A 111,920-nucleotide genomic window follows, 5' to 3' on the forward strand; every position below is an offset into this window, starting at 1 on the left:
TGGCCGATACCGCCTATGACAGCGACGCCCTGCGCGCCACAATCGCGGCAAGGAACGCGCAGGCGGTCATCCCGTCCAATCCATCCCGCGCCAGGAAGCATAGCCTCGACAGGCACCTCTACGCTCAGCGCCACCTGATCGAATGCTGCTTCTCCAAGCTCAAGCAGTTCAGGCGTGTCGCGACCCGCTTCGAGAAGACCGCGCGAAACTACCTCGCCATCGTCACAATCGCTGCCATCGTCCTGTGGATCAGGTAACTGTCCACACCACCTAGAGCCGGCCCCCATCAGATTGAACCCAACTGACAGGCAAATCCGCCATTAACGATTTGATAGAGAACGTTTTAATGTTCGGCGAGCGATGCAAGCGGAACGGAACGTGCTCTTGGCCTTCCTGTCCTCTAAAGCGCCGGGCCTGAAGCGCCCTTGATTCCGCGCAAGGTTTCACGTGCACCTTGTGTTAAGATTTATGTTCATTGCGTGGAGGACTAGCCATGACCGACGCTTCCACTTTCTCGACCGCGTTTCAGGACAGCATGCGCTCCTTCCAGGAGCAGTGGGGCAAGTTCCAGCCGGGGAATGCCGCTCCTGTCGCATGGCCGCTGGCCGCCATGCAGGCCTTCTGGTTCGAGACGCCGCTGGCCGTTTCCACCCATTTGCAGAAGTTCACCGCCGGCCAGATCCAGGCCCAGGTCAATCTGCTGGCGGACCTGTCCCGCGAGGACGGCCCGACCAACCTGCTGGCCAAGGAAGCCGCCTTCCTTCAGCAGTCGGCCATGGCCTGGAACACGGAATGGCTGGAGATCGCCAGCCTGATCCAGACCAAGATCCTGTCCGCCGCGCAGAAGCCGGCCGACGCACCGGAAAACTATCCCTTCTCCCGCGCGGCCTGAGCGCGGGACATCATCGAAGGTTTCGGCAGCGGGCGCACGCCTGCGGCCGCGCGGCTTACTGGCTAAGGGCCGGGAGCCGATCCGGAGCCGGATGCGTTGCGGTGACACTCGCCCTGTGCGGTCCCGCCGTAAGTCCGCCTCGCGCGACAACACGATGACCTTCCCGGCTTCCGGCGGCGCGGCGCGCGGCGCGGAAGATCGCCGGTGCGTACCCGCGCTCAGCGCAGCCGGCGGGCGAAGGCGAGGCCGAACAGATCGAGCGCCAGGGCCAGGACGATGGCCAGGGCTCCCAGCCCGAACAAGGCCGGATAGCCGCCGATGCCGTGCGCGTACAGCGCCGAGGTGAGATAGCCGCCGCCGGCGGTGGAGAGCGCCAGGGCCGCGGTGCAGGCGGTCCAGGCCTGCGCCTGCCGGCGCGGATCGCCCGGCAGGACGTCGCGCAGGCGCCCCAGCACCAGTGGCACGATGCCCGGCACGAAGGCGCCGATGACCGCTGCCGCAACGAAGGTGACCCAGAGCGGCACGGGCGCCACCAGCAGCAGCGCGGCCACGGTCTGGATGATGAAGGAGAGAGGCAAGGCGAGGTTGAAGCCGATCTTGTCGGCGATGCGCCCGCACACCAGGGGGCCGGCCAGCGCGCCGAGGCCGAACACCACCCAGCAGGCCGCTCCCGCATCGAGCCCGAAGCCGCGGCCGCGTGCCACCATGTCCACCAGGAACAGCATGGGCGGCACGAGGCCGAGCCCGTTCAGGCCGTAACAGGTGACGGCGATCCACAGACGCGGGTTGCGGCCGGGATGGGCGCCCTCCGGCGCGGCGACCTTGGAGCGGCGCACCTGCGGCCAGCCGTTCCAGGCCACGACGACCGCCACCGTAGCGATGAGCCCGAGGCCGATCCAGGTCTGCGTCAGCCCGAGGCGCATCAGCAGCGGCACCAGCGTGCCCGAGGCGGCGATGCCGAGCCCGACGCCGCCGAACACGACGCCCCCCATGGCGCCCTGCCGGTGGATCGGCACCTGGGCCAGCACCGCCGGGGGCGCCAGCACGGTCAGCATGCCGCCGGCGATCCCCGCCGCCGTGCGCCACACCGCGAACCAGGCGAAGGCGCCGGGCCGGGCGCAGGCGAACAGGCTGAGCGCGGCCACCACCATGCACAGCCGCAGCACCCAGGGCAGCGGAACACGCGCGGCGACGCGCCCGGCCACCAGCGCGCCGGCCAGATAGCCGGCCAGGTTCGCAGCGCCCAGATAGGCCGCCGCGCCCGGCGCGAACCACTGCTCGGAGATCAGCGCCGGGATCAGCGGCGTATAGCCGAAGCGGGCGACGCCGATGCCGACGAAGGTGGCGCAGAAGCCGGCGAGCGTCACCCGCAGCATGGAGGGCCCGGCAGGCGCATGAGGAACGGGATCGGCTTCGGCGCGCGTCATGGGGGGCTTTCAGGCGGAGGCGTCGGGGGCGGTCCGGTCACACCGGGCGGAAACGGCAGGCGGAGCCGAGATCAGGACGGGGCGGCCAGCGGATCCCAGGCCGCCATGGCAGCCTCGCAGATGGCCAGCAGATCCTCCTTCGCCATGCCGTCGCGGGCCTGGAGCGAAAGGCCGTGCAGCACGGTGCCGTAGAAGGCGGCTATGGCGTCCGGGTCGGCATCGCGCGAGACGTCTCCCTCCGCCATGCCCTGCCGGACGCGCGCGGCGATGGCCGCCCGCACGCGGGCGCGGCGCTCGGCCAGCGCCTGGCGTACCGGCGCGCTCTCCGGTGTGCCCACCAAGGCCGCCAGCACCACCAGGCAGCCGGGCGGCTTGCCGGGCTCCACATAGACGGCGGCATTGTCCCGCAGCATGGCGGCGACGGCGGCCCGCGCCGTCGGCTCCCGCGCCAGGGCCCGGCCGGTCGCACCGCTCTCCTCGCGCCCGTAGAGCTCGACCGCCTCGCGGAACAGCGCTTCCTTGCAGCCGAAGGCGCCGTAGAGGCTGGGCCGCTCGATGCCCATGGCGGCGGTGAGGTCGCCCACGGAAGCGCCCTCGTAGCCCTGCGCCCAGAACACCTCCATGGCGCGGCGCAGAGCCACGTCGCGGTCGAAGGCGCGGGGGCGTCCCCGCTCGGGCTGGGTCTTTTTCATACCGATCGTTAAATAAATCCCTTGACGGCGGAACGCAAGCCGAAGGAGAAACATACCGATTGGTACATAAAGGAGCGCACGCATGACCACGGCGAATGGACTTGAGGGCAAGGTGGCGCTGGTGACGGGAGCAAGCCGGGGCATCGGCGCGGCCATCGCCCGCCGGCTCGCCCGCGACGGCGCGGACGTGGCGATCACCTACGGGACGGCGGCCGAGGCTGCGGCAGCCGTGGTCCGCGACATCGAGGCCCTCGGCCGCCGCGCTCTCGCCCTCAAGGCGGACAGCGCCGATCCCCGGGCGCTGACTGAGGCAGTGGACGCGGCCGCCACCCGGCTCGGCCGGCTCGATATCCTGGTGAACAATGCCGGCATCTTCCCCACCGGGCCGTTCGAGGCGGTGAGCCTTGCGGACATTGACCTCGCGCTGGCGCTACACGCCCGCGCAGCCTTCGTGGGCGCGCAGGCGGCGGCGCGCCATTTCAAGGACGGCGGACGGATCATCTCCATCGGCAGCCAGCTGGCCGAGCGCGTGCCGGGGCCGGGCGTCACGCTCTACGCCATGAGCAAGGCGGCGCTGCTGGGCTTCACCCGCGGGCTGGCGCGTGACCTCGGGCCGCGCGGCATCACCGTCAACCTCGTGCAGCCGGGCTCCACCGACACCGACATGAACCCCGCCGACAGCGCCCGCTCGGACGGCCAGCGGGCGCGCAGCGCGCTGGGACGCTATTCGACACCGGAGGAGGTGGCGGGCGCGGTGGCCTATTTCGCCTCGCCCGACGCGGCCAACATCACCGGCACGCGGCTGCTGGTGGATGGCGGCGCTTCCGCCTGACCCGTGAGGCCTGCGCCGGACGGTGAGATCCCTCCCCCGGCCGGCTAGGCCGGGCCTCCCCCGCCGGGCGGCGGAGGATCTCCGCGAGGGTCGGCGGTGGCGCGCGGCGGCCCCGCCTCCTCTTCACCGTTGTCCACCACCACGCGGTTTCGCCCCTGGTCCTTGGCGCGATAGAGGGCGTGATCGGCGGCCGCCACGAGATCCTTCACATGAAGATTGCCGCTGGCGTGCATCGCCGCCACGCCAATGCTGACGGTCACACCGAGGCCTACGAGGCCGGCCTCCTGTCCATCCGCGATGGACGCGCGGATGCGCTCGGCGATCTGTTGCGCACCGCCGACGTCGGTGTCGGGCAGGATAGCGGCGAACTCCTCGCCTCCGAAGCGCGCCGCGATGTCGTTCGGCCGCTGCAGGCATGCATCGATGGTGCGGGCGATGGCCTTGAGCACCTCATCGCCCCGGGCATGCCCGTAGCGGTCGTTGAAATTCTTGAATTGGTCGGCATCGATGAACAGCAGTGCCAGCGATGCGCCCGTGCGCCCGCCCCTCTGCCACTCGAGGCTGATGATCTCGTCGAACCGGCGCCGGTTGGCGATGCCGGTCAGGCCATCGGTGATCGAGAGGAAGGCCAGATCGGCCTCCACCTGCGCCCGCCGGACGATTTCACGATAAAGCGCGATGGAGATGCCCACGATCATCGCGCATAGAACCAGCGTCAGACCGCCGATGGAGAACGCCCGCAGCCGCCAGTCGGCCAGGGCTTCATGGACCGACAAGCCGATGGCGACGATCAGCGGAAACCCGAGGACGTGCTCGTAAGTAAAATAGCGCTCCACGCCATCTATCCGCCCGATGCCGATGGCGGAGCGCGCCTTGCCCTCCACGAATGTCCTGTAGCTCTCGCTGCCGGACAGATCGAACCCCAGATCATTGCCTCCTTCCAGCGGCGGATCCCTGACCAGGACGAGCCCGTCGTCGCGCATCAGGACCAAGGTGTCCTGCGGATTTGTATCCAGATCCGCGAACAGCGCCCGGATATAGGACAGGCTCACGGCGGTCATCAGGACGCCGGCGAAGCGGCCCTGGTCGTCCTCGACCCGCAGCGACAGCGCGATACTGGGGTCCCCATCCCTGAGCCGGCTGCGAAAGGGCCGGCTGAAATAGAGCCCTTCGTGGCGTCCGTCCTTGTGGACCTGGAAATAGTCCCTGTCCGCGAAATTCGCGGTCCGCGGCGTCGGCCCGGCGGAATCGGCGGCAATGTTTCCATCGACATCCAGGATCAGCATCGATCCGGGGTAATGGGCCAATTCAACCGCACGGCTCAGAAAGCGGTAATGCGCCGCCCGCTCCTGCGAAACACCTGGCTCCTTCAGGTCTTCCGCGACATCCTGAAGCAGGATGCTATGGATCTCGAAGTATCTCTGCACATCCCGCGAGATGGTGACGCGCAGATTGTCGCCGGTGCGCTCGGTACCTCGCCATCCGTCATCTCTCGCCTTCCAAAGGCTCACCGCCGTCAAGCCGATAAAGATCAATGGGATGACGATGGCGGCAACGATGATCAGGCGCGCGGACCGGGGGGCCGAAACCGTCATCGGCTGGAGGTCCCCATGGCGGGTCGTCATGCCCGGCACGTCCATGGCATGCCCCTCTCGACGATGCGTCATGCGGGACATCCCCTGTTCCGAGCGACGGCCGCCCCGACATCCACCAATATATCGCAGTATAAGATCGAGATATATTATTCATACTTCGATGCGACCTGCAAAAGTCACGGGCTCGACCACGACACCATCGGATGACAAGGGAACCGGGACCCGCGCGCGTCCGGGGCGTGGAAGCCCCCATCGATCAGCCTTCGCTCCACATCCAGAGCTTGTCCGTGGCCTGACGGCTGGGGATTGGACACAAGGCGCTCCGGGCGGCGCCGGAGGGTTGCCCGCCGGCCGGGGGCAGGTGCCGAGCGTGTCGGTTCGGCAGGCGGGGAGCGCCGTGGTGCGGACGACGGGACTCGAACCCGTACTCTCAGAGAGAGGCAGATTTTCGTACCACTTCGACTTTCGCCGCCGCCGAAGCGTTCGTGGTCTGGACTGTCCCTTCGCCCTAGCCGCCGGCCTTAGGCGCCGCCCGTCCAGTCTCTACACCTTCCTCCAAGGAGGCTTGGCTCGGGATTGGCCTGGAGCAAGCTCGTTAGCGTTCCCCGACTTTGAGCGGTTCTACTCCACGGATTTCCCCGTGGGCACTCCAAAAAAGTCTGCTGCGTCTACCGATTTCGCCACGTCCGCACGCCGCGGCACCATAAGGGGGTTCGGGCGGCAAGGAAACGGCCGCCCAACCTCCTAGAGCACGTTCCCTTCAAATGGCATCGCCATCTGAAGGGTAAAACGTTCTCTATCAAAGTGTCAGACGGTGGAAAGATCACCGCGCCGCCGGACGATCAGGCGACGTGCAACTGCTTTTCGCGGCGGACCTGCGCCGCGGCGCGCGCCGGCTCCTCGCGGTAGCACAGGATCGCCGCCATCATCAGCGCACCGATGACGGTGATGTGCTCGGCGAAGAAATGGAAGTGATAGGTCGCCTCCGGCTCCGGCAGCTTCCAGAAGGGATGGGCGATCGGGATGGTCAGCACCACGAACGTCGCCAGCATGCCGCAGCCGAGCCAGGCGTAGCGGTTGACGATGATGAGGCCCGCGCCGACCAGCAGGGTGGCAATCACCAGCGGCGCCCACACGCCGGGCGGGTTGAGCCCGAAATGCGCCAGTTCGGCCAGCGTGCCGGAATAGTCCACGATCTTGCCCAGGCCCGCGCCCCAGAAGACGAAGGTGAACACCACGCGGGCAAACACGAAGAAGGCGCGCGACCCGAGGATCGCGCCGAAAAAGGACGGTGTCGTCATGAGCCAGCTCCCCACCAAGCGGAGCGGTCATTTGGCGACAAAAACGCCGGTTGTCATCCTCCATCTGGAGGACAAAATCCCATTGCCAGCCGGAGCGAACCGCCGCCCGGATCAGCCGGCCAGCGCGTCTTCCGCGGCGGGGGTGATGGCCACCGATTCGCCGCAGCCGCAGGACGAGGTCTGGTTGGGATTGTTGAAGACGAACTGGGCCGAGAGCTTGTCGGTCGTGAAGTCCATCTCGGTACCGAGCAGGAACAGCACCGCCTTGGGATCGACGATCACCTTCACGCCCTTGTCCTCCACCACCTCGTCGGTGGGGGCGATCTCGGTGGCGTAGTCCATGGTGTAGGACATGCCGGCGCAGCCGCCGTTCTTCACCCCCACCCGCACCGCCACCGGCGGCGGACTGGTGCGCGACATGATCTGGCGAACGCGCTCTGCGGCAGCATCCGTGATGCGCATGACCTGGGGACGGGGACGTACAGCCATTTGAATTCTCTCCGAACCGCGCCGGTTCAAGGCCGGCGGATGCGATGTTTCTAAGATGGGCGTCCGGCGTGGCGAGAGCAAGGTCAAAGCCTTGCATCGCCGACATTGCCGTGGCCCACCGCGTCATGGCCGCTGGCGAACGGCCCGATCACGCCTCACGCTATCACCCGCCACTTTCGCCGGGCTGGCATCAGTAGTTCGCCCAGAGACCGGGGCTGACCAGTTCCAGCAGGTGCCCGTCGGGATCACGCAGATAGAGGCTGACCGCGCCTTTCGGCCAGCGTGTCTCGCCCTCCACGGCAATGCCGTGCGCCGCCAGATGCGCGCGCCAGGGTTCGATATCCTCGGCCGACACCGCGAGTGCGAAATGCAGCGGCCCCGCCCCGTCATGCGGCGGGATGGTGCCGCCCGGCAGGTGGATCGTCTCCAGCGCCGTTCCGCGCTTGAACAGCAGCAGCACCGTGCCGCCCAGGGGATAGGCACGGAAGCGGGCGTCGGACAGCATGGGCTTGAGCCCGATCACCCCTTCATAGAAGGCGGCGGCGCGCTCCAGGTCGTCCACATAGAGGCCGGTCTCCACCACTTGGCCCACCGGGGGCGGCGCGGCGTCCCGGCTCATGCCTCACCACAGGTTGAGGGTGGCGCGCGCCTCTTCGGACATGCGGCCCTGGTCCCACGGCGGATCGAAGGTGATCTCCACCGTCACGCCGGAAATGCCTGGGACGGTCGCCACCGCATTCTCCACCATGCCCGGCAGCTCGGCCGCCGAGGGGCAGTTCGGGGTGGTGAGCGTCATCTCGACGGCAACCGAGCGGTCGTCGGCGATGTCCACCTTGTAGATGAGGCCGAGCTCGTAGATGTCGACCGGGATCTCCGGATCATAGACGGTCTTCATCGCCTCGACGATGCTGTCCGTCAGAGCGAGCAGTTCCGCCTCGGGGATCGCCGACTTGATCTCCGGCGTGTTCGGCGTGTCGTTGGCCACGGTATCGGTCATGAGAACAAGTCCTGCGCCTTGAGGAGGGCCGCCGCAAGGCGGTCCACATCGCTGCGCGTATTATAGAGCGCGAAAGACGCGCGGCAGGTCGCTGTGGTGCCATATCGGGCCAAAAGCGGCTGAGCGCAATGGGTCCCCGCCCGGACCGCTACGCCATATCGATCGATCACGGTCGCCACGTCATGGGGATGGGCGCCCTTCATCTCGAACGAGAGGATCGCCCCCTTGTCCGCCGCCGTGCCGATGATGCGGATGCTGTTCATGGCGCCCAGCTGCGCGTGGGCATAAGCGGACAGGTCATGCTCATGGGCGGCGATGGCCTCGCGGCCGATGAGATCCATATAGTCCAGCGCCGCCCCGAGGCCCACCGCCTGGACGATGGGCGGGGTGCCGGCCTCGAAGCGGTGGGGCGGGGCGGCGTAGGTCACGCGCTCCTCCTCCACCTCGCGGATCATCTCGCCGCCGCCCTCATAGGGCGGCATCTCGGCCAGCAGGTCGCGCTTGCCGTAGAGCAGGCCGATGCCGGTGGGGCCGTAGAGCTTGTGGCCGGTGACGGCGTAGAAATCCACGTCCAGGTCGCGCACGTCCACCGGCAGGTGGACGCTGGCCTGGCAGCCGTCCACCACCACTTTCGCCCCCACATGGTGGGCGGCGCGGGCGATGGCCTTGATCGGCGTCACCGTGCCGAGCACGTTGGACATGTGGGTGATGGCGACGATCTTGGTGCGCGGCGTCAGCAGTTGCTCAAACGCCTCGAAGTCGAACGAGCCGTCCTCGCGCACCGGCGCCCACTTGATGACCGCGCCCTTGCGCTCGCGCAGGAAGTGCCAGGGCACGATGTTGGAATGGTGCTCCATAATGGAGAGCACGATCTCGTCGCCCGGCTGGATCGACTGGCCCAGGGAAGAAGCCACCAGATTGATCGAGCCGGTGCCGGAGCGGGTGAAGATGATCTCGTCCAGCGAGGCGGCGTTGAGGAAGCGCCGCGCGCTCTCGCGCCCGCCCTCATAGGCCTCGGTCATGGCATTGGCGAGATAATGCAGGCCCCGGTGGACGTTGGAATATTCGCTCTCATAGGCCTGGCGCATGCGCTCCAGCACCTGCACCGGCTTCTGGGCGGAGGCCGCATTGTCCAGATAGGTCAGCGGGTGGCCGTGGACGGTCATGGCCAGCGCCGGGAAGTCCGCGCGCACCTGTTCCACGTCATAGGCGCCGTCCAACACGGCGGGATGCCCCTTGGTCATCGGCAATGTCCCTTTCGGATCCGGGGCCGCGGGCATGAAGACGCCGCTCGCGGCACGCCGGCTCGCGCTGAATGATAGAGGACGCATGTCCTGCGCCGCGTGCGAAACCGCGCCGCACCTCGGTGAAGGACACCGCCCCGACCCGACGGCCGGGGCGCAGGTCGGTTCAGGCCCGCCTGGCGAGCCAGGCTTCCGCCCGCGCGATCAGCAGTTCGCGCAGCGCGTCATGCTCGACGAACTCGATCGCCTCGCCGACGAAGGCCTGCACCAGCAGGGCCTCGGCTTCCTTCTGCGGGATACCGCGGGCCTTCAGATAGAACAGCAGGTCCTCGTCCAGCTCGCCCGCCGTGGCACCGTGGCCGCACTGCACGTCGTCGGCGAAGATCTCAAGCTCCGGCTTGTTGTCCATCTCGGCCGTCTCGCCGAGCAGGAGCGCGCGGCTCATCATGCGCCCGTCGGTCTTCTGCGCGTCGGGGCGCACCACGATCTTGCCCTGGAACACGCCGTGGCTCTCGTCCGCGAGCACGGTCTTGAACAGTTCCCGGCTCTCGCAATGGCCCACCGCATGGTCGAGCAGCAGCGTGGTGTCCGCATGCTGCCGGCCCTTCAGCAGCGTGGCGCCGCGCAGGCCCGCATGGGAGTGCGTGCCGGAGAAGCGGCCGTAGACGCTGACCCGCGACGCCCTGGCGCCGCTGGTCTGGGTGAAAGAATGGAACTGGGCGTTGCGGCCGATCTCCAGCATCACCGTGCCGAGATGCAGGGCCGCGTCGCCCTCTTCCTGCACGCGCACGTAATCCACGTGGGCGCCGTCGGCGACGGACAGCTCAAGGGCGGAATTGGTCTGGTAGGCGACCCCGTCCCGGCCCTGGAAGCTCTCCACCAGCGTCACCTGGGCGCCTTCCTCCACCAGGACCACGACGCGGCCATAGGTGGTGGCGGGATCATCCTTGGTGAAGACGTTGGCGATGTGCAGCGGCGCCGCGATCTTCGCATGGGCGGCGACGCGCACCACCAGCCCCTCGCCGAGAAAGGCGGTGTTGAGCGCCAGCGGCCCGTCGTAGCGCTGCGGCGCCAGGGCGCCGACGCGGTCCGCCATCGGCTCGCCGGCGGCCAGCGCGCTGTCCAGCGGCAAAGCGGCAATGCCGCCCTCCAGCGCCAGCAGGTCGGACGCCGGGCGCGCGAGGGCGCCGTTGACGAACAGGATGCGCTTCGCGCCGGGCACGGACAGCGCCTTGAACGTAGCTTCCGCCTCGGAAGCCGCGTCGAGCGGGCCGGCCAGCGGCGGAGCCTCGCGCAGGATGGCGCGCAGATCGGTGTACTTCCACTCCTCCACCCGGCGATGGGGCAGGCCGTGGGTCGCGAAGGCCGCCGCGGCGGCGCGACGCAATTCGCCCACCCGGCCCGCGATGGGGACGGCGGCGAGGTGCTGGTCCACGGCGTCGACGAGCGCCTGCTCGGCCGCCGTGCGGATCTGGGGGGTCACGACGTTCATGCCATCCCCCTCACGCCGCGTCCTGGCCGTAGGCTGCATAGCCCGAGGCTTCCAGCTCCAGCGCCAGTTCCTTGCCGCCGGACCGCACGATCCGGCCCTTGTGCATCACATGCACCACGTCCGGCACGATATGGTCGAGCAGGCGCTGGTAATGGGTGATGACCACCATGGCGCGATCCTTGGAACGCAGGGCGTTGACGCCTTCCGAGACGATCTTGAGCGCGTCGATGTCGAGGCCGGAATCGGTCTCGTCGAGGATCGCCACCTTCGGCTGCAACAGCGCCATCTGGAGGATCTCGTTGCGCTTCTTCTCGCCGCCGGAGAAGCCGACGTTCACGCCCCGGCGCAGCATCTCCTGGGAGATGCCGAGATGGCCGGCCTTCTCCTTGACCAGGCGCAGGAAGTCCGGCGTGGACAGCTCGTCCTCACCGCGCGCCTTGCGCTGGGAGTTCAGCGCCGTGCGCAGGAAGGTCATGGTGGCGACGCCGGGGATCTCGATGGGGTACTGGAAGGCGAGGAACAGGCCGGCGGCGGCGCGCGCATCGGCCTCCAGCTCCAGCAGGTCCTGGCCGTCCAGGGTGGCGGAGCCCTCCGTCACCTCATAGTCCGGCTTGCCCGCCAGCACGTAGGACAGCGTGGACTTGCCGGAGCCGTTCGGCCCCATGATGGCGTGCACTTCGCCCGCATTCACCTTCAGGCTGAGACCCTTGAGGATCTCCTTGTCGTCGATGGAGGCGTGCAGATTGTTGATTTCGAGCAAGGCCATGGGCGTATTCCATTTCTAATGTGCGACGGTGGGATGGTGCGCCGCTCCCGATGGCGCGCACCCGCATCCCCCGCCCGTTGACGTTCCGCCCCGCGCGCGGCGGGGCTTTCAGGCGATCCGCCGGCCGAGCCTCAGCCGACCGAACCTTCCAGGCTCACCGAGATCAGCTTCTGGGCTTCCACGGCGAACTCCATGGGAAGCTGCTGCAGCACATCCTTGACGAAGCCGTTGACGATCAGCGCCACCGCTTCCTCCGACGAGAGACCCCGCTGGAGGCAGTAGAACATCTGGTCCTCAGAGATCTTCGAGGTGGTGGCCTCGTGCTCGAACACCGCCGAGGCCGTCTTGGCCTCGATATAAGGCACGGTGTGCGCGCCGCACTTGTCGCCGATCAGCAGGCTGTCGCAATTGGTGAAGTTGCGGGCGTTGCTGGCCTTGCGATGGGCCGTCACCTGGCCGCGGTAGGTGTTCTCCGAGCGGCCGGCGGCGATGCCCTTGGAGATGATCCGGCTCGACGTGTTCTTGCCGAGATGGATCATCTTGGTGCCCGAATCCACCTGCTGGTAGCCGTTGGAAATGGCGATGGAATAGAACTCGCCCTGGCTGCCGTCGCCGCGCAGGATGCAGCTCGGGTACTTCCAGGTGATGGCCGAGCCGGTCTCCACCTGGGTCCAGGAGATCTTGGAATTGTCGCCCCGGCAGTCGCCGCGCTTGGTGACGAAATTGTAGATGCCGCCCTTGCCGTCCTTGTCGCCGGGATACCAGTTCTGGACGGTGGAATACTTGATCTCGGCATCCTTCAGCGCCACCAGCTCGACGACGGCGGCATGGAGCTGGTTCTCGTCGCGCTGCGGCGCGGTGCAGCCTTCCAGATAGCTCACATAGGCGCCTTCGTCGGCGATGATGAGGGTGCGCTCGAACTGCCCGGTATTCCGCTCGTTGATGCGGAAATAGGTCGACAGCTCCATGGGGCAGCGCACCCCCTTGGGGATGTAGACGAACGAGCCGTCAGAGAAGACCGCGGTGTTGAGCGTGGCGTAGAAATTGTCCGACACCGGCACCACGGAGCCGAGATACTGCTTCACCAGATCGGGATGCTCGCGGATGGCTTCCGAGATGGAGCAGAAGATCACACCCGCCTTGGCCAGCTCCGCCTTGAAGGTGGTGGCCACCGACACGCTGTCGAACACCGCGTCCACCGCGATGCGCGGCGCGGTGCTCTCGATGCCGAGCAGTGCCTCGCGCTCGCGCAGCGGAATGCCCAGCTTGTCGTAGGTGGCGAGGATTTCCGGGTCGATCTCGTCCAGCGACTTCGGCTTCGCCTTGGGCTGGGAGTAGTAATAATAGTCCTGGAAATCGATCTTGGGATAGCTGACCCGCGCCCAGGTGGGCTCCTGCATGGTCAGCCAGCGGCGATAGGCATCGAGCCGCCACTCCAGCATCCACTCCGGCTCGTTCTTCTTAGCCGAGATGTAGCGCACCGTATCTTCCGACAGGCCCTTGGGGGCCTTCTCGCTCTCGATATCGGTGACGAAACCGTACTTGTACTGATCGACGTCGAGGGATCGAACCCGTTCGACCGTCTCCTGGACTGCAGCCATCTTCCCGTCTCCTCTCCCGCGCGGGGTCAAAGCCCGCGGGTCAAGTCCTCACGCCGCCCGTAGCGAGCGGCTTCTCACCTGCGGGACCACGCGGCGCAAGGCCGCGATCGCCCGGTCCACATCCTGTTCGCTGCTCGACCAGCCCAGCGACAGGCGGATCGCCCCGCCGGCCTGGGCGCTGTCGAGGCCCATGGCCGACAGCACGTGCGAGGGGCCCACCTTCCCCGAGGAACAGGCCGAGCCGGCACTGACCGCAATGTGGGAAAGGTCGAGCGCAATGACCAGGGTCTCGGCCTTCAACCCGCCGAAGGCGATGCACGAGGTGTTGGGCACGCGCGCCGCGCCGGCCCCCATCACCTCCGCCTCCGGAAGGGCGGCGACAATCTCCTGTTCCAGCCTGTCGCGCAAGTGCGCGAGGCGCAGGGCTTCCTCCGGCTGGGCGCGCAGCCCCTCGGCCGCCGCCGCGCCGAAGCCGGCGATGCCCGGCACGTTCTCCGTCCCGCCGCGCCGGCCGCGCTCCTGCCCGCCGCCGCGCAGCAGCGGCTCCAGCGGCCGGCTGTCGGCGCTCAACGCCACCAGGGCACCGGCCCCCTGCGGGCCACCCAGCTTGTGGGCGGACAGGGAGACGAGGTCGACGCCGAGCGCCGCCATGTCGAGGACGACGCGGCCCGCTCCCTGCACGGCGTCGCAATGCACCACGGCGCCATGGTCTTGGGCGAGACGGGCGGCGTCCGCGACCGGCTGGACGACCCCGGTCTCGTTATTGGCGAGCATCAGGCTCAGCATGGCCCGCCGCCCGGCGGCGGCATGCGCCGCAAGGCGGGCGGCCAGCGCGCCGAGATCGAGCCGGCCGAGGGCATCGACGGGCAGGATCTCCACCCGGTCGTCGGGAAAGCGATGGCCGCGCAGCACGGCGGGATGCTCCACCGCGCTCGCCAGCAGCACGTCGCAAGTCACTGGACGCCCGGCGATCTCCCACGCGGGATGCAGAGCGAGGGCATTGGCCTCGGTGGCGCCGGAGGTGAACATGACGCCCCGCGCCGGCGCGCCGCAGAGCGCAGCCACCTGCCCGCGCGCCGTCTCCAGGCGCCCGCGCGCGGCCCGCCCGTCCGCGTGCACGGAGGATGCATTGCCCCCCGCCTCCAGCGCGGCGATCAACGCCGCCCGGGCTTCCGGGCGCAGAGGAGAGGTGGCATTATGGTCGAGATGGACGCGCGCCCCCGTCATCGCCGGCTCTCCATGGCCGGAGCGATGCGAGGCTTGCAATTGCGCCTATTCTCGTTCATATGATCGGCTTCACCCGTCTCAGCCGTGCAGCGCGCCGTCCGTCGCGCAGCAGGACGAGATACATTAGAATTATTCTAAATTAGGGCGACGTCCGAGCCAAGTCAAGACATCCTCAGCCAAGGCCTGTCTCCTGAACAGGTTTGCGCCGTGAAGATGTGCTCAGAAGGGCGTCAGCTTTCGGGCCACCGGCCTTGAGAGTCGCTCCCTTGACTTTACGGCCGCGCCCCAGAGGTCGCGCACGTCCCATGCCCGAAGTCATCTTCACTGGCGAAAAAGGGCGGCTCGAGGGTCGCTACCAGCCCGCCAAGACCCGCAATTCTCCCATCGCCATCATTCTTCATCCGCACCCGCAGTTCGGCGGCACGATGAACAATCCGGTGGTGTACAATCTCTATTATCAGTTCGTGAACCGGGGCTTCTCGGTACTGCGGTTCAACTTCCGCGGCGTCGGGCGCAGCCAGGGCTCGTTCGATCATGGCACGGGTGAGCTGGCGGATGCCGCCGCCGCGCTCGACTGGGCGCAGTCGGTCAATCCGGACGCGCGCGCCTGCTGGATCGCCGGTGTCTCCTTCGGCGCCTGGATCGGCATGCAGTTGCTGATGCGCCGCCCGGAGGTGGAGGGCTTCATCTCCATCGCCGCCCCGGCCAGCCTCTACGACTTCTCCTTCCTCGCGCCCTGCCCCTCCTCCGGCCTGTTTGTCCATGGCGACAAGGACGCGGTGGTGCCGACCTCGGCGGTGGCGACCCTGGTGGAGAAGCTGAAGACGCAGAAGGGCATCGTGATCGAGCAGCAGATCATCCCCGGCGCCAACCACTTCTTCGACGGCAAGACCGAGGAACTGATGGGCATCGTCGGCGGCTATCTCGACAAGCGCCTGCCCGGCACCCGCAAGGACAGCGCGGCCTGAGCCTCGGCCCCGCCGACGTCTGAATTGGCCCCCCTCTGAATTGAAAACGCCGCGCGAGACCCTCGCGCGGCGTTTTCCGTTTCAGGGTCTCCCGCAGCGGGAAACGGCGCCGCTCAGGGTCGCAGCGCCTCGGCTTCCGGCGGCAGCGTGTCGAGGATCTTGCCGCCCTCCTCCAGTTCCAACCGCTCCTCGCCCACCAGCCGCGTCTCGAACTTGGCCGGCGTGAGCCGCGAGGCCACCGCCCACACGAACACGGCGAGGGCGAAGCCGCCCACGATGAGCAGGTCCCAGCCGAACGGCATCAGGCCTGTGCCGCCGAACGTGCCGAGGTAGGACAGGAGCGCGATGCCGAGCAGGTACGGCACCAGCCAGGCCGCCTCGCGCGTATCCGCAGGCTCGGTCATGCGCGGCCGGGCATAGGCGAAGAACAGCGCCAGCCCCACCAGCATGCAGACGCCGAGGCGCCAGACGGTGGGCCAGCCGCTCCAATAGACCACCAGCGTCGCCACCACGAAGGAGGCGGCGGCAATCAGGTGGACCGCCGGCAGCCTGAGCGGCCGCCGCGCGCCGGGCAAGAGCGCGCGCAGCGCCACCACGGCGATGGGTCCGACGATGAACGACAGCACGATGGCCGAGGAGTTCAGCTGCACCAGTTCGCCGAACGGCAGCATCACGAACGACAGCGAGGACAGGGCGAAGTTGAACAGCAGGGCCGCCAGCGGCACGCCGAGGCTGGACAGGCGGGCGATGAGGCGCGGGAACAGCCCGTTCTCCGACAGCGCATAGGCAAGGCGCGCGTTGGAGCCCACCGCCACCAGCGCCCCGCCGAACGGCCCCACCACGGCGCCCACGTTCAGCAGGCTCACCAGCCAGACGAGGCCGAGGGCGGCGGCGATGGCGCCCAGCGGGCCGAGTTCGCCCGGCAGCGTCAGCGCCGCCCAGCCACGGGCGATGTCCTGCGGCTCCAGCGCCCCGATGAAGGCGAACTGCAAGCCGCCATAGATGACGAAGCAGATGACCACGGACAGCAGCAGCGCCACCGGCACCGTGAAGCCGGGGTTCTTCGCCTCGCCCGCCATGTCCACCGCGTGGCGGAAGCCGATGTAGGAGAAGATGATGCCACCCGAGGACACGGCACCGAGGATGCCCGACCAGCCGAGCGGCGCGAAGCCGCCACCGGCGGTGAAATTGGCGGTGGAGAAGCGCGAGATGAGCAGCATCGCCGTGACCAGCAGCGGAATGGCGATCTTGGCCCAGGTGATGGCCGAGTTCACATAAGCGAAGAACTTCACGCCGAACGCATTGATCAGCGTGAACACCGCCATCAGCGCGATGGCCACGCCCATGCCCGCCAGCGAGAGCGTGCCGCCGCCGGGCGTGGTGTGCAGCCAGGGCAGATGCGGGGCGAGGTAGCGCAGCATCGCCTCCACCTCGATGGGCGCGGTGGTGTTGTAGCCCACCCAGGCGCTCCAACCCATGGCCATGGCCACGAGGTTGCCGTGGCTGAACAAAGGCACCCTTGCGATGCCGCCGGGCACCGGCAGCATGGCGGAGATTTCCGAGAAGGTCAGCGCCAGGAGGAACATGGCGAAGCCGCCGATGACCCAGGCGACCATCGCGGCCGGGCCCGCATGCTTGGCGGCCAGGAGCGGCGCGAACAGCCAGCCCGAGCCGATGATGCCGCTCACGGCGACGAAGGTGAGCCCGACGACGCCGATATCCCGTTGTAACTTATTGGACATACGCCCTGCCCCGCCCGGTGGATCGCCCGCGCGTACCTTACCTGGGTGGTGAAAAGACGCATCACCTTTTGCGCGCCTTCAGGCCGAAAACAGGACGCCCCCGGTGAGCGGAGCGGCGACGCCGGTCGTGGTCGGAAAGGTCAAAGGCAGGCCGCGCAAGGCCCGCACCGCGAGGAAGCCGAAGGCATGCGCCTCCAGCGCATCGGCGGACCAGCCCACATTCTCGGCGAGACGGACCGGACGGCCGAGGCGGGCCTCCAGCATGGCCCGCAGCGTAGGGTTGCGGGCCCCGCCCCCGGCGATGATCCACGCCTCCGGCGGGCGCGGCAGCAGCGGCACGATGGCGGCGACGCTGGCGGCGGTGAGCGCGGTCAGGGTGGCCGCCCCGTCCGCCGTCGATACCCCGCCAAGACCGAGGCGCTGCGCGACGAACGCCCTGAAATCGTTCCGGTCCAGCGACTTCGGCGGCGGCACCGCGAAGAAGGGATGCGCCAGCACGGCCGCCACGGCTTCCTCGTCCACCACACCGGAGGCCGCCGCCTGCCCGCTCTCGTCGAACGGCCGGCCGGTGCGCTCGGCCATGAAGTCGTCGAGCAGCGCATTGCCCGGCCCGGTGTCGCAGGCGACGGGGTCGGCCTCCCGGTCCAGAACGGTCACGTTGGCGACGCCGCCCACGTTGAGCACCGCCACCGGGCCCGACAGATCGAGCGCGCGTACCAGCGCCTGGTGGAACACCGGCACCAGCGGCGCGCCCTGCCCGCCCGACGCCACGTCGGCGGCGCGGAAATCCGCCACCACCGGAATGCCCAGCTCCCGCGCCAGCACCCCGCCGAGGCCGATCTGCACGGTCAGGCGCGCGTCGGGGCGGTGAATCACCGTCTGGCCGTGGAAGCCCACCACGTCGATGTCGCCGGGGGCGAGGCGCAGCGTGTCGATCAGCGCCCGAACGGCCTCGGCATGCAGCGTGGTGATGCGGCGCTCCGCCTCGGCGAGGCGGCCGGGGCGGTCGTCGCGGGCATTCACGCCGCGGGCGTCCGCCATGGCGCCCTCCAGCAGCGCGCGGGTGGCGGCGTCATAGGGCACGGTGAGCGCGGAGCCGAGCCAGGACACGGCCTCGCCGTCGGTCTCGATGAGGGCCGCGTCGATGCCGTCCATGGAGGTTCCGCTCATCAGCCCGATCGCGCGCATCGCCGTCCGCATGGCACCCTTCCCGCTCCCGCCGGTGCATTCCCGGCCAAGACCTGTTACATCACCGCACCTTTCCGTCATCCGAACAGATCGACATGACCACCTTTCGCTCCGATTTCCTGCGCGTGCTCAACGAGCGCGGCTACATCCACCAGTGCTCGGATCTCGAGCGCCTCGACGCCAAGGCGAGCGAAGGGCCGATCACCGCCTATATCGGCTTCGACGCCACGGCGTCCTCGCTGCACGCGGGCCATCTGCTCTCCATCATGATGCTGCGCACGCTCCAGCGCACCGGCCACCGGCCGATCGCGCTGATGGGCGGCGGCACCACCAAGATCGGCGACCCGTCCGGCAAGGACGAGGCGCGCAAGATGCTCACCGACGCGCAGATCAACGAGAACATCGCCTCGATCCGCAAGGTGTTCGCGCAGTTCCTCGATTTTGGCGCCGGCGCCATCATGGAGAACAATGCCAACTGGCTCGACGAGCTGAAATATATTCCCCTGCTGCGCGAGGTGGGGCCGCACTTCACCATCAACCGCATGCTGACGTTCGATTCGGTGAAGCTGCGGCTGGAGCGCGAGCAGCCCCTTACCTTCCTCGAATTCAACTACATGATCCTGCAGGCCTACGACTTCGTGGAGCTGAACAAGCGCCATGGCTGCGTGCTGCAGATGGGCGGCTCCGACCAGTGGGGCAACATCGTCAACGGCATGGAACTCGGCCGCCGCATGCACGGCGCCGATCTGTTCGCGCTGACGACGCCGCTGCTGACCACCTCCTCCGGCGCCAAGATGGGCAAGACGGCGGGCGGCGCGGTGTGGCTCGATGCGGCGCTGCTGTCGCCTTACGAATACTGGCAGTACTGGCGCAACACGGGTGACGCCGACGTGGAGCGCTTCCTCAAGCTCTTCACCGAGCTGCCGCTGGATGAGATCGCTCGCCTCGCGGCGCTCGCGGGCCAGGAGATCAACCTCGCCAAGGAAGTGCTGGCGACAGAGGCCACCGCTTTGCTGCATGGCCGTGCCGCCGCCGAGGAAGCGAAGGCCACCGCGCGCACCACCTTCGAGGACGGCGCGCTGTCCACCAACCTGCCGACCATCGAGGTGCCGGCCTCAGAACTGAAGGCGGGCCTTGCCGCCAATGCGGCCTTCGTGACGGCGGGCCTCGTGCCCTCCACCAGCGAGGCGCGCCGCCAGATCAAGAGCGGCGGGCTCAAGGTGAACGACGCAACCATCACCGACGAGAAGCTGGTGCTCACCGAGGGCGACCTGACCACCGAGGGCGTGATCAAGCTCTCCATGGGCAAGAAGAAGCACGTCCTCCTGCGCCCGGCGTGAGCGAGGGGCCGGCGGAACGCAAAACGGCGGGCCAGTGGCCCGCCGTCCAGGGACGCAACGTCTGAAGCGATGGCCGCTCAGTTTTTCGGCACCAGCACCTCGGTGCTGATCTTGCTGTCGCCCTTGAAGGCCCAGATGCCCTTGTAGCTGCCGTCATCCTGGCCGACGTAGAGCGCTACGCCCGTCGAGCCGTTGCCGGAGAAGGTCACGGCGATGATATCCTCGTCGCCGATGCCGTAGCCGTCGAACTTGTCGCCGTCGATCACCGAGAGCACCCGCCAGGAATCCTTGCCGGTCTTGGTGATGGTGGCCGTGCCCGAATAACTCGACTTGTCTTCCGAATTCGTGCCCTTGACCTCGTACTTGCCCGGCCCCTTGGCCAGGGCCGGCGACACTGCGCCGACGAGAGCGAGGGCGAACCCCGCGATGAGATAAGACCGCACCTGCTTCCCCTTTGCCCGCCTGAATGACCACGGTCTAGCAGAGGCACCCCGCAACCGTCCATCGTCACCTTGCACGGCCGGGCTCACCCCGGGCTGGCGCCGCAGTGCGTCACGGCGCCGGAGGGTTCTCCGCCGCGCCGCGGAACTCGAACATCTTGCGCAGAAAGCCCGGCGCCACGGCGGAAAGCGGGTTGATGCGCAGCGTCGGGCCGCTCATGGGGCCGGTGACCTCGAAGGTCACGCCCAGCAGGCCCTCGTTGGGGCCGCCGCCCAGCAGCGTGCCGAAGATGGGCAGCTTGCTGAACATGTTGTTGAGCCCGTAGGCCGGCACATAGGTGCCACGCATGGCGATGCGCTCGGCGGCGAAATCGATGGTGCCCTCAATGGTGGCACCCGCCACCGGCCCCCAGATGGCGGCGTCGCGGATGGCGATCTTGCCGGTGGTGCGGGTGAATTGCGCCTGCGCTTTCTCGAACACCGCCGTGCCCTGCTCCACCCGGCCGGAACTGTCGCGCGCCGCCTGGCTCAGGCTGTCGAGGCCCGGCTCGCCGCGGATGACGAAGTCACGCAGGTTCAAGACGCCGTTCTGCGGGGCATTGTCGCCGCGCGGCGGGTCGACGATCACCCACATGGTGCCGCCCTGGATCTTGCCGTAGACGTCCAGGAAGCGCAGCAGCGCCCCCGCATCCGACGTGCTGATGTAGAGCGCGCGGCGCGGGGTGTCGCCCCAGTTACGGATCTCGCCGGCCACCGTGCCTTCCCGGCCCGCCTTGGCGGTGAGCGCGAAGGTGCGCAGTTCCACGCCCCGGCGGCCGAGCGACAGGTCGAGCTGGCGCAGCACCTCGCCATTGTTGCCCGTCACCGCGCCGATCTTGGCGTCCACGTCCACGTCTTGCGTCTTCTGATCCTTCCGTGAGCCGGATGACGGCGTGCCCACGAGGCTCTTCATGATGCCGCGCGCGTCCATCACCTCGCCGGTGATGCGGATCTTGAGCACATCCCCGGCCCGGTCCGCCTTCAGGCTCGCCTTGTCGCCGTCGCTGAGCTGGAAGGTCGGGAAGTTGGCGGCGACGATCTCGTTGCTGTCGGAGAGTTCCAGCGAGCCACGGATATTGGTGCCGGACCCGTCCAGCGTCAGGTCGTCGATCTTCAGGCTCTTGCCGGCGTCGTTGGAATTGAACTTCGCCTTCAGCGGCTTGCCGGCCGGCTTGCTGAGACCCGGCACGAGGTCGAGGATGCGGGCGGCGGTCAGGTCCAGCTCGATCGCCGCCTTGGTCTGCTTGTTGTTGGTGGTGCCCACCAGCTTCACGGCGATGGGGCCGGATACCGCCGGCAGCTCCACCCCGAGCTTCTGCCGCGAGGCATCATCCAGGGTGGCATTGACCTTGACGTCCGCCTCGGCCCGATCCTTGCGCTTGTCATAGTCGAACGTCACCGGCGCGCCGGCGATCTTGCCGTCGCCGCGCAGCTGGACGCCGGCGGGCGAGGCGAAGACGTCCACGCTCGCCCCTTCCAGGCGCTGGCCCTGGAAGATCTTGTCCACGCCGAAATCGGTGACCTTGGCCTCCAGCGAATAGTCCACGTCGCCGGGCTGCGGCACCTTGCGGAACAGGATCTTCACCTGGAGCAGCGCGGACAGCTTGCCGCGCGTGGTGGAGGGATCGAACGCCTGCCCCTCGCTGCCCTTCAGCGCGTCCATGCCCAGCACTTCGATGCCTGCGTCCGCCGGGCCGTCGAACTTCACCTTCACGAGGCCGTTCGGCTCACGCGGGAAATAGTCCGGGATGTAGAACACGCCGTCGGAGACCGCGAGCCGGCGGTTCTGCGGCGTCACCACCGTGGCCTCGGGAATGTTCACCCGCACCGTGCGCCCGGTGACGATGACGCCCAGCTTGGTGTTGGTGAGCGGCGGCAGGCCCTTCACGGCACGGAAGGTGATGCCGGAGGCGGTCATGTCCATGTGCACCGCATCGTCCGGCAGCGGCACGGACTTCTGGCCGATCAGGTCCAGCGCCATGTTGACGGTGAAGGTGGTGCTTTCCACCGTGCCGCCGCTGATGTTCTCCAGCACATAGGTACGCGCCGGAGGGGCGAGCGTGACCGGCCAGAAGCGCTTGACGGTCGCGGACGGCATGCGCGAGCCCACCGCCTTGAGCTGCACATAGGGCACCGCCACGCCGAAATCGAACAGGCCGGTGAAGGTGAGGCTGCCCACGGCGCTGCCGAGGTCGCCCTGCTCGATCAGCAGCTTCTTGTCCGGCGGCGTGAAGCGGCCGGCGATGTTGAGGCTGGTGACCACCAGCGGCGGTTCGGGCATCTCCGGGCCGGCGAGGACCACATCCACCGGCGAGATCACATAGGGCCAGGGCTGGCCGGAGAGGTCCGGCACCGTGATCTGCGCCTTGAGCGATACCTTGTTCTGGTTCTTCACCGCGAGCAGCGGCTCGACCATGATGGTCCGCCTGGCGGGATCGAGCACGAGGCGCGCCTGCGCGTAATCGATGTCGAAGCGCTCCTCCACCTCCTCGCCATTGCCGATCTGGCCGGCGCCGAGCGACAGGCCGCCCTCCGCCGCCAGCACCCGGCCGTCATTGGCGAGGCGCGCGCGCAGCGTCGCACCGAGCGGGGTGTCCATGTAGAAGCGCTTGAGATCCTGGCTGAAGGCCTGCACCAGGTCGCGGGTGGAGACGTCCTTCAGCACGAAGTCGATGAGCCGCTCGCCGTCGCGCGCCGGGCCGATGGTGGCGACCAGCGTGGCGAGGCCGTGCGGCTGCTGCGAGGTGAAGGTGAACACGGCCCCGCCCTCCGGCGTGCGGCCGAGGCGGATGGAGATGTCGTCGAAGGTGATGTGCCGGCCGGTGGCCACGTTCTGCACCACCAGGCTGCCGTTCTTGAGGCCGATGTCGGACAGCGCCCCGCCGTCGAAGCCGGAGCGCTCCAGCGCGTTCAGCCATTCCGCGAGCGCCTTCAGCACCAGAGGATCGCCGCCGAAGTCGGCCGGCGTCCCCGCCACGGGGGCAGGGATGCCCTGCGGAGCGGGCGCCGCCGGGACGGCGGCCGGTGTGGCGGCGGGAGACGGCGCGGTCCTGCCCGGCGGCGAGGCGCCGGCGGGCTCCGGCGGCGCGGCACCCGTGGACAACGGACGCGAGCCGCGGCCGGTGGCCACTTCGAGTTCGCCCGCGGCACCGATGCGCAGGGTCATCTCGGCACCGATGAGATCGAAGCGCCGGGCCTTGAGCGACAGTGTGAGCAGGCTGCCGTCCAGCTCCACCTCGGCGCTGGGTGCGCTCGCCACCACCGTGCCGTCGGGCTCGGCCACCGAGATGTCGCGGGCGATCACGACCGTGGCGCCGCCATGCATGGTCTCCACCGCGGTGGAGCCGATTCGCACCTTGTACTTGCCCTCCAGCCGGTCCTCAATGGCCCGCTCGATATAGGGCGTGGCGAGGTTGGCGGTGATGACGCCGCCGGCGATGAGCAGATAGACCGCGAGCGCCGCCGCGCCGCCGAGCCCCATGAGCACCAGCAACGTTCCGACCAGCGCCCGCGCCACCCGCGAGCGGGGAATAAGGGCGCCTGCGAGGCCGTGCAGGTGTGACCGACGCGGTGCACGCACCGCCGGCTTGAACTGCGCCCGGTCTTCGCTCATGCCTTCAGAACCCTCCGGCCCCGCCACTGCGCGCCCCCGCGCCAGGTGCCCGTTCTGAGGCAGAATGGACATTCCGTTCTTCGAGGCAAGGCCATGGGCCCTGCGCTATGACGTCGTGACGTCGAAAGGAAGGCAGATGGCACAAATTCCCCAGCCCGGTACGCCAGCTCCCGCGTTCAAGCTGAAGCGCGACGGCGGTTCCGAGGTATCCCTCAAGGACTATGCCGGCCGCAAGCTGGTGATCTATTTCTATCCCAAGGCCGACACCCCCGGCTGCACCAAGGAAGCCATCGCCTTCAACGGCCTGCGCGCCCAGTTCGCCGCCGCCGACACGGCGATCCTCGGCGTCTCGGCCGACGCGGTGGCCGCCCAGGACAAGTTCAAGGCGAAGTACGAGCTCGATTTTCCGCTCGGCTCGGACGAGACCCACGCCATGCTGGACGCCTATGGCGTGTGGGGCGAAAAGAGCATGTACGGCAAGACCTACATGGGCGTCGCCCGCGCCACCCTGCTGGTCGGCCGCGACGGCAAGATCGCGCAGGTGTGGCCCAAGGTGAAGGTGGACGGCCATGCCGAAGAGGTGCTGAAGGCAGCGCAGGCGCTGGCTTAACAGTTGAAACGAGCGTGTCGCCGCATTTATCCTAACCACAGGTATGGGGGATGCGGCGATGCAGCTATGGAGATACGTTATCACGACAGATGAGGGAAAGGCTCCGAACTACGATCCGCCTTCCGTCACTTTGGCCATTTGCAAGTCCGGCATTCGCAAGGGCGCGGATGTTGGCGACTTGGTTCTTGCCTTCGCCGGTGCTCGGTTGCGCCGCCCACCACACTCCGTGGTGTGGGCAGGTCGTGTGGCCCAAAAACTACTGTTCTCCAGCTATTGGAACGCGCCAGATTTTCAGTCGAAAAAGCCCCGATTCAGCGACCGGCCCGATAACATCTACGAACCCGTTTCGCCCGGCAGATACCGTCGGGTGGAGAACACCAGCCATGGTCCGGAGTGCGAGGCGGGAGACCTGAAGGGCGAATATGTTCTCGTCTTTGATCAGTTCTGGAGGATTGAGACTAACGACGAGCTTCCAGACGAATGGGGGCTTCAAATGAGCATTGGCTCCAGGCGCGGCCACCGCCGAGGCGATTTGACGGACGAGCGCCATAGGGCACTCATTCGGTGGCTTACAGAGCGTGCCAGTTCGACGAGTGCGCAGCCCCCCAAGCCGCCGCATGACAATGGGGGCTGCACGCCGCCCAAAGCCAAGCCTCGTCCGCCCGCCCCTTGCTAAAGACGAAGCTGTGTTCCTCGGACTTCCGCTCTACTCCACGTCCTCCACCTGGCCCGGCCCGCCGCCATAGGCGCGCTGGGCGAGGGCCGCTTCCATGAAGGGATCGAGGTCGCCGTCCAGCACGTCCTGCGGCGTGCCGGAGGTGACCCCGGTGCGTAGGTCCTTCACCAGCTGATAGGGCTGGAGCACATAGGAACGGATCTGATGGCCCCAGCCGATGTCGGTGCGCGCCGCCTGCTCGGCGGCGGCTTCCGCCTCGCGCTTCTTGAGCTCCATCTCATAGAGCTTGGCGCGCAGCATGTTCCAGGCGGTGGCCTTGTTCTTGTGCTGGGAGCGGTCACCCTGGGACACCACGGCGATGCCGGTGGGGATATGGGTGAGGCGCACCGCCGATTCGGTCTTGTTCACGTGCTGGCCGCCGGCACCGCCGGAGCGCATGGTGTCGATCCGCACTTCGCTCTCGTTGATCTCGATGACGATGCGGTCATCGATCACCGGATAGACGTCCACCGAGGCGAAGGAGGTCTGGCGGCGGGCGTTGGAATCGAACGGCGAAATGCGCACCAGTCGATGCACGCCGCTCTCGGTCTTCAGCCAGCCATAGGCATTGTGGCCCTTCACCAGCAGCGTCGCAGACTTCAGGCCGGCCTGCTCGCCGGGCGATTCGTCCACCAATTCCACCTTGAAGCCGTGCCGCTCGCTCCAGCGCGTGTACATGCGCATCAGCATGAGCGCCCAGTCCTGGCTGTCGGTGCCGCCGGCGCCCGCATGGACTTCCAGATAGCTGTCGTTGGCATCCGCCTCACCGGAGAGCAGGGCATCAAGCTCGCGCCGCGCCAGCTCGGCCTTCAGGCCATCGAGGGCCGTGGCGGCCTCGGTGATGACGCCCTCGTCGCCCTCGGCCTCGCCGAGCTCGATGAGCTCGATATTGTCGGCAAGATCGCGGTTGATGCGGTCGATGGCGCCGAGGGCGTCTTCGAGGCCGGTGCGCTCCTGCATGATCTTCTGCGCCCGGTCCGGCTCGTCCCAGAGCTTGGGGTCCTCGGCGATGGCGTTGAGTTCGGCGAGGCGCCGGCGCGAGCGGTCCACGTTGAGATGCTGGCGCAGCAGATCAACGGAAGCATTGATCTCGTCGACTTTCGCGGCGAGTTCCGCACGCATGGCAAACGTTACTCCGAATTGGGCGGCGGAACGTAGCGGCGCGCGGCGGGCCTGTAAACGCCCGGCGCACGCGCCAACGCTCCGTCATGGCAAAGGCCCGCGCCGGAACGCGGGCCCCGCTCAGATGGGAACGAGGATCGATCGGCTCAGTAAAGCCCGCCGGTGCCCGAGCGCACCGCGCGGTCGGCCTCCGGCGTCACGCCGACGGAAGCGTCGGAACCGATGACCGAATAGCTGTCGGGCGGCGCCGTTCCGGGCTTGAAGCCTTCCAGGATGGAATTCTCCCCCGGTCCGGCGCGCAGGCCGGTCTTGGGATTGATGCGCACCAGCTTGATGCCCGGCGGCACGCGGAAGGGAATGGCCGGCTTGTCGGCCAGCGCGGTCTTCATGAAGTCACGCACGATGGGCGCGGTCAGCACGCCGCCGGTCGAGCCCTTGCCCATGGGCTTGGGCCGGTCGTAGCCGAGATACATGCCCACCACCACGTCCGGGGTGAAGGCGATGAACCAGGCGTCCTTCTCCTCGTTGGTGGTGCCGGACTTGCCGGCCACCGGGCGGCCGAGGTCCTTCAGCGCCGTGCCGGTGCCGCGCTGGATCACGCCCTCCATCATGGCGGTGATCTGGTAGGAGGTCATGGGGTCCAGCACCACCGGGCGCCGGTCGATCAGCGTCGGCTCGGGCTGGTTCTTCCAGCTGTCGGCGTCGCAGCCGCGGCATTCGCGCTCGTCGTGACGGAAGATGGTGTGGCCGTAGCGGTCCTGCACACGGTCGATGAGCGAAGGCGTCACCTTGCGCCCGCCGTTGGCGATCATGGAATAAGCGCCGACCATGCGCATCAGCGTGGTCTCGCCCGCGCCGAGCGACATGGAGAGCACCGGCAGCATGTCGTCATAGACGCCGAACTTCTTGGCGTAATCGGCGATCAGCGGCATGCCCACATCCTGGGCGAGGCGCACGGTCATCACGTTGCGCGACTGCTCCAGGCCGAAGCGCAGGGTCTGCGGGCCGTAGAACTTCTTGGCGTAGTTCTCCGGCGCCCACACTGGCATGCCGGGGCCCTGGTCGATCTCGATCGGCGCGTCCAGCACCACGGTGGAGGGCGTGTAACCGTTGTCCAGCGCGGCGGAATAGACGATCGGCTTGAACGAGGAGCCGGGCTGGCGCAGGGCCTGGGTGGCGCGGTTGAACTGGCTCTCGTCATAGGAGAAGCCGCCGGACAGCGCGAGCACGCGGCCGGTGCGCGGCTCCATCACCACCATGGCGCCCTCGATGTCGGGGATCTGGTGCAGCCGGTACTGGCCGTCCTTGCCGGCGATGGACTCCACATAGATGACGTCGCCGGGCTTCAGCACCTGCGACACCGAACTCACCGCGCGGCCGGCGTCCGGGCCCTTGGTCCAGCGGGCCCATTTCACGCCGTCGAGGGTGATGAGGCCAAGGTCGCGGGCGGAGGAGAAGCCGCCGGAACGGTCACGCTGCGGCTGCAGGCCGATGCGCGCGGTGTCCTTGCCGGAATCCAGCACCACCGCCAGCTTCCAGGGGATGTCGCCGAACGCCTTGACCTCGGCCAGCTTGACGCCCCAGTCCCCGGTCAGCTCGATGCGGTTGACCGGGCCGCGCCAGCCGCGCTGCTCGTCGAAGCGCACGAGGCCTTCGGTGAGGCTCTTCTTGGCGATGGACTGCAGGCGGGGATCGAGCGCCGTGCGCACCGAGAGGCCGCCCTCATAGAGCTTGGTCTCGCCATAGCGCTCGTAGATCTGCCGCCGCACTTCCTCGGCGTAATATTCCGCCGCGAAGATGTGCGCGCCGGTGGGGCGCGGGGTGACGTCGAGGCCGCTCTTCTTGGCCGTCTCCGCCTGGGCGGCGGTGATGAAGCCATTCTCCGCCATGCGGTCGATGACCCAATTGCGCCGCTCGATGGCCCGGTCGGTGTTGCGATAGGGATTGTAGGACGACGGCGCCTTGGGCAGAGCAGCGAGATAGGCCGCCTGCTGGATGTTCAGATCCTCGACCGACTTGTCGAAATAGGTCAGCGCGGCGGCGGCGATGCCGTAGGAGCCCGAGCCGAGGTAGATCTCGTTCAGATAGAGCTCAAGGATGCGGTCCTTGGTGTAGGCGCGCTCGATGCGCAGCGCCAGCAGGGCCTCCTTGATCTTGCGGTCGATCGACACCTCGTTGGTCAGCAGGAAGTTCTTCGCCACCTGCTGGGTGATCGTCGAGGCGCCCTGCGGCCGGCGGCTGGAACCCAGGTTCTGCATATAGAACATGCCGGCACGGAAGATGCCGGAGGGGTCGATGCCCCCATGCTCGTAGAAATTCTTGTCCTCGGCCGAGAGGAAGGCTTCCAGCACCATCTTGGGGACGGACTGGATCGGCATGTAGAGGCGGCGCTGGCGCGCGTACTCCGCCACCAGCGAGCCGTCGCCCGCATGGACGCGGGTCATCACCGGCGGCTCGTAATTCTGCAGCTGGGTGTAGTCCGGCAGGTCCTGGGAATATTTCCACACGAAATAGGTCGCGCCCGCGGCACCGACGAGGAGCACGACGGTGCCCAGCGCGAACAGGAAGCCGAAGAACCTCAACAGCAGCCGCATGTCGCCGGCTCCCTCCCCCCGACAGCCAACTCCCGACACCGGGACCGGCCCACTCCGATTGACACAAGGCGAGCCGAATGGCCCGCGCCCATGCCTTATGGCACGCGCCACCCTTAACGCGAATGCGTATCCCAAGGCTATGTTGGCGAACTGTGGCTGCTTCACGACCAAGAGCGGACATGCCGCTCACTTCCCCGCTGGGAAGCGGATGGGACAGCGGAAGGCCGACAGGCTCAGGCCGGGCTCACTTGCTCCCGCCGCCGGGGACGGCCCCCGGAACACCGCCGGCCACGCGGGTGGCGAAAAAGTCGTTGATGGCGGTCTGCATGGCGTCGGCGATCTTCTCGCGCCAGGCGTCGGAGGTCATCTGCTTGAGGTCCTGCGGGCTGGACATGTAGCCCAGCTCCACCAGGACGGAGGGCACGTCGTGCGCCTTCAGCACCCGGAAGCCCGCCGACTTGATCGGCGATTTGTGCATCCGCGCCGCGCTCTTCATGCTGCCCACCAGGGTGCGGGCGAACAGCGCCGAGAAGCTCTTGGTCTCGCGCTGGGCAAGATCATAGAGGATGTCGGCCACCTGGCTGTTCTCGTCGGCGAGATCGACGCCGGCGATGGCGTCCGACTTGTTCTCCTTCTCCGCCAGATGCGCCGCATCCGCGTCGCTCGCGGTGTCGGAGAGGGTATAGACGCTGGCCCCGCGTGCCTGCCCGTCGTTGGAGGCGAGGGCATCGGCGTGGATCGAGACGAACAGAGCCGCGCGATGGGTGCGCGCCATGCGCACCCGCTCGCCCAGCGCCACGAAGACGTCGCTGGATCGAGTCATGACCACCCGGAAGCGGCCGCCCTTCTCAAGCTTGTCCTTCAGGGCCAGCGCCACCTCGAGCACGATGTTCTTCTCGGCGAAGGCGCTCTGCCCCGTCGTGCCCGAATCGACACCGCCGTGGCCGGGATCCAGCACCACCACGGGCCGCTTGTCGTCGGGGCTCGCCGCCGGGGCGGGCGGCTCCGCCGGAGGCGGGGCGGCTTCCGCCACGCTCGCCTGGGTCCGGCTGAACGTGGCGGCGTCGGTCTTCACCAGGTCGACCACGAGCCGGGCCGGCTGGTCGTCCTGCGCCTCGATGAGGAACGCCTTGTCGATCAGCACCGGGTCGGAAGCGTCCAGCACCATGCGCGCCTTGCCGGGCGCGAACACGCCGAAGCGATAGGCGGAGATCAGGCCGCGGCGCATCTCGGTGCCGTCCGACTTCAGGGCGAAGCTAACGTCCGTGAGGTCGATGATCACGCGTGTGGGGTTGGCCAGGGTGAAGGCACGGAACTCGACCGCGCGGCTCAGGTCGATGATGAGGCGCGTGCGCTGGCCGTCTCCGGCGATGCGGGCATCCATCGCCGCGGCGGGCCCGCTGGCCAAGGCGGGAGGCGCCGCCACACGGGCCGCGACCTTCGCCGGCTCGGCCTTCGCGGCTTCGGTCTTCGCGGCCTCGATCTTGGCGCTGTCGATCCTGATCGGCTCGACCTTGGCCGGCTCGGGCTTGGCGGCAGGCTCCGCCGCCATGGCCACGCCACCCAGCGGCAGCATGAGCGCCAGCATGGCGGCGACCCGGCAGGCACGCCGGACCGGCGCAGGCACGGCGAGGGCGAACGGTACGGTGTTGCGGGACACAGCGTCCACCTCTCCCGCGCGGCGCCCGGCACCGCCGGAAATCACGGGGGAGAGAAAACGCATGTGCGTCGGCACTTCGACCTTCCAAGGTCCGCTGAAACAGTCTTACTCGATACCGGGGCGGGCGTTAACCAGTGGTTGATGCCCTGGCCCCGGTCGCGCGTGGGTGTGGTGCGGCCGCCACACACCCACCCTGCCCCGGCAAGCCGTCGCGAGGCTGTCCCCGGGGCCGGTTTCGGCCGTCGGCGGCGGGGCTGCCTAACAAGCTTGCTGCCTACGCCGCGTGCATCATCCTTGCCAAGACACGAGACGGGCGAGTAAGAAGGTGACGCACGGCTTGCGCTCCGGAATTCGCCTCTGGCCTTTCGGCAGCCGCAACCGCCCACGGTGCGGCCTTTCCCTCTGGAGCGGCAGTGCCTCAACCGTCGTGATCTTCCTGGTTCTCAGGGCTGGATCTTGCGACGAGCGCGCGGGAGCGCGCTTCGAGGTCCGTCAGGAGCGCGCTCCCGCGCTTTCCGGCGAACGGCCTCGGGGTCCGGGCGGTTCGGTTGCACGGGTGCCGAGGAATCCCCCGCCAAAAAGGGGATCAAGCAGCTGTGCGCCCAGGGTCGGACACGGGTCCGGTCCAATGTTTCGCTGAGGGACGAGTAGCCGAGGGCATGGACGTTCAATCGCACGACCGGCACGCAGAGCGTGCTCCCGTGTGGCCCGATGCCGAAGGTGTCGTGAAGACGCCTGCGCGCTGCCGATCCTCTGTCTTCTTTCGCCATCATGTCCGGTGTCTGAACGGTTCGCGGGCCTTGCCCCGACGCCCGTGGAGGAGCTTGCGCTCCGACGCCGCGAAGAGAGATTTCCATGGCCAACAAGATGCTTATCGATGCCACCCACCCGGAGGAGACCCGGGTGGTGGTCGTGCGCGGCAACCGGGTCGAAGAGTTCGACTATGAGTCCGCATCCCGCAAGCAGCTGCGGGGCAACATCTATCTCGCCAAGGTCACCCGCGTCGAACCCTCCCTGCAGGCGGCCTTCATCGAATATGGCGGCAACCGCCACGGCTTCCTCGCCTTCAGCGAGATCCATCCCGATTATTACCAGATCCCCGTCGCCGACCGTCAGGCCCTGATCGAGGAAGAAGAGCGCGCCGCCCGCGCCGCCGAGGACGAGGAGGAGCGCCGCGAGCGCCGCCGCGAGCGCTCGCGCTCCAAGCGCACGGTCGCCGACGACACCGTCTCCGAGGCGGTGGACGAGGATGCCGACGACAGCGACGTCGAGGAGGTCGAGGACGACGAGGTCATCGATACCATCGAGGACGGCGCCATCATCAGCTCCGGCGATGAGGACGACGACGAGGACGAGGATACCGACGAGGACGACGAGGACAGCGCCGGGCCGGAGCCGCTCGATCCCGAGACCCTGCCGCCGCAGACCGACGTCGCCCATATCGCCGCCGCCGAAGACCATGTGACCCTGCCCGCCCCGACTGCGGATGAGGCGGGCGCTGACGCGGCCTCCCCGGTCGCCGCCGAGGCGCAGCCCGCCCCGGCCGAGCAGCCCCAGGACGATGCCACCGTCGAGGCCGCCCAGGCCGCCGTTGCGGAAACCGACGACGCGCCGGTCCTCGCCGGCACCGAAGCCGCGGCGGACGCCGCCGAGGGCGAAACCGCCCAGATCGAAGGCGAAGCCACCGAAGGTGAGGCCGCCGAAGGTGAGCCGGTCCGCGCCCGCGAGGGCCGCGAGGATCGCCGGCGCTCGCGCCGCTCCCGCCATCGCGGCCGCAAGCCGGCCGACGACGAGGCCGAGCACGACGATGCGGACGAAGAGGACGAAGGCGTCGAGCAGATGGGCTCGGACGACGCCCTGGAGGAGGTGCCCGAGCGCTCGCACCAGCGCCGCGCCCGCACCTACAAGATCCAGGAAGTCATCCGCCGCCGCCAGGTGATGCTGGTGCAGGTGGTCAAGGAGGAGCGCGGCAACAAGGGCGCAGCCCTCACCACCTACCTCTCGCTCGCCGGCCGCTATTCGGTGCTGATGCCCAACACCGCGCGCGGCGGCGGCATCTCCCGCAAGATCACCAATGCCGTGGACCGCAAGCGCCTGAAGGACGTGGTGCAGGACCTGGAGGTGCCGGAAGGGATGGGCATCATCCTGCGCACCGCCGGCGCCAACCGCACCAAGGTCGAAATCAAGCGCGACTTCGAATATCTCCTGCGCCTGTGGGAGACGGTCCGCGAGCTGACCCTCACCTCCAGCGCCCCGAGCCTCGTCTATGAGGAAGGCTCGCTGATCAAGCGCGCCATCCGCGACCTCTACAGCAAGGAAATCGACGAGATCCACGTGGCCGGCGAGGACGGCTTCCGCGAGGCGCGCGACTTCATGCGCATGCTCATGCCGAGCCATGCCAAGAACGTCATGCCCTATCGCGAGCCGCAGCCGATCTTCGCCAAGTACGGCGTGGAACATCAGCTCGACGCGATGTTCTCCCCCGTCGTCCAGCTCAAGAGCGGCGGCTACATCGTCATCAACCCCACCGAGGCCCTGGTCTCCATCGACGTGAACTCCGGCCGCGCCACGCGCGAGCACCACATCGAGGACACCGCGCTTAAGACGAACATGGAAGCCTCCGAGGAGATCGCCCGGCAGCTTCGCCTGCGCGATCTCGCGGGCCTGATCGTCATCGACTTCATCGACATGGAGGAGAAGCGCAACAACCGCTCGGTGGAGCGCAAGCTCAAGGATTGCCTGAAGAACGACCGCGCCCGCATCCAGGTGGGCCGCATCTCGCACTTCGGCCTCATGGAGATGTCCCGCCAGCGCATCCGCACCGGCGTGCTGGAAAGCTCCATCGAGGTGTGCCCCACCTGCGGCGGCACCGGCCACGTGCGCTCGGCGGCCTCAGTGTCGCTCCAGCTCTTGCGCGCGCTCGAAGAACAGCTGCTGCGCTCGGCGACTCACAACCTCATCGCCCGCACCCGCGCCGAGGTGGCGCTCTATGTGCTCAACCACAAGCGCGCGCACCTGCGCGAACTGGAGGATCGCTTCGGCGTGACCCTGGTGGTGCAGGCGGACGACACCGTGACCGGGCACCAGCCCTTCCTGATCGACAAGGGCGAACTGGCGGTGCCGCCGCCCGCCGCCCCGCGCCTGACCAACGTCATCCAGCCCGATTCCATCCTCCCCGACGAGGAGTATGAGGACGAGGAGGAGGAGGGCCTGGAGGACGCCGCCGACGCGGACGCCGAGGCCGAAACCGAGGCCACGCCGGCCGAGCGGAGCGAGGACCCCTCGCGCAAGCGCCGCCGCCGCCGCCGCCGTCGTGGCGAGCGCGAGGGCGACAGCCGCGAGGCCCGCACCGATGACGAGCGCCCCGACGAGGCATCCGAGGGCGAGGACGAAGGCAACGCCGAGGCCGAGGCCGAGGACCAGGACGACGAGAGCCGCGCCGAAGGCGAGGAGCGCGGTGACGGCGAGGCCGGTGACCGCCGCCGCCGCCGCCGCGGCCGCCGTGGCGGGCGTCGCAACCGCCGCGATGGCGAGGATGCGTCGTCCACCACCGACGAAGACGGCAACGCCTTGGCCGAGGGGGAAGGTGAGGGCGAGGAGCGTGAACCCGCTCCCCGCGCGCTCGGCTTCCCGGGCCAGGAGACCTTCGCCGAGATCGAGGCCGTGTCCGAGGATGCCCCGGTCATCCCGTCCGCGCCCCTGCCCGAGCCTGTGGCGGCCCCGGCCGTGATCGCGGCGCCCGAGGCGCCGGTCGAGCCGGCCCCGGCTCCGCGCCGCCGCTCCACGGTGCGCGAGAAGGCGCCTGTCCGCGCCGCCGAGTCGGCGGTGGAATCGGCGGCGTCCGCTCCGGCGGAAACGCCTGAAGCCCCCGTTGCGGAAGCCACGCCCGAACCGGCTCCGGAGCCCGAGGCCGCCGCCCCGCTGGACACCCCGGCTGCCGAGCCGGCGCCCTCCGCCCCGCCGGCCAAGCCGCGCTCGGGCTGGTGGCAGCGCAAGCTGTTCGGCGAATAGGACAAAACGGTTCGGAACGGCGCCCCAGGGCGCCGTTCTTCTGTTCGGGCCCTCGCCCCTCGGCGCGCGCCAGAACGCACGGCATGGTGAATAGGTTGCCGCCTCGCCTGCCGGGAAAGCCCCGGTGAAGTGTGGACAAGAAGCCCCCCACCTGATATGGAAGCGCTCCTTCGGACCATCCGGTGTGGCGCGACAGTGCCGATCGACCTTGGGTTCCGATCCCGATTTTTATGACGCTCGCTCGGCGCAACAGCTCGAAGAGGCAAACACGTGCAAGTTCTCGTCCGCGATAACAATGTCGATCAGGCCCTCAAGGCGCTCAAGAAGAAGATGCAGCGCGAGGGGATCTTCCGCGAGATGAAGCTGCGTGGCCATTACGAGAAGCCGTCCGAGAAGCGCGCCCGCGAGGAGGCGGAGGCCGTCCGCCGCGCGCGCAAGCTGGCCCGCAAGCGCGCCCAGCGCGAAGGCCTGCTGCCCTCCAAGCCCCGCACCGGCGGCCGCTGAGAGCATTCCGCCGGTTCGCCGGCGATCCATCGAGTTGAGCCGAACATCCGCGTGGCCTGCGCCGCGCGGATGTTTTGCGTTCCGGAGTGCGGAAGAATCAGAGGACCCGGCGGGAGGCGCGCGCGTCGCGCCGGGGCAGCGCCGGCCCGGACGCAGCGGCCTCTGCCGAGCGCCCCGAGAATGTCCCCGTTCTGCAGCCTCCGCCCCCTTCCCCGCGCGGCCCTCTTAACGCTGCCCCCGGATGGTCGCACCATCGACGCGAAGGATTTGCTAGAAGACACTCAGCGTTGACTGATGGTTCGGCCCGGGGCCGGGTTCTGGAGAGATGATATGGTTGCACGCGTCATCACCGTGGATCCGTTCGACATCGTGGTGTTCGGTGCCACCGGCGATCTCGCGAAGCGCAAGCTCCTGCCGGCGCTCTATGAGCGCGACCTGGCCGGGCAAATCCCGCCCGAGGCCCGCATCATCGGCGTGTCCCGCCGGCCCATGAGCCGGGCCGAATTCCAGGAGCTGGCCCGCGACGCGGTGGAAGACAGCGACGGCATCGCCGCCGTCGAGACTCAGAGGCTCGCCCGCTTCCTCGACCGGGTGGACTATGTGGCGGTGGACGCGGTGTCCGACGAAGGCTGGAGCGACCTCGCCGCTCGCCTCGCCGAGGGCGCCAACCGCATCCGTGTCTTCTATCTGGCCGTCGGCCCGGACCTGTTCGACGATATCTGCAGCCGCATCGGCACCCACAGGCTGGTGACGCCCAACAGCCGCGTGGTGGTGGAAAAGCCGGTGGGCAAGAATCTGGAATCCGCCCGCGCCGTGAACGAGGCGGTGGGCAAGGTCTTCCCCGAGGAGGCGGTGTTCCGCATCGACCATTACCTCGGCAAGGAGACGGTGCAGAATCTGATGGCGCTGCGCTTCGCCAATGCCCTGTTCGAGCCGATCTGGAACAACGCCCATATCGACCATGTGCAGATCACGGTCGCCGAGAGCCTCGGCGTCGCCGGGCGCGCGGGCTATTACGACACCGCCGGCGCGCTGCGCGACATGGTGCAGAACCACATCCTGCAACTGCTCTGCCTCGTCGCCATGGAGCCCCCCGTCTCCATGGACGCGGACGCGGTGCGCGACGAGAAGCTGAAGGTCCTGAAAGCCCTTGTGCCCATCGACGAGAAGACGGCGCCCAACCTTACCGTGCGCGGCCAGTATCGCGCCGGCGCCTCCGCCGGCGGGGCGGTGCCCGGCTATCTGGACGAGCTCGGCTCGCCGGAGAGCGACACCGAGACCTTCGTCGCGCTGCGCGCCGAGATCGCCAACTGGCGATGGGCCGGCGTGCCCTTCTATCTGCGCAGCGGCAAGCGCCTCGCCAGCCGCGTGTCGGAGATCGTGGTCGCCTTCCGGCCCATTCCGCACTCCGTCTTCGACGGCCAGGCCGGACCGATCATGGCCAACCGCCTGGTCATCCGCCTGCAGCCGGACGAGGGCGTGAAGCTGTGGCTGATGATCAAGGACCCCGGTCCGGGCGGCATGCGCCTTCAGCACGTGCCGCTCGACATGAGCTTCGCCGAGGCGTTCGGGGTGCGCAATCCGGACGCCTACGAGCGCCTGCTCATGGACGTGGTGCGCGGCAACCAGACCCTGTTCATGCGCCGCGACGAGGTGGAGGCGGCCTGGAAGTGGATCGACCCGATCCTCGATGCCTGGAAGGCATCGCACGAGGCGCCCAAGCCCTATACCGCGGGCACCTGGGGGCCTTCGGCCTCCATCGCGCTGATCGAGCGCGACGGCCGCACCTGGATGGACGACTGACCTTCCCGCCCGTGCGCCGCGCCGAACCGGCACGGTGCCGACCACGGAGCCCAGCCATGCCCGAGACGCCGGACGACGACGGCCGCCTGCCGGTCGCGCTCACCTCCTATCCCGACAGGGAGGCGCTCGCCCGCGCGCTGGCGGCCCATGTGGCCGACGCCGTGCGACGGCGCATCGCCACGGACGGGCGGGCGGGCCTCGCCGTCTCCGGCGGGCGCACGCCCACGCGTTTCTTCGAGATGCTGTCCGGCGCGCCGCTCGACTGGGCCAAGGTGACGGTGACGCTGGTGGACGAGCGCTGGGTGCCGGAGACGTCCGAGCGCTCCAACGCCGCCCTGGTGCGCATGCACCTGCTGCGCGGCCCGGCTGCGGCCGCCCGCTTCGTGCCGCTCTATACCGGCGCGCCCTCCCCCGAGGACGGGTTGGAGGCGGCCCATGCGGCGGTGTCCGCCGTGCCCCGTCCGTTCGCGGCCGCGGTGCTGGGCATGGGCGACGATGCCCACACCGCTTCCTTCTTTCCCGGCGCACCGACCCTGCCGGCGGCCATCGACCCGCGCACCGATGCCGACCTGATCGCGGTGCGGGCAGAGGCGGCGGGCGAACCGCGCATCACCTTCACCCTCGGCCCGCTGGTCGGCGCGGACGCGCTGTTCCTGCATATCGAGGGCGCCGGCAAGCGCGCCGTGCTGGAGGTCGCGCGGGAACCCGGCGACCCGGCCGAGCGTCCTATCCGCGCCATCCTACTGCATAGCCCACGCCCGCTCGACGTGCTGTGGTGCCCCTGACGGAGATCTTCCCATGACCGATACCCCGAAGGACCCGGCGCGCGCGGCAGATGTGGCGGCGGCGTGGGACCGGCTCGCCGCCATCCGGGCAGAGACGCGCGAGCGCCCGCTCGCCGGCCTGTTCGCCGACGAGGGCCGTTTCAACCGCTTTTCCGCCAGCCTCGGCGATCTGCTGCTGGACTTCTCCAAGACCTCGCTGACCGAGGAGGCGCTGGCCGGCGCCCTGGCGCTGATGCGCGCCGCCGGCGTGGAGGCGCGGCGCGATGCCATGTTCGCCGGCGCGCACATCAACATCACCGAGGACCGCGCGGTGCTGCACACGGCCTTGCGCGACACCGGCAGCGCGCCGGTGATGGTGGACGGTGCCGACGCCAAGCCGGAGATCCGCGATACGCTTGCGCGGTTGGCGGCCTTCGCCGAGGGGGTGCGCTCCGGCGCCATCTGCGGCGCGCGCGGCCAAGCCTTCACCGATGTGGTGAACATCGGCATCGGCGGCTCGGACCTCGGCCCGGTGATGGCGACCCTGGCGCTCGCCCCCTATCACGACGGCCCGCGCCTGCACTTCGTCTCCAACGTGGACGGGGCGCACATCCATGACGTGCTGAAGCCGCTCAACCCGGCGACCACGCTGTTCATCATCGCCTCGAAAACCTTCACCACCATCGAGACCATGACCAACGCCCGCACCGCGCGGACCTGGCTGGCGAAGGCGCAGGGCGAGGCGGCGGTGGGCGCGCATTTCGCCGCCGTCTCCACGGCGCTGGACAAGGTCGCGGCCTTCGGCATCGACACCCGGCGCGCCTTCGGCTTCTGGGACTGGGTGGGCGGACGCTATTCGGTGTGGTCGGCGGTGGGCCTGCCGCTGATGATCGCCATCGGCCCGGCCCTGTTCGCCGATTTCCTGGCCGGCGGCGCGGCCATCGACGAGCATTTCCGCAACGCCCCGCTGGAGCAGAACCTGCCGGCGCTGCTGGCGGCTGTGGGCCTGTGGCATCGCAACGTCTGCGGCTACCCCACCCGCGCGGTCATTCCCTACGACCAGCGCCTCGCCCGCCTGCCGGCCTATCTCCAGCAGCTCGACATGGAGAGCAACGGCAAGGGCGTGACGCTCGACGGCGCACCCGTGGCACGGCCGACCGGGCCGGTGGTGTGGGGCGAGCCCGGCACCAATTCGCAGCACGCCTTTTTCCAGCTGCTGCACCAGGGCACGGACGTGATCCCGGTGGAATTCCTCGTCGCCGCCCAGGGCCACGAGCCGGATCTCCGGCACCACCAGGATCTGCTGATCGCCAACTGCCTCGCGCAGTCGGAGGCGCTGCTGCGGGGCCGGACGCTGGCGGAAGCCGAAGCCCAGCTCCGCGCCAAGGGCATGGGTGAAGATGCCGTACAGCGTATTGCACCGCACCGCGTTTTCCCGGGGAACCGCCCCTCCGTGACCATTGCCTACACCTTGCTCGACCCCTTCACGCTGGGTCGCATCGTCGCGCTCTATGAGCACCGGGTGTTCATAGAGGCCGCCACATGGAACATAAACGCCTTCGATCAATGGGGCGTGGAGCTCGGGAAGGAATTGGCGACCGATTTCCTGCCGGCGGTGACGGGGGGTGCAGTGCCGAAGGGCACGACGGATTCTACCGCCGGAACGCTTTCGCACTTGCGAAGCCTCGCGCCTTCCTGAACGTCAGTGATATGCAGAAACACAGAGGGCGCTCTGCGTTATTTTGTATACCACGGCAGCTCAGGTTGGGTCAGTATGCCTTCGGAGATCAACGGGGCGCCACGGTGGCGCCCGGATGACAGAGGCGCGGGAAGGCCCCGTGCCCGGAGGCAGACATGACCGCGAACGAAACCACCCTCTCGCGTCTCCTCGGCACCCTCGGCGCGATGCTGCGGGCGGCCGTTCCTGTGCAGAGCCCCGCGCTCGCCGGTGCGCCGGCCGTGGCCCTCACCGAGACTCAGGGCACCCGCGCCAGCTTCGGCGGCCGCAAGGACGACGAAGACGAGCGTGAGCCGGCCTGGGCGTCCTTCCCCCGCGCGCTCTGATCGCCGTCGCAGATCCAGCCGCGGGGCATTCGCCCGGAGGTGAATGGCGCCCTGAAACGCAACGACCCCCGGCAGGCCGGGGGTCGGGAAGATGGCAGGGACTGCCGCAAAGGTTGGGGCGGAGGAGTTTCCTCTTCCGCCCGGACATTGGTCAGTTGGCGACTTCAGCCCGACCCTTGATCACCTCTTCCGGGGCGGAAGCGGCGGCCTGGGCCACGAAGCGGCTGCGCATCGGCTTCAGGACAAAGAGCGCCATGAGCGCCGCGATGGCGTTGACCGCCGCGGTGATCGTGAACACCAGGTCCCAATTGCCGAACTGCGCCACAGCCACGCTGGCGAACGGCACCACCAGGGACGCCGTGCCCTTGGCGGTGTAGAGCATGCCCGCGTTGGTGGTGGCGAACTTCGAGCCGAAGGTGTCGCCGCACGTCGCCGGGAACAGCGAGTAGATCTCGCCCCAAGCGAAGAAGACGAGGCCGGTGAGCAGCACGAAGGCCAGCGGGTTGGAGCCGAAGTGCGCCAGCGCCAGGACGCCGACGGCCTCAAGACCGAACGCGATGAACATGGTGTTCTCGCGGCCGATATTGTCCGACACCCAGCCGAAGAAGGGCCGGGTCAGGCCGTTCAGCACGCGGTCGATGGACAGGGCGAAGGTCAGCGCCGGCATGGTGATGCCGATCAGGCTCACCGGGACGTCGGCGATCTTGAAGTCCTTGGCGATGGAGCCGAGCTGGGCCGTCGCCATCAGGCCGCCCGCCGCCACCAGCACGAACATCAAATACATCACCCAGAACACCGGGGCCTTGGCCATCTCGCCGGGGCCGTAGTTGCGGCGGCTCTGCGTGACGCCCTTGCTGGCGACCTTCGGAACCTGGCCCTCCTTCGGGCTCTTCAACAGCAGCGCCGCGAGCAGGACCACGCCGCCCTGGAGCAGGCCGAACACCAGGAAGGTCTGCTGGTAGCCGGCATTCTGGATCATCGAGGCGATGGGCACGATGGTCAGGGCCGAACCCGCGCCGAAGCCGGCGGCGGTGAGGCCGGCGGCGAGGCCGCGGCGATCCGGGAACCACTTGAGCGCCGCACCGACGCAGGTGCCGTAGACCGCGCCGGCGCCGATGCCGCCGATGGCCGCAGACACATAGAGCAGCGTGAGGGTGTCGGCGATGGAGTTCATCGCCCAGGCGGCGGCGCAGAGGATGCCGCCGATGAAGACGACGATGCGCGGGCCGAACTTATCGACGAACCAGCCCTCGATGGGGACGAGCCAAGTCTCGGTGAGCACGAAGATGGTGAAGGCCACCTGAATCGCGGGGCGGCCCCAGTGGTATTTGTCGTTGATCGGCTCGACGAACAGCGTCCAGCCATACTGGAGGTTGGCGATCATCGACATGCAGACGATGCCGATCACCAGTTGCAGCCAGCGCCCGCCGATGGGCCCCTGACTTGCGGTTTGAACAGACGGCATTTCCTTCCCTTCCACGTTTGGTGTCATCGAAAGCTGGTCGATGAACGGCCCGTGACGGTCGCCATTCTTAACGCGGACCCATTTGGCGATGGGCCAGCTCGCGTACCGTCACCTTGGTCCCATGAAAAGATGCCGCAATACATGCTAATTACGGTTATGTAACCGCTACATATCCTTGATTTTCAGCCAGTTTGGGTTGAGTGTGGCCAGTTTCGCCAAGAACGAAATCCACATTTATTGATGGATACGTTCGGATCAACACGAATATACGTGGATCAAAAACCACTCTTTCGGGCAAAGACGCCGAAACACTTCTCACTTTTCTTGGGTACTCCGATTTGCACCATGCCGTCCAGATCGTTTTTCGCGGGCTGCAAAGCCCGTTGGGCGTCACGGAACAAAAAAAGGCCCCGGCAGAGCCGGGGCCCCGAGGGGTCGCCCGAAGGCGACAGAGGGCTTTTTGAGTCAGGCGCGGGCGATGGCCTCGCGCTGCTGCGTGGCGTTGGCCGCTTCTGCATTCAGGCGATGATGGCGGGCCAGCATCGGCTTCAGCACGAAAAGCGCGGCAAAAGCGGCGGTCATGTCCATGGCGGCGACGAGATAGAGCACGGTGGCCCAGCTCCCGGTGGCTTCCATGATCAGGTTTGCAACCGGGACGAGCAAAGCGGCGACACCCTTGGCGCAATAGAGAACGCCGTAGATCTTGCCGACGTGCTTGGAGCTGAAGGTGTCGGCGGCCGTCGCCGAGAACAGCGAGTAGACTTCGCCCCAGGCCAGAAACACCACGCCGCTCAGGATGATGAACGCCCACGGATTGTGGCCGAACGTGCCGAGGGCGATGATGCCGATGCCTTCCATGGCGAACGCGAAAAACATGGTCTTCTCGCGGCCGATATGGTCGGAAATCCAGCCGAAGAACGGACGGGAAAAGCCGTTGAGGATGCGGTCCAGCATGAGCGCGAACGGCAGGGCGGCCATGGCGAAGAAGTAGAGATTCACTTCCACCTTCTTCACGCCGAGATCTTCGGCGATCACGCCGAGCTGGGCCACCGCCATCAGACCGCCGGTGACGGTGCAGATGAACATGCCGAGCATGACGTAGAACACCGGCGTCCGCAGCGCTTCACCCAGCGTATAGTCCCGGCGGGACTGTGCAACGTTGGAGGAATAAACCACCTCGGTATTGCCCGGCGCACGCAGGAAACCGGCCGCGAGCAGGATGATGGCACCCTGGATCAGGCCGAAGGTGAAGAACGTGGCCGAATAGCCCGAGGTCTTCAGCATGTTGGCGATGGGGATGATGGTGAAAACCGTGCCCGAGCCGTAGCCCGCCGCCATCAGGCCGACCGCCAGGCCGCGCTTGTCGGGGAACCACTTCAGCGCGCTGTTGACGCACGTGGAGTAGACGCAGCCGACGCCGATGCCGCCGATCACCGCGCCCACGTAGAAGCCGGTCAGCGAGGTGGCATAGGAGTTGATGACCCAGGACAGGCCGGTGAACAGGCCGCCGACGAGCACCACGGCGCGCGGGCCGTACTTGTCGATGAAATAGCCCTCGATGGGCGTGAGCCAGGTCTGCACCACGGCGAAGATGGTGAAGGCCACCTGGATGGAGGCGCGTGTCCAGCCGTTCGCATTCTGGATCTCGGGCACGAACAGCGTCCAGCTATACTGGATGTTCGCGGCCGCGACCATGCAGACGATACCCGCAATCAATTGCAGCCAGCGCACCGATGGCGCCGGACTGCTCCCTGCTTGAGCAACCATGTTTCCAACCCCTAGTGAAGACGATTTTTTCTTTGTTTTTTGGATGAGAAAGCCGCTTCATCCTCGTTTTTCCCTCATGACGCGGCCGACGGCGAACTGAATTCCTTTCGTGTCAGGGAGATCCGACCGGACGTCTCACGCGGCCCCGGAGGCGCGCATGCTGGCGATGTCGTCGGGGTCGAAGCCGATCCAGGAGAGCACCTCTTCCGTGTGCTCGCCGAGAAGGGGGGCCCGCTCCACCTCGACCGAGCTGTCGGAGAGCTGGATGGGAGATGAAACGGTGACATAATTGCCCCGCTCGGGATGGGGCACTTCCACCAGGAAGCCGCGGTCGTAAAGGCTGCGGTCTTCCATCAGGTCCTTGGTGGAGAGGATGGGGCCGCACGGCACGTCGATGGCCGAAAGCGCCTTCATCACCTCGAATTTCGTCCGCTTGCGCGTCCAGGCCTCAATCACCTCGAAACAGGCCTCCAGCCGCTCCGCCCGCGCCTCATGGGAGGCGAAGCGATTGTCGTCGATCAGGTCCTTGCGGCCGATCAGGCGCATCAGCGGCGCCCAGCCCTGCGGCTGGATGATGACGTAGCAGAAATCATTCTCCCCGCCCGGGGCGCAGCGCAGCGCGGCGCCGGGCTGGCCGCCGCCCGAGGCGTTGCCGACGCGCGGCACCGCCTCGCCATGGGGCGCGCCGGGATATTCGGTAAGCGGGCCGGCGGCGAGGCGCTGCTGGTCGCGCAGCTTCACCCGCAGCAGGTTCACCACGCAGTCCTGCATGGCCACGTCCACGCGCTGGCCCTTGCCGGTCACCGTGCGCTGATAGAGCGCCGCCAGGATGCCGGCGACGCAATGCACGCCGGTGCCGGTGTCGCCCACCTGGGCGCTGGAGGCCGTGGGCGGGCCGGACTGCCAGCCGGTGGTGCTCATGGCCCCGCCCATGGCCTGGGCGATGGTCTCGTAGGCCTTGGCGTCCTGCGCCGCGCCGTCCGCGAAGCCCTTGATAGAGGCATAGATCAGGCGCGGATTGATGGCCTGGATGCGGTCGTAGGAGAAGCCCTGCCGCTCCAGCACGCCGGGGCCGAAATTCTCCACCAGCACATCGCAGCGCTCGATCAGCCGGGTCAGTGCCTCCTGGCCCTGCGCCGACTTGATGTTGAGCGTCACGCTGCGCTTGTTGGAGTTCAGCATGGCGAAATACAGGCTGTCCACGTTCGAGCGGTCGCGCAGCTGGCTGCGCGTGATGTCACCCCGGCGCGGCATTTCGATCTTGATGACGTCGGCACCCATCCAGGCGAGCAGCTGGGTCGCCGAGGGTCCGGACTGGACATGCGTCATATCCAGAATGCGCACGCCTTCGAGTGCCTTGACCATGCCTCTACCCCTGGATCCTGCCCCTGAATTTCCGATGCCGATCTTTCGCCGGCCTCTGAAACCACCCGCCCAAGCCGCGGAATGAACAACCGCTTTTTTCGCGTCTACAGTATCTCGTATACCAAGTACAAGAAACCCTACCATTCCTTCAGGACGGCTGCAAATGATTTGCAGCCGCCGTCTTGGCCGATTCTTACCGCAGCGCAGCAAGCGCCACGGTCATGCCGCTGTGCGCCTGGTCGGCGTAGGAGACGACCTCGGATTCGTGCAGATAATGGCGCATCAGATCGGTGGCGCTGATCACGCCCACCAGCGCATGCTCTTCCATCACCGGCAGATGGCGCACCTGATGCTCGTTCATCAGTCGCAGCACGGTGACGATGCTGTCCCGCAGCGTGCAGGAGATCACGCTGCCCGTCAGCAGGCTCGCCACGGTCACGTTCGGCGTGTTGGCGCCATGGGCGACCAGCGCGCGGGTCACGTCGCGCTCGGAAAACACGCCCACCACGGTATTGCCCTCGGTGCGGCACACGTCCTTGACCACCACGGAGGAGATGTTCTCCCGCCGCATGATCATGGCGGCCGTCGCCACCGTCTCGTTCATCCGCACCGTCACGATGCGGGTATCGCGCTTCTCCCGCAGGATATCATCGACCGTAATCATGGCATTCCTCACCTGGCTGGAACTCCGCGGGTCTGCCCGCGGGGGGTGCGCAGCGCCTGAGGCCGGCCGCGTGGGGCACCTGCCCCGTTCATTGGAACCATGCTGGTATGCAGAATACGTGATGTCAATAAGCAGCGCCGCAGCCGGAAGCTGCCTTTTACGTTGCACTGCAACCTGATTTCTCGACTTTTGCAGAAAAGCGACGCTTGCTTGCTCTCTTAGGCGAGAGATGACACAGAGTATGTTGTATGCGCCGAACGGAAGCGTCGCCGTGCCCGCCAGCGGGATTCGCGCGGCGCCCTCGCGCAGCACCTGCGTCCGGGCCGCCCACCGGCACGCACACGTGGCACTGCTGGAATGGCACCGCTGGAATGTGGCATGGCTGGAATGGCACGGCTGGACCGGCTTGGATCAGGCAAGGATCAGATGACGTACCAGGATATCAACGTGAAGCCGATCGAGACCGAATCGAGCTTCCGGATGAAGGCCTACAAGGCGCTCAAGGCGGCCATCATGGAGATGGACATCTATAGCCATGAGGAAGAGATCCGCCTGGAGGAGCGCCAGCTCTCCGAGAAGCTGGGTGTCTCCCGCACGCCGATCCGCGAGGCCATGACGCTACTGGAGCAGGAGGGCTTCGTCCGCTCGGTGCCGCGGCGCGGCATCTTCGTGGTGCGCAAGACCAAGCGCGAGGTCCTGGAGATGATCACGGTCTGGGCGGCGCTCGAGAGCATGGCCGCCCGGCTCGCCTGCCAGGTGGCCTCAAATGCCGACATCACGCTGCTGCGCGAGAACGTGCGCGCCTTCGCCAACCGCAACCCGGAAGCGTTCGTCTCGGAATATTCCGAGGCCAACCTCGCCTTCCACAAGCTCATCATCCGCCTGTCCGGCTGCCACCTGCTGGGCGAGATGACCGAGAATCTGTTTCCGCACATGCGCGGCGTGCGCAAGGTGACGATCGGCCAGGACCACCGCGCCCAGCGCTCCATCGTCGACCACACCAAGATCGTCGAGGCCATCGAGAAGCGCGACGCGGACCTCGCCGAGCGCCTGGTGCGCGAGCACACGCTGGGCCTGGCCAAGCATGTGGAAGCCCACGGCGACTTCCTGGACTGAGCATTCCGCCCACGCCCCGCCACGGGACCCGCCCCAAAAGAAAAGCGCCCGGACCATTCGGCCGGGCGCTTTTCTTTTCTCAAGGGCGCACGCGGCGGCTCAGGCCGCCGTCTTGTGCCTGGCCATCAGGTCCACGAAGCGCTGGAACAGATAGTGGCTGTCGCGCGGGCCCGGGCTCGCCTCGGGGTGGTACTGCACCGAGAACACCGGCTTGTCGCTGAGCGCGATGCCGGCGTTGGAGCCGTCGAACAGGGAGACGTGGGTCTCCTGGGCATTGGCCGGCAGGTTCTCGCGGTCCACCGCAAAGCCGTGGTTCATGGAGGTGATCTCCACCTTGCCCGTGGTCAGGTCCTTCACCGGGTGGTTCGCCCCGTGGTGGCCCTGGTGCATCTTCAGGGTGCGGCCGCCGACCGCCAGGCCGATCATCTGGTGGCCGAGGCAGATGCCGAAGGTCGGGATCTCCTTGGCGATCAGCTCGCGGATCACCGGCACCGCATATTCTCCCGTCGCCGCCGGGTCGCCGGGGCCGTTGGAGAGGAACACGCCGTCCGGCTTCAGCGCCATCACCTCGTCCGCGGTCGTGGTGGCGGGCACCACCGTCACCTTGCAGCCGGCGGTGGCGAGCAGGCGCAGGATGTTGCGCTTCACGCCATAGTCGATGGCCACCACATGGAACCTGGGCGCGCCCTCGCGGCCGTAGCCCTCGGGCCACGTCCACTCGGTCTCATCCCAGTTGAAGCGCTGGGCCGAGGTGACGCCGGGCACAAGGTCCATGCCCACGAGGCCCGGCCATTCCCTGGCCTTGGCCTTCAGGGCCGGCAGGTCGAAGACGCCGTCGGGATTGTGGGCGAGCACCGCGTTGGGCATGCCGCCCTCGCGGATCAGCGCGGTGAGCGCGCGGGTGTCGATGCCGCTGATGGCGGGGATGTCCCGCGCCTTCAGCCACTGGTCGAGATGGCGGGTGGCCCGGTAGTTGGACGGGTCGGTGACCGCGCCGCGCACCACCACGCCGCGCACGCCGGACACGGCGGCGGCGGACACCGTCTCGATGTCCTCCTCGTTGGTGCCCACGTTCCCGATGTGCGGGAAGGTGAAGGTCACGATCTGCCCGGCATAGGAGGGATCGGTGAGGATTTCCTCATAGCCGGTGATGGCGGTGTTGAAGCACACCTCTCCCACGCCCTCGGTGGCCGCGCCGAACCCGAAACCTTCGAGCACGGTGCCGTCAGCGAGAACCAGAAGCGCGGTCGGCTTCGGCTCGGTCCAGCCCTCAGCGGCGCCGGTGGCGGCTGCGTCTTGTTCCTGCGTCATGGATCGCCTAAATAAGGGGTCGCGCGCGGCGTTGCCAGCCATGCGCGCGAATTTATGCGCTGACGCCCCGGCTACCTGAGGATGCCGCTGGTGACAAGGGGCCGCGCTCATACCCCAGATCTGCGCTCTGAGCGGAGCCGAGCCCGGCTCCCCTGCGCATGCAAAATTTAAGAGGACGCCGTGCTGCGTGACGAGATCAATACAGCGCTCAAAGAGTCGCTGAAGGCCCAGGACAAGTGCCGCACCTCCACCCTGCGGCTCATCAATGCCGCGCTGAAGGACCGGGACATCGACGCCCGCGGCCTCGGCAAGGACCCCATTTCCGACGATGACCTGCGCGCTTTGCTGGCCAAGATGGTCAAGCAGCGCGAGGAAAGCGCGAAAATCTATGCCGACAACGGCCGCCCGGAGCTTGCCGCCCAGGAGCGGGACGAGATCAAGGTCATCCTGGACTTCCTGCCCAAGCAGCTCTCGGAAGAGGACACCCGCGCGGCCATCGCCAAGGTGGTCGCCGAGATCGAGGCCAAGGGCATCAAGGACATGGGCCGGGTGATGGCGGTGCTGAAGGAGCGCCACGCCGGCGCCATCGACTTCGGCAAGGCCTCCGCCTGGGTCAAGGACGCCTTGACGGCGGCGTGAAGACCCGCAGTGAATAACGGGGATAGCGGGCAGCGGCCCGGCATCGGCGTCTCGGCCTGTTCGGCCGGGGCGCGTTTGCTTTTCGCCCGCGTTAGGTTATCCGGCTGAGCCTCCCGCAGCCGCGTGTGGACCCAAGAGCAGCCGGCATGCGCTTCCCGCCTTCCTTCCTCGATGAGATCCGAACCCGGGTGCCGGTGTCGGACGTGGTCGGGCGGCGGGTCAAGCTCCGCAAGCAGGGCCGCGAGTTCGCCGGCCTCTCGCCCTTCAATGCGGAGAAGACGCCGTCCTTCTTCGTCAACGACCAGAAGGGCTTCTACCACTGCTTCTCCTCCGGCAAGCACGGCGACGTGTTTGATTTCCTGATGGAAACGGAGGGCCTGCCGTTCGGCGAGGCGGTGGAACGCCTTGCCGCCATGGCCGGCCTCCAGCTGCCGGACGTGACGCCGGAGGTCGCCGCCAAGGAGGCCCGCCGGCGCGGCCTGCACGAGGTGATGGAACTCGCTTCCGCCTATTTCGAATCGCAATTGCAGGCGCGCGGCGGCGCCAAGGCCCGCGGCTATCTGGCCGACCGGGGCCTCGGCCCATCGACCCAGAAGAAATTCCGTCTGGGCTACGCGCCGGGCGACCGCTTCGGCCTCAAGGAGGCCCTGGGCAAGGCGGGCGTGCCGGTCTCCGACCTGATCGAGACCGGCATGCTGATCGCCGGCGACGATATTCCCGTCCCCTACGACCGCTTCCGCGACCGGGTGATGTTCCCCATCACCGACCTCAAGGGGCGCGTGGTGGCCTTCGGCGGGCGAGCGCTGGAGAAGGACGTTCCGGCCAAATACCTGAACTCGCCGGAAACCACGCTCTTCCACAAGGGCTCGCTGCTCTACAATGCCTATGCCGCCCGCGCCGCCACCCAGAAGGGCGCCCCGCTCATCGCCGTGGAAGGCTATGTGGACGTCATCGCCCTGGTGGAGGCGGGCTTCGAGGGCGCGGTCGCCCCGCTCGGCACCGCGCTGACCGAGGAGCAGTTGCAACTGCTCTGGCGGATGGCCGACGAGCCGCTGCTGCTGTTCGACGGCGACAAGGCCGGGCGGCGCGCCGCCTTCCGCGCCATCGGGCTGGCGCTGCCGCACATCAAGCCGGGCAAGAGCCTGTCCTTCGGCACCCTGCCGGACGGTCAGGACCCGGACGACCTCATCCGTTCCGGCGGGCGCGAGGCCATGGAAGCGGTGCTGACGCAGGCCCAGCCCCTGGCCGCCATGCTGTGGGCGCGGGAAACCGAGGGCGTCAACCTGGAGACGCCGGAGCGCCGGGCCGCACTGGAGGCGCGCATCGGCGAGGCGGTGGCCGCCATCCAGGACGAGAATGTCCGCCGCCATTACAAGCAGGACCTCCACGAGCGCCTGAAGCGCCTGCTCGCGCCCGCCGGGGACGCCCGCCCCCGCCGATTCGAGGGCGGCGGCTGGGCGGCGGCGCCCGGCGGCTTCAACCGCGGCTCCGGCCGAGGCGGGCGCGACGCACGGTCCGGGCGCGAGCCGCCGCTGATGACCGGGGGGGAGATCGCTCGCAGCGCCGTGGTGCGCGGGCCGCTCGCCAGCCTGCCGCGCAACGAGGCCCTGCTGCTGTTCTGCCTGCTCAGCCACCCCTGGCTGATGGACGAATATGCCGAGGATGTCTCCGATCTGCCCTTTGCCAACAAGGAGGCGGACCGGCTCCGGCGGGCCCTGCTGGAAGCCCATCTCGACGGCGCCGATGACGGCGAGACCGTCGGAGCACATCTTTCGCGCGACGAATTGAACGGGCTCGCGCAACGCGTGCGCGCCCTGGCCAATACCAAGATGGACTGGCCAGTCTATCCCGATGCCGGGCGGGAGGATGTCCGGTTGTGGTGGTTGCAGCGCTCGGCCTTGCATCGCAAGGCTTACACGCTATCTAGAGAATTACGGGAAGCGGAACGGTCTCTTGGGGACGACCCGAGCGATGCCAACTTCGCTTGGCTGCGCGACGTGCGGGAACGCCTGTCGGCGGCCGAGGGGACCGAAGCGCTGGTGGAGGGGTTTGGCGCAGCATCCGGGCGCGGGTCATCCCGGTCCGGTTAGCTGCCCTGCGCTTTTTGAAGGGTTGCCGGGCGTTTTACGGCCCTTTTGGGGTTGGAGCGGCCTTCAGGCTGGTTTAACGGGATCGCCTTACGGTGGCCCGCGTTGAGTTGGGATCAGGTGGGAGCGCCAGGGCGGCGCGCCGCCTTCTCGCCGCAGGGCGGCGATGTGCAGGAGATGTCCATGGCGAAGCAGGCCACCGAGACGACCGAAGCTCCGGAGAAGGAAGTCGACGCCCCCGACGGGCCGTTGCTCGACCTTTCGGACGCGGCTGTCCGGAAGATGATCAAGAATGCCAAGCGCCGTGGCTACGTGACCTACGAGCAGCTCAACGAAGTGATGCCCTCCGAGGAGGTGACCTCCGAGCAGATCGAGGACACCCTCGCCATGCTCAACGACATGGGCATCAACGTCATCGAGGCCGAAGAGGCCGAGGCGGAAGAGGCGAGCGAGGAAGGCGAGGCGGCGGAGGAGCCGGAAGAGGCGGAGGGCGGCGAGCTGGCCGAGCCCACGCCGCGCGCGGTCATCCGCTCCGAGACCAAGTCCGAGCCCGGCGAGCGCACCGACGACCCCGTGCGCATGTATCTGCGCGAGATGGGCAGCGTCGAGCTGCTGTCCCGCGAGGGCGAAATCGCCATCGCCAAGCGCATCGAGGCCGGCCGCGAGGCGATGATCGCCGGCCTGTGCGAGAGCCCGCTGACCTTCCAGGCCATCATCATCTGGCGCGATGAATTGACCGAAGGCCGCGTGCTGCTGCGCGACATCATCGATCTGGAAGCCACCTATGCCGGCCCCGAGGGCAAGAACGCCCCGGTGATCGAAGGCGAGACTGCGCTTGCCCCCGAGGCGGGCGAGGATGGCATTCTCGGCGACGGCGCCTCTCCCAGCGACGACGAAGACGACATGGAGAACTCCCTGTCGCTCGCCGCCATGGAGACCGAGATCAAGCCGAAGGTGGTGGAGACGTTCGATCGCATCGCCGACAGCTACAAGAAGCTGCGGCGCCTGCAGGACCAGAATGTCGAATCCAAGCTGAAGAACGAGACCCTCTCGCCCTCGCAGGAGCGCAAGGCGAAGAAGCTCAAGGAAGACCTCGTCCTCGACGTGAAGTCGCTGTCGCTCAACCAGGCCCGCATCGACGCGCTGGTGGAGCAGCTCTACGAGATCAATAAGCGCCTCGTCGGCCTGGAAGGCCGGCTGCTGCGCCTCGCCGAGAGCTATGGCGTCGCCCGCGACGACTTCCTGCGCCAGTACCAGGGCTATGAGCTCGACCCGAAGTGGCTGCTGCGGGTCTCCAAGCTCGGTTCCAAGGGCTGGAAGAACTTCGTCGCCCACGAGAAGGACGGCATCCACACGCTGCGCGGCGACATCCACGCTCTCGCCACCGAGACCGCGCTGGAGATCGCCGAGTTCCGCAAGATCGTGCAGATGGTGCAGAAGGGCGAGAAGGAAGCCCGCCAGGCGAAGAAGGAAATGGTGGAGGCCAACCTGCGCCTCGTCATCTCCATCGCCAAGAAGTACACGAACCGCGGCCTGCAGTTCCTGGACCTGATCCAGGAGGGCAACATCGGCCTGATGAAGGCGGTCGACAAGTTCGAGTACCGGCGCGGCTACAAGTTCTCCACTTATGCCACGTGGTGGATCCGGCAGGCCATCACCCGCTCGATCGCCGACCAGGCGCGGACCATCCGCATCCCGGTCCACATGATCGAGACGATCAACAAGATCGTGCGCACCTCGCGCCAGATGCTGCATGAGATCGGCCGCGAGCCGACCCCGGAGGAACTGGCCGAGAAGCTCGGCATGCCGCTGGAGAAGGTCCGCAAGGTGCTGAAGATCGCCAAGGAGCCGATCTCCCTCGAAACGCCCATCGGCGACGAGGAAGACAGCCACCTGGGCGACTTCATCGAGGACAAGAACGCGGTCCTGCCCATCGACGCGGCGATCCAGAGCAACCTGCGCGAGACCACCACCCGCGTGCTCGCCTCGCTCACGCCGCGCGAGGAGCGCGTGCTGCGCATGCGCTTCGGCATCGGCATGAACACCGACCACACCCTTGAGGAAGTGGGCCAGCAGTTCTCGGTGACCCGCGAGCGCATCCGCCAGATCGAAGCGAAGGCGCTGCGCAAGCTGAAGCACCCCTCGCGCTCGCGCAAGCTGCGCAGCTTCCTGGACAACTAGGGCATCGCGGCAATCTCCAGGGCAATCAAGCGAAGTCGTTGGCAAGCGGCGACGACTTCGCTCACCACGTCCAATTGCTCGGAGAGCGGTTGCCCCCACGAGGCCGTTTTCACGGGGATGCCGAGCATCCCCGTGCTCGCCTTTGAACGATCGACCAGCCCCACTTTGTCTTTAAGGATCCCTATCCGACTACGATGATCTCCCATTATCTCAAGATCGACCAGATCCTGACTCACCTTCCAAAATATTGAGAAGCCAGTCGGCCTATCTGCCCATTTAACAGACAGGCCATAGGCATCTCCCGTTGGATCGTGACTAAATTCGGGGGCATTACCCCTTAGGAAGTTTGAAAAATCTTCAGAGAAACTCTTAACCTCTATCTTGGACGCAGACGTTATTTTACTCACATTCTCCAAGCAGGAGCGAAGAGCGGATGCACGCCAGTTGGCGTGAGATCCATTTTTCTGCGCGAACCATGAGGCAATGTCATCAATTGCAAGCTGGCAATGCCACGTATCGCTCTTGGGAACACTTGAGAGGTATGTGTTCGGCGCAATCAGGACGAGCTTGTATTCCGCAGCCAATCCCTCACCCACAAGCTCATTCGCTCGCTCGTGATACCTGTCACACTGAGCATCGGCAAAACGTGCACTGATCTTGTCTTCGATCAGCACCGCAATCCGCGTTCCGGCCTTATCGAAATAGACAAGAACGTCAGTCTCACCCCATTTTGCGTTCACTTTTGCTGACACAGAATGCTCAGCTTTCAAAAAATCAGCTCCATCAATACCGACCTGAGCGGCTAGCCAGTTCGCAAATCCTGTATCTGAATAGAGTTCTTCAAGGATAAAAAGATCGACGTCGCGTTCCTGCATTTTGAAGGGCGCCATGCATTTATTCCTCATTCGGTCCATGGGCACATTGATAGGTAACATATGGCAGCCATAGCCACTTGAGCAAATGTCCGCTTCACCGGCTAACGCTTCCAGGAAGTGGGTCAGCAGTTCTCGGTGACCCGCGAGCGCATCCGCCAGATCGAGGCGAAGGCGCTGCGCCAGCTGAAGCACCCTTCTCGCTCGCGCAAGCTGCGCAGCTTCCTGGACAACTGAGCGCCCCGCGCTCAGGCCATGCAAAGCCAAAGGGCCCGGCGCAGCACGCCGGGCCCTTGTCGTTTCCGCCCCGCCGATGGCCCCGCCGCTCCCGCCGGCCGCCGCGGTGCAGCCACAGCCATGCACAAGCTTAGGGCTGCAACCTCGACGCCATGATCGAGCGTCCGCATGCCACGCCCTTTCCGGAAGCCGGCCTGATCTGCGCCCTCCTGGTCGCCGCCTGCGCGGTGGTGGCGTTCGCCACCTTCGCCAGCGCCTGACAGAGCCGGATCATCGGCCGCCGCTGCCCGGCCGCCGCCGGACGGCTCAGCGCGGCTTGCGCGTCTGAATCTCGCCCCAGGCCAGCGCGCCGGCGAACAGGATGAACAATCCCAGCACCCCGGCGATGAAGAAGGCCGCTTCTGTCGTCATGCCAAAATCCCCCCTTTATTGCAGCGCTGCGAAGGCTAAGCCCGCGCGACCGGCCGGCTTTGATCGAAATCAAGGCAGCGCCCGCCGGGGCGCCGCCGGCCGCGGATCACTCCCCCATGGGCATGGGACTTGCTTCTCCGGAGGCGCACCGCCGCCACCGGCGGCGGGGATCTGGAGGACACGGCATGACAGCGGAACTGCCCATGGACCGGAGAACGCTCCTGAAGGGCACGGGCACGGTCGGGCTCGCCATGCTCCTGGGCGGCGGGGCTTCCGCGCAGAACCGCAACGACACCCTGCTGGTGGTGCAGGAACTGGGGCCCAACAGCCTGGACATGCACGGCGTCGGCTCCAACCAGACCGTCAACGGCCTCTCCTGGAACACCTACGACCGGCTGCTCACCTATGCCGCGACCACGCTGCCGGACGGCACGCTGTCCTATGACCGCGCCACCCTCGCGCCCGAGCTGGCCGAGCGCTGGGAGGAGGCGGCGGACGGCATGTCCTGCACCTTCCATCTGCGCAAGGACGCGGTGTTCCACGACGGCACGCCGGTCACCGCGAAGGATGTGAAATGGTCGTTCGACCGCGCGGTCAGCGTCGGCGGCTTCCCCACCTTCCAGATGTCGGCCGGCTCGCTGGAGAAGAAGGAGCAGTTCGTGGTGGTCGACGACCACACCTTCCGCATCGACTATCTGCGCAAGGACAAACTGCTGCTGTTCAATGTCGCCGTGGTGGTGCCCTTCATCCTCAATTCGGCGCTGGCCCAGAAAAACGCCACGGCGGACGATCCTTGGGCAATGGTCTGGCTCAAGTCGAACACCGCCGGCGGCGGCGCCTACAAGGTGGAAAGCTGGAAGCCCGGCACCGAGACCATCCTCACCCGCTTCGACGGCTGGAAGAACGGCAAGGCGCCGGCGATCCGCCGCATCATCATCCGCGACGTGCCCTCCGCCGGCACCCGCCGCGCCATGCTGGAACGGGGCGACGCGGACCTCTCCGCCGGCTTCCCGCCCAAGGATTTCGAGCAGCTCATCAAGGAGGGCAAGCTCAAGGTGGTGGGGATGCCGATCCCCAACTGCCTCTGGTACATCGCCCTCAACACCGCCAAGCCGCCGTTCGACAATGTGAAGCTGCGTCAGGCGGTGGCATGGGCCCTGCCCTACCAGCAGATCCAGGACAACGCCTTCTTCGGCAGGGCCAAGCCCATGTATGGCGCGTCAAGCGCCACGCCGGCAGAGCCGGTGTGGCCGCAGCCCTTCCCCTTCACCACCGATCTCGACAAGGCCAAGGCGCTTCTGGCGGAGGCGGGCTTTCCCAACGGGCTCGACACCACCCTGTCGCTGGACGTGGGCACGGCGACCGTAGGCGAGCCGACCGCGCTGCTGATCCAGGAGAACCTCGCCAAGATCGGCATCCGCGCCACGGTGGAGAAGATCCCCGGCGCCAACTGGCGCACCACGCTGAACAAGAAAGAGCTGCCCATGGCGCTCAATCGGTTCAGCGGCTGGCTGGATTACCCCGAATACTATTTCTACTGGAACCTGCACGGCAACAATTCGATCTTCAACATCTCGGCCTACAAGAACCCCGAGATGGACAAGCTGATCGACACCGCCCGCTTCAGCGCCGACAAGGCGGAATACGCGGCGGCGGTGAAGGCCTTCATCGCCTTGTGCATGGCCGATGTGCCGATCCTCCCGCTGAACCAGCCGATGCACGACGTCGCCATGCAGAAGGCCGTGTCGGGCTATGAATTCTGGTTCCATCGCGAGCCGGACTACCGGCAGTTCACCAAGGGCTGATCGGGGGCAGACGGGGCCGGTCCGCACGGACCGGCCCGGATGCCTCAGAAGCGCCGGTCATCAGAAGCGCCAGGAGAACGCACCCTTCACCGCCGTCTCGGTGAAGCCGGAGGCCAGTTGGCCGTTATAGGCGAGGCTCACCTCCACCGTGTCGCTGAGGCGGGCGCCGAGGCCCGCGCCCAGCACCAGGGCATCCTGCGCCAGCGGCGCGCCGGCCACCGTGAAGGGCGCCGAGCCGGCCGTGAAGGCGAGCGTCGTGGTGGGCGTGACGTCGCCGAAGGCGTGCTGCCAGCCGATGGTGCCGGACAGCGTGAGCGGCAGCGCCGAACCCGCCGCGATCACCGCCCGCGCCTTGAGGCCCAGCGTGCTGCTCAGCGTGTCGAAATGGGCGTCCTGAGCGGTGAGCGCCGCCGCGCCCGTCTCGGTGAAGCCGTTGGTGGCCAGCGCCGTATAGGCGAGGCCCGCGAACGGCTCCAGCGTCAGCGGAACGCCCGCCCCCTTCACGTTCCAGCCATAGCCGATCTCGCCGAACAGCTGCGCCGTACCGGCGGAATAGCCCGCGCCATAGCCTGCCACCTGCCCCGGCACCATCACCGTGCGCGACACGGACAGGTCGTGCCAGCCATAGGCCGCACCCGCCCGCAGGTTGAAGGCACCGGAGGCGTCCGCCCCGAAGCTGCGGCCGGCATAGAGCGCGACGTCGTAGTTGTCGCTCGAACCGGAGCCCGGCAGGCTGTCGGTGCTGAAGTCGGACTGGCTGAAGCCGCCGGCAAAGCCCAGCCGCCAGTCGGAAACGGAACCATCGAGACCGATGAGGAAGCCGCCGATGGAGCGGGTGACGGCGGAGGCGTTGCCGTCGCTCCCCGTGCTGCCCCAGCCGCCATAGGCCTGCGCCCACAGCGTGGTGCCGGCGCGATCCAGCGCCACCGTCTGCGCCGTGCCCGGCGTGCCGGTGGCCGCCTGCTCCAGACGGCCGAGCACGGCGCCGCGCACATAAGCGGACTGCACCTGGAGCACGCTCTGAGCGGAGGCATAGATCTCGCCGGTGAGGCTGGAGAGAGCGGCGGGCGCGGCCGCCCCTCCCATCAGCGCCAGGCTCTGCATCAGCGGGCTGGCGGTGGGCAGCGTGTCCGCCGCACGTCCCGCCGCCGCCGCATTGGCGGTCGGCGCGAAGGCGGCATAGGAGACCGCGCTGCGGGTCAGCGTCAGCGTTCCGGTGCCGCCCATCGTGCCGGCGAGAAAGGGATAGGTGGCCCCCGCCGTGCCGAAGAACGGGCTGGCCACTGTGAAGTCCGAAGCGATATTGCCGGCGGTGATCACCTGATAACTGGCGCCGAGCCGGGCGGTGAAGCCGGCGCCCAGCACCGGCACCAGCGTCGCGCCGCCGGCGGTGAGCGTGCCGCCGACGACCAACTGGTCGGAGGTGCCCGGCGCGCCCAGTTCGACTAGCAGCGTGGACCCCGGCTGGAAGGTGGCGTTGCCGGCCACCGTCTGCACGCCGATGGAATTGCCCGGCGAAACCGTGCCGCCCGGCCGCACCACCAGGGAACCCATCGCACCGTTGCCGCCGAGAATGCCGGAATTATCCACCGCGCCGGTGACGGCGCCGTTGTTGGTGAAGAGGCCGCTATTGGCGACGTTGCCGCTGAACACGCCGGTGTTGATGGTGGTGCCCGTGTTGGTGAAGCTGGCGGCCACCGTGCCGCTGTTGATCGTCGTGCCGGCATTGGTCACGCCCACGCCCGCAGGGGCGGCGAACGTCCCCTGGTTGATGAGCGTCTGCCCGGCGGCAACATTGTAGCCGCCATTGGCGTCGATGAAGGTGGCGCCCTGGAGCACGCTCAGCGAGCCGATCAGCGTGCCGTTGAGCACGGTGACGCCCTGCGCCGCCACCGTCCCGCCGGACTGCGTGAGGTGGCCGTTCAGATAGATCACCCCGCCCTTGAGGGTCAGGCTGCCGATGCCGGTGATGTCGCCGTTGAAATTGGCCGTGGAACTGGTGAGGACGGTGCTGTTGGCCAGCAGCAGCACCGGCAGGTCGGTGGAGAAGTCCGCCGTCAGCGATAGCGTTCCCTGGGCGGCGATCATCTGCGTCACCTGGGCCGTGCTGCCCGGATAGTAATTGAGCGCGAGACCAATGAAGCCGCCGTCGGCGTCATACAGCACGTTGTAGCCGGCATAGGTGTGCACGCTGGAATTCACGAACGTGCCGTTCTGGGTGTAGACGTTCACGCCGTCCGGCGTCTGCGGGTTAGACATGTCGCCGATGCGGAAGCTGTAGGTGGCGATGCCGCCCTCGATGACCAGCGTCACCAGCGTGCCGTTGGAGGACACCACCGTGCTGCCCTTCGGCAGGCCGATGAAGGCGTCGGTGACGCCGGTGTCCATCAGCAGCGTGCCGGTGCCGCTGGCCTTGTCCACGGTCACGGTGGCCTGCACCGCCTGCCAGGTGGTGCCGGTCTGCGCCGGCCCCAGCGTGAGCTGCGCATAGCTGTAGCCGGCGGCGGTATTGGCCCCGGTCAGGCCGAGCACGACGCCCGTGGGCGTGACGATGTAGCCGTTGCGATAGGTGCTGGCGCTGGTCCCGTCGATGTTGAGGAAGGGATTGTAGGCCTGCGGCGTCGCGGCCGCGCTGTTGAGCAAGGCGACCGCCGTCGCGGCATTGGACGTGTCCACGGTGCCGGTGCCCATGGTGTTGCGGTCGAAACCCACGCCCATCATCAGCGTGTTGAACTTCGCCCCGGCCGCATCGCAATTGGCGCTGTTGCCGCCGCCGCCGAGGCATTGCGCCTCGGTCACCACCAGGATCGGCAGCGTCGCCGTCACCGTCGTCGCGACGCCGTGCGCGTCCACGCCGTTCTGGAAGGTGAGCGTCTCGGTGCGGAAATAGCCCGTCACCAGCAGGCCGGTGCTGTTGTAGAACACCCAGCCCGGCGTGCCGGTGAGGGTCGCCGCATTGAGACCCAGTTGGTTGGCGGAGACCACGAAGCCGGTGGAACCGGTGTCCATCGTCGGGTTGAGCACGTGCCCATTCACGGTCACGTCGAAGGTGAGCGAGCCGCCATGTTGCACCACCGCGTCGAGGCCGCGCTGGTAGCTGATGAAATAGGATTGGCTGTAGCTGTCATACATGGTCCAGCCGGCGGCGGATGCCGCGCCCGCCGGGAAAAAGCCCCAGCCTGCCAGGGTCACGCCGGCCAAGACCATGCCGGCCGCGCGCCGCAGCAGAACCGCGCGCCAATTGCGCCCGCGCCCCATGATGTCAAACATGCCCCACCGCAGATGACGTATGATAGCACCTCAATTTAGCGAGGCGGCGCGGGCAAGGTCAACAGCGGGCGCGGCGGCGGGAGCCGTCTTCGGGGTCGCCATGCGGCGCGGGCCGGGCCCGCGCCGGCCTTCAGAGATAGGTCTCGTATTCCAGCGGCAGGATCGCCCGGGTGAAGGCGGCCAGTTCCTCGCGCTTCATCACCCCATAGATGCGCTGATAGTCCGTGCCGAAGGTGCGGGCGATGAAGTCGGAGGCGAGGAAGCCGTCCACCGCGTCGGCCATGGAGGGGGACAGGCGCTCCGTCTCGCCCTCGAAGGCGTTGCCGCTCAGCGGCGGCGGCGGCTCGATCTCGCGCTCGATCCCCTCCAGCAGGCCGGCGAGGATGCCGGCCATGACGAGATGGGGATGGGCTTCCGCGCCGGAGATACGGTGCTCCAGCCGGCGCGCGGCGGGCGGCCCGTTGGGCACGCGCACCGCCACCGAGCGGTTGTCGAACCCCCAGGAGATGCCGGTGGGCGCATAGCTCGCCGGCACCAGGCGGCGGTAGCCGTTATAGCTCGGCACATAGAACAGCAGCGTGTCCTTCAGCGTGGCCAGCAGGCCACCGGCGGCATGGCGGATGAGCCGCTCGCCCGCGCCGTCCGGGCGGGCGAAGGCGTTCTGGCCAGCGCCGTCGCCGAGGCTGATGTGCACATGCATGCCGTTGCCGGCGAATTCGGCGAAGGGCTTGGCCATGAAGGTGGCGCGCAGCCCGTGCTTGCGGGCCACCCCATCGATCAGCCGGCGCAGCAGGATGGCCTCGTCGGCGGCCGCCAGAGCGTCGGGGCGATGGTAGAGGTTGATCTCGAACTGGCCGGGCGCGGCCTCCGAAATCACCGTATCGGCGGGCAGGCCCTGGGCGGCGGCGGCGGCGCGCATCTCGTGCAGGATGCCGGCGAAGGCATCGAGGTCGGACATGGAATACATGTTCTGCCGCGCCTCCCCGGTATGGGGGAACACCGGCACCGGCGCCTCGCCGGGCGCCCACGGCTTCAGCAGATAGAATTCCAGCTCGAACGCCACGGTGGGCACGAAGCCGAGCGCGGCCGCCCGCTCCACCTGCCGCTTCAGCTGCTGGCGCGGGTCCAGCATCCAGGGGCTGCCGTCGTCCTGATGCATGGTCAGCAGCACCTGCGCCGCCGGGCGCGGCGACCAGGGCACCGGCTTCAGCGTGCCGGGAACCGGCCGGCACAGGCCGTCCTTGTCGCCGGTCTCGATATGGATGCCGGTGGCGTTCACCTCCCGGCCCCAGATGTCGAGGCCGAACAGCGAGCGCGGCATGGGCACGCCGTCGCGCCAGATCTTCGCCATGGTGGCGCCGGGCACCCATTTACCGCGCAGCACCCCGCTGGTGTCCGGCAGCAGGACCTCCACCACGTCGGGAGAGCCGTGCCGGGCGACGTAATCGGCGGCTTCATCCCGCGGCGGCACGGTACCGCCGGCGGCGGTCGAAGCGGTTTGCGAGGGGCCTTGCATGGTGCTCCAACAAAAAAACTGTGCTTTCCTGCCCATCCAAGCGCGTCGGCATGGAACCTACAAGCTTCAGCGAAGCTTTTCCCTCCAGAAGCGCGATCTCGGGGAGCGGCGGGTTTGAAGCAAGAGGTCTCAGGCCGCGTGGCGCCGTCAGGCGTGGCGCGCGCGGACGAGCGTGGCGTGCCCCGGCTGCGGCGCGGTCCGCGCCATATGCGCGCGGTCCGCTCGCCGTCGCGTTTTCGCGCGCGCGTGCGTATCCCTGTTCCTGCCGCGGCTTCGCCGTCCCCGATCCGGAAGCCCGTGCCGTGACCGAGACATCCGCCGCCACATCACACGCCGCCGCATCGCCGGGCTCAGCATCGATGGTCTCAGCATCGACGGCGGCCACGCTCCCCGCCGCGCCCCGGCCGCTGCTGAACCAGGCCATCGTCATGGCCGCCGGCTTCGCCGTCCTGATCATCATCAGCGTGACGTCGGTCTTCCTGGTGAACCGCGCCCGCGACGACGGCGATCTCGTGGCGCAGACTCTGCTGCTGGAGAACACGCTCGCCAATGTGCAGAGCCTGCTGCTGCGCGCGGAAAGCTCGCAGCGCGGCTTCCTGCTCACCGGCGACAGCAATTACGTGTCCGCCTTCGACGGCACCATGGCCGACCTCTCCATGGCGCTCCAGCACGTGCGCGCCGGCGCCGCCACCAGCGAGCGCCGCCGCGCCCTGGCGGACCGCCTCGCGGTGCTGGTCCAGGCCAAGCAGGATGAATTGCGCCACACCATCACCCTGCGCCGCAGCGGCGACGACATGGGCGCGCTCGCCGTGGTGCGCACCGACCGCGGCGAGGAGCTGACCCGCGACATCACCGTCGTGGTCAGCCAGATGCAGCAGGCCGAGCAGGCCCTGCTGGACGAGCGCTGGTCCGCCTCGCGCAGTTCCAACCTCTGGCTGCTGGTGACCAATCTGGCCGGCGTCACCGCCATCATCGTCATCGCCGCCGTGGCGCTGCGGCTGACCCAGCGCGGCTCCGACGCCCTGCGCAAGGCGCATCGCGAGGTGGAGACTTCCAACCTCGTGCTGGAGCAGCGGGTGGCGGAGCGCACCGCCGACTTGCAGGAAGCCAATAACGAGATCCAGAGCTTCGCCTATATCGTCAGCCACGACCTGCGCTCGCCGCTGGTGAACATCATGGGCTTCACCAGCGAGCTCGAAGCCCTGCGCACCGATCTGTTCGACCGCCTCGCCCGCCTGCGCGAGCGCGCCGGGGAGGAGGACGCCTCCGAGGACGAGGTGCTGGACAAGGATTTCGAGGAGGCCTTCGGCTTCATCAAGGCGTCCATCACCAAGATGGACCGGCTGATCAACGCCATCCTCGAACTCTCCCGGCAGGGCCGCAAGGAGTTCGTGCCGACGGCCGTGAACATGACCGAGATGGTGGAGGCCATCGCCGCGACGATGGCTCACCAGTTGATGGACCGTAATGCCAAGGTCACGGTCGCGCAGATACCCCCGCTCATCAGCGACCGGCTTGCGCTGGAGCAGATCTTCACCAACCTGATTGACAACGCTGTCAAATACCTGCGCCCTGATGTACCAGGGCTGATCGAGATTTCCGCCCGGGAAACCGTGGGCTACGTCACTTATCTGGTGCGGGACAACGGCCGCGGCATCGATCCCGGCGACCGGGTGCGGGTGTTCGAGCTGTTCCGCCGCTCGGGCCCGCAGGACCGGCCGGGGGAAGGCATCGGGCTCGCGCACGTGCGCACGCTGGTGCGGCGCCTGGGCGGGGGGATCACGCTGGAATCGGAACTGGGGGTGGGCACCGTGTTCAAGGTCACGCTGCCCCGCAGGCTGGTGGTCGAGGGGAATGGGGGACGGGATGCCTGAGCATGTAACCATCATCATGATCGAGGACGATGCCGGGCATGCACGGCTGATCGAGAAGAACATCCGCCGCGCCGGCGTGCTGAACGAGATCCTGCCCTTCACCGACGGCACCAGCGCCATCGCCTATCTGTTCGGCCCGGACGGCACCGGGGCGGTGAATGCGGGCAAGGCGCTGCTCGTGCTGCTCGACCTCAACCTGCCCGACACCACCGGCGTCAACATCCTGAAGCGGATCAAGGAGAACGAGCACCTCAAGCGCTCGCCCGTGGTCGTGCTCACCACCACGGACGACAAGGTGGAGATCCAGCGCTGCTATGATCTGGGCGCCAACGTCTATGTGACCAAGCCGGTCAATTACGAGAACTTCTCCAACGCGGTCCGGCAGCTCGGACTGTTCTTCTCCGTCATCCAGGTGCCCGAGGCGAAGTGATGGGCGAGGCGGCGCGCGTGGACGGATCGCAGACCGAGCCCATGGCCGCCGCCGGGGTCCGCCTGCTCTATATCGACGACGATCCGGGGCTCGGCCGGCTGGTGCAGCGCCAGCTCGGCCGCCGCGGCTACGTGGTCGAGACCGCCACCTGCGGCGCCGACGGGCTGGCGCGCATCGGCGAGGGCGGCATCGACGTGGTGGCGCTCGACCATTACATGCCCGGCCAGGACGGGCTGGAGACGCTCGCCGCCATCCGCACCCTCCAGAACCCGCCGCCCGTGGTCTATGTCACCGGCACCCAGGAGAGCCGCGTGGCCGTCGCCGCGCTGAAGGCGGGCGCCTCCGACTATGTGGTGAAGGAGGTCCAGGGCGACTTCATCGAGCTGCTCAGCTCGGCCATCGACGCCGCGCTGGAGCAGGTGAAGATGCGCCGGGCGCACGAGGCGGCGGAGGCGGAGATCCGCGCCGCCCGCGACCGCTTCGAGGCGCTCGCCGCCGAGCGGGCGCTGCTGCTGCGCGAGATGAACCACCGGGTGGGCAACTCGTTGCAGATCATCATGTCGCTGCTGCACCTCCAGGCCGGGGCGACGGACAATGCGGAAGTGCAGACCGCGCTCAGCAACGCGCGCGGCCGCGTCTCCGCGGTCGCCCAGGTGCACCGGCGCCTCTACACCTCCGACCAGGTGACCACGGTGGCGGTGGACCAGTATCTCGGCGCCCTGCTGGACGATCTGCAGATCTCCGCCCAGCACGGCGAGGTGGGCATCGCGCTGTCCACCGACATCGATCCGCTGGAGATCGACCCCGACCGCGCCGTGGCGCTGGGCGTCATCGTCACGGAACTCGTCATCAACGCCTCGAAATACGCCTATCCCGGCGCCAAGGGCCCGGTGCGGGTGACGCTCATCTCCGCCGACGGCCATGTGGAGCTGACGGTGGAGGACGAGGGCGTCGGCCTGCCGGAGGGCGCGCCCCTCTCGGCCAGCGGCCTCGGCAACCGCATCGTCCGGGCCATGGCCGCCAAGCTGGGCGCGGCGCTGGAATTCCCGCCGCGCGACCAGGGCGCGGCGGTGCGGCTGACCTTCCCGCTGATGGACGTGCCCGCCGTCGGGCTGTGAGGCTCAGTTCGCCTCGGCTCAGCCCGCCTCGGTCTCGTAGCCCGCCGCCTTCCAGCCCAGGATGCCGCCCTGCATGTGCTCCTCGTAATCGAGCCCGGCCGCCTGGGCGAGGGCGAGCGCCTTCTGCGAGCGCTGCCCGGAGCGGCAGGAAAACACCAGCCGCTTGCCGGCGGGGTCGGGCAAGGCGGCGGGGTCGAAGCTCTGCAACGGCGCCAGCACCGAGCCGGGGATGCGCTCGGCCGTGGTCTCGTTGGGCTCGCGCACATCCACCAGGATGACGCTGCCGTCATCGAGGCCGGCTTTGACCTCGGCCGGCGTCAGATGCACCACGCGACCGCCGAAGGGGTTGATCTCACTCATCGGACATCTCCATTCCACCCCACCCTGCCCCAAGCCCCGCGGTCGGCGCAAGCACCGGGCGGAGGCCCGCGCCGGCGGCCCGGAAGGCGCCTTCCGCAGGCGGCCCGGAGGCGGTGGGAGAGCTGCGCCGGCCCGGTTGATACAACCTCGGCATACCGCCGAAGCGTGTAAATAGTACCTGCTACGCGCTGAAAGCATGGCTATGCTCATCTGCCGTTCATGTTCGTTTTGTTAGATCGAACGAGGAATTGAGTGCCGTCGGCGGCTGCCGGCGTGGAGGGTCTGGATGCGTAAGCGTGTCCTCTGGGTAGCGGTTCCGGCCTTGGCGTTGGGCGTTTTCGCGGCGATGGGCGCCGCGCGGGCGCAGAACAACGCGGTGCCCGGCGCGGTCATCGGCGGGGTCACGGGCGCGCTGATCGGCGGCGCGGTGACCGGCAGGGCCGGAGGGGCTGCGGCCGGTGCGGTGATCGGCGGCGCCACCGGCGCGGTGATCGGGTCGCAGACCGGGCGGCGGCAGCAGCCGCCGGCCTATTATTTCTGGAGCGGCGGGCGTTGCTTCTACCGCTATCCGAACGGTCAGGTGGTGCGTGTGTCGCGCGGGTACTGCCAGTGAGCTATTGATCGGGTTCGTTCCCCCGCACGGTTCCGATCAGTGGAAAGGCGTCGGCTCAGGCCGACGCCTTTTTCTTTGCCCGACGCCCGCCGCCGCGCGCCCTTCTCTTTCGCCGGTGCTGCTCTAGATTGGCGCCATGATGCGCGCGCGCCCTCCCCTTCCCTCCCTCGCGGACCTGCGCGCCGGCGGCAAGCGCCCGGTCGCCGCCGCCCTCGCCGCGGTGGAGACCGCGCGCGGCAGCCCGGCCCTGGTGGCCCTGCTGGACGAGGCGGCGGCCAATGCCCGCGCCCAGGTGCTCGGCCTCACCGGGCCGCCCGGCGTGGGCAAGTCCACCCTCACCAACGTGCTGGTGCAGCGCGCCCGCGCCGAAGGGCGCACGGTGGCCGTCCTGGCGGTGGACCCGTCCTCCCGGCGCACCGGCGGCGCCCTGCTCGGCGACCGCGCGCGCATCCAGACCGACCCGGAGGACCGTGGCGTCTTCGTGCGCTCCATGGCCGCGCGCGACCGGCTGGGCGGGCTGTCCGACGACGCGGTCGCCGCCGCCGTCATCCTGCGCGCGGTCTATGACCTGGTGATCGTGGAGACGGTGGGCGTCGGCCAGTCCGAGGCGGACATCGACCTCATCGCCGACACCGTGGTGCTGTGCATCCAGCCGGCCTCCGGCGACAGCCTGCAATTCATGAAGGCGGGCGTCATGGAACTGCCCGACGTCATCGTGGTGACCAAGGCGGACATGGCGGAGATGTCGCGCCGTGCCGCCGCCGACGTGAGCGGCGCGCTGGCGCTGGGCGGTGCCGAGGGGCAGTGGCGCGTGCCGGTGATTCGCCTCTCCGCCGCCACCGGCGAGGGCATGGCGGACTTCGCCGAGGCCATCGCCGCCCACGCCGTGCACCTCCGGGATCACGCCCGCCTTGCCGCCCGGCGCGCCGCCCAGGAGACGCGCTGGGTGGAGGAGGCGGTGAAGGTGCGGTTCGGCACCGAGGGCCTGAAGCGCGCCCGCGCCATGAGCCTCGCGGCGCCCGGACCGTTCACCCGCGAGGCCGCCGTCGCCGCCCGTTTAACCAGCGGGTAAGGTTGATAAATCATTCTTCCCCCGTGGCCGGCGCAGCGTCGGCCGCGCGGGTGCGTTTCCGTCCGTCCGGTCTGTCCGGCCGGCCCGTGGACCCCGCAGGACCAAGCGGGGCAGGCAGATGGCGGGACGGGGGACGGGCTCCAGGCGGGGCTCCAGGCGGGCGAAGGCGCTGGCGGGCATCGCGCTGACCGGCGCGGCGCAGGCCCTCGCGGCGCTCGCCGTGTCCTCCATGGTCGCATCCCCGCTCGCCGCCCAGTCGCTGCCCTCCGATGCCATGCTCTCGCGCACCTTCGCCGAGCGCGGACCGAACATGCTGCTCGGCGCGCCGCTGAAGGCGCTGAAGGTGGCGACCCTCGACCTGCCGCCGGCGCTGGGCTCCGGCCTCGGCTTTACCCTGCCGGAACCGCCCGCCGTGCCGCCGCCCGGCGAGGACAGCTATTCCTATCCCCCGGCGCTGGTGCTCGCAGCGCCCGAGCCGGCGGTGGCCGCCGCCCCGCCTGCGGACGATCCGGCCGGCCGGGCGGAAGCGGAGGCCGAAGCCGAGACGCCGACCGTGTTCGGCCCCACGCCGCCGGCGCGCAACGTCTATCTGGAGCTTGCCCTCGACAGCCTGCTGTCGCTGCCCAATATCGACGACGAGGCGGTGGCGAGCGACGACGAGGGGCAAGGCCTGTTCGGCCCCGACATCAGCGGCGCGGACGTGGACCCGAGCGTGGCGGCGCGGCGCGCCGCCGACGCCGGCGGCATCGGCAGCGACGCCGTCTTCCCGATGCTGCCCGACGACCAGGGCTGGGCCGATCTCGGTTCCGACCCGGAAGCGGACGGCGACGGCGCGCCGCTCTACCGCGACCCCACCGTGGTCTTTGGTACCGATCCCAACACCTTCCCCGCCCAGGCGTTCGAGCACGCGACGGACGGCCTGCCCACGCGCCTCGTGCCGGTGCCGGTCTCCGCGCCCACCGACCGCGCCCGCGACGCCGCCCTGCTGGGGGGCGGCACGCTCCAGGGCGGGCTCGCCGGCCCCACCTTCGCCGAGCGGCTGGGGCTTGAGGGCCCGGCCCGCGCCCGGGCGGAGAAGTGCCTGGCGGAGGCGATCTATTTCGAGAGCCGCGGCGAACCCAAGCGGGGCCAGATCGCGGTGGCCCAGGTGGTCATCAACCGGGTGTTCTCCGGCTACTATCCCAACGACGTGTGCAAGACCGTCTACCAGAACGCCCACCGGCACCTGGCCTGCCAGTTCACCTTCGCCTGCGACGACGTGAAGGACGTGGTGCGCGAGCCGGACATGTGGGTGCAGGCCAAGCAGATCTCCGCCGACATGCTGGACGGCAAGCTGTGGCTGGACAGCGTGGGCCGCGCCACCCACTACCATGCCTATTGGGTCCACCCCTCCTGGGTGCGCGAGATGCGCAAGCTGGACCGGATCGGCGTGCACACCTTCTACCGGCCGAAACGCTGGAACGGCTGAGGCCGCCTCCGCCGTCGGACCGGGATAAACAACCAGCGTCTCAGTCTTTAGCCGTACTTTTCTCAGCGGTGAGGAAGGTATAGACCCGGCACACCGGACGGCGTGCTGGGGCTTAAGCTATTTGCGCGATCCGTCTCCCGTAAAACTCGGGCCGCTTCAGGCTGAGCTTGAGCAGACGACGGAGTGCCAAGTGGACAATATGGTGCATCCTGCAACCCAGGGTAAGGACAGCCTGCACGACAAAGCTCGGCGGATCAAAGCGATCCTGATCGGCTCCGCGGGAAATCTGGTTGAGTGGTACGACTTCTACGCCTATTCCGCCTTCGCGCTCTATTTTTCCAAGTCCTTCTTTCCCAATGAGGACCCCGTCGCCGAACTGCTGGCGACCGCGAGTATCTTCGCCCTGGGCTTCTTCATGCGCCCCATCGGCGGCTGGCTGTTCGGCTATATCGGCGACAATCTCGGCCGCCGCCGCGCCCTGATGCTGTCCGTGCTGCTCATGTGCTTCGGCTCGCTGATCATCGCGCTCACCCCCACCTACGCCACCATCGGCGTGTTCGCCCCGGTCATGCTGCTGGTGGCCCGCCTGCTCCAGGGCCTGAGCCTGGGCGGCGAATACGGGTCGAGCGCCACCTATCTCTCGGAGATGGCCACCTCCAGCGAGCGCGGCTTCTACTCCTCCTTCCAGTACGTCACCCTGATCGGTGGCCAGCTCACCGCCCTGGTGGTGCTGCTGGTGCTCCAGAACCTGCTGCTCACCGGCGAGGAACTGCGGGCCTGGGGCTGGCGCATCCCGTTCTTCATCGGCGCGGGCCTCGCCCTGTTCACCCTGGTGATGCGGCGCAACCTCCAGGAGACCGAGGCGTTCGAGAAGGCCAAGCAGAAGAAGACCTCGCGCACCGGCACGCTGCGCGGCCTGATGCAGCATCCGCGCGAGGTGGCCATCGTGTTCGGCCTCACCGCCGGCGGCACGCTCGCCTTCTATGTCTACACCACCTACATGCAGAAGTTCCTGAAGCTCTCGGCGGGCCTCACCGACGCGCAGACCACCTGGGTCAGCGCCGGCACGCTGATCTTCGCCATGTGCCTCCAGCCCATCTACGGCGCCCTGTCGGACCGCGTCGGCCGCCGGCCGCTGCTGATCGGCTTCGGCGTGCTGGGCACGCTGTGCACCGTGCCCCTGCTGACCGCCATCCAGCATGCCAGCGGCCCGTGGATGGCCTTCCTGCTGATCGCCGGCGCGTGGCTCATCGTGTCGGGCTACACCTCGATCAACGCCGTGGTGAAGGCGGAGCTGTTCCCCGCCGCCATCCGCGCCTCCGGCGTCGGCCTGCCCTATGCGGTGGCGGTCTCGCTGTTCGGCGGCACGGCGGAATACATCGCCCTGTGGTTCAAGAGCATCGGCCATGAAAGCTGGTTCTACTGGTACGCCACGGGCGTGATCGCCTGCTCGCTGCTGGTGTACCTGTTCATGCCGGACACCAAGCACGCCTCGCGCATCGACGCCGAGGCCAAGGCGCACCAGAACTGAGGCGCACTGGGCTGAAGCGACACGGCCCGGACCTTCCGCAGGTCCGGGCCGCGTCTCGGCCCATGCCGGCATCGCCGTCAAGGCTGCCACAAAAGCAAAAAGGCCCGGCATTGCCGGGCCTTTTCCTTTGGGATGCAGCCGGCCCCGGAGGGCCGGAGGATCACAGTTCGCTCTGGGCTTCCACCACCGCCACGGCGGTCATGTTGACGATGCCGCGCGCCGTCACGGTGGGGCCGAGGATGTGGGCGGGCTTGGCCGTGCCCATCAGGATCGGGCCGACCGGCAGCGCGTCGCCAAGCACCTTGATCATGTTGTAGGCGATGTCCGCCGCGTCGAGGTCGGGCATCACCAGCACGTTGGCGACGCCGGCGAGCCGCGAATGCGGGTAGATGCGCTCGCGGATGTCCGGCAGCAGCGCGGCTTCCGCCTGCATCTCGCCGTCCACCTCAAGGTCGGGCGCCCGCTCCATGAGGATTTCGAGCGCGGCCCGCATGCGGCGGGCGCAGGCGGTTTCGTTGCTGCCGAAATTGGAGTGCGACAGCAGCGCCACGTGCGGCTCGATGCCGAAGCGGCGCACATGGGCGGCGGCGAGGATGGTCATCTCCGCCAGGTCCGACGGGGTGGGCTCGGTCTGCACCTGCGTGTCGCAGATGAAGAAGTTGCCCTTCGGCGTGATGAGCAGCGACAGCGCCGCCAGCTCGCGCACGCCCGGCGCGAGGCCGACGATGTCGCGCACATGGCGCAGGTGGCGCGAGAAGCGCCCCTCGATGCCGCACAGCATGGCGTCCGCCTCGCCCTTGCGGACGGCCAGCGCCGAGATGACGGTGGAGGAGGTGCGCACCAGCGTGCGGGCGGCGTCCGGCGTGACGCCGCGGCGGCCGGCGATCTCGATGTAGGAGCGCACGAAGTCGCGGTAGCGCGGATCGTCTTCCGGGTTGATGACGTCGAAGTCCTCGCCCGGCCGGATCGACAGGCCGAAGCGCTGGAGACGGGTCTCCAGCACGTTCGGGCGGGCCACCAGGATGGGACGGGCGATGCCCTCCTCCACCACCGCCTGGGCGGCGCGCAGCACGCGCTCGTCCTCGCCCTCGGCATAGATCACGCGCTTCTTGTCCTGCTTCGCGCGGGCGAACAGGGGACGCATGATGAAGCCGGAGCGGAAGACGAAATAGTCGAGCTTCTCGTTATAGGCCTCGAAATCGGCGATCGGCCGGGTGGCGACGCCGGTGTCCATGGCGGCCTTCGCCACGGCCGGGGCGATGCGCAGGATGAGGCGCGGGTCGAACGGCGAGGGGATGATGCTGTCGGCACCGAAGGCGCGGGTCTCGCCGCCATAGGCGCGGGCCACCACGTCGGAGGGCGTCTCGCGGGCGAGCGCGGCGATGGCTTCCACCGCCGCCATCTTCATTTCCGCATTGATGTCGGTGGCGCCGACATCAAGCGCGCCGCGGAAGATGTAGGGGAAGCACAGGACGTTGTTGACCTGGTTCGGGAAGTCCGACCGGCCGGTGCAGATCATCGCGTCCGGGCGCGCCTCACGGGCGTCCTCCGGCATGATCTCAGGATTGGGGTTGGCCAGCGCCAGGATCAGCGGGCGGTCGGCCATGCGCTTGACCATGTCCTTGGTCAGCACGCCGCCGGCGGACAGGCCGAGGAAGATGTGCGCGCCGTCGATCACCTCGCCCAGGGTGCGGGCGTCGGTCTTCTGGGCATAGATGGACTTGTAGGGGTCCATCAGGGTCTCGCGGCCCTCATAGACCACGCCCTCGATGTCGCAGACCCAGATGTTCTCGCGCTTGGCGCCGAGCGTCACCAGCAGGTTGAGGCAGGCGAGCGCGGCCGCGCCCGCGCCCGAGGCGACGATCTTCAGGTCCTCGATCTTGCGGTTGCCGATCTCCAGCGCGTTGCGCACGGCGGCCGCGACGATGATCGCCGTGCCGTGCTGGTCGTCATGGAACACCGGGATCTTCATGCGCTCGCGCAGGCGGCGCTCCACCTCGAAACACTCGGGGGCCTTGATGTCCTCAAGGTTGACGCCGCCGAACGTGGGCTCCAGCGCGGCCACGGTCTCGACCAGATGGTCGATCTCGGTGGCGGCGAGCTCGATGTCGAACACGTCGATGCCGGCGAACTTCTTGAACAGGACCGCCTTGCCTTCCATCACCGGCTTGGAGGCCAGGGGGCCGATGTTGCCGAGGCCGAGGACGGCGGTGCCGTTGGTCACCACCGCCACCAGATTGGCGCGGATGGTCAGTTCGGCGGCCTGGAGCGGGTCGGCCTTGATGGCCTCGCAGGCCGCGGCGACACCGGGGGAATAGGCGAGCGCGAGGTCGCGCTGGTTACCGAGGGGCTTGGTGGCCTGGATTTCCAGTTTCCCCGGCGTCGGGAAGCGGTGATAGACAAGCGCGCCGGATTTCAGATCCTCGGATATATTCGACATGTTTGACGCCATGTCCTCCCCCAAGCCTCTCTTGCTGCAACCGACTGCTGTTCGGGCCGGCAACCTATCCCCCACGGACGGGGATGTCACGGCCTGGGCTGGTGTTTTCGCGGCGAACGTGGCCAGGGTGGTCGCATAAAGGTGCACCGTGCGCGTGGAGGCAGCACTCATGAAGAAGGTCGTCGTCGCAGTTGTGGTGCTGGCGGTCGTCGGGATCGGCGGCTACTTCGGCTTCACCCGCTACGTCCAGGTCCGCGCCAAGGGCGACGTGGAGGCGGTGTTCGCCACCCTGCGCCAGCAGGGCGCGGAGGCCCGCTACCAGGATGTCTCGTTCGACCTGTCCGGCCGCGTGCTGACGGTGACCGGCATCGACGTCAGCGCGCCCGGCGCCGGCCAGTTCAAGGCCGACCGGCTGGTGGCGCGCGGCATCACCTCGCCGTCCGGCGGCGCCATCCAGGCCAGCGCCGTCGAGCTTGAGGGGCTGGTGCTCTCGGCCACCGGGCTGGTGGCGCCGGGCGTCACCGTCTCCTACGCCGTGCCCAAGGCGCGAATCGACAATTACCAGGGGCCGGACCGGCTGCTGCCGGTGGCGCCGGGCAACGGCAGCCATCCCTATCTGCGCGAGATGCTGGTGCGCTTCGCCGCCGTGCGCGCCGACAGCCTGACCGTGCCGCAGCTCACCGGCCGGATGCTCCCCGCGCCCGGCACGCCGGCGGACGGCGCCATCCAGCCGGTGGAACTGGCCTATGAGGGCTTCAAGGCGTCCGGCATCGCCGACGGCCGCGTCGCCGAGGTGACGCTGGACCGCGTGACCTTCACCACCAAGGTGGTCACCGACGGCAAGGCGGAGCCCGCCGGCGGCGAGATGGCCAACCTGCGCGCCTCCGGCATCGACACTGGCCCGGTGCGCGCGCTCACCGACGCCGAGCCCAGGGCGACCAGCCCGCTGCCGGTCTACGCCAGGATCACCGCCGGCCCCTACGTGCTGAAACCGGAGCCCGGCCACTCGGTGCGCGTGGGCACCATCGCCATCGACCGGGTGGCGATCAACCCGGTGGACCTCTCCTTCCGGCGGCTCGACGAGATGAGCGCGCTCGCCCAGCGCGGCACGCCGCTGAGCGCGGACGAGACCGCCCGGCTGCTGACCCTCACCGCCGACACGCTGGACGGCTTCGCGGTGGGCGCGGCGACGTTCGGCGACATGACGGTGACCGACAAGAACGGCACCGCCACGGTCGCCGCGCTGACCTTCCAGGGCTTCGCCAACGGCAAGCTGGACAGCCTGGAACTGACCGGGCTCGCCGGCACCACCAAGGACCTGAAGCCGGTCAGCATCAAGCGCGCCGCCATCCAGGGCTTCTCCTTCCACGACCTGCTGCGGATCTCCGCCGAGACGGCGAAGAACGACAACATGCCCAGCCTCGATACCGGCTTCGGCCTGTTCAAGGTGCTGTCCGGCCTGGAGCTGGAGGGCATCGTCGCGCCGCACGAGGAGGGCGGCGGCACGGTGAGCATTCAGGCCATGTCGCTGTCCTGGGGCGATTTCGCCGGTGCGCTGCCCACCCGCCTCGCCTTCAAGGCGGACAAGGTGAGCGGCCCGATCTCCGCCGAGGACGGCGAGCCGTTCAGCTATCTGGCGGCGGCCGGCCTCAAGCAGGCCAGCATCTCCATGCAGCTCAACCTCGCCTATGACCCGGCGGCGCGCACCCTCACGCTGTCGCCGGCCTCCACCGAGGTGGACCAGGCCTTCGCGCTGCGCGTCGAGGCGCGGCTCGACAACGTGCCCAAGACCGCGTTCGAGGACCCCGCCGGCGCCTTCCTGGCGCTGGGCGAGGCCACCGCCGGGCCGGTGACGCTCACCGTCACCAATCTCGGCCTGGCGCAGATCATGCTGAAGCAGCAGGCGGACCTTGCCGGCGTCGAGCCGGAAGACCTCAAGGCGGAGCTGATCTCCGGCGTCAAGACCGCCGCGCGCGATGCCGCGCAGGTGGTACCCGACGCCGCGGTGATCGGCGACGCGGTGGCCGCCTTCCTCCAGTCGCCGGGCACGCTGACCCTCACGCTGACGCCCCGCACGCCGATGCCCGTGCTGCAACTGGTGGGCCTCGACAACCCGCTGGAGGCGCTGATCGCCTTCAAGGTGACGGCGACCGCCGCGCCCTGAGCGGCGGGCAGCTCAGGCGGGCCGCGCCGGGAGCAGGCGCAGCGCCGCCTCCAGCGCCGCGAGGCCGGCGGCAAGCCCGTCCTCGTCCACCATGTCCTGCGCCTGCGCCGCGCGCAGGTGATGTTCGGCCGCCGCGAGATGCCCGGCAAGGTCCGCCGGCACGGCGGCGGCGGGCACCGTCGCCGACAGGCGGGCCAATTGGCGCGTCCAGTGCAGGCAGGCGGCGAGCTGGCGCGGCAGGAGGTCGGGCTGCGCGCCGACCACGAAGCGCCGCGCCGCCTCCAGCGGCACCAGCGCCGCCACCGCCTCGCGGAAGCCGCGATCCACCCGCCGCATCGCGGCGGTGGGATCTGGGGCGGGATCTGCGGTGGGATATTGGGCGGGATCGGCGAGATCGGCCGGCCCGGCGAAGCGCGCCCGGGCGAGGCCGACCACGTCGGCGAGGCCGCCGAGCACGGCCCGCACCCGGCCGGCCAGCAGCGGGCGCGTCGGCACCGGGAAGATGGCGAGGGCGCAGAGCATGGCGATGAGGCAGCCGGCCAGCACCTCGGCGAGGCGGATCTCCAGCAGTTCCGACATGGTGGCGCCGAGCGCGCCGTAGACGAGGCCCACCAGCAAGGTGACGAAGAAGATCGCCCGCGCGTAGGCGTGCAGGATGAAGAAGGCCCAGCCGAACACGCAGGCCAGCATCAGCGCCACTTCCAGCACCGGATGCCCGCGCAGCAGATAGGTGGCGCCGGCCCCGACGACGACGCCGGCCACGGTGCCGAGAATGCGCTGGGCGCTGCGGTGGATCATCTCCGCCCGCGAGCGCATGCCCAGCAGCACCAGGAACACCGAGAACACCGCCCAGAACCAGCGCTCGGGCGAGATGGCGAGCCCGGCGGACAAAGCGAGCGCGCCCGCCACCAGCACGCGGGCGGCGGCCTGCCAGGCGAGCGCGGCAGGGGCCGCCGGGCCGGCGCGGCGCGGCGGCGCCGGGCGCCGCTCGATCCCGGCGAGGTCCAGCATGCGGCGGGCGGCACGGTCCACCTCGCGCACCGCGCGGCGCAGCGGACCGGCGGGCGCGGCGCCGGGGCACGGCGCGGCGGGGGTGCCCTCCTCCAGCCGCCGGGCGCAGGCCAGCAGCAGCCGGCCGGCCTCGCGCGGCGGCGCCGCGACCACCAGCCGGCCCACCGCCAGCTCGAAATCCAGCACCGCGCCGGCGAGGCCCTCGTCCGGGGCGTCGCCGCGCTCGCCCGCCTCCGGTGCCTCGGTCAGCGCGAGATGGTCCTCGATGGTCAAGGCGGCGTCGGTGAGCCGGGCGAGCGCCGGACCGGCGGGCCGCCCTTCCGCCGCCGCCCGCAACGCGCGGGCGCCCCGGCAGGCCAGGGCCGCCGCCGCGCCGCGCAACACGGTGGCGGCGGAGAGCGGCATCAGCACGCGGCAGGCCACGACCACGATGGCCAGCGCCGGCGGCACCGCCGCCAGCGCCGCCGCGAGATCGCCGGCCGCCGGGTGCAGATAGAGCCCGACATAATAAAGGACGCCCGACACCATGCCCGCCGCCGTGGCCACCGGGCCGAGCGGGTGGACCAGCACGCCGAGCGCCAGCACCAGCACGAACACCGCTTCCACCACGGCCGGCAGCGGGGCCAGCAGCGTGCCCGCGCCGTAGGCGGCGAGCGCGCAGCCCACCACCACGGCGAGCGCGCGGGCATAGTCCCGCGCCGCCCCCTGCCGCACCAGCACCGGCAGGGTCATGGCGAAGACCAGGGCCGGCGCCCCGGCGGTGATGGGATGGCCGGCGAGGACGAGGGCGGGCAGGACCACGCCGCCCGTCACCGTCAGGGCCACGAGCGCGCGGCACGCGGTGAGAAGGCGCACCAGCCCCGGATCGACCGACTGGAGCGCCGCCATCGCCCGGCGCGCGGCGCCGCGCCACACCGCCCCGCGCCAGAGGGGGGCGGTGTGGCGGAAGGACAGAGCGGACAGCGCTGGCGGCACGGGCAGGCCCCGATATAGGTAAGTAATATTGACCAATCTACCGCAGGCCGGGGCGGGCGGCAACACCCATGTTGCAGCGCAAAACGTGCCGGGCGGGCGGAGGGGGCCGGTTGCATCGCCGGACGAAGCCGTCCTATAGGGCGCGCGGGACTAACGGGCGGGGCATGGCCGGGCACATGGGCGCGATGACGGAGGGGACCGGCACCGGCCTGCCGCGACATGAGCCGGGCCTCGACGGCATCCGTGCCGTGGCGATCCTCGCCATCGTCATCTATCACGCCTGCCCCGACGCCCTGCCCGGCGGCTGGGCGGGGGTGGACGCCTTCTTCGTGCTCAGCGGCTATCTCATCACCCGCCTGCTGGCGCGGGAGATGGTTGAGACCGGCCGCCTGCATTTCGGCCTGTTCTACGCCCGGCGGGCGCTGCGGCTCATGCCCGCCTTCGGCCTGCTGCTGCTGTTCGCGCTGGCCCGCGCCGCCCTGGCGCCGAGCGAGGCCGCCGGCCAGCTCCAGTTCCAGGGCATCGGCATGGCCGTGACCTATCTGATGAACTGGAACCGCGCGTTCGGCTGGGTCAACCAGGGCATCCTCGGCCACACTTGGTCGCTGTCCATGGAGGAGCAGTTCTATCTGCTCTGGCCAGTCTGCTTCCTCGCGCTGTGGCGGCGGCGGCCGGTGGCCTGGCTCGCCGGGGCCACCGGCCTCATCATCGCCTGGCGGTGCGCCCTGGCGCTTGGCGGGGCGGACGCGGAGCGCACCTATAACGGCTTCGACACCCATGCCGACGCGCTGGCCATCGGCTGCATCCTCGCCCTCGTTCCGCTCGGCGCACCGGCGCGGCTGGGACTGACGCGGGCCGCGCCGCTCGCCGTGGCGGCGCTGGCCGTGATCCTGCTGGCGATGCCGTTCCGCTCCCTGTGGACCCAGACCTGGGGCCTGACCGCCGCCGCGCTGGCCAGCGCCTGGCTGATCGTCGCCGCGCAGCAGGACGGCTGGCTGAAGCGGGTGCTGTCATCGCCGCTCGCCGTCTATACCGGCCGCATCTCCTACGGCTGGTATCTCTGGCACTATCCGTTCCTGCTGATCGGCATCTGGAGCATCCCGGACATTTCGGCGGCGCAGCGCCTGGCGCTGGTCTTCGCCGGCTATCCGGTGGCCATGCTGTCCTATCATTGCGTCGAGCGGCCCTGCCTCAGGCTCAAGGACCGCCTCCGCCCGAAGGCGCGCCCCGAGCCGGAGCCCGCCGGCCTCACCGCCGCCTGACGCCGGGCGCGGGCGCGGCGGGGCGAAAAGGGCGCAGCGTCACCATCCATCGCAGGCGAGACCCCTCCCCCGCTTGCGGGGACAGGGTGGGGGCCGAAGCGCAGCTTCGGCATTGCCTCACAATGCCCGCCGTGTCAGGCGGGACGCGAATAGCGCACCCCCGCCGCTGGCGCGGCGCCCCCACCCCGGCCCTCCCCCACTGCGTGGGAGAGGGAGTGAGGGCACGGGCCGTCGGCCTCACTTCGCCGGCAGGACCGGGCGGATGTGCAGTTCCTTGAGCTGCTTCGGGGTCGCTTCCGCAGGCGCGCTCATCAGCAGGTCGAGGGCCTGCTGATTCATCGGGAACAGCGAGATCTCGCGCAGGTTCGAGACGCCGCACAGCAGCATCACGATGCGGTCGATGCCCGCCGCCATGCCGCCATGGGGCGGGGCGCCGTACTGGAAGGCGCGGTACATGCCGCCGAAGCGCTCCTGAACGGTCGCCTCGTCATAGCCGGCCAGCTCGAACGCCTTCACCATCGCCTCGGGGCGGTGGTTGCGGATGCCGCCGGAGGCGATCTCGTAGCCGTTACAGGCGATGTCGTACTGGAACGCCTTGATGGTGAGCGGGTCCTGCCCGTTCAGCGCCTCAAGCCCGCCCTGCGGCATGGAGAAGGGGTTGTGGGAGAAGTCGATCTTCTTCTCCTCGTCCGACCATTCGTAGAACGGGAAGTCGACGATCCAGGCCAGCTCGAACCGCTCGGTATCGATGAGGTTCAGCTCCTCGCCCACCTTGGTGCGGGCAAGGCCGGCGAACTTGTAGAACTTGGACGGATCGCCAGCGACGAAGAAAGCGGCATCGCCTTCCTTCAGGCCGAGCGCCTCGCGGATCGCCGCCGTGCGCTCCGGGCCGATGTTGTTGGCGAGCGGCCCTGCACCCTCCCCGCCCTCGCGCCACATGATGTAGCCGAGGCCCGGCTGGCCCTCGCCCTGCGCCCAGCTGTTCATGCGGTCGCAGAACGCGCGCGAGCCGCCGGTCGGGGCGGGGATGGCCCACACCTCGTTCTTCGGGTCTTCGAGCATGCGCGCGAACACCTTGAAGTTCGAGCCACGGAAATGCTCGGAGACGTCCTGCATCACCAGCGGGTTGCGCAGGTCCGGCTTGTCGGAGCCATACTTGCGCAGCGCCTCCGCATAGGGGATGCGCGGCCACTCCTGGGTGACAGGCTTGCCGTTGCCGAACTCCTCGAACACGCCGCGGATCACCGGCTCCACCGCCGCGAACACGTCCTCCTGGGTGACGAAGCTCATCTCCAGGTCGAGCTGGTAGAACTCGCCCGGCAGGCGGTCGGCGCGCGGATCCTCGTCGCGGAAGCAGGGGGCGATCTGGTAGTAGCGGTCGAAGCCGCTCATCATGATCAGCTGCTTGTACTGCTGGGGCGCCTGCGGCAGCGCGTAAAACTTGCCGGGATGGATGCGCGAGGGCACCAGGAAGTCGCGCGCGCCTTCCGGCGAGGAGGCGGTCAGGATCGGCGTCTGGAACTCGAAGAAGCCCTGCCCCTTCATGCGGGTGCGCAGGCTGTCGATGATCCGGCCGCGGGTCATGATGTTGTTGTGGATGCGCTCGCGGCGCAGGTCCAGGAAGCGGTAGCGCAGGCGGATGTCTTCCGGATAGTCCTGGTCGCCGAACACCGGCAGCGGCAGCTCGGCGGCAGGGCCGAGCACTTCCAGGTCGACGGCGTAGATCTCCACCTTCCCCGTGGGAAGGTCGGCATTCTCGGTGCCCTCGGGGCGCAGGCGCACGCGGCCGTCCACCCGGATCACCCATTCGGCGCGCACCTTCTCGGCGGCGGCGAAGGCGGCGCTGTCGGGATCGAACACCACCTGGGTGAGGCCGTAATGGTCGCGCAGATCCACGAACAGCACGCCGCCATGGTCGCGGATACGGTGGCACCAGCCCGACAGGCGGACGGTGTCGCCAACCTGGGCATCGGTGAGCGCGCCGCAGGTGTGAGTGCGGTAGCGGTGCATGGCGGGCCTTTCGGACAACACGGTAAATACGGACGCCCGGAACCGCCGCAAAGGCTTGTGCCGGGCCGCCGGGAAGGTGCATGTGCACCCGGGCTTGTCAAGGGATCGGCACGGGGACAACCGCCGGCACGGGCTTGGCGCAACGCATCATCCGTGTATCCTGCGCCTCAGGACATTGTGATCGAGGGCGGCGGATGGACCTTCGGTCGGTCGGGAGGACGGACATCCCCGAGGACCGAACCAGCCGTCACGGTCCACGCGCGGGAACCCTCCTGGCACTTCTGGGGACGGTCCTGGCGGCCGTCGTGGTCATCGGCGCGCTACTGCTGACGCTGAGCCTGCGCACCCAGGCCTATTCCGACCGCCGCCGCGAACTGCAGAACCTCGCCCTCGCCCTCGCCGAGCAGAGCGACCGGGCGCTGCAATCGCTGCAACTGGTGCAGACCAGCATCATCGAGCGCGTCACCACCGCGAACATCGACACGCCGGAGGCGCTCGGCGCGCTCATGTCCAGCTTCGAGATCCACGAGGCGCTGCGCGAGAAGATCAGCGGCCTGCCCTTCATCGACGCGGTCACCATCATCGACCAGAACGGCAAGCTGCTGAACTTTTCCCGCTTCTGGCCGGTGCCGACGGTCAACGTCTCGGACCGCGACTATTACCTCGGGCTGCGCGACAGCCGGGGGCAGAACGTGTTCGTCAGCCTCCCGGTGCCCAACCGCGGCACCGGCACCACCACCATCTATCTCGCCCGGCGTTTCAACACCCCGGCCGGCGCCTTCTTCGGCCTGGTGCTGGGGGCGATGGAGCAGAGCTATTTCGAGCAGTTCTACGGCACCATCAAGCTCGGCCGCGACGGCAACATCACCCTCTATCGCGACGACGGCGCCCAGCTCGCCGCCTACCCGCACAATCCCGCCGACGCCCAGCCCGCGCCGGCGGTGGCCGCGCGCATCGCCCGCGACCTGATCGCCCGGCAGCCGGAGGACGGCCTCGCCCCCGCCGGGCTGATCGACGAGCGGCCCCGGCTGGTGGCGGTGCAGCAGCTCGCCAACTATCCCCTGGTGGTGGCGGTGAGCGACACCACGGCGGCGATCGAGAAGCGGCTGCGCATCCAGACCCTGCCCATCGCCGCCGCCGCCGCGCTGATCTGCCTTGCCATCGCCGTGGCGGTGATCCTCGCCATCCGGCAGTTGCGCGAGCAGGCCCGGTTCGCCGCCGCCGCCCACCACGCGGCGCGCCACGACGACCTCACCGGCCTGCCCAACCGCCTGCTGTTCGGCGAGCGCCTCACCGCGCTGCTGGCGAGCCGGGCCGCCGCCCATCCGTTCGCCGTGCTGTTCCTCGACCTCGACTACTTCAAGAGCGTCAACGACACGCTCGGCCATGCGGTGGGCGACCAGCTGCTGCGCGCGGTGGCCGCCCGCCTTGCCGAGGAGGCCCATCCCAGCGAGGTGGTGGCGCGCATCGGCGGCGACGAGTTCGCCATCATCAACACCCATGCCGACCAGCCGGAAGCCGCGCTGGCGCTGGCCGAGCGTGTGATCGCCCGCATCAGCCGGCCGATCAGCGTGGAGGACCACCGGGTCATCGCCGGCGGCACCATCGGCATCGCCATGGCGCCCGCCGACGGCACCTCGGTCAACGAGCTGCTGAAGAATGCCGACCTCGCCCTTTACCGCGCCAAGGCCGAGGGGCGCGGGCAGGCGCGGCTGTTCCTGCGCGAGATGGAGCACACCGCCCTCGCCCGCCGGGCGCTGGAGCTGGACCTGCGGGAAGCCTGGGAGAACGGTCAGTTCTTCCTGGTGTTCCAGCCCTTCTTCCATGTGGAGACGCGCGCGCTGGCCGGCTTCGAGGCGCTGCTGCGCTGGCGCCACCCCACCCGCGGCATCGTCTCGCCCGCCACCTTCATCGGCTGCGCCGAGGAGACCGGCCTGATCCTGCCGCTGGGCGCCTGGGTGCTGTCGGAAGCCTGCCGCACCGCCGCCGAATGGCCGGAGGCGGTGCGCCTCGCGGTCAACCTCTCCCCGTTGCAGTTCCGCTCCGGCCACATGGCCGACCATATCCGCGACGCCCTGCGCGCCTCCGGCCTCGCCCCCCGGCGGCTGGAGCTGGAGCTGACCGAATCGACCCTGCTGATCGAGGGCACCACCGTGCGCGCCACGCTGGAGCAGGTCCGCGCCCAGGGCATCACCATCGCCCTGGACGACTTCGGCACCGGCTATTCCTCGCTCGGCTACCTGCGCACCTTGCCCATCGACCGAATCAAAATCGACCGCACCTTCATCTCCCGCATGTGCGAGGACCCCCATAGCCGGGCCATCGTCCACGCCGTCCTCCAGCTTTCCTCCGCCCTTGAGCTGGAAACCACGGCGGAGGGCATCGAGCAGGAGGAACAGGTGGAAGTCCTGCGCGCGGAAGGCTGCGGCTATGTTCAGGGCTTCCTGCTGGGCCGTCCCATGCGCGCCACCGAGGCGCGCGAGATGGCCCATCGCCTGACAAGTTGAGCTTCACATCATTCTGGCCCTTTCGCGGCAAGCGGCCCTTCAGTTATGTTTGCGCCATGGATCCGATCACCTCCACGGAGGCTCTCGCCGCAGCCTGCGAGCGCCTCGCCAGCCACGACTTCGTCACCGTCGATACCGAGTTCCTGCGTGAGACGACCTTCTGGCCGAAACTCTGCGTGGTTCAGGTCGCCAGCCCTGATGAAGCCATCATCATCGACGCCCTCGCCGAGGGTCTCGACCTCGCGCCCTTCTTCGCCTTGATGGCGAACGAGAAGGTCAAGAAGGTATTCCATGCCGGACGGCAGGACATCGAGATCGTCTGGCATCTGGCCGAGATCATCCCGCACCCGGTGTTCGACAGCCAGGTGGCAGCCATGGTGCTGGGCTATGGCGACAGCATCTCCTACGACCAGCTCGTGCAGCGCGTGACCGGCCACGCCATCGACAAGTCCTCGCGCTTCACCGACTGGTCGCGCCGTCCGCTGTCCCAGGCGCAGCTGACCTATGCCATCGCCGACGTGACCCACCTGCGCGACGTCTACGCCAAGCTGATGCAGGACCTGGAGGCGCGCGGCCGCGTCGACTGGATGGGCGAGGAGATGAACGTCCTCACCTCCCCCGCCACCTATCGGCAGGACCCCGAGACCGCCTATGAGCGGCTGAAATCCCGCGTGCGCAAGCCGCGCGAACTGGCCGTGCTGGCCGAGGTCGCCGCCTGGCGCGAGCGCGAGGCGCAGTCCCGCGACCTGCCGCGCGGCCGCATCATCAAGGATGAGGTGATCGGCGAGATCGCCATCCAGCAGCCGCAAACCCACGAGAGGCTGGCGGAGCTGCGCTCCCTGCCCAAGGGCTTCGAGCGCTCGCGCTATGGCGAAGCGGTGCTGGAGGCAGTGAAGAAGGGCGTGGCGCGCGATCCCAAGACCCTGCCCCGCATCGAGCGGGACAAGCCGCTGCCCAACGGCGCGGCGGCGACCGTCGAGCTGCTGAAGGTGCTGCTGCGCATGACCGCGGAGCAGCACGCGGTGGCGGCCAAGGTGATCGCCACCACAGACGACCTGGAGCGGATCGCGGTCAGCGACGACGCCCCCGTCCCGGCCCTGTCCGGCTGGCGGCGCGAACTGTTCGGCGAGCGCGCCCTGGCGCTGAAGGCGGGGCGGCTGGCGCTGGCGGTGGAGCACGGCAAGGTCATCGCGGTCGAGCGCTGGTAGGGCGCCGCGCCCACGGCACCACAGGCGGACCCGACGCACGGGGAGGCCGTTCCCCGCGCGCCGGCGGCGGCCCGCCGTCCGGCCGGAACCTGACGGCGGCCGCGACGGCCGCGATCAGGCCGCCTGCTTGATCTTCAATCCGTCCTCATAGGACAGATCCTTATAGTCGGACGGCGAGGAGTACTTCAGGCCCACGTCGGCGAGCGCATCCAGCTTGGCCGAGGTGTCGAACTTCTTCAGCTTGGTCTTGTCCACGTAGAAGGTGTCGATCAGCTCGTTATAGACCGAGGTCTCGTCGATATAGATCGCGAACACCTTGATGTCGCCGAAGCTGATGCAGAAGCGGTTGCCCTGCGGCAGGTCCGCCACATAGATGAAATAGTTCCCGGCGCCATCCAGCGCCGCGCCCAGCGTCTCGATCAGCTTGGGCAGGGTGGCATATTCCTTGATCGACCCGGCCAGGAAGCCGATGGCCGGCTTGCCGCTTTCGGCCACCGAGAACACCTCCTTCAGCACCGTCTCCGGGTCATCGTAGGAAATCTCGCCGCGATAGCCGAAGCGGCCGGCCACGTGGGTGTCGGCGCTCAGCAGCGGCTTCAGCAGTCGCCCCTCGGTGTCGAGCTTGGCGAAAGGCGTATCGGCAATGGCGGTCATGGGCGTGGTCTTTCAGGAGTGCGACACAGGCGTGCCGGGGGCATGGCCGTCGTTCGCATCGGCGGATCTCGGCCGGGCGACCCGCGACGTCGGGGTCTGAACGCCTCCGCCCACGCGCCGAAAGGCTGTGATATGAAGGTATTTCTATTTTTGGTTGCATTTACGGCATGACCGGCCGGCGCGCCGATCGCGGGCGCGCCGGCCGGCGGGGATCGCCCGTCGTCAGTCGCCGGTGATCATCACCTCGGGAAACGTGTCGGGCTCGTCGATGTCGAGCCCGTCCTCCTCGGCCAGCGCGATGTCGACCAGACAGACGTCGCCGTCGTCGATCACCAGCTTCACCGGCGTCAGGTCCTTGCCCTGGCAGGGGCCGATGAAGCAGTGGCCGGTGTCGAGGTCGAACTGGGCGTGATGCTTGCCGCAGGTGAGGAAGTTGCCCTCCTCGTCGAGGAATTCCCCCGGCACCGTGTCGAGGCGCGTGCCCTGGTGCGGGCACACATTCTCGAAGCCGAAAAAGGCATTGGACTTGCGGGTGACGATGATCGGCCAGGGCTTGGTTGCCCCGGTCTCGTCGAGCCGCGCCAGCACGAAGCCGCGCGCGCCGCCGTCGTCGACCTCGTAGGTGGAGCAGATGGCGAACAGTTCGGGCATGGGCCGCCTCCGACATGAGGACCGCTCCCGGTGCCGGCGGAAGCGGATCGGCTCCTGTCCAGCAAGTTCCGCGCCAGCCCGGATTGTCGGGTTTCGGCCCAACCGGCCCGGAGCGGAACGGCCCGTCGCACGCGGGGACGGACCGGGCGCGGCCTTCGCTCCCGGGCGCAATGGCGGCCCCTGCCCCGCCCGGCGGACCGGCCGCACGGCGGCGCAGATCGCCCCACCACCTGTCGCGATCCCGTCACGGACGGGAGGCGGACGGCGCCGGATGTGCGCAACCTGCGCACGCCCTTTCGAAAAGCATGCGCGCGGGCGCATGATGCGGCGCGGCGCTGGCGACGGCGCTGGCAAAGGCGCTGGATCGTGAACCGCCCGTCATAGAGTGGTCACGCAAGGCGGCCATGGTCCGCCCGAACAAGGGGAACCCATCCATGAGTGCGAATGAAGCGGCAGTGCTGGCGATGATGCAGGACGATGCGGCCGAGGCCGTCAATGATCTTGCCACCTCGCCCCAACGCTTCATCAACCGGGAAATCTCCTGGCTGCACTTCAACCGGCGGGTCATGGAGGAAGCCTCCAACCGCAGCCACCCGCTGCTGGAACAGCTGCGCTTCCTGTCGATCTCGGCCAACAATCTCGACGAATTCTTCATGGTCCGCGTGGCCGGGCTGAAGGAGCAGGTGCGCGAGGGCCTCGCCGTCGCCAGCCCCGACGGCCTGCTGCCGGCCGAGCAGCTCACCCGCGCGGTGGCCGAGGCCGCCTCGCTGATCTTCGACCAGCAGGCGCGCTGGCGGGAGCTGCGCAAGGAACTGGCCGGCGCCGGCATCGAGCTGGTGGACGGCAGCGATGTCAGCGCCGCCGACCTCGACGCTTTGGAACGCCATTTCCTGCACCATGTCTTCCCGGTGCTCACCCCGCTCGCCATCGATCCGGCGCACCCCTTCCCGTTCATTCCCAACCTCGGCTTCTCGCTCGCCCTGCAACTGGTGCGGCAGACCGACGGGCGGGGCATGAACGCGCTGATCCGCATCCCCGCCAAGGTGGAGCGCTTCATCCGCCTGCCCGAGCGCGAGGCCGGGCAGATGCGCTTCATGACCCTGGAGCAGATGACCGGCCTGTTCATCGGCCGCCTGTTCCCCGGCTATGCGGTGAAGGGCCAGGGCGTGTTCCGCGTCATCCGCGACAGCGACCTGGAAATCGAGGAGGAGGCGGAGGACCTCGTCCGCCTGTTCGAGACCGCGCTGAAGCAGCGCCGCTACGGCGAGGTGATCCGCATGGAGGCGGACGCCGGCATGCCGGAGGAACTGCGCACCTTCGTCGCCCGCGAGCTCAACGTGCATGACGACGAGATCTTCGTGGTGGAGGGCGTCCTCGCCCTCAACGAATTCTCCCAGCTCGTTGGCGTCGACCGGCCGGACCTGAAGTTCGCGCCCTACAACGCGCGCTTTCCCGAGCGCATCCGCGACCATGGCGGCGACTGCTTCCTCGCCATCCGCGAGAAGGACATCCTGGTCCACCACCCCTATGAATCCTTCGACGTGGTGGTCCAGTTCCTGCGCCAGGCCGCGCGCGATCCCAATGTGGTCGCCATCAAGCAGACCCTCTACCGCACCTCCTCCGACAGCCCGATCGTGAAGGCGCTGGCCGAGGCGGCGGAGGCCGGCAAGTCGGTGACCGCGCTGGTGGAGCTGAAGGCCCGCTTCGACGAGGAGGCCAATATCCGCTGGGCGCGCGACCTGGAACGGGCCGGCGTGCAGGTGGTGTTCGGCTTCATCGACCTGAAGACCCACGGCAAGCTGTCCATGGTGGTGCGCCGCGAGGGCGGCACGCTGGCGAGCTACTGCCACGTGGGGACGGGCAATTATCACCCCATCACCGCGCGCATCTACACCGACCTGTCGTTCTTCACCGCCGACCCGGTGATCGCCCAGGACGTGGCGCGGATCTTCAATTTCATCACCGGCTACGCCCAGCCGGGCGAGCTGGACGCCATGGCGGTGTCCCCCGCCACGCTGAAGCCGCGCATCCTCAGGCACATCGCCGACGAGATCGTCCACGCCCAGGCCGGGCGGCCGGCGGCGATCTGGCTGAAGTGCAACTCGCTGGTGGACCCGGAGGTGATCGACGCCCTCTACGCCGCCTCCTGCGCGGGGGTGAAGGTGGAATGCGTGGTGCGCGGCATCTGCTGCCTGCGTCCGGGCATTCCCGGCCTCAGCGAGAACATCCGGGTGAAGTCCATCGTCGGGCGCTTCCTGGAGCACAGCCGGATCTACTGCTTCGGCGCCGGCCACGGCCTGCCGCACCCCAAGGCCATCGTTTACATCTCGTCCGCCGACCTGATGACGCGGAACCTCGACCGCCGGGTTGAGACACTGTGTCCCATCACCAACCCCACGGTGCATGAGCAGGTGCTGGATCAGATCATGGTGGCCAATCTTATCGACAACGAACAGAGCTGGCGGGTGTTGCCCGACGGCTCGTCGGAACGCATAGTCCCGGCGCCGGGCGAGGAGCCGTTCAACGCCCACCGCTATTTCATGACCAACCCGAGCTTGTCAGGACGTGGAAAGTCTCTCAAGGATTCTTCACCGCGCAGTCTCCTCGTCCGCCGATCGGGAGGATGACCGCCGCGGTCTTTCCACGCTGATGGCCGGCGAGGCGCCGGTCGCGGTCATCGACATCGGTTCGAACTCGGTCCGCCTCGTGGTCTATGAGGCGGTGACCCGCGCCCCGGTCCCCCTGTTCAACGAGAAGGCCCTGTGCGGGCTCGGCCGCGACGTGCTCTCCACCGGGCGCCTTGCCGAGGATGCCGTGCAGCGCGCCTTCTCCGCGCTGCGCCGGTTCCGCGGCCTGTGCGACGCCATGGGGGTCGGCCAGGTCTATGCGCTCGCCACCGCCGCCGCGCGCGACGCCCGCAACGGGCCGGACTTCATCGCCGCCTGCGAGGCGATCTGCGGCACCCCCATCGAGATATTGTCCGGCCGGCGCGAGGCGGAGCTGGCCGCCTACGGCATCATCTCCGGCGTGTACGCGCCGGACGGCGTGGTGGGCGACCTCGGCGGCGGCTCGCTGGAACTGGTGGACGTGCGCGGCGACGACGTCGGCGCGGGCATCACCCTGCCCATCGGCGGCCTCGCCTTGCAGGACCGCTCGGCGAAATCCCTCAACAAAGCCGACAAGATCGTCCGCGAGGCCATGCGCGACGCGGCGGTGCTGCCGGCGATGGCCGGGCGCACCTTCTACGCGGTGGGCGGCACGTGGCGCGCGCTCGCCCGGCTGCACATGTTCCAGCGCGGCTACCCGCTGCACGTGATGCACGGCTACCGGCTGCCGGCCAAGGAAGTGGTGGACTTCACCCGCATCGTCCACCGCGCCGAATCCGAGGCGCTGGCCCATATCGAGGCGGTGTCCAACGCCCGCCGGCCGCTCCTGGCCTATGGCGCGCTGGTGCTGGAGAACGTGGTCAAGGCCGGGCGGCCGGCGGAGGTGGTGATCTCCGCCCTCGGCGTGCGCGAGGGCCTGCTCTACGGCCTGCTCGACGCCGACCAGCGCGCCGCCGACCCGCTGATCGTGGCGGCGCAGGAGTTCAACATCCTGCGCTCGCGCTCGCCCCGCCACTGCGAGGAATTGGCCGACTGGACCGGCGGCTTCTTCGCCTCCTCCCCGGTGCTGGAGGAGGACCGGGAGGACATGCGCCTGCGGCAGGCCGCCTGCCTGCTCTCCGACAATGCCTGGCGCGCCCATCCGGACTATCGCGGCGAGCAGAGCCTCAACGTCATCGCCCATGCGGCGCTGGTGGGCATCGACCACCCCGGCCGCGCCTTCCTGGCGCTGGCGGTCTATTACCGGCACATGGGCCTGGGCGAGGACGAATACGCCCCGCGCCTCCTGGAGCTGGTGTCCTCCGGCATGCTGGACCGCGCCCGCATCCTCGGCGCGGCCATGCGCGTGGCCTACCTGCTGTCCGCCGCCATGCCGGGCATCCTGCCGCGCGCGCCGCTGGCGGTGGAGGACGGCACGCTGCGCCTCACCGTGCCGGCGGACCTCGCCAGCCTGGTCAACGAGCGGGTGCACAGCCGCCTGCGCCAGCTGGCCCGGCTGATCGGCCGCGAACCGGCCGTCACCTTCGCCTGAGGCAGGTTCGGACCCGCCAGGGTTGCATTGCCGCTTCCCCCGGGCCGATTCGCGTTTTACGCTGCGGCTCGTGTCTATGCGCCTCCTCTCCCATCTGCTGCGCCGCTTCATCGAGAAGGGGCGCCTCGTGGTGCGCACGCCGGACGGCGGCACCCACGCCTTCGGCAGCGGTGCCGACGGCCCCAGCGTCACTGTGCGCTTCACCGACGAGAAGGTGGCGCGCGAGCTGTTCCTCAATCCCGAATTGAAGGCGGCCGAGGCCTATATGGACGGCCGGCTGGTGTTCGAGGACGGCGGTACCGTCTTCGACCTGCTGCTGCTGTTCTCGGTGAACCGGCGCGGCCTTGCCGCCCATCCGGTGCAGGCCGCGCTGCGCAAGGTCTGGCGCGCGCTGCGCCGGCGCCAGCAGTCGAACCGGATCGGCCAGGCGGCCGACAATGTGAAGAGCCATTACGACCATCCGGCCGCCTTCTACCGGCTCTGGCTCGACGAGAGCATGAGCTACAGCTGCGCCTATTTCGACGATCCCGACGAGCCGCTCGAAGTGGCCCAGCGCAACAAGATGCGCCACGTGGCCGCCAAGCTTCAGCTCTCCCCCGGCCAGCACGTGGCGGAGATCGGCTCCGGCTGGGGCGGGCTCGCCATCTACCTGGCCACCACCTGCGGCGTCAAAGTCACCGCCATCAACGTCTCACCCGACCAGTTGGCGGAATCCCGCCGCCGGGCGGAGGCTGCGGGCGTCGCCGACCGCATCGAGTTCCTGGAGGTGGATTATCGCGAGCTGAAGGGCAAATACGACCGTGTGGTCTCCATCGGCATGATGGAGCATGTGGGGGTGCAGCATTTCGACGATTACTTCGGCACCCTGCGCGGCCTCCTGAAGCCGGGCGGCTTCGCCCTCGTCCACGCCATCGGCCGCATGTCGCCGCCGGGCACCACGGCGCCCTTCATCCGCAAGTACATCTTCCCCGGCGGCTACGTGCCGGCGCTGTCGGAAGTGACGGCGGCCACCGAGCGCACCGGCCTGTGGGTGGCCGACTGCGAAGTGCTGCGGCTGCATTATTACTGGACCATCCGCGCCTGGCGGCAGCGCTACGAGGCGCGCCGCGACGAGGTGGTGGTGATGATGGGCGAGCGCTTCGCCCGCATGTGGGACTTCTACCTCGCCGCCGTGGAGCTGGGCTTCCTGCACGGCTCCAACATGGTGTTCCAACTGCTGCTGAGCGAGCGGCGCGACGACGTGCCGGTGCGCCGCGACTACATGGTGGATACGGAGCGGGCGCTGGCCGACGCCGAAGGCGCGGGCGCTGCCGAGGGCGCGGCGCGGCGGGCCTAAGCGGCGGGGGCCAACTGGCCTTGCAGCGTCTCTAGCAGGTCGGCGTCGCCGGTCTTGCGCACCAGTTCCAGCGCCAGGTCCCAGAAGCCGTAGAGCCCGGCCAGCACCGCCGCCGGGATCGCCTCGGCGCGGGTGAGGCTGTCCGCGCCCGTGCGCGGATAGCTGGCGCGCACATATTGCGCCTGCGCCCAGAACACCTGCCCGTTCGCCACCTGCGCGCTCGCCGCCGGCGAGGGGTCGGCATGGAAGATCATCTGCGAGAAGGCGGCGGGCACCGTCTGCGTGGAATAGTGCGCGAGGTTCTCCAGCCGCCACAGCACGAAGCCGTGGTCGCGCAGGAAGCGGTCCACGTCGCAGAACAGCGCCTGCCCGGAATAGATCGGGTTGAACTCCACCTCCACATCGATCAGCGCGCAACCGGCGAGCGCCCCGACCCCGCCCTTCAGGATGGCCAGTTCCGAGCCCTGGGTATCGAGCTTGATCGCCGCGACCGGGCCGATGCCCTCGGCGCGCAGCAGATCGTCCAGCGGGCGGCAGGGCATCTCCACCGTGTGGGTGATCTCGACCTCGGCCAGCGCGGGATATTGCTCCACCAGCGCGCGCACCGGCGGGAAGATGGACGAGCACGCCGGCTGCTTCGCCACATGCAGGGTGCGCGTCCCCTCGGTGTCCGCCAGCCCCGCCGCCACGTAGCGGACATTGGGCGGGGCCACGGCATTGAGCCGGCCGCATTCCTCGGCGTCGGGATCGAAGCCGACGATGCGCGCCTTCTCGCCCAGCGCCGCCCAGCGGCCAAGCACGCCCCACCGCGCGCCCACGTCCACCAGGGTCAGCGGGCCGGACAGCGCGTGCAGGAGGGTGTCGAGGGCGGCTTGCGACATGAAGGGGCTCTTTCGGAGAGGGGCTCTTTCCCGGCGCCGCGGGCGGGGTGGCGGCGGCGCGCATTCTGGGGACAGCCGGAGCCCGCCACAAGGCGCGCGGGCCCGGCCGGGCGCCAGCCGGCCGCGCATCCACACCTCTCGCGCGCGACCTGATCTCCTGCGGGGCCGGCGGCACGGGGCTTGCAGCGCATGCCGGGCCTGTTGGATGGGGCACCGCCCGTCCGCGTCACCATCGGGAGGTCGCCATGACCGACATGGCCGAACTACAGAAGCGCAAGCTGCCGATCAATCTGGCGATCGTGCATGTGGACCCGGACGCCTTCCTCGCCAGCTTCATGGGCTGGCTGGAGATCACCGCCTTCATCACCGCGCAGCGGGCCGGAACGGCGCAGATGCCCGCCGATGGCGTCACGCCGGCGCTGGACGCCGACGACCTGAAGGCCGCCGGCGTCGTCGCGGTGGGCAATGACGCGCTGTTCGCCTTCTGCATGACCGCCGCGCTGAAGGGCGACATCGCCGCCGTGGACCGGGTGGAAGCCGGCCTGACCGCGGCCTACGGGCCGGACTTTCCCGGCGCCCTGGCGCTCGGCTATTTCCGTGCCACCAACGACAATCCGATCCTGCTTGAGGATTTTGTCGGACAGGCCGGGCGCAAATGGCTGAAAGGCGACAGGCCGCCGCCGCCCATGCGCGCCAAGGAGGACTGGAACACCGGCCTGCGCTTCTTCGAGAAGGCGCGCAAATCCAACTTCATCCAGGAGGTGCTCTATCCGCTCGCCCGGTGGACGCGGGAGCGCTGGACGGTGATCGTGGAGAAGGAGCCCGCCTTCCTCCACCATATCGAGGACAATCTGCCGATCCTGCGCGAGGCGCTGGAGGACACGCGCAACGACCAGGCCTTCATCGCCAATCTGCTGCTGAAGGCCGCCCCGGCGGTGGATATGGAACTGACCGACGAATACCAGGGCTTCCTGCGCTCGCTCGCCCGGCGCTAGCTCGCGTCCCGTTCTCTCTCAAAATGAGCGAGGACGGGGTAGTCGTTGCGCCCGCCGAAGCCCGGCTCAGTCGTCCGCGTCTTCCGGCTCGCCCTCGCCGGGCAGCAGGTCGCGCAGCACCTGGGCCGCCAGGGCGCGGGTGACCGGGCGCTGGGCGGCCAGCGCCGCGCGGTCGAGCGCCTCCACCACCTGCTGGGCGCCTTCCACGGTGCGCTCCATGCGGCGCAGCAGGAACTGCACGGTGGCATCGTCCACCGGGATCTGCCGGTCGGCGAACAGCTTCACCAGCACCGCCGCCAGCAGCGGATCGTCCGCCGCCGCGATCTCCACCGTGGGCAGGGCGCGCAGGCGCGAGGCGAGGTCCGGGGTGGCGAGGCGCCAGTGCGCCGGCGGCGTGCGCGCGGTCATGAGCACGAACGCGCCCTGCTCGCGGGCGAGGTTGAGCAGATGGAACAGCGCCGCCTCGTCGAAATCGCCCGGCGCCAGATCCTCCACCACCAGGGCGCCATGGGCCAGCGCCTCGGGCACGGCGGCGCGGGCGAGATCGCGCGCCGCCACCGTGACGGCGCCGGAGCGGGTGGCGAAGACCCGCGCCAGATGGCTCTTGCCGGTGCCCGCCGGGCCGACGAGGCAGACCACGCGGGCGGTCCAGTCGGGGAAGGAATCCACCAGCGTCAGCGCCGCCGCATTGCCGGGCGCGCCGAGGAAATCCTCGCGCTGCATGGCGGCTGCGGCCGGCAGGTCGAGGGGAAGCTGGCGGGATTTCGTGTCGCGGCCGGTCATGGCTCAGGTCGGATCTACGGCGCGTTCCTCGGCCCGCTTCTCGCCGCCGGTATAGAGCGAGGAGTGGAAATACTGCCGGAAGGCGAAGCGCACCAGCACGCCCACGGCGGCGGTGAGCGGCACCGCCAGCAGCAGGCCGACGAAGCCGAACAGATAGCCGAAGGCGAACAAGGCGAACATCAGCCACACCGGATGCACGCCGATGCTGTCGCCCACCAGCTTGGGGGAGAGGATGTAGCCCTCGATGGTCTGGCCGGCGATGAAGATGCCGAAGATGGTGCCGATCATGGCCCAGTCCGGGAAGAACTGGACGATGGCGACGCCGATGGCCAGCACGAAGCCGGTGAGCGAGCCCACATAGGGAATGAACGTGATGAGGCCCGAGACGATGCCGATCAGCAGGCCGAAATTGAGCCCGGCCATGCTGAGCGCGATGGCGTAGTAGCTGCCCAGCAGCAGGCAGACCAGCGCCTGCCCGCGCACGAAGCCGGCCACCGCCAGGTCCATCTCCCGGCCGAGCCGCCGCACCACCGGGCGCTGGTCCAGCGGGATCCAGGAATCCACGGTATCCACCATGCTGTCCCAGTCGCACAGCACGTAGAACACCACCACCGGCGTCACCACCACGAGGGCGAAGACCGACAGCAGCGCCTGCCCGCCGGACCACAGCGAGGTGAGCAGGCCAAGCAGGTAGCTCACGCCCTGGGACATGAGGTCGGACAGCGAGCGCTGGATGTCCGGCAGGCGGGCGCCGAAGATCTGGTCCACCCATTCCTTGTTCTCGTCGGTGACGAGGCGCTGGAGGCGGGAGACGTAGGACGGCAGGTTCTGGATGAACTCGAACAGCTGGCTGGAGAACACCGGCAGCACCACCAGCAGCAGCAGCACGACCACGAACAGCAGCAGGCCGACCAGCGCCAGCGTGGCGGGGATGCGGCCGACGCCGATCCGCTTCAGCCGGCGCACCACCGGGTTGAGGAAATAGGCGATGGCGGTGCCGACCACGAACGGCAGCAGGATCTCGCGCAGGACCCACAGGATGAGCACCAGGGCGATCAGCGCACCGATCCAGAAGCGCAGCTGCACCTGAAGCTTCATCGCCCGTATTCCCCTGTCCCGAGTTCCCCCGTCCCGAGTTCCCCGGCGGGCGGCGGCGCGGCGCACGGGCCGCGACGCCTCAGCGCGCCATCAGGCTCAGCGAGCCATGTGGCGTGTCCATGCCGCGAGATAGGCAGCCGCTGAAAGGCCCGTCAAGACCCCGACCGCCACCAGCCCCAGCCGGTAGGGCTGGGTCCAGGCGAAGTCGAAGCTCTCGCGCGCCAGCACCAGAGCGGCGAAGGCGATCTGCACCGCCGTGTTCACCTTGGAGATGATCAGCGGCTGGATCGCCACGGGCTTCGCCATCAGCGTGGACAGCACGATGGCGCCGACGATCATCACGTCGCGGGAGACCACGGCGATGGCCACCCAGCGGGGGATGTCCCCGCTGATCGCCAGCGTCACGTAGATCGACACCAGCAGCGCCTTGTCGGCGATGGGGTCGAGATAGGCGCCGAGCTCGGTGCGCAAATCGAGCCGGCGGGCGAGGAAGCCGTCGATGGCGTCCGACACCCCGGCCAGCAGGAACAGCGCGAAGGCGAGCCTGGGCTCGTCGGCGGAGATCGCCCAGATCACCACCGGCACGATCAGCAGCCGGCCGAGGGTGATGATGTTGGGCAGGTTCACGGCGCCCGCCTCCCCGGCGCGCGGCGCGGCGCCTCAACCGCCCCGCTTGATGGTGAAGGGGCTGAAGCCCTGCTGCGCGGCCATGGCCTGGATCCGCAGCACCACCACGTGGCGCGGCAGGGTGGCGGCGAAGAACACCTGCTCGGCGATGTCCTCGCCGGTCATCGGGGCGGTGCCCTCGTAGACCTTGTCCGCCTTGGTCTCGTCGCCGCGGAAGCGGACCACGGAGAATTCGGTCTCGGTGAGGCCGGGCTCGATGTTGGTGACCCGCACGCCGGTGCCGGCGAGGTCCGCCCAGCAGTTCAGCGCGAACTGCTTCACGAACGCCTTGGTGGCGCCGTAGACGTTGCCGCCCGGATAGGGATAGTCGCCGGCCACCGAGCCGGTGAACACCACGTGGCCCTCCTTGCGGGCGACCATGCCGGGCAGCGCGGCGCGCACCGTGTAGGTGAGGCCTGTCACATTGGTGTCGATCATTGTGTCCCAATCGGCGATTTTCGCCTCCTGGGCCGGCTCCAGCCCCAGCGCCAGCCCGGCGTTGGCGCACACAACGTTGTAATCGCTGAACTTTTCCGGCAGGGCGGCGAAGGCGGCCTCGGTGGCGGCGAAGTCGCGCACGTCCAATACGACAGGGTGTATCAAACCGGGGAACTCCGCGGCCAAATCGGCCAGACGGTCCTCGCGGCGGCCCATGGCCACCACCTTCGCGCCGACGGAGGCGAAGCGCCGAACGGTCGCAGCCCCAATGCCGGAGGTGGCGCCGGTAACGACGACGGTCAGCGTCTTCGGATCGAGGGACGACATGAAATTCTCCTGCGGGGAACGGCGGATAGGCGGGACATAGCGCGCCGCCGCCCGTCCGTCCATGGCGCGCGCCGCCGCGCCCGCGGGAGATGGTGAGCCGGCGGAGAATGGCCGTTGGGTCATCCTCTCGCCATGTTCTCGGAAAACCCTAGGGATGGCTCCCGGATGGTGGTGTTTGGGTCCGAACGTTGAAAATAGGCTGGTAACGCTTGGGGCGTAACGTTCCGCAAGGGACGTTCAATGAGCGGTCCGGCCATGAGGCGGCAACGCGCGGAGTTGTGTGGATGAAGGTGTTACCCGTTGGGGCCGTGCTCCTGTGCGCTGTCGGTCTGGCCGCGTGCAGCACCGAGCTCGACGGCTTCGGGACCAAGCCGAGCGTCGTGGAATCGCAGCGTGTCCTGTCCGCCCCCACCGCCTCGGTGGAGAGCGCCCCCGTGCCTCCTCCGGCTGCGGCCGCGGCCGTTCAGGCGCCGGCGACCGGCGCCGGAGCCGCGAGCGCGAGCGCCGCGGTGACCCCGCGCACCATGGCCTCCAACGTGCCGCTGACCCCGCCGCCCACCACGCCCACGGGTTCCGCTTATGCCGCCACCGGCGCCAAGGAGCAGCTCTCCGGCGCCTGGACCATGGCCTGGGACAGCGGCCAGCACACCTGCCCGGTGACGCTCACCACGGACCGCGGCATGAACGGCCTGACCGCCCGCGCCGACGTGTCCTGCCCGAGCGAGATCTTCATGACCAAGGGCTGGGACATGCTCGGGTCCGACATCGTGCTGCAGGACCATCTAGGCAAGGTGACCGCCCGCCTCCAGCCGGCCGGGCCGAACAGCTATATCGGCACGCTGATCGAGAACAATCAGGCCATCGCCCTGAACCGCTGAGCCGGCATCACGCCCGGCTGGCAGAGCAATCGGCGCATACCGCCGTTGCGTCATGGATCGGAAGCGCCCGCCCCGCAGGCGCCAACGGCCGTGGGCAGCACTGCCCCACGACCGAAATAGTGATTTCAGATCAAGCTTTTGACTGCCGTCCGACGCCCGCTCAGCGGAGCGCCGCGCCCTGGCTCACGGACGCTTCGTGCCGAACCGGGCTCTGGCCGGGCGGGTAGGCGAAGAAGATCGCTCCCATGATGACGCCGTAAGCGGCGGCAAAGAGAACCCAGTCGCGCCAGGAGCGGCTGTCGATGGGTGCGGGCATTTCACATCTCCAATAGGATTTACGTGAAATCTATCGGCTTTGTCGATTTTGTCAAACTGGATGTAAGAGTCCGTAATTAACGTTAAATTCTTGTGTATATGAACGTTGCAGGATACCGCCGATTGTATAAGCTCGATCGCTCGCGCCCCTCCCAGGAGCCGGGACAAAATGCTCTGGCTTTCCCGCTGCATCCACCGTTTCCTATCGGCGCTGGCGCTGATCGCCCCCTTGCTCGCCCTGGACGGCGCCGCGGCCCAGACACTGAAGAGCGTGCAGGAGCGCGGCACCTTGCTGTGCGGCATCAACAAGAACCTGCCTGGCTTTTCCGGCCAGGATGCCCGCGGCAGATGGGTGGGGTTCGACGTCGACTTCTGTCGCGCGGTGGCGGCGGCGGTCCTGGGCGACGCGGACAAGGTGCGCTTCATCCCCCTGGACGTTCCAACCCGCTTCACCGCGGTGCAGTCCGGCGCGGTGGACATCCTGGTGCGCAACACCACCTGGACGTTGAGCCGGGAGACCGAATACGGGCTGCTGTTCCCGGTGGTCACTTATTATGACGGCCAGGGCTTCATCGCCCGCAAGGAGCGCGGCATCGTCAAGGCCGAGCAATTGGGCGGCGGGCGCGTCTGCGTGCATGCCGGCACCACCCATGACGCCTATGCGGCGGATTATTTCGAATCGCACGGCCAGAAGATCGACATCGTCGCCTTCCCTGCCCCGCCGCCGCTGGTGAAGGCCTATGAGACCGGCTGGTGCGACGCCATCACCGGCGACGTCTCGGCGCTCTATGGCCTGCGGCGAACCATGGCCGCCCCGGCGGAGCATGTGCTGGCCGAGACGGTAATCTCCAAGGAACCGCTCGGCCCGGCGGTGCGGCAGGGCGACGACCAGTGGTTCTCCATCGTGCGCTGGACCCACTTCGCCATGCTGACGGCGGAGGAAAAAGGCATCACCTCCACAGCGCTTGCCGGCGGTACAGCCCAGCCCAGCCGGTTCCTCTCGGAGGACGAGGACCTGTTCCAGGAACTGGGCCTGAAAGCCGGCGCGGAACTGCGCATCATCCGCAGCGTCGGCAATTATGGCGAGGTATACGAGCGCAACCTCGGCAGCGGCTCGCCCCTCGGCATCCCGCGCGGCATGAACCGCCTCGCCCGCGACGGCGGGCTGCAATACGCCCCGCCGATCCACTGAGCCCGCGTCCGTTCAGCGCGCCGCCATCCGCAGCGCGCCATCGAGGCGGATGACCTCGCCGTTGAGCATGGTGTTGGCCAGGATGTGCAACACCAGCCGGGCGTAATCCTCCGGATCGCCAAGGCCGGGCGGAAACGGCACCGTGGCGCCGATGCTGTCCTGCACCTCCTGCGGCATGGAGAGCATCATCGGCGTGGCGAAGATGCCGGGCGCGATGGTGACGACCCGGATGCCGACGCCCGCCAGTTCCCGCGCCGCCGGCAGGGTCAGGCCCGCCACCCCGGCCTTGGAGGCCGCATAGGCCGGCTGGCCGATCTGCCCGTCATAGGCGGCGATGGAAGCGGTGTTGATGAGGACGCCGCGCTCGCCGCGCGCCAGCGGCTCCAGCCCCACGGCGCCCGCCGCCACCAGGCGCAGCAGGTTGAAGGTGCCGATCAGGTTGATCTCCACCACCCGGCGGAAATCCTCCAGCGGCAGCGGCCCCTTGCGGCCGACGATGCGCCCCGCGGGCGCGACGCCGGCGCAGTTCACCAGGACGCGCGCCGGTCCGTGGGCGGCGGCGGCCGCCGCCACCGCAGCCTCGGCGCTCGCCCCATCCACCACGTCGCAGGCGAAGGCCTGCCCGCCGATTTCCGCCGCGACGCGCCCCGCGCCCTCTACGTCCCGGTCCAGCAGCGCCACCTTGGCGCCCGCGCCCGCCAGGGCCCGGGCAGTGATCGCGCCGAGGCCCGAGGCCGCCCCCGTCACGATGGCGGCATGTCCGTTCACATCCATGGAAACCTCCCGAAGGCCGCCGGCCTCAATGTCCCTCGAAGCGCGGCGCGCGCTTGGCCACGAAAGCCGCCGCGCCTTCGGCGAAATCGCGCGTGGACGCGCTCGCCACGAAGGCGTCCCGCTCCGCCTGGAGCTGCTCGGCGAGGCTGTTGCCGGACGAGGCGCGCAGCAGTGCCTTGATGCGCCCATAGGCGGCAGTCGGGCCGTTGGCGATGTGGGTGGCGAGGGCCTCGGTGGCGGCGGGCAGGTCGGCCAGCGGCACCACCTTGTTGGCGATGCCGAGGCGCAGCGCCTCCTGCGCATCGAAGGTATCGGACAACAGCGCGATCTCCAGCGCCTTGCGCAGGCCGACGATGCGCGGCAGGTGCCAGGTGGCCGAGCCGTCCGGGCTGGTGCCGATGCGGCTGTAGGCCATGGAGAACTTGGCGTCGTCGGCGGCGATCATCAGGTCCGCCGCCAGCGCGACGGAGAGGCCTGCGCCAGCCGCCGCGCCCTGGACGCTGGCGATCACCGGCGCTTTCAGCTTGGCGAGGCCCAGCATCGCCTCGTTCAGCGGCCCGATGAGCGCGGCCACCACATGCGGCGCATCCTCGCCCGCCGCGTGGAAACGCCCCACATCCCCACCGGCGAGAAAGGCTCGTCCCGCGCCGGACAGCACGACCACGCGCACCCCGGGCTGCTCCACCACCGTGTCGACCGCACGCTGGAAGGCGAGGATGGCGTGCTCATCGAGCGCATTGAGCACATGGGGCCGGTTGAAGCGGATGCGGGCGATGCCGCCCGTGACATCGAGCAGCACCGGATCGGCGTCGGACATGGAAACCCTCCCGCGCGGCTCCTCCGGCCGCTTGGTCGAACGCTGCACCAAAGCGGGCACCCGCCGCAAGGGCGCCGCGCGCCGCATGGTGCCGCCGCACCCCTTGCCGCTGATGCCGGGCCGGACCAGACTTGGGCCCGCAGGCTCGGCTCGCCGCACGGCGGGCCGGCTCCAAAACGAGAAAAGCGTGGGCCCGCGCATGAGGCGAGCTCCGAAGCTGGAGGACACGAATGCCGATTCCCGCCGCGCTCGCCGAGCGCCTGAAGGCCCCGATCATCGCCGCGCCCATGTTCCTGGTGTCCAATCCGGATCTCGTGGTGGAGACCTGCCGGGGCGGACTGCTCGGCACCTTCCCGGCCCTCAACGCCCGCACCACGGCGGCCTATTCCGAATGGGTGGAGGAGATCGAGAGCCGGCTCGACGGCATGGAGGAGGCGGCCCCCTTCGGCGTCAATCTCATCGTCCACCAGACCAATGCCCGCCTGGAAGCGGACCTGAAGGTGACGGTGGCCAAGCGCGTGCCGCTGGTCATCACCTCGCTCGGCGCGGTGCGCGACGTGGTCCAGGCGGTGCACAGCTATGGCGGGCTGGTCTTCCACGACGTCATCAGCCGGCGCCATGCGGAGAAGGCGGCGGAGGCCGGGGTTGACGGCATCATCGCGGTGGCGGCGGGCGCCGGCGGCCATGCGGGCGCGCTCAGCCCGTTCGCGCTGATCCCCGAGATCCGCTCGGTGTTCGACGGGACGATCATCCTGTCCGGCGCCATGTCCACCGGCACCCATGCGGCGGCGGCCCGCGTGATGGGGGCGGACTTCGCCTATATGGGCACCCGCTTCATCGCGACACGGGAAAGCGCGGCACCCGCCGGCTACAAGGAGATGATCCTGAAATCCGCTGCGTCGGACGTGCTCTACACGCCCGCGATTTCCGGCGTGAACGCCAATTTCCTGCGCCCCAGCATCGCCGCCGCCGGGCTCGATCCCGACAATCTGATCGCCCACGGCAAGCTCAGCCTCTCGGACGAGGCCAAGGCCTGGAAGACCGTATGGTCCGCCGGCCAGGGCGTCGGCTCGGTGCTCGACGCCCCGCCCACGGCGGAACTCTGCGCCCGGCTGATCACCGAGTATCGCGCCGCGCTGGAGAACGCGCCGCGGCTGCTGTGAAGGCCGGAGGCGGTTCCGATCAGGCTCCGGCCTGGTCGGAACCGGGCTTGATCACGGGATCAGCAGGATGGCGCCGGCATTGGTCCGCGCCTCCGCCATGCGATGGGCCGACACCACATCGGCCAGCGGGAAGCGCGCCGCGATCACCGGCTTCACATGCCCAGCGGCCAGCGCCGCGAACAACTCCGCCGCATTGGCCCGGAGGTCGGCAGGATCGGCATTGCGCGGAAACACCGAGGCGCGCGTCAGATAAAGGCTGCCCTTCTTGGACAGCAGTTCCGGCGAGACGTCGGGTGCGGGCCCCGATGCGCTGCCGAAGATCACCATGAGGCCGAAGGGCGCCACGCAATCCAGCGACTTCAGGAAGGTGTCCTTGCCGACGGAATCATAGACCACGCGGGCCTTGCGCCCGCCGCTGGCGGCGATCACCTGCTCGGGCCAGTCGGCTTCGGAATAATTGATCGCCACGTCGCAGCCCGCCGCCTTGGCGATGGCGCATTTGGCGGGAGATCCCGCAGTGCCGATGACAAAGGCTCCGAGCGCCTTGGCCCAGCTGGACATGATCTGCCCCACCCCGCCCGCGGCGGCGTGAATCAGCACGATATCGCCCGGCTGGACCTCATAGGTCTTGCGCAGCAGATATTGCGCCGTGAGGCCCTTGAAGATGACGGCGGCGGCCTCTTCGTCGCTGATGCTGTCGGGGATCACCACCAGGCGCTCGGCGGGCAGGTTGCGGCGATCCGCATAGGCGCCGATGCCCGCGTTGATATAGGCGATGCGGTCGCCCACCTTGAGCGTGGTCACGCCTTCGCCCAGCGCTTCCACCACGCCCGCCGCCTCATGGCCGAGGCCGGTGGGAAGCGGCAGCGGATAGACGCCCGTGCGCTGGTAGACGTCGATATAGTTGAAGCCGACGGCGATCTGGCGCACCTGCACCTCGCCCGCCGCGGGCGGCGGGAGCTCCAGATCCTCCAGGACCATCACGTCCGGGCCACCGAAGGCATGAATGCGCACCGCCTTCGCATGCGTAGTCGCTGTCGCCATGTTCCCTGCTCCCTATGGTACGATAGTTATCGTACCTTGAAGCCAATCCCTCGGCCGTGCAAGAGCAGGGAACCACGATATCGGGAGTCCACAGTGTCCGATCCCCTCTGGCATCCGGACGTCGCCGCACTGGACCTCGGGCAGGTGCTGGCCGCGCTCGCCGATCCGCAGCGGCGAAGGGTGGCGCTGGAACTGGCCGCCGGGGGTGACGCGCCGCGCTTGTGCGCGACCTTCGCCATGCCGGTGGCCAAGGCGACGCGCACCCATCATTTCCGTGTGCTGCGCGAGGCGGGACTGATCCGCCAGGTGGACCTGGGCAACGGGCGCACCAACACCTTGCGGCGCGCCGATCTGGACCAGCGCTTCCCCGGACTTCTCGCGGCCCTGCTGGCCGCCGAGCCGCCGGCCGCGGCCGGCGGAGACGATCAGATGCCGGCGTCCGCGTCGGAAGGCGAGAGCACGCCGGCCTCGGTGAGATAGCTCTCCAGCACGCCGACGCAGAGCGACAGGTCGGCGGTGGTGTCGAGCACCACTTCCGGCTGCTCCGGCTCCTCATAGGGGGCACTGACGCCGGTGAAGTTGGCCATCTCGCCCTTGCGGGCACGGGCATAGTGGCCCTTGGGATCGCGCTGCTCGCACACGTCCAGCGGCGCGCGCACGAAGACTTCGTGGAAATGGGCGCCGGCGATCTCGCGCGCCCGCGCCCGGTCCGCCCGCGTGGGCGAAACCAGGGCGACAATGGCCACATGGCCGTTGCGCGCCAGGAAGGCCGCCATCTCCGCCACCCGGCGGATATTCTCCGACCGCTCGGCCGGGGAGAAGCCGAGGTCGCCGTTGAGGCCGGTGCGCAGCGTGTCACCGTCGAGGAACAGCGGCGCGCCGCCGAGGTCGAACAGGCGCTTCTCGGTGGCCCGCGCCACCGTGGACTTGCCCGCCGCCGGCAGGCCGGTGAGCCACAGCACGGCACCGCCGTGGCGATAGCGCGCCACGCGGTCGGCGGGACGCACGGCGGAGGCCACCGCCACCACCTCGCCCTTCGGCGCCGGGGACTTGTCTTCGCTGGTGGCCGACAGGACGATGCCGCCGCCGGCGATCTTGCGGTCCACCTCGATGACGATGCGCCCGAGGATCGGGTTGATGCCATAGGCGTCCGCCGCCAGCGGGCGGTGGAGCGCGATGTCCACCTCGCCCACATGGTTGCGGCCGAGCGCCGCGACGCCCTCGGTGGTGAGGTTCGCCGGATCCACCGCGCTCGCCACGCTGCGCACGACGCCGGTGGCATTGTTGGTGGCGAGGCGCACCGTGACGGGCGTACCCGCCTTCAGCGGCGCGTCCGCCAGCCAGAACACCCGGGCGGTGAGGCGGCGAGCGGCGCGTGGGCGCAGGTTGCCGTGCGCCGCCACGTCGCCGCGGGCGACGAAGATGTCCTTGTCCAGCGTCAGGCCGATGGACTGCCCTGCCCCGGCCGAGCGCGGCGCGGGGCCGGGCCAGGCCTCCAGGCTGCGGATGCGGGCGGTGGCGCCCGACGGCTCGAAGGTGAGCTCGTCGCCCACCGCCAGCTTCCCGCTCTCGATGCGGCCGGCGATGATGCGGCGGTCGTCGAACTTGTAGACCGCCTGCACCGGGAAGCGCAGCGGCAGGTCGCCGAGGCCGAGCGGCGCGGTGAGCTGGTCCAGCCCGTCCAGGATGGTCGGCCCCTGGTACCAGTCCGCACCCTCGGCCCGCTCCTTCACGAAGCCGCCCTCGCGGGCGGAGAGCGGGATGACGAAGGTGGGATGCAGGCCGAAGCCGTCCAGATAGGCCGCGACATCCGCCTCGATCTTGGCGAACACCGCCCGGTCGTAGCCGACCCGGTCCATCTTGTTGACCGCGACGATCACCTGCCGGAGCCCCAGCAGATGCAGCAGGAAGGCATGGCGGCGGGTCTGCTCGCGCACGCCCTCGCCCGCATCGATCAGCAGCACGGCGGCGTCCGCCTGGGCGGCGCCGGTGATCATGTTGCGCAGGAATTCCACATGGCCCGGCGCGTCGATCAGGAGATAGTCGCGCTGGGGCGTGGCGAAACGGATCTGGGTGGTGTCCACCGTGATGCCCTGGTCGCGTTCGGTCTGGAGCGCATCCAGCAGGAACGACCATTCGAACGGCATGCCGCGCCGGGCGGACACCGCTTGCAGCATCTCCAGCTTGCCGTCCGGCAGTGCGCCGGTCTCATGCAGGATACGGCCCACCAAAGTGGACTTGCCGTGATCCACATGGCCGACGATGACGATGCGCAGGAGTTCACGCTCGGCGGGGCTGCGGACCGCATGATGCGCCTCCGCCGGAGCATCGGCGGAGAAGTCGGGAAGAACGGAGGCGATGCTTGCGGACATGACGGATGATCTCACAGATAGCCGGCGGTGCGCAGGCGCTCGAAGGCGTCCTCGCTCTCATGGTCCATGGCGCGGCCCGAGCGTTCCGAAGTCTTGGTGGTGGCCAGTTCCGCCAGGATCTCGTCCAGGGTGGAGGCCAGCGAAGGCACCGGCGAGGTGATGTCCTTGTCGCCCAGCGAGCGATACCGCATGCCGTCCTTGGAGAAATACAGCGGGATCACGGGAATGCCTTCGCGCTTCGTGTAGGCCCAGATGTCCATCTCGGTCCAATGCAGGATGGGATGGATGCGCAGATGCGCGCCGGGGGTGAGCGCGGTGTTGTACTGGTCCCAGAATTCAGGCGGCTGCTCGCGCACGTTCCACGCGCCGTCGGTGCCGCGCGGCGAGAAGAAGCGCTCCTTGGCCCGGGTCGGCTCCTCGTCGCGGCGGATGCCGGCGATCACGCCGTCGAAGCCGTGCTTGGCCAGCGCCATGCGCAGCCCTTCGGTCTTGCGGGCGGCGGAGCGGGCGGCCGGCGGCAGGGTGGGATCGGTGCTCTCCAGCGGCGGGCAGTCCTCCAGCAGCAGGTCGAGCCCCCATTCCTTGGAATAGCGGTCGCGGAAATCGTACATCTCGGGGAATTTGCGCCCCGTATCCACATGCATGCAGGGGAAGGGCACGCGGCCGAAGAAGGCCTTGCGCGCCAGCCAGATCATGACGTTGGAATCCTTGCCCAGCGACCACAGCAGGGCAACCTTGCGCAATTGGGCGAAGGCCTCGCGCATGATGAAGATGCTCTGCGCTTCCAGCGCATCGAGACGGTTCATGCCCGTCATCCCTTTCCTGTAGTCCCCGGCAATGCCCGCGCGTCCTTATCTTAGCTGCACTAGCGGAAGCCCGGCCACCCCGCCGGAGGGTGCGTGCGCTTCCGGGTCCAGGCCCGGACGCCATATTTGGCGATTGCATCTTGGCGATCGCTATTTTAACTTTGGAACGACGTCAACCTGATTAATTAACATCTAAAATTCGGGTTTAAGGGGAAACCCTGATCCGGAAACGGGCCCAGCTTTCATGACCTCGCCGCTACAGCAGAAGCTCAAGATCACCGGCCCCACCGTCATTACCGCCAACCGGCTGACGGACGGGGTCGTCGTATGGCTGAAGGCCGACGGCGGCTGGAGCGCGGGCCTGGCCGACGCGGCGGTCGTGAACACCTCGGACGATGCGCTGAAGCTGCTCGGCGTCGCCAATGCGGACGAGAACCGGGCGGTCGGCGCCTATCCCGCCCGGGTGGAGATCGCCGCCGACGGCACGCCCCGTCCCGTGAACCTGCGCGAGCGCATCCGCGTCGGCGGCCCCACCATCGCCTTGCCTGGCGCGGCCTGAGCGTCGGACGGAACCTGATCCATGTATGTGTATGACGAATTCGACCGGACTTTCCTGCAGGAGCGCGTGGACGAGTTCCGGGACCAGGTGCGCCGCCGCCTCTCCGGCGAACTGAACGAGGAAGAGTTCAAGCCGCTGCGGCTGATGAACGGCGTCTATCTGCAACTGCACGCCTACATGCTGCGCATCGCCATTCCCTACGGCACGCTCTCGTCCGACCAGTTGCGCGCCCTCGCCCATGTGGCGCGGCGATATGACCGGGGCTACGGGCATTTCACCACCCGGCAGAACATCCAGTTCAACTGGATCAAGCTGGAAGAACTGCCCGATGCCATGGCGGACCTCGCCCGCGCCGGCATGCATGGCCTCCAGACGTCGGGCAATTGCATCCGCAACACCACCACCGACCAGTGGGCGGCCGCGACGCCGGAAGAGATCGAGGACCCGCGCCTCTATGCGGAGATCATCCGCCAGTGGTCCACGCTGCACCCGGAATTCACCTACCTGCCGCGCAAGTTCAAGATCGCCATCACCGCGGCCAAGCATGACCGCGCTGCGATCCGCGTGCACGATATCGGCCTGCGCCTGCACCGGCGCGACGGCGAGACCGGCTTCGAGGTGATCGTTGGCGGCGGCCTGGGGCGCACGCCGTTCATCGGCAAGACGATCCGCGAATTCCTGCCGCGCCACGATCTGCTGTCGTATCTGGAAGCCGTCCTGCGCACCTACAATGCCAACGGGCGGCGCGACAACATCTACAAGGCGCGCATCAAGATCCAGGTGCACGAGATCGGCACCGAGGAGTTCACCCGCCGCGTGGAAGAGGAATGGGCGCAGATCAAGGACGGCGCCCTCGCTCTCGACGACGCCGCCATCGACGCCATCCGGGCCCATTTCAAGGAGCCGGACTTCGCGACCCTGGTCGACGATCCGCCGGAACTGGAGGCGGCGAAGGCGGACCCCGCCTTCGCGCGCTGGCATGCCAATGCGGTCGCCCCGCACAGGAAGCCCGGCCACGCCATCGTGACGCTGTCGCTGAAGCCGGTGGGCGGCCCGCCCGGGGATGCGACGGCCGAGCAGATGGACGCCGTCGCCGATCTTGCCGACCAGTATGCCTATGGCGAGATCCGCGTCGCCCACGAGCAGAACCTCACCCTGCCCCACGTGGCGCAGAAGGATCTGCCGGCGCTGTGGCGCGCGCTCGATGTGCAGGGCCTGGCGACGCCGAACATCGGCCTCATCTCCGATATCATCGCCTGCCCCGGCCTCGACTATTGCTCGCTGGCCAACGCCCGCTCCATCCCGCTGGCGCAGGACCTGACCAAGCGCTTCGCGGACAATGACCGCATCGCCGACATCGGCCGCGTGCACCTCAACATCTCCGGCTGCATCAATGCCTGCGGCCACCACCATGTGGGGCACATCGGCATCCTGGGGGTGGAGAAGCAGGACCAGGAATTCTACCAGATCACGCTCGGCGGCAAGGCCAACCACAAGGCGCGCCTCGGCGAGCTGCTGGGCCCCGCCGTGCCGGAATCCGACGTGGTGGACGTGGTGGAGCGCATCCTCGATGCCTATGTGGAGTTGAGGACGGACCCCAAGGAAACCTTCATCGCCGCCGTGCAGCGGCTCGGCATCGAACCTTTCAAGGAGCGCGCCTATGCCGCTCGTTAAGAACGGAAAGCCGGTCGCTGATCCCTTCGTGGCGGTGGCCGACGACGCCCCCCTGCCGGACGCGCCCGCGCTGGTCTCCGCCGACCGCCTGCTGAAAGAGGGCGCGGCGCTGTTCGCCCACGCTTATCCGGTGGGCGTGATCTGGCCCAACAGCAAGGACGTGCTGCAACTGGAGCCTTTCCTTGCCCGCCTCGCGGTGGTCGCCCTGGTGTTCCCCAAGTTCCGCGACGGCCGCGCCTATACCCAGGCCCGCCTGCTGCGCGAGCGGCTGCGCTACACGGGCGAGCTGCGCGCCACCGGCAACGTGCTGCGCGACCAGTTCCTGCTGATGGTCCGCTGCGGCTTCGACGCGCTGGACGTGGCCAAGGACGCCGACGCCGCGGCGGTTGAGAAGGAACTCCATACCTATTCCGTCTTCTACCAGCCCACGGGCGACGGCCGCCCCGTCCCGCTGCGGGCCCGCCTCGCGGCGCGGAACGTGTGAGGGAGGCCGGGATGGATCACGCTCCGGTCGAGACCGAGGCATCCGCCGCCCCGGCGGACGTGTCCCGGCAGGTGGCGCGGCTCGCGCAGCAGCTCACGGACGCCGCGCCGCTGGAGATTCTGTCCCATGCTCTCGCGGCCCATCCGGGCCGCATCGCCGCCGTCTCTTCCTTCGGCACGGAATCGGCGGTGCTGCTGCACATGCTGGCGCAGGTGGACCGCACGGTGCCGGTGCTGTTCCTGGACACCGGGCACCTGTTCGAGGAGACGCTCGCCTATCGCGACGCCCTCGTCTCCCATCTCGGCCTCACCGACGTGCGCACCTACCGGCCCGACGCGGCGCTGCGGCAGGCGCGCGACGCCGACAACGACCTCTGGGCCAGCGACACCGACGCCTGCTGCGATCTGCGCAAGGTAGAGCCGCTGAGCCGGGCGCTGGCGCCGTTCGAGGCCTGGATCAACGGTCGCAAGCGCTACCAGGCGGCGACCCGGACGCAAATTCCGTTCGTTGAACAGGACGGCGCGCGGGTGAAGTTCAATCCGCTCGCGGCCCTCGGCCCGGCGGAGATCGAAGCCTGGATGACGACGCACAGCCTGCCGCGCCATCCCATGCAGAGGTTCGGCTTCAGCTCCATCGGCTGCATGCCCTGCACCTCCCGCGCCCTGCCCGGCGAGGACGCGCGCGCCGGCCGCTGGCGCGGCCAGTCCAAGGTGGAATGCGGCATCCACGTCAAAAAGACAGCATGACTGTGTAATATATAAATTTAATCAAAATTGTTTGGTAAAAAGGTTGACCCTCCCTTTTCGGCATGTATCGTTCGGTCAGACGAACGAATGCTCGTGCAGCGCCCTCCGGAGCGCGACAAAAGGAGGTCCCCATGTTTCGACGGTTGGCCAAGGCTCTTCTCGCCGCGCCTCTGGCTCTGAGCCTCTCCGGCGTCGTGTCCCAGTCCGCGCACGCGGCCGACACCACCCTGCTCAACGTGAGCTATGATCCGACCCGCGAACTCTACAGCGACCTCAACAAGTCCTTCATCGCCGGCTGGAAGAAGGACCACCCCGCCGACACGCTGACCATCCGCCAGTCGCACGGCGGCTCCGGCGCGCAGGCGCGCACGGTCATCGACGGGCTCGAAGCCGACGTGGTGACACTGGCGCTGGCCTATGACATCGACGCCATCGCCGCCCGCGGCCTGTTGGCCACCGACTGGCAGAAGCGCCTGCCGGACAATTCCTCGCCCTACACCTCCACCATCGTGTTCCTGGTGCGCAAGGGGAACCCCAAAGGCATCAAGGATTGGGACGACCTGGTGAAGCCGGGCATCAAGGTCATCACGCCCAACCCGAAGACCTCGGGCGGAGCCCGTTGGAACTTCCTCGCCGCCTGGGGCTACGCGCTCAAGCAGAACGGCGGCAGCGAGGAGAAGGCGCAGGACTTCGTCAAAGCGCTGTTCAAGAATGTGCCCGTGCTCGACACCGGCGCGCGCGGTTCCACCATCACCTTCGTGGAGCGCGGCCTCGGCGACGTGCTGATCGCCTGGGAAAACGAGGCCTATCTCTCGGTGAACGAACTCGGCCCGGACAAGTTCGACATCGTCACCCCGCCCTACACCATCCTGGCCGAGCCGCCGGTGGCCGTGGTGGACAAGGTGGTCGACAAGAAGGGCACCCGCGCCATCGCCGAGGCCTATCTCAAGTACCTCTATACCCCCGAAGGCCAGGAGATCGCGGCTCGCAACTACTATCGCCCGCGCCTTGCCGCAGTGGCTGAGAAGTACAAGGACAAGTTCGCCAAGACCCAGATCTTCACCATCGACGACGTGTTCGGCGGCTGGGCCAAGGCGCAGAAGACCTTCTTCGCCGACGGCGGCATTTTCGATAAGATCTACAGCAACTGAGCGTGGGCTCGGCGTTGCGCCGGGCCCCTCCGCTTTCCCTCCATGGGGCACGGATCCGTGACGGCAGGCCGACAGTCGATTTCCTTCCGCCGGCGCAGCGTCATCCCGGGCTTCGGGCTGACCTTCGGCCTGACGGTGACCTGGCTGAGCCTCATCGTGCTCATCCCGCTGGCGGCCCTGGTGCTGAAGACGACGGAGCTCTCCTTCGAGCGCTTCGTCGCCATCGTCACCGCGCCCCGCACCCTGCACGCTCTGGCGGTCTCCTTCGGCATCTCGTTCGCGGCGGCGCTGGTGAACGCGGTGTTCGGCACCCTCGTGATGTGGGCGCTGGTGCGCTACGACTTTCCCGGCCGGCGTCTGGTGGATGCCATCGTGGACGTGCCCTTCGCCCTGCCGACCGCCGTGGCCGGCATCGCGCTGACCGCGCTCTACGCCGAGAACGGCTGGATCGGCAGCCTCCTGGCGCCGCTCGGCATCAAGGTCGCATTCACGCCGCTCGGCATCCTGGTCGCCCTGGTCTTCGTCGGCCTGCCGTTCGTGGTGCGCACGGTGCAGCCGGTGCTGGCCGACCTCGACAAGCAATATGAGGAAGCCGCCGCCAGCCTCGGCGCCAGCCGCGGCCAGACCATCTGGCGCGTGGTGCTGCCGACCATCTGGCCGGCGCTGCTCACCGGCTTCGCGCTCGCCTTCGCCCGCGGCATCGGCGAATACGGCTCGGTGATCTTCATCGCCGGCAACATGCCCAACGTGTCGGAGATCGCCCCCCTGCTCATCGTCGTCCGGCTGGAGGAATTCCGCTATGCGGATGCCACCGCCATCGCCGTGGTGATGCTGGCGACCTCCTTCATTCTGCTGTTCATCATCAACCGGCTCCAGCAATGGACCGAACGGCGGACCACCGAGCGATGAGCGTGGCCGAGATCGCCCCACCTGCCACCGCGCCGGCCCGCGTCATCCGCCAGGCCCCGCCGGTGCACACCGAGCCGCCGGCCGTGCGCATCGCCATCATCACGGTGGCGCTGGTCTTCCTCGGCCTCGTCATCGGCCTGCCGCTGGTCTCGGTCTTCGTCCAGGCCTTCGCCAAGGGCTGGCAGACCTACGTGGCTGCCCTCGTGGATCCCGACGCGCTCGCCGCCATCCGCCTGACGCTCATTGTCGCCGCCATTTCGGTGGGGCTGAACCTCGTGTTTGGCCTCGTCGCCTCCTGGGCCATCGCCAAGTTCGAGTTCACCGGCAAGAGCTTCCTGATCACCCTCATCGACCTACCCTTCTCGGTGTCGCCGGTGGTGGCCGGTCTCGTCTTCGTGCTGCTGTTCGGCAGCCAGGGCCTCATCGGCCCCTTCCTGCAAGCGAACGACATCAAAATCGTCTTCGCCCTGCCGGGCATCGTGCTGGCGACTGTGTTCGTGACCTTCCCGTTCGTGGCGCGCGAGCTGATCCCGCTCATGCAGGAGCAGGGCACCAGCGAGGAGGAGGCCGCCATCTCGCTCGGCGCCTCCGGCCTCTCCACCTTCTTCCGGGTCACCTTGCCCAATGTGAAATGGGCCCTGCTCTACGGCGTCCTGCTCTGCAACGCCCGGGCCATGGGCGAGTTCGGCGCCGTCTCGGTGGTGTCGGGCCATATCCGCGGCCTCACCAACACCATGCCGCTGCAGATCGAGATCCTCTACAACGAGTATCAGTTCGCGGCCTCGTTCGCGGTGGCCTCGCTGCTGGCCCTGCTCGCCTTGGTGACGCTGTGCGCCAAGACGATCCTCGAAAAGCGCCTGACCAGGGAACATTGAGATGACCATCGACGTCGTCGGCGTCTCCAAGCGCTTCAAGTCCTTCAACGCGCTCGACAACGTGTCGCTGCACGTGCGCAGCGGCGAGCTGGTGGCGCTGCTGGGCCCCTCGGGCTCGGGCAAGACCACGCTGCTGCGCATCATCGCGGGCCTGGACTGGCCGGATGCCGGCGAGGTGCGCTTCGATGGCGAGGATGCCCTCGCCCGCACGGTGCGCGACCGCAACGTCGGCTTCGTCTTCCAGCATTACGCGCTGTTCCGGCACCTGTCGGTGTTCGAGAATGTCGCCTTCGGCCTGCGCGTGCGCACCGGCAAGGACAAGGTGCCCGACGCCGCCATCCGCGCGCGGGTGAGCGAACTGCTGGAACTGGTGCAGATCGACTGGCTGGCCGACCGCTATCCCGGCCAGCTTTCCGGCGGCCAGCGCCAGCGCGTCGCTTTGGCCCGCGCGCTCGCCATCTCGCCCCGCGTGCTGCTGCTGGACGAGCCGTTCGGCGCGCTCGACGCCAAGGTGCGCAAGGAACTCCGCCGCTGGCTGCGCCACCTGCACGAGGAGTTGCCCGTCACCTCGCTGCTCGTCACCCACGACCAGGAAGAAGCGCTGGAACTGGCGGACCGGGTGGTGGTCATGGGCCACGGCCGCATCGAGCAGGTGGGCACGCCCGCCGAGGTCTATGAGAATCCGGCCACCGCCTTCGTGCACGATTTCATCGGCGAGACTCTGGCCCTGCCCGCGGAAGTGCGCGCCGGCCGGCTCTATGCCGGCGACCGGCCGCTCGCCCTCGACAGCCAGGGCACTGCGGACGGGCCCGCCCGCCTGCTGGCCCGGCCCCATGACGTGGACTTCGCCGATCCCGGCGATGCGCCCTTCGCCGGGCGGGTGCTGGCGGTGCGCACCTTCGGCCCGGTGCGCCGCGCCGACATCGAGATCGCCGGCCGCGACGGCCCCGTGGTGGTGGAAGCGGCGGTGCCGCTCCAGCAGGATCTGGCGACGGGCGGTCTGATCGGACTGCTTCCCCGCAAGTACCGGGTGTTCGCCGCCTCCGCGTGAAACGGATCCGGCGCCGCAGAGGCGGCGCCGGATCGCGACTCGCGGGTCTCGCTCAGGCCTCGACGGCGATCACCTTGCCGGTGGAGATCTCGTAGACGCCGCCGACCACCTGCACCTTCTTGTCGGCCACAGCCTGCGACAGGATCGGCGTCGCCTCACGCAGGCGCTTGACGTTGTAGCGCACGTTCTCCTCGGTCGCCGCCGCCAGCAGNTCCTTCGGCTTCTTGGCGATCGCCGCCTCGATGCCCGGCTTCAGGGCATTCACCAGCCCCGGCAGATGGCCGGGCAGGGAGATGTTCTCCTGCACCACCTTGATGGTGGCGCCGATCGCGCCGCAATTGGAATGGCCGAGCACCATGATCAGCGGCACGCCCAGGAACTGGACGCCGTATTCCAGGCTGGCCAGCCCGTCCTCGTTGACGAAATTGCCCGCCACCCGGCAGACGAACAGCTCGCCCGGCCCCTGGTCAAAGACCAGCTCCGGGGCGACGCGGGAATCCGCGCAGCTGACGATGGCGGCGAAGGGATACTGCGCCTTGGCGCGGCCGGCGCGGCCGGCGGAGAAATCATGCTGCCGCGGCTTGTTGGCGGCATCGCGCCCGTTGCCGGCGGTCAGCCGCTTCAACGCCTCATCGGGGCTGATGGCGTTGGGGCGGGCGGGAG

90 protein-coding genes and 1 pseudogene are annotated in these 111,920 nt (G+C 68.6%); 46 read left to right on the top strand and 45 right to left on the bottom strand.

Annotated elements, in window-relative coordinates:
• Both YU1_RS0115905 and YU1_RS0115910 read left to right on the top strand, forming a co-directional pair.
• The coding region (locus YU1_RS0115905) for an IS5/IS1182 family transposase (RefSeq protein WP_029004913.1) at nucleotides 1-257 on the top strand (257 nt) is incomplete at its 5' end.
• Nucleotides 258-493: 236 nt separating this feature from the next.
• Entirely contained in the window at nucleotides 494-892 is a 399-nt protein-coding gene (locus YU1_RS0115910; RefSeq protein WP_029004914.1) for a hypothetical protein, read from the top strand.
• 218 nt (nucleotides 893-1,110) lie between these two features.
• Here the strand turns inward: YU1_RS0115910 and YU1_RS0115915 are convergent, their stop codons facing one another.
• Both YU1_RS0115915 and YU1_RS0115920 read right to left on the bottom strand, forming a co-directional pair.
• Nucleotides 1,111-2,319, bottom strand: a complete 1,209-nt coding sequence (locus tag YU1_RS0115915) for a YbfB/YjiJ family MFS transporter (protein ID WP_029004915.1) — start codon at nucleotides 2,317-2,319, stop codon at nucleotides 1,111-1,113.
• A 71-nt stretch (nucleotides 2,320-2,390) separates the two neighbouring features.
• Nucleotides 2,391-3,011: a TetR/AcrR family transcriptional regulator gene (locus tag YU1_RS0115920; protein ID WP_035715565.1), complete on the bottom strand. Its 621-nt coding sequence runs from the start codon at nucleotides 3,009-3,011 to the stop codon at nucleotides 2,391-2,393.
• 82 nt (nucleotides 3,012-3,093) lie between these two features.
• Between YU1_RS0115920 and YU1_RS0115925 the strand changes: the two genes are divergently transcribed.
• Complete coding sequence (locus YU1_RS0115925) at nucleotides 3,094-3,843, top strand: SDR family NAD(P)-dependent oxidoreductase (protein WP_035715566.1); 750 nt, start codon at nucleotides 3,094-3,096, stop codon at nucleotides 3,841-3,843.
• A 44-nt stretch (nucleotides 3,844-3,887) separates the two neighbouring features.
• Here YU1_RS0115925 and YU1_RS29800 read toward each other — a convergent pair whose 3' ends face one another.
• From YU1_RS29800 to YU1_RS0115975, 10 genes are all read right to left on the bottom strand, one after another.
• Entirely contained in the window at nucleotides 3,888-5,510 is a 1,623-nt protein-coding gene (locus YU1_RS29800; protein WP_198018948.1) for a GGDEF domain-containing protein, read from the bottom strand.
• Nucleotides 5,511-6,280: 770 nt separating this feature from the next.
• Nucleotides 6,281-6,739 (bottom strand): DoxX family protein, encoded by a 459-nt coding sequence (locus tag YU1_RS0115935; RefSeq protein ID WP_051356935.1) that lies wholly within the window; start codon nucleotides 6,737-6,739, stop codon nucleotides 6,281-6,283.
• A gap of 111 nt (nucleotides 6,740-6,850) precedes the next feature.
• Nucleotides 6,851-7,228 (bottom strand): HesB/IscA family protein, encoded by a 378-nt coding sequence (locus YU1_RS0115940; RefSeq protein ID WP_035715568.1) that lies wholly within the window; start codon nucleotides 7,226-7,228, stop codon nucleotides 6,851-6,853.
• 190 nt (nucleotides 7,229-7,418) lie between these two features.
• The gene (locus tag YU1_RS0115945; RefSeq protein ID WP_029004920.1) at nucleotides 7,419-7,847 is read right to left on the bottom strand and encodes a VOC family protein; all 429 of its coding nucleotides are present in this window, start codon (nucleotides 7,845-7,847) and stop codon (nucleotides 7,419-7,421) included.
• Between the two features lie 3 nt (nucleotides 7,848-7,850).
• Nucleotides 7,851-8,225 carry an SUF system Fe-S cluster assembly protein gene (locus YU1_RS0115950; RefSeq protein ID WP_029004921.1) on the bottom strand — a complete coding sequence of 125 codons (375 nt, stop codon included), beginning with the start codon at nucleotides 8,223-8,225 and terminating at the stop codon, nucleotides 7,851-7,853.
• The gene (locus YU1_RS0115955) at nucleotides 8,222-9,469 is read right to left on the bottom strand and encodes a cysteine desulfurase (RefSeq protein WP_035715570.1); all 1,248 of its coding nucleotides are present in this window, start codon (nucleotides 9,467-9,469) and stop codon (nucleotides 8,222-8,224) included. The genes YU1_RS0115950 and YU1_RS0115955 overlap by 4 nt, the downstream gene beginning before the upstream one ends.
• Before the next feature lie 166 nt (nucleotides 9,470-9,635).
• The gene (gene sufD, locus YU1_RS0115960; protein ID WP_029004923.1) at nucleotides 9,636-10,961 is read right to left on the bottom strand and encodes a Fe-S cluster assembly protein SufD; all 1,326 of its coding nucleotides are present in this window, start codon (nucleotides 10,959-10,961) and stop codon (nucleotides 9,636-9,638) included.
• A 10-nt stretch (nucleotides 10,962-10,971) separates the two neighbouring features.
• The gene (gene sufC, locus YU1_RS0115965; RefSeq protein ID WP_029004924.1) at nucleotides 10,972-11,727 is read right to left on the bottom strand and encodes a Fe-S cluster assembly ATPase SufC; all 756 of its coding nucleotides are present in this window, start codon (nucleotides 11,725-11,727) and stop codon (nucleotides 10,972-10,974) included.
• A 131-nt stretch (nucleotides 11,728-11,858) separates the two neighbouring features.
• A complete protein-coding gene (gene sufB / locus YU1_RS0115970) occupies nucleotides 11,859-13,328 on the bottom strand; it encodes a Fe-S cluster assembly protein SufB (protein WP_029004925.1) in 1,470 nt (489 codons plus the stop codon).
• Between the two features lie 48 nt (nucleotides 13,329-13,376).
• The gene (locus tag YU1_RS0115975) at nucleotides 13,377-14,555 is read right to left on the bottom strand and encodes a cysteine desulfurase family protein (RefSeq protein ID WP_029004926.1); all 1,179 of its coding nucleotides are present in this window, start codon (nucleotides 14,553-14,555) and stop codon (nucleotides 13,377-13,379) included.
• Between the two features lie 305 nt (nucleotides 14,556-14,860).
• Between YU1_RS0115975 and YU1_RS0115980 the strand changes: the two genes are divergently transcribed.
• Nucleotides 14,861-15,523 carry an alpha/beta hydrolase gene (locus YU1_RS0115980; protein ID WP_029004927.1) on the top strand — a complete coding sequence of 221 codons (663 nt, stop codon included), beginning with the start codon at nucleotides 14,861-14,863 and terminating at the stop codon, nucleotides 15,521-15,523.
• Between the two features lie 113 nt (nucleotides 15,524-15,636).
• Here YU1_RS0115980 and YU1_RS0115985 read toward each other — a convergent pair whose 3' ends face one another.
• Both YU1_RS0115985 and YU1_RS0115990 read right to left on the bottom strand, forming a co-directional pair.
• Nucleotides 15,637-17,265, bottom strand: coding sequence for an APC family permease (locus YU1_RS0115985; protein ID WP_029004928.1), 1,629 nt, complete (start codon nucleotides 17,263-17,265; stop codon nucleotides 15,637-15,639).
• A gap of 78 nt (nucleotides 17,266-17,343) precedes the next feature.
• Nucleotides 17,344-18,453, bottom strand: coding sequence for an anhydro-N-acetylmuramic acid kinase (locus tag YU1_RS0115990; RefSeq protein ID WP_029004929.1), 1,110 nt, complete (start codon nucleotides 18,451-18,453; stop codon nucleotides 17,344-17,346).
• Nucleotides 18,454-18,548: 95 nt separating this feature from the next.
• Between YU1_RS0115990 and tyrS the strand changes: the two genes are divergently transcribed.
• A complete protein-coding gene (gene tyrS / locus YU1_RS0115995) occupies nucleotides 18,549-19,793 on the top strand; it encodes a tyrosine--tRNA ligase (protein WP_029004930.1) in 1,245 nt (414 codons plus the stop codon).
• Nucleotides 19,794-19,870: 77 nt separating this feature from the next.
• Here the strand turns inward: tyrS and YU1_RS0116000 are convergent, their stop codons facing one another.
• Both YU1_RS0116000 and YU1_RS0116005 read right to left on the bottom strand, forming a co-directional pair.
• On the bottom strand, nucleotides 19,871-20,236 hold the full coding sequence (locus tag YU1_RS0116000) for a hypothetical protein (RefSeq protein ID WP_029004931.1): 366 nt from the start codon (nucleotides 20,234-20,236) through the stop codon (nucleotides 19,871-19,873).
• 109 nt (nucleotides 20,237-20,345) lie between these two features.
• The gene (locus tag YU1_RS0116005) at nucleotides 20,346-23,885 is read right to left on the bottom strand and encodes a YhdP family protein (protein WP_156922192.1); all 3,540 of its coding nucleotides are present in this window, start codon (nucleotides 23,883-23,885) and stop codon (nucleotides 20,346-20,348) included.
• A gap of 136 nt (nucleotides 23,886-24,021) precedes the next feature.
• Here YU1_RS0116005 and bcp point away from each other — a divergent pair, with 136 nt between their 5' ends.
• On the top strand, nucleotides 24,022-24,495 hold the full coding sequence (bcp, locus tag YU1_RS0116010; protein ID WP_029004933.1) for a thioredoxin-dependent thiol peroxidase: 474 nt from the start codon (nucleotides 24,022-24,024) through the stop codon (nucleotides 24,493-24,495).
• A gap of 58 nt (nucleotides 24,496-24,553) precedes the next feature.
• Nucleotides 24,554-25,171 (top strand): Nmad2 family putative nucleotide modification protein, encoded by a 618-nt coding sequence (locus YU1_RS34910; RefSeq protein ID WP_198018950.1) that lies wholly within the window; start codon nucleotides 24,554-24,556, stop codon nucleotides 25,169-25,171.
• 30 nt (nucleotides 25,172-25,201) lie between these two features.
• Here the strand turns inward: YU1_RS34910 and prfB are convergent, their stop codons facing one another.
• The 3 genes from prfB to YU1_RS29805 form a co-directional block, all read right to left on the bottom strand.
• On the bottom strand, nucleotides 25,202-26,332 hold the full coding sequence (prfB, locus tag YU1_RS0116015; protein ID WP_029004934.1) for a peptide chain release factor 2: 1,131 nt from the start codon (nucleotides 26,330-26,332) through the stop codon (nucleotides 25,202-25,204).
• A gap of 146 nt (nucleotides 26,333-26,478) precedes the next feature.
• On the bottom strand, nucleotides 26,479-28,926 hold the full coding sequence (locus tag YU1_RS0116020; protein ID WP_029004935.1) for a penicillin-binding protein 1A: 2,448 nt from the start codon (nucleotides 28,924-28,926) through the stop codon (nucleotides 26,479-26,481).
• Nucleotides 28,927-29,170: 244 nt separating this feature from the next.
• Nucleotides 29,171-30,649 (bottom strand): N-acetylmuramoyl-L-alanine amidase, encoded by a 1,479-nt coding sequence (locus YU1_RS29805; RefSeq protein ID WP_245263352.1) that lies wholly within the window; start codon nucleotides 30,647-30,649, stop codon nucleotides 29,171-29,173.
• A 792-nt stretch (nucleotides 30,650-31,441) separates the two neighbouring features.
• Here YU1_RS29805 and YU1_RS0116030 point away from each other — a divergent pair.
• The 6 genes from YU1_RS0116030 to YU1_RS0116055 all read left to right on the top strand — a co-directional run bounded on the left by YU1_RS0116030 (nucleotide 31,442) and on the right by YU1_RS0116055 (nucleotide 39,732).
• Nucleotides 31,442-34,597 (top strand): Rne/Rng family ribonuclease, encoded by a 3,156-nt coding sequence (locus YU1_RS0116030; protein ID WP_029004936.1) that lies wholly within the window; start codon nucleotides 31,442-31,444, stop codon nucleotides 34,595-34,597.
• 270 nt (nucleotides 34,598-34,867) lie between these two features.
• Nucleotides 34,868-35,101 (top strand): 30S ribosomal protein S21, encoded by a 234-nt coding sequence (gene rpsU, locus YU1_RS0116035; RefSeq protein ID WP_029004937.1) that lies wholly within the window; start codon nucleotides 34,868-34,870, stop codon nucleotides 35,099-35,101.
• A 330-nt stretch (nucleotides 35,102-35,431) separates the two neighbouring features.
• Entirely contained in the window at nucleotides 35,432-36,904 is a 1,473-nt protein-coding gene (zwf, locus tag YU1_RS0116040) for a glucose-6-phosphate dehydrogenase (RefSeq protein WP_029004938.1), read from the top strand.
• A 56-nt stretch (nucleotides 36,905-36,960) separates the two neighbouring features.
• Nucleotides 36,961-37,689 (top strand): 6-phosphogluconolactonase, encoded by a 729-nt coding sequence (gene pgl, locus YU1_RS0116045; protein WP_084539912.1) that lies wholly within the window; start codon nucleotides 36,961-36,963, stop codon nucleotides 37,687-37,689.
• A 13-nt stretch (nucleotides 37,690-37,702) separates the two neighbouring features.
• The gene (pgi, locus tag YU1_RS0116050) at nucleotides 37,703-39,367 is read left to right on the top strand and encodes a glucose-6-phosphate isomerase (RefSeq protein ID WP_051356936.1); all 1,665 of its coding nucleotides are present in this window, start codon (nucleotides 37,703-37,705) and stop codon (nucleotides 39,365-39,367) included.
• Nucleotides 39,368-39,522: 155 nt separating this feature from the next.
• Nucleotides 39,523-39,732, top strand: a complete 210-nt coding sequence (locus YU1_RS0116055; RefSeq protein ID WP_029004941.1) for a hypothetical protein — start codon at nucleotides 39,523-39,525, stop codon at nucleotides 39,730-39,732.
• A 151-nt stretch (nucleotides 39,733-39,883) separates the two neighbouring features.
• On the opposite strand, the gene oxlT (YU1_RS0116060) is transcribed toward YU1_RS0116055, so the two are convergent.
• The 4 genes from oxlT (YU1_RS0116060) to YU1_RS0116075 all read right to left on the bottom strand — a co-directional run bounded on the left by oxlT (YU1_RS0116060) (nucleotide 39,884) and on the right by YU1_RS0116075 (nucleotide 44,990).
• Nucleotides 39,884-41,197 (bottom strand): oxalate/formate MFS antiporter, encoded by a 1,314-nt coding sequence (oxlT, locus tag YU1_RS0116060; protein WP_029004942.1) that lies wholly within the window; start codon nucleotides 41,195-41,197, stop codon nucleotides 39,884-39,886.
• A 465-nt stretch (nucleotides 41,198-41,662) separates the two neighbouring features.
• The gene (gene oxlT, locus YU1_RS29810; RefSeq protein ID WP_035715574.1) at nucleotides 41,663-42,964 is read right to left on the bottom strand and encodes an oxalate/formate MFS antiporter; all 1,302 of its coding nucleotides are present in this window, start codon (nucleotides 42,962-42,964) and stop codon (nucleotides 41,663-41,665) included.
• A 135-nt stretch (nucleotides 42,965-43,099) separates the two neighbouring features.
• Nucleotides 43,100-44,329, bottom strand: a complete 1,230-nt coding sequence (gene frc, locus YU1_RS0116070) for a formyl-CoA transferase (protein ID WP_029004943.1) — start codon at nucleotides 44,327-44,329, stop codon at nucleotides 43,100-43,102.
• Nucleotides 44,330-44,522: 193 nt separating this feature from the next.
• Entirely contained in the window at nucleotides 44,523-44,990 is a 468-nt protein-coding gene (locus YU1_RS0116075) for a CBS domain-containing protein (RefSeq protein WP_035715605.1), read from the bottom strand.
• A 429-nt stretch (nucleotides 44,991-45,419) separates the two neighbouring features.
• Between YU1_RS0116075 and YU1_RS0116080 the strand changes: the two genes are divergently transcribed.
• The gene (locus YU1_RS0116080; protein ID WP_029004945.1) at nucleotides 45,420-46,109 is read left to right on the top strand and encodes a GntR family transcriptional regulator; all 690 of its coding nucleotides are present in this window, start codon (nucleotides 45,420-45,422) and stop codon (nucleotides 46,107-46,109) included.
• Nucleotides 46,110-46,208: 99 nt separating this feature from the next.
• On the opposite strand, the gene carA is transcribed toward YU1_RS0116080, so the two are convergent.
• On the bottom strand, nucleotides 46,209-47,420 hold the full coding sequence (carA, locus tag YU1_RS0116085) for a glutamine-hydrolyzing carbamoyl-phosphate synthase small subunit (protein ID WP_029004946.1): 1,212 nt from the start codon (nucleotides 47,418-47,420) through the stop codon (nucleotides 46,209-46,211).
• 180 nt (nucleotides 47,421-47,600) lie between these two features.
• On the opposite strand from carA, the gene YU1_RS0116090 reads away from it, so the two are divergent.
• From YU1_RS0116090 to rpoD, 3 genes are all read left to right on the top strand, one after another.
• The gene (locus YU1_RS0116090; RefSeq protein WP_029004947.1) at nucleotides 47,601-48,059 is read left to right on the top strand and encodes a GatB/YqeY domain-containing protein; all 459 of its coding nucleotides are present in this window, start codon (nucleotides 47,601-47,603) and stop codon (nucleotides 48,057-48,059) included.
• A gap of 146 nt (nucleotides 48,060-48,205) precedes the next feature.
• A complete protein-coding gene (gene dnaG / locus YU1_RS0116095) occupies nucleotides 48,206-50,149 on the top strand; it encodes a DNA primase (protein WP_029004948.1) in 1,944 nt (647 codons plus the stop codon).
• A gap of 180 nt (nucleotides 50,150-50,329) precedes the next feature.
• Nucleotides 50,330-52,327, top strand: coding sequence for an RNA polymerase sigma factor RpoD (gene rpoD, locus YU1_RS0116100; protein WP_029004949.1), 1,998 nt, complete (start codon nucleotides 50,330-50,332; stop codon nucleotides 52,325-52,327).
• Here the strand turns inward: rpoD and YU1_RS33520 are convergent.
• A complete protein-coding gene (locus tag YU1_RS33520) occupies nucleotides 52,324-53,217 on the bottom strand; it encodes a PDDEXK-like family protein (RefSeq protein WP_198018952.1) in 894 nt (297 codons plus the stop codon). The two genes, rpoD and YU1_RS33520, sit on opposite strands and share 4 nt — an antisense overlap.
• Nucleotides 53,218-53,313: 96 nt before the next feature.
• Between YU1_RS33520 and YU1_RS32750 the strand changes: the two are divergent.
• Nucleotides 53,314-53,436, top strand: a pseudogene (locus tag YU1_RS32750) (sigma factor-like helix-turn-helix DNA-binding protein); the annotation flags it as partial.
• 596 nt (nucleotides 53,437-54,032) lie between these two features.
• Nucleotides 54,033-55,652 carry an ABC transporter substrate-binding protein gene (locus YU1_RS0116125; protein ID WP_029004950.1) on the top strand — a complete coding sequence of 540 codons (1,620 nt, stop codon included), beginning with the start codon at nucleotides 54,033-54,035 and terminating at the stop codon, nucleotides 55,650-55,652.
• 60 nt (nucleotides 55,653-55,712) lie between these two features.
• Here YU1_RS0116125 and YU1_RS32080 read toward each other — a convergent pair whose 3' ends face one another.
• Together YU1_RS32080 and YU1_RS0116135 are read right to left on the bottom strand one after the other, a co-directional pair.
• Complete coding sequence (locus YU1_RS32080) at nucleotides 55,713-58,922, bottom strand: autotransporter outer membrane beta-barrel domain-containing protein (RefSeq protein ID WP_051356937.1); 3,210 nt, start codon at nucleotides 58,920-58,922, stop codon at nucleotides 55,713-55,715.
• 130 nt (nucleotides 58,923-59,052) lie between these two features.
• The gene (locus tag YU1_RS0116135; RefSeq protein WP_029004951.1) at nucleotides 59,053-60,438 is read right to left on the bottom strand and encodes a glutamine synthetase family protein; all 1,386 of its coding nucleotides are present in this window, start codon (nucleotides 60,436-60,438) and stop codon (nucleotides 59,053-59,055) included.
• Nucleotides 60,439-60,797: 359 nt separating this feature from the next.
• Between YU1_RS0116135 and YU1_RS29820 the strand changes: the two genes are divergently transcribed.
• The 3 genes from YU1_RS29820 to YU1_RS0116150 are packed head-to-tail and all read left to right on the top strand — an operon-like array spanning nucleotide 60,798 to nucleotide 63,860.
• The gene (locus YU1_RS29820; RefSeq protein WP_051356938.1) at nucleotides 60,798-62,312 is read left to right on the top strand and encodes a sensor histidine kinase; all 1,515 of its coding nucleotides are present in this window, start codon (nucleotides 60,798-60,800) and stop codon (nucleotides 62,310-62,312) included.
• Nucleotides 62,305-62,742: a response regulator gene (locus YU1_RS0116145; RefSeq protein ID WP_029004952.1), complete on the top strand. Its 438-nt coding sequence runs from the start codon at nucleotides 62,305-62,307 to the stop codon at nucleotides 62,740-62,742. Before YU1_RS29820 ends, YU1_RS0116145 begins: the two co-directional genes overlap by 8 nt.
• Nucleotides 62,743-62,759: 17 nt before the next feature.
• Nucleotides 62,760-63,860 carry a response regulator gene (locus YU1_RS0116150; RefSeq protein WP_245263354.1) on the top strand — a complete coding sequence of 367 codons (1,101 nt, stop codon included), beginning with the start codon at nucleotides 62,760-62,762 and terminating at the stop codon, nucleotides 63,858-63,860.
• A gap of 18 nt (nucleotides 63,861-63,878) precedes the next feature.
• Here YU1_RS0116150 and YU1_RS0116155 read toward each other — a convergent pair whose 3' ends face one another.
• Nucleotides 63,879-64,220: a rhodanese-like domain-containing protein gene (locus tag YU1_RS0116155; protein ID WP_029004954.1), complete on the bottom strand. Its 342-nt coding sequence runs from the start codon at nucleotides 64,218-64,220 to the stop codon at nucleotides 63,879-63,881.
• Between the two features lie 286 nt (nucleotides 64,221-64,506).
• On the opposite strand from YU1_RS0116155, the gene YU1_RS0116160 reads away from it, so the two are divergent.
• The 4 genes from YU1_RS0116160 to YU1_RS0116175 all read left to right on the top strand — a co-directional run bounded on the left by YU1_RS0116160 (nucleotide 64,507) and on the right by YU1_RS0116175 (nucleotide 68,904).
• Entirely contained in the window at nucleotides 64,507-64,833 is a 327-nt protein-coding gene (locus YU1_RS0116160; protein ID WP_035715577.1) for a glycine zipper domain-containing protein, read from the top strand.
• Between the two features lie 136 nt (nucleotides 64,834-64,969).
• Nucleotides 64,970-65,905 (top strand): ArgK/MeaB family GTPase, encoded by a 936-nt coding sequence (locus YU1_RS0116165; protein WP_245263355.1) that lies wholly within the window; start codon nucleotides 64,970-64,972, stop codon nucleotides 65,903-65,905.
• Between the two features lie 118 nt (nucleotides 65,906-66,023).
• Nucleotides 66,024-67,373, top strand: coding sequence for a cell wall hydrolase (locus YU1_RS34025; RefSeq protein ID WP_245263356.1), 1,350 nt, complete (start codon nucleotides 66,024-66,026; stop codon nucleotides 67,371-67,373).
• Between the two features lie 199 nt (nucleotides 67,374-67,572).
• Nucleotides 67,573-68,904 (top strand): MFS transporter, encoded by a 1,332-nt coding sequence (locus YU1_RS0116175; protein WP_029004958.1) that lies wholly within the window; start codon nucleotides 67,573-67,575, stop codon nucleotides 68,902-68,904.
• Nucleotides 68,905-69,064: 160 nt separating this feature from the next.
• Here YU1_RS0116175 and YU1_RS0116180 read toward each other — a convergent pair whose 3' ends face one another.
• Nucleotides 69,065-71,344 (bottom strand): NADP-dependent malic enzyme, encoded by a 2,280-nt coding sequence (locus YU1_RS0116180; protein WP_425339160.1) that lies wholly within the window; start codon nucleotides 71,342-71,344, stop codon nucleotides 69,065-69,067.
• 169 nt (nucleotides 71,345-71,513) lie between these two features.
• Between YU1_RS0116180 and YU1_RS0116185 the strand changes: the two genes are divergently transcribed.
• Nucleotides 71,514-73,508: a hypothetical protein gene (locus YU1_RS0116185; protein ID WP_029004960.1), complete on the top strand. Its 1,995-nt coding sequence runs from the start codon at nucleotides 71,514-71,516 to the stop codon at nucleotides 73,506-73,508.
• Nucleotides 73,509-73,520: 12 nt separating this feature from the next.
• Here YU1_RS0116185 and YU1_RS0116190 read toward each other — a convergent pair whose 3' ends face one another.
• Nucleotides 73,521-75,494 (bottom strand): FUSC family protein, encoded by a 1,974-nt coding sequence (locus YU1_RS0116190; RefSeq protein WP_156922198.1) that lies wholly within the window; start codon nucleotides 75,492-75,494, stop codon nucleotides 73,521-73,523.
• Between the two features lie 176 nt (nucleotides 75,495-75,670).
• On the opposite strand from YU1_RS0116190, the gene YU1_RS0116195 reads away from it, so the two are divergent.
• Nucleotides 75,671-76,756 (top strand): acyltransferase family protein, encoded by a 1,086-nt coding sequence (locus tag YU1_RS0116195; RefSeq protein ID WP_198018954.1) that lies wholly within the window; start codon nucleotides 75,671-75,673, stop codon nucleotides 76,754-76,756.
• 237 nt (nucleotides 76,757-76,993) lie between these two features.
• Here the strand turns inward: YU1_RS0116195 and aspS are convergent, their stop codons facing one another.
• Nucleotides 76,994-78,766, bottom strand: coding sequence for an aspartate--tRNA ligase (gene aspS / locus YU1_RS0116200; protein ID WP_029004963.1), 1,773 nt, complete (start codon nucleotides 78,764-78,766; stop codon nucleotides 76,994-76,996).
• Between the two features lie 305 nt (nucleotides 78,767-79,071).
• Between aspS and YU1_RS32090 the strand changes: the two genes are divergently transcribed.
• Nucleotides 79,072-81,273: a bifunctional diguanylate cyclase/phosphodiesterase gene (locus YU1_RS32090; protein ID WP_051356941.1), complete on the top strand. Its 2,202-nt coding sequence runs from the start codon at nucleotides 79,072-79,074 to the stop codon at nucleotides 81,271-81,273.
• A 56-nt stretch (nucleotides 81,274-81,329) separates the two neighbouring features.
• Nucleotides 81,330-82,481, top strand: a complete 1,152-nt coding sequence (gene rnd, locus YU1_RS0116210; protein WP_029004964.1) for a ribonuclease D — start codon at nucleotides 81,330-81,332, stop codon at nucleotides 82,479-82,481.
• Between the two features lie 114 nt (nucleotides 82,482-82,595).
• On the opposite strand, the gene YU1_RS0116215 is transcribed toward rnd, so the two are convergent.
• Both YU1_RS0116215 and YU1_RS0116225 read right to left on the bottom strand, forming a co-directional pair.
• Nucleotides 82,596-83,135, bottom strand: a complete 540-nt coding sequence (locus YU1_RS0116215; protein WP_029004965.1) for a hypothetical protein — start codon at nucleotides 83,133-83,135, stop codon at nucleotides 82,596-82,598.
• Nucleotides 83,136-83,357: 222 nt separating this feature from the next.
• A complete protein-coding gene (locus YU1_RS0116225; RefSeq protein WP_029004966.1) occupies nucleotides 83,358-83,786 on the bottom strand; it encodes a Rieske (2Fe-2S) protein in 429 nt (142 codons plus the stop codon).
• 464 nt (nucleotides 83,787-84,250) lie between these two features.
• Between YU1_RS0116225 and YU1_RS0116230 the strand changes: the two genes are divergently transcribed.
• The 3 genes from YU1_RS0116230 to YU1_RS29835 all read left to right on the top strand — a co-directional run bounded on the left by YU1_RS0116230 (nucleotide 84,251) and on the right by YU1_RS29835 (nucleotide 89,259).
• Complete coding sequence (locus YU1_RS0116230; RefSeq protein ID WP_245263357.1) at nucleotides 84,251-86,413, top strand: RNA degradosome polyphosphate kinase; 2,163 nt, start codon at nucleotides 84,251-84,253, stop codon at nucleotides 86,411-86,413.
• Between the two features lie 22 nt (nucleotides 86,414-86,435).
• Nucleotides 86,436-87,923 carry an exopolyphosphatase gene (gene ppx, locus YU1_RS29830; protein WP_035715579.1) on the top strand — a complete coding sequence of 496 codons (1,488 nt, stop codon included), beginning with the start codon at nucleotides 86,436-86,438 and terminating at the stop codon, nucleotides 87,921-87,923.
• Between the two features lie 76 nt (nucleotides 87,924-87,999).
• On the top strand, nucleotides 88,000-89,259 hold the full coding sequence (locus YU1_RS29835) for an SAM-dependent methyltransferase (protein ID WP_051356942.1): 1,260 nt from the start codon (nucleotides 88,000-88,002) through the stop codon (nucleotides 89,257-89,259).
• On the opposite strand, the gene YU1_RS32095 is transcribed toward YU1_RS29835, so the two are convergent.
• Nucleotides 89,256-90,140, bottom strand: coding sequence for an FkbM family methyltransferase (locus YU1_RS32095; RefSeq protein ID WP_051356943.1), 885 nt, complete (start codon nucleotides 90,138-90,140; stop codon nucleotides 89,256-89,258). The two genes, YU1_RS29835 and YU1_RS32095, sit on opposite strands and share 4 nt — an antisense overlap.
• A 245-nt stretch (nucleotides 90,141-90,385) precedes the next feature.
• On the opposite strand from YU1_RS32095, the gene YU1_RS0116250 reads away from it, so the two are divergent.
• Complete coding sequence (locus tag YU1_RS0116250) at nucleotides 90,386-91,135, top strand: hypothetical protein (protein WP_029004968.1); 750 nt, start codon at nucleotides 90,386-90,388, stop codon at nucleotides 91,133-91,135.
• Nucleotides 91,136-91,201: 66 nt separating this feature from the next.
• Here the strand turns inward: YU1_RS0116250 and YU1_RS0116255 are convergent, their stop codons facing one another.
• The 4 genes from YU1_RS0116255 to YU1_RS0116270 all read right to left on the bottom strand — a co-directional run bounded on the left by YU1_RS0116255 (nucleotide 91,202) and on the right by YU1_RS0116270 (nucleotide 94,447).
• Nucleotides 91,202-91,918, bottom strand: a complete 717-nt coding sequence (locus tag YU1_RS0116255; protein WP_029004969.1) for an HdaA/DnaA family protein — start codon at nucleotides 91,916-91,918, stop codon at nucleotides 91,202-91,204.
• Nucleotides 91,919-91,921: 3 nt separating this feature from the next.
• Nucleotides 91,922-93,016, bottom strand: coding sequence for an AI-2E family transporter (locus YU1_RS0116260; protein WP_029004970.1), 1,095 nt, complete (start codon nucleotides 93,014-93,016; stop codon nucleotides 91,922-91,924).
• 96 nt (nucleotides 93,017-93,112) lie between these two features.
• Nucleotides 93,113-93,643 (bottom strand): CDP-alcohol phosphatidyltransferase family protein, encoded by a 531-nt coding sequence (locus tag YU1_RS0116265; RefSeq protein WP_029004971.1) that lies wholly within the window; start codon nucleotides 93,641-93,643, stop codon nucleotides 93,113-93,115.
• Between the two features lie 33 nt (nucleotides 93,644-93,676).
• Nucleotides 93,677-94,447: an SDR family NAD(P)-dependent oxidoreductase gene (locus tag YU1_RS0116270; RefSeq protein WP_029004972.1), complete on the bottom strand. Its 771-nt coding sequence runs from the start codon at nucleotides 94,445-94,447 to the stop codon at nucleotides 93,677-93,679.
• A gap of 284 nt (nucleotides 94,448-94,731) precedes the next feature.
• Between YU1_RS0116270 and YU1_RS0116275 the strand changes: the two genes are divergently transcribed.
• Complete coding sequence (locus tag YU1_RS0116275) at nucleotides 94,732-95,325, top strand: protease inhibitor Inh/omp19 family protein (RefSeq protein WP_029004973.1); 594 nt, start codon at nucleotides 94,732-94,734, stop codon at nucleotides 95,323-95,325.
• A 160-nt stretch (nucleotides 95,326-95,485) separates the two neighbouring features.
• Here YU1_RS0116275 and YU1_RS33530 read toward each other — a convergent pair whose 3' ends face one another.
• Nucleotides 95,486-95,641 (bottom strand): hypothetical protein, encoded by a 156-nt coding sequence (locus YU1_RS33530; protein WP_156922200.1) that lies wholly within the window; start codon nucleotides 95,639-95,641, stop codon nucleotides 95,486-95,488.
• Nucleotides 95,642-95,809: 168 nt separating this feature from the next.
• Here YU1_RS33530 and YU1_RS0116285 point away from each other — a divergent pair, with 168 nt between their 5' ends.
• On the top strand, nucleotides 95,810-96,832 hold the full coding sequence (locus tag YU1_RS0116285; protein ID WP_051356944.1) for an amino acid ABC transporter substrate-binding protein: 1,023 nt from the start codon (nucleotides 95,810-95,812) through the stop codon (nucleotides 96,830-96,832).
• A gap of 12 nt (nucleotides 96,833-96,844) precedes the next feature.
• Here the strand turns inward: YU1_RS0116285 and YU1_RS0116290 are convergent, their stop codons facing one another.
• Complete coding sequence (locus YU1_RS0116290) at nucleotides 96,845-97,606, bottom strand: SDR family NAD(P)-dependent oxidoreductase (RefSeq protein ID WP_029004975.1); 762 nt, start codon at nucleotides 97,604-97,606, stop codon at nucleotides 96,845-96,847.
• Nucleotides 97,607-97,631: 25 nt separating this feature from the next.
• Complete coding sequence (locus tag YU1_RS0116295) at nucleotides 97,632-98,423, bottom strand: enoyl-CoA hydratase/isomerase family protein (protein WP_029004976.1); 792 nt, start codon at nucleotides 98,421-98,423, stop codon at nucleotides 97,632-97,634.
• Between the two features lie 230 nt (nucleotides 98,424-98,653).
• Between YU1_RS0116295 and YU1_RS0116300 the strand changes: the two genes are divergently transcribed.
• Entirely contained in the window at nucleotides 98,654-99,586 is a 933-nt protein-coding gene (locus YU1_RS0116300) for an NAD(P)H-dependent flavin oxidoreductase (RefSeq protein WP_029004977.1), read from the top strand.
• A gap of 51 nt (nucleotides 99,587-99,637) precedes the next feature.
• Here YU1_RS0116300 and YU1_RS0116305 read toward each other — a convergent pair whose 3' ends face one another.
• On the bottom strand, nucleotides 99,638-100,630 hold the full coding sequence (locus tag YU1_RS0116305) for a quinone oxidoreductase family protein (RefSeq protein ID WP_035715585.1): 993 nt from the start codon (nucleotides 100,628-100,630) through the stop codon (nucleotides 99,638-99,640).
• A 93-nt stretch (nucleotides 100,631-100,723) separates the two neighbouring features.
• On the opposite strand from YU1_RS0116305, the gene YU1_RS29845 reads away from it, so the two are divergent.
• The gene (locus YU1_RS29845) at nucleotides 100,724-101,110 is read left to right on the top strand and encodes an ArsR/SmtB family transcription factor (protein ID WP_051356945.1); all 387 of its coding nucleotides are present in this window, start codon (nucleotides 100,724-100,726) and stop codon (nucleotides 101,108-101,110) included.
• On the opposite strand, the gene cysC is transcribed toward YU1_RS29845, so the two are convergent.
• Nucleotides 101,056-103,002 (bottom strand): adenylyl-sulfate kinase, encoded by a 1,947-nt coding sequence (gene cysC / locus YU1_RS0116315; RefSeq protein ID WP_029004979.1) that lies wholly within the window; start codon nucleotides 103,000-103,002, stop codon nucleotides 101,056-101,058. The genes YU1_RS29845 and cysC overlap by 55 nt on opposite strands.
• Nucleotides 103,003-103,013: 11 nt before the next feature.
• Nucleotides 103,014-103,808 (bottom strand): sulfate adenylyltransferase subunit CysD, encoded by a 795-nt coding sequence (gene cysD, locus YU1_RS0116320; RefSeq protein WP_029004980.1) that lies wholly within the window; start codon nucleotides 103,806-103,808, stop codon nucleotides 103,014-103,016.
• Between the two features lie 244 nt (nucleotides 103,809-104,052).
• Between cysD and YU1_RS0116325 the strand changes: the two genes are divergently transcribed.
• The 8 genes from YU1_RS0116325 (at nucleotide 104,053) to YU1_RS0116360 (ending at nucleotide 111,257) form a co-directional block, all read left to right on the top strand.
• A complete protein-coding gene (locus tag YU1_RS0116325) occupies nucleotides 104,053-104,367 on the top strand; it encodes a DUF2849 domain-containing protein (RefSeq protein ID WP_029004981.1) in 315 nt (104 codons plus the stop codon).
• A gap of 21 nt (nucleotides 104,368-104,388) precedes the next feature.
• On the top strand, nucleotides 104,389-106,041 hold the full coding sequence (locus YU1_RS0116330; protein ID WP_029004982.1) for a nitrite/sulfite reductase: 1,653 nt from the start codon (nucleotides 104,389-104,391) through the stop codon (nucleotides 106,039-106,041).
• On the top strand, nucleotides 106,028-106,525 hold the full coding sequence (locus YU1_RS0116335) for a DUF934 domain-containing protein (RefSeq protein WP_029004983.1): 498 nt from the start codon (nucleotides 106,028-106,030) through the stop codon (nucleotides 106,523-106,525). Before YU1_RS0116330 ends, YU1_RS0116335 begins: the two co-directional genes overlap by 14 nt.
• 11 nt (nucleotides 106,526-106,536) lie before the next feature.
• Nucleotides 106,537-107,271 carry a phosphoadenylyl-sulfate reductase gene (locus YU1_RS0116340; RefSeq protein ID WP_029004984.1) on the top strand — a complete coding sequence of 245 codons (735 nt, stop codon included), beginning with the start codon at nucleotides 106,537-106,539 and terminating at the stop codon, nucleotides 107,269-107,271.
• 131 nt (nucleotides 107,272-107,402) lie between these two features.
• Complete coding sequence (locus YU1_RS0116345) at nucleotides 107,403-108,422, top strand: sulfate ABC transporter substrate-binding protein (RefSeq protein ID WP_051356946.1); 1,020 nt, start codon at nucleotides 107,403-107,405, stop codon at nucleotides 108,420-108,422.
• Nucleotides 108,423-108,464: 42 nt separating this feature from the next.
• Nucleotides 108,465-109,331 (top strand): sulfate ABC transporter permease subunit CysT, encoded by an 867-nt coding sequence (gene cysT / locus YU1_RS0116350; RefSeq protein ID WP_051356947.1) that lies wholly within the window; start codon nucleotides 108,465-108,467, stop codon nucleotides 109,329-109,331.
• Complete coding sequence (cysW, locus tag YU1_RS0116355) at nucleotides 109,328-110,206, top strand: sulfate ABC transporter permease subunit CysW (protein ID WP_035715590.1); 879 nt, start codon at nucleotides 109,328-109,330, stop codon at nucleotides 110,204-110,206. Before cysT ends, cysW begins: the two co-directional genes overlap by 4 nt.
• A 1-nt stretch (nucleotide 110,207) precedes the next feature.
• On the top strand, nucleotides 110,208-111,257 hold the full coding sequence (locus YU1_RS0116360; protein ID WP_029004988.1) for a sulfate/molybdate ABC transporter ATP-binding protein: 1,050 nt from the start codon (nucleotides 110,208-110,210) through the stop codon (nucleotides 111,255-111,257).
• Nucleotides 111,258-111,309: 52 nt separating this feature from the next.
• Here the strand turns inward: YU1_RS0116360 and YU1_RS0116365 are convergent.
• Nucleotides 111,310-111,920: carbonic anhydrase (locus YU1_RS0116365; RefSeq protein WP_029004989.1), on the bottom strand; the 611-nt coding region annotated here is incomplete at its 5' end.

The sequence above is a fragment of the Azorhizobium doebereinerae UFLA1-100 genome (assembly GCF_000473085.1).
In the GTDB taxonomy this organism is placed as follows: domain Bacteria; phylum Pseudomonadota; class Alphaproteobacteria; order Rhizobiales; family Xanthobacteraceae; genus Azorhizobium; species Azorhizobium doebereinerae.

Bases quoted from the DNA above. Each gene is read 5' to 3' on its own strand.
- YU1_RS0116125 (WP_029004950.1), top strand. From the start codon at position 54,033: ATGACAGCGGAACTGCCCATGGACCGGAGAACGCTCCTGAAGGGCACG.
- zwf (WP_029004938.1), top strand. From the start codon at position 35,432: ATGGTTGCACGCGTCATCACCGTGGATCCGTTCGACATCGTGGTGTTC.
- YU1_RS0116080 (WP_029004945.1), top strand. From the start codon at position 45,420: ATGACGTACCAGGATATCAACGTGAAGCCGATCGAGACCGAATCGAGC.
- YU1_RS0116285 (WP_051356944.1), top strand. From the start codon at position 95,810: ATGCTCTGGCTTTCCCGCTGCATCCACCGTTTCCTATCGGCGCTGGCG.
- YU1_RS0116175 (WP_029004958.1), top strand. From the start codon at position 67,573: ATGGTGCATCCTGCAACCCAGGGTAAGGACAGCCTGCACGACAAAGCT.
- oxlT (WP_035715574.1), bottom strand. From the start codon at position 42,964: ATGGTTGCTCAAGCAGGGAGCAGTCCGGCGCCATCGGTGCGCTGGCTG.
- sufB (WP_029004925.1), bottom strand. From the start codon at position 13,328: ATGGCTGCAGTCCAGGAGACGGTCGAACGGGTTCGATCCCTCGACGTC.
- YU1_RS33530 (WP_156922200.1), bottom strand. From the start codon at position 95,641: ATGCCCGCACCCATCGACAGCCGCTCCTGGCGCGACTGGGTTCTCTTT.
- YU1_RS0115980 (WP_029004927.1), top strand. From the start codon at position 14,861: ATGCCCGAAGTCATCTTCACTGGCGAAAAAGGGCGGCTCGAGGGTCGC.
- YU1_RS0116145 (WP_029004952.1), top strand. From the start codon at position 62,305: ATGCCTGAGCATGTAACCATCATCATGATCGAGGACGATGCCGGGCAT.
- YU1_RS0115955 (WP_035715570.1), bottom strand. From the start codon at position 9,469: ATGACCAAGGGGCATCCCGCCGTGTTGGACGGCGCCTATGACGTGGAA.
- carA (WP_029004946.1), bottom strand. From the start codon at position 47,420: ATGACGCAGGAACAAGACGCAGCCGCCACCGGCGCCGCTGAGGGCTGG.
- YU1_RS0116250 (WP_029004968.1), top strand. From the start codon at position 90,386: ATGACCGACATGGCCGAACTACAGAAGCGCAAGCTGCCGATCAATCTG.
- YU1_RS0116260 (WP_029004970.1), bottom strand. From the start codon at position 93,016: ATGAAGCTTCAGGTGCAGCTGCGCTTCTGGATCGGTGCGCTGATCGCC.
- YU1_RS0115935 (WP_051356935.1), bottom strand. From the start codon at position 6,739: ATGACGACACCGTCCTTTTTCGGCGCGATCCTCGGGTCGCGCGCCTTC.
- YU1_RS0116135 (WP_029004951.1), bottom strand. From the start codon at position 60,438: ATGCAAGGCCCCTCGCAAACCGCTTCGACCGCCGCCGGCGGTACCGTG.
- YU1_RS0116020 (WP_029004935.1), bottom strand. From the start codon at position 28,926: ATGCGGCTGCTGTTGAGGTTCTTCGGCTTCCTGTTCGCGCTGGGCACC.
- YU1_RS0115975 (WP_029004926.1), bottom strand. From the start codon at position 14,555: ATGACGGGGGCGCGCGTCCATCTCGACCATAATGCCACCTCTCCTCTG.
- sufD (WP_029004923.1), bottom strand. From the start codon at position 10,961: ATGAACGTCGTGACCCCCCAGATCCGCACGGCGGCCGAGCAGGCGCTC.
- prfB (WP_029004934.1), bottom strand. From the start codon at position 26,332: ATGCGTGCGGAACTCGCCGCGAAAGTCGACGAGATCAATGCTTCCGTT.
- YU1_RS0116230 (WP_245263357.1), top strand. From the start codon at position 84,251: ATGATGCAGGACGATGCGGCCGAGGCCGTCAATGATCTTGCCACCTCG.
- YU1_RS34025 (WP_245263356.1), top strand. From the start codon at position 66,024: ATGGCGGGACGGGGGACGGGCTCCAGGCGGGGCTCCAGGCGGGCGAAG.
- YU1_RS0116225 (WP_029004966.1), bottom strand. From the start codon at position 83,786: ATGCCCGAACTGTTCGCCATCTGCTCCACCTACGAGGTCGACGACGGC.
- YU1_RS0116275 (WP_029004973.1), top strand. From the start codon at position 94,732: ATGAAGGTGTTACCCGTTGGGGCCGTGCTCCTGTGCGCTGTCGGTCTG.
- pgl (WP_084539912.1), top strand. From the start codon at position 36,961: ATGCCCGAGACGCCGGACGACGACGGCCGCCTGCCGGTCGCGCTCACC.
- YU1_RS33520 (WP_198018952.1), bottom strand. From the start codon at position 53,217: ATGGCGCCCTTCAAAATGCAGGAACGCGACGTCGATCTTTTTATCCTT.
- YU1_RS34910 (WP_198018950.1), top strand. From the start codon at position 24,554: ATGCAGCTATGGAGATACGTTATCACGACAGATGAGGGAAAGGCTCCG.
- YU1_RS0116330 (WP_029004982.1), top strand. From the start codon at position 104,389: ATGTATGTGTATGACGAATTCGACCGGACTTTCCTGCAGGAGCGCGTG.
- YU1_RS32080 (WP_051356937.1), bottom strand. From the start codon at position 58,922: ATGTTTGACATCATGGGGCGCGGGCGCAATTGGCGCGCGGTTCTGCTG.
- YU1_RS0116270 (WP_029004972.1), bottom strand. From the start codon at position 94,447: ATGTCGTCCCTCGATCCGAAGACGCTGACCGTCGTCGTTACCGGCGCC.
- cysC (WP_029004979.1), bottom strand. From the start codon at position 103,002: ATGTCCGCAAGCATCGCCTCCGTTCTTCCCGACTTCTCCGCCGATGCT.
- YU1_RS0116030 (WP_029004936.1), top strand. From the start codon at position 31,442: ATGGCCAACAAGATGCTTATCGATGCCACCCACCCGGAGGAGACCCGG.
- YU1_RS0116325 (WP_029004981.1), top strand. From the start codon at position 104,053: ATGACCTCGCCGCTACAGCAGAAGCTCAAGATCACCGGCCCCACCGTC.
- oxlT (WP_029004942.1), bottom strand. From the start codon at position 41,197: ATGCCGTCTGTTCAAACCGCAAGTCAGGGGCCCATCGGCGGGCGCTGG.
- YU1_RS29820 (WP_051356938.1), top strand. From the start codon at position 60,798: ATGGTCTCAGCATCGACGGCGGCCACGCTCCCCGCCGCGCCCCGGCCG.
- YU1_RS29835 (WP_051356942.1), top strand. From the start codon at position 88,000: ATGCGCCTCCTCTCCCATCTGCTGCGCCGCTTCATCGAGAAGGGGCGC.
- YU1_RS0116345 (WP_051356946.1), top strand. From the start codon at position 107,403: ATGTTTCGACGGTTGGCCAAGGCTCTTCTCGCCGCGCCTCTGGCTCTG.
- aspS (WP_029004963.1), bottom strand. From the start codon at position 78,766: ATGCACCGCTACCGCACTCACACCTGCGGCGCGCTCACCGATGCCCAG.
- YU1_RS0115940 (WP_035715568.1), bottom strand. From the start codon at position 7,228: ATGGCTGTACGTCCCCGTCCCCAGGTCATGCGCATCACGGATGCTGCC.
- YU1_RS0116255 (WP_029004969.1), bottom strand. From the start codon at position 91,918: ATGACCGGCCGCGACACGAAATCCCGCCAGCTTCCCCTCGACCTGCCG.
- YU1_RS0116215 (WP_029004965.1), bottom strand. From the start codon at position 83,135: ATGACCGCCATTGCCGATACGCCTTTCGCCAAGCTCGACACCGAGGGG.
- YU1_RS0116360 (WP_029004988.1), top strand. From the start codon at position 110,208: ATGACCATCGACGTCGTCGGCGTCTCCAAGCGCTTCAAGTCCTTCAAC.
- bcp (WP_029004933.1), top strand. From the start codon at position 24,022: ATGGCACAAATTCCCCAGCCCGGTACGCCAGCTCCCGCGTTCAAGCTG.
- YU1_RS0116185 (WP_029004960.1), top strand. From the start codon at position 71,514: ATGAAGAAGGTCGTCGTCGCAGTTGTGGTGCTGGCGGTCGTCGGGATC.
- pgi (WP_051356936.1), top strand. From the start codon at position 37,703: ATGACCGATACCCCGAAGGACCCGGCGCGCGCGGCAGATGTGGCGGCG.
- YU1_RS29805 (WP_245263352.1), bottom strand. From the start codon at position 30,649: ATGCGTTTTCTCTCCCCCGTGATTTCCGGCGGTGCCGGGCGCCGCGCG.
- rnd (WP_029004964.1), top strand. From the start codon at position 81,330: ATGGATCCGATCACCTCCACGGAGGCTCTCGCCGCAGCCTGCGAGCGC.
- YU1_RS0115910 (WP_029004914.1), top strand. From the start codon at position 494: ATGACCGACGCTTCCACTTTCTCGACCGCGTTTCAGGACAGCATGCGC.
- YU1_RS0115915 (WP_029004915.1), bottom strand. From the start codon at position 2,319: ATGACGCGCGCCGAAGCCGATCCCGTTCCTCATGCGCCTGCCGGGCCC.
- YU1_RS0116180 (WP_425339160.1), bottom strand. From the start codon at position 71,344: ATGTCGAATATATCCGAGGATCTGAAATCCGGCGCGCTTGTCTATCAC.
- YU1_RS32095 (WP_051356943.1), bottom strand. From the start codon at position 90,140: ATGTCGCAAGCCGCCCTCGACACCCTCCTGCACGCGCTGTCCGGCCCG.
- YU1_RS0116290 (WP_029004975.1), bottom strand. From the start codon at position 97,606: ATGGATGTGAACGGACATGCCGCCATCGTGACGGGGGCGGCCTCGGGC.
- YU1_RS0116335 (WP_029004983.1), top strand. From the start codon at position 106,028: ATGCCGCTCGTTAAGAACGGAAAGCCGGTCGCTGATCCCTTCGTGGCG.
- YU1_RS0115945 (WP_029004920.1), bottom strand. From the start codon at position 7,847: ATGAGCCGGGACGCCGCGCCGCCCCCGGTGGGCCAAGTGGTGGAGACC.
- frc (WP_029004943.1), bottom strand. From the start codon at position 44,329: ATGGTCAAGGCACTCGAAGGCGTGCGCATTCTGGATATGACGCATGTC.
- cysT (WP_051356947.1), top strand. From the start codon at position 108,465: ATGGGGCACGGATCCGTGACGGCAGGCCGACAGTCGATTTCCTTCCGC.
- dnaG (WP_029004948.1), top strand. From the start codon at position 48,206: ATGCGCTTCCCGCCTTCCTTCCTCGATGAGATCCGAACCCGGGTGCCG.
- YU1_RS0116340 (WP_029004984.1), top strand. From the start codon at position 106,537: ATGGATCACGCTCCGGTCGAGACCGAGGCATCCGCCGCCCCGGCGGAC.
- sufC (WP_029004924.1), bottom strand. From the start codon at position 11,727: ATGGCCTTGCTCGAAATCAACAATCTGCACGCCTCCATCGACGACAAG.
- rpoD (WP_029004949.1), top strand. From the start codon at position 50,330: ATGGCGAAGCAGGCCACCGAGACGACCGAAGCTCCGGAGAAGGAAGTC.
- YU1_RS0116160 (WP_035715577.1), top strand. From the start codon at position 64,507: ATGCGTAAGCGTGTCCTCTGGGTAGCGGTTCCGGCCTTGGCGTTGGGC.
- YU1_RS0115920 (WP_035715565.1), bottom strand. From the start codon at position 3,011: ATGAAAAAGACCCAGCCCGAGCGGGGACGCCCCCGCGCCTTCGACCGC.
- YU1_RS0116300 (WP_029004977.1), top strand. From the start codon at position 98,654: ATGCCGATTCCCGCCGCGCTCGCCGAGCGCCTGAAGGCCCCGATCATC.
- cysD (WP_029004980.1), bottom strand. From the start codon at position 103,808: ATGAACCGTCTCGATGCGCTGGAAGCGCAGAGCATCTTCATCATGCGC.
- YU1_RS0115985 (WP_029004928.1), bottom strand. From the start codon at position 17,265: ATGTCCAATAAGTTACAACGGGATATCGGCGTCGTCGGGCTCACCTTC.
- YU1_RS0115950 (WP_029004921.1), bottom strand. From the start codon at position 8,225: ATGACCGATACCGTGGCCAACGACACGCCGAACACGCCGGAGATCAAG.
- ppx (WP_035715579.1), top strand. From the start codon at position 86,436: ATGGCCGGCGAGGCGCCGGTCGCGGTCATCGACATCGGTTCGAACTCG.
- YU1_RS0116195 (WP_198018954.1), top strand. From the start codon at position 75,671: ATGGGCGCGATGACGGAGGGGACCGGCACCGGCCTGCCGCGACATGAG.
- YU1_RS0116005 (WP_156922192.1), bottom strand. From the start codon at position 23,885: ATGAGCGAAGACCGGGCGCAGTTCAAGCCGGCGGTGCGTGCACCGCGT.
- YU1_RS0116165 (WP_245263355.1), top strand. From the start codon at position 64,970: ATGATGCGCGCGCGCCCTCCCCTTCCCTCCCTCGCGGACCTGCGCGCC.
- YU1_RS0116155 (WP_029004954.1), bottom strand. From the start codon at position 64,220: ATGAGTGAGATCAACCCCTTCGGCGGTCGCGTGGTGCATCTGACGCCG.
- YU1_RS0116055 (WP_029004941.1), top strand. From the start codon at position 39,523: ATGACCGCGAACGAAACCACCCTCTCGCGTCTCCTCGGCACCCTCGGC.
- YU1_RS0116295 (WP_029004976.1), bottom strand. From the start codon at position 98,423: ATGTCCGACGCCGATCCGGTGCTGCTCGATGTCACGGGCGGCATCGCC.
- YU1_RS0116305 (WP_035715585.1), bottom strand. From the start codon at position 100,630: ATGGCGACAGCGACTACGCATGCGAAGGCGGTGCGCATTCATGCCTTC.
- tyrS (WP_029004930.1), top strand. From the start codon at position 18,549: ATGACCACCTTTCGCTCCGATTTCCTGCGCGTGCTCAACGAGCGCGGC.
- YU1_RS29800 (WP_198018948.1), bottom strand. From the start codon at position 5,510: ATGACGCATCGTCGAGAGGGGCATGCCATGGACGTGCCGGGCATGACG.
- cysW (WP_035715590.1), top strand. From the start codon at position 109,328: ATGAGCGTGGCCGAGATCGCCCCACCTGCCACCGCGCCGGCCCGCGTC.
- YU1_RS0115990 (WP_029004929.1), bottom strand. From the start codon at position 18,453: ATGCGCGCGATCGGGCTGATGAGCGGAACCTCCATGGACGGCATCGAC.
- YU1_RS0115925 (WP_035715566.1), top strand. From the start codon at position 3,094: ATGACCACGGCGAATGGACTTGAGGGCAAGGTGGCGCTGGTGACGGGA.